At 41.9% G+C, this 115,343-nt stretch carries 114 protein-coding genes, 1 pseudogene and 1 other annotated feature (2 of these 116 only partly in view); of the genes and pseudogenes, 30 read left to right on the plus strand and 85 right to left on the minus strand.

Annotated features, from left to right (window positions below; genetic code table 11):
- Positions 1 to 261, minus strand: partial view of an ABC transporter ATP-binding protein/permease gene (locus ACTU7M_RS01360; protein WP_443472574.1) — the start only. It extends 2,346 nt beyond the left edge of the window; the window shows 261 of its 2,607 coding nt (coding positions 1-261); it begins with the start codon at positions 259 to 261; its stop codon lies beyond the left edge, outside the window.
- 224 nt (positions 262 to 485) lie between these two features.
- Between ACTU7M_RS01360 and ACTU7M_RS01365 the strand changes: the two genes are divergently transcribed.
- Both ACTU7M_RS01365 and ACTU7M_RS01370 read left to right on the plus strand, forming a co-directional pair.
- Complete coding sequence (locus tag ACTU7M_RS01365) at positions 486 to 1,535, plus strand: hypothetical protein (protein WP_443472575.1); 1,050 nt, start codon at positions 486 to 488, stop codon at positions 1,533 to 1,535.
- A 31-nt stretch (positions 1,536 to 1,566) separates the two neighbouring features.
- Positions 1,567 to 2,244 (plus strand): PspA/IM30 family protein, encoded by a 678-nt coding sequence (locus ACTU7M_RS01370; protein WP_443472576.1) that lies wholly within the window; start codon positions 1,567 to 1,569, stop codon positions 2,242 to 2,244.
- A 197-nt stretch (positions 2,245 to 2,441) separates the two neighbouring features.
- Here ACTU7M_RS01370 and ACTU7M_RS01375 read toward each other — a convergent pair whose 3' ends face one another.
- The 4 genes from ACTU7M_RS01375 to ACTU7M_RS01390 form a co-directional block, all read right to left on the minus strand.
- A complete protein-coding gene (locus ACTU7M_RS01375; protein ID WP_443472577.1) occupies positions 2,442 to 3,410 on the minus strand; it encodes a Gfo/Idh/MocA family protein in 969 nt (322 codons plus the stop codon).
- Between the two features lie 16 nt (positions 3,411 to 3,426).
- Positions 3,427 to 4,284, minus strand: a complete 858-nt coding sequence (locus tag ACTU7M_RS01380) for an ROK family protein (RefSeq protein ID WP_443472578.1) — start codon at positions 4,282 to 4,284, stop codon at positions 3,427 to 3,429.
- Between the two features lie 364 nt (positions 4,285 to 4,648).
- Positions 4,649 to 4,969 (minus strand): PTS lactose/cellobiose transporter subunit IIA, encoded by a 321-nt coding sequence (locus ACTU7M_RS01385; RefSeq protein ID WP_443472579.1) that lies wholly within the window; start codon positions 4,967 to 4,969, stop codon positions 4,649 to 4,651.
- A 143-nt stretch (positions 4,970 to 5,112) separates the two neighbouring features.
- Entirely contained in the window at positions 5,113 to 5,583 is a 471-nt protein-coding gene (locus tag ACTU7M_RS01390; protein WP_443472580.1) for a DUF1456 family protein, read from the minus strand.
- 75 nt (positions 5,584 to 5,658) lie between these two features.
- Here ACTU7M_RS01390 and ACTU7M_RS01395 point away from each other — a divergent pair, with 75 nt between their 5' ends.
- Together ACTU7M_RS01395 and ACTU7M_RS01400 are read left to right on the plus strand one after the other, a co-directional pair.
- Positions 5,659 to 6,552: an RluA family pseudouridine synthase gene (locus tag ACTU7M_RS01395; protein WP_443472581.1), complete on the plus strand. Its 894-nt coding sequence runs from the start codon at positions 5,659 to 5,661 to the stop codon at positions 6,550 to 6,552.
- Positions 6,553 to 6,957: 405 nt separating this feature from the next.
- On the plus strand, positions 6,958 to 8,070 hold the full coding sequence (locus ACTU7M_RS01400; protein WP_443472582.1) for a 5-methyltetrahydropteroyltriglutamate--homocysteine S-methyltransferase: 1,113 nt from the start codon (positions 6,958 to 6,960) through the stop codon (positions 8,068 to 8,070).
- 257 nt (positions 8,071 to 8,327) lie between these two features.
- On the opposite strand, the gene ACTU7M_RS01405 is transcribed toward ACTU7M_RS01400, so the two are convergent.
- Both ACTU7M_RS01405 and ACTU7M_RS01410 read right to left on the minus strand, forming a co-directional pair.
- Positions 8,328 to 9,035: a B3/B4 domain-containing protein gene (locus ACTU7M_RS01405; protein WP_443472583.1), complete on the minus strand. Its 708-nt coding sequence runs from the start codon at positions 9,033 to 9,035 to the stop codon at positions 8,328 to 8,330.
- Between the two features lie 58 nt (positions 9,036 to 9,093).
- Positions 9,094 to 9,456 (minus strand): winged helix-turn-helix transcriptional regulator, encoded by a 363-nt coding sequence (locus ACTU7M_RS01410; protein WP_443472584.1) that lies wholly within the window; start codon positions 9,454 to 9,456, stop codon positions 9,094 to 9,096.
- A gap of 122 nt (positions 9,457 to 9,578) precedes the next feature.
- Between ACTU7M_RS01410 and ACTU7M_RS01415 the strand changes: the two genes are divergently transcribed.
- Positions 9,579 to 10,694, plus strand: coding sequence for an S-(hydroxymethyl)glutathione dehydrogenase/class III alcohol dehydrogenase (locus tag ACTU7M_RS01415; protein ID WP_443472585.1), 1,116 nt, complete (start codon positions 9,579 to 9,581; stop codon positions 10,692 to 10,694).
- Positions 10,695 to 10,698: 4 nt separating this feature from the next.
- The gene (gene fghA, locus ACTU7M_RS01420; protein WP_443472586.1) at positions 10,699 to 11,532 is read left to right on the plus strand and encodes an S-formylglutathione hydrolase; all 834 of its coding nucleotides are present in this window, start codon (positions 10,699 to 10,701) and stop codon (positions 11,530 to 11,532) included.
- Positions 11,533 to 11,776: 244 nt separating this feature from the next.
- On the opposite strand, the gene ACTU7M_RS01425 is transcribed toward fghA, so the two are convergent.
- Entirely contained in the window at positions 11,777 to 12,679 is a 903-nt protein-coding gene (locus ACTU7M_RS01425) for a LysR family transcriptional regulator (RefSeq protein ID WP_443472587.1), read from the minus strand.
- Between the two features lie 116 nt (positions 12,680 to 12,795).
- Between ACTU7M_RS01425 and ACTU7M_RS01430 the strand changes: the two genes are divergently transcribed.
- The gene (locus ACTU7M_RS01430; RefSeq protein WP_443472588.1) at positions 12,796 to 13,968 is read left to right on the plus strand and encodes a 5-methyltetrahydropteroyltriglutamate--homocysteine methyltransferase; all 1,173 of its coding nucleotides are present in this window, start codon (positions 12,796 to 12,798) and stop codon (positions 13,966 to 13,968) included.
- 61 nt (positions 13,969 to 14,029) lie between these two features.
- On the opposite strand, the gene ACTU7M_RS01435 is transcribed toward ACTU7M_RS01430, so the two are convergent.
- From ACTU7M_RS01435 to ACTU7M_RS01455, 5 genes are all read right to left on the minus strand, one after another.
- Entirely contained in the window at positions 14,030 to 14,770 is a 741-nt protein-coding gene (locus tag ACTU7M_RS01435; RefSeq protein WP_443472589.1) for an SDR family NAD(P)-dependent oxidoreductase, read from the minus strand.
- Between the two features lie 248 nt (positions 14,771 to 15,018).
- Positions 15,019 to 16,287, minus strand: a complete 1,269-nt coding sequence (locus ACTU7M_RS01440) for a peptidase U32 family protein (RefSeq protein ID WP_443472590.1) — start codon at positions 16,285 to 16,287, stop codon at positions 15,019 to 15,021.
- Positions 16,288 to 16,303: 16 nt separating this feature from the next.
- Positions 16,304 to 17,224, minus strand: coding sequence for a peptidase U32 family protein (locus ACTU7M_RS01445; RefSeq protein ID WP_443472591.1), 921 nt, complete (start codon positions 17,222 to 17,224; stop codon positions 16,304 to 16,306).
- A gap of 127 nt (positions 17,225 to 17,351) precedes the next feature.
- Positions 17,352 to 18,158 (minus strand): hypothetical protein, encoded by an 807-nt coding sequence (locus ACTU7M_RS01450; protein WP_443472592.1) that lies wholly within the window; start codon positions 18,156 to 18,158, stop codon positions 17,352 to 17,354.
- Positions 18,159 to 18,242: 84 nt separating this feature from the next.
- Positions 18,243 to 19,181, minus strand: coding sequence for a 2-keto-3-deoxygluconate permease (locus ACTU7M_RS01455; RefSeq protein ID WP_443472593.1), 939 nt, complete (start codon positions 19,179 to 19,181; stop codon positions 18,243 to 18,245).
- Between the two features lie 166 nt (positions 19,182 to 19,347).
- On the opposite strand from ACTU7M_RS01455, the gene ACTU7M_RS01460 reads away from it, so the two are divergent.
- Positions 19,348 to 20,457, plus strand: a complete 1,110-nt coding sequence (locus tag ACTU7M_RS01460) for a PQQ-dependent sugar dehydrogenase (protein ID WP_443472594.1) — start codon at positions 19,348 to 19,350, stop codon at positions 20,455 to 20,457.
- A gap of 133 nt (positions 20,458 to 20,590) precedes the next feature.
- Positions 20,591 to 21,898 (plus strand): MATE family efflux transporter, encoded by a 1,308-nt coding sequence (locus tag ACTU7M_RS01465; protein WP_443472595.1) that lies wholly within the window; start codon positions 20,591 to 20,593, stop codon positions 21,896 to 21,898.
- A gap of 26 nt (positions 21,899 to 21,924) precedes the next feature.
- Here the strand turns inward: ACTU7M_RS01465 and gloB are convergent, their stop codons facing one another.
- Complete coding sequence (gloB, locus tag ACTU7M_RS01470) at positions 21,925 to 22,626, minus strand: hydroxyacylglutathione hydrolase (RefSeq protein WP_443472596.1); 702 nt, start codon at positions 22,624 to 22,626, stop codon at positions 21,925 to 21,927.
- A gap of 188 nt (positions 22,627 to 22,814) precedes the next feature.
- On the opposite strand from gloB, the gene ACTU7M_RS01475 reads away from it, so the two are divergent.
- Both ACTU7M_RS01475 and ACTU7M_RS01480 read left to right on the plus strand, forming a co-directional pair.
- Complete coding sequence (locus ACTU7M_RS01475) at positions 22,815 to 24,356, plus strand: FAD-dependent oxidoreductase (protein WP_443472597.1); 1,542 nt, start codon at positions 22,815 to 22,817, stop codon at positions 24,354 to 24,356.
- A gap of 30 nt (positions 24,357 to 24,386) precedes the next feature.
- A complete protein-coding gene (locus ACTU7M_RS01480) occupies positions 24,387 to 25,130 on the plus strand; it encodes an SDR family NAD(P)-dependent oxidoreductase (protein ID WP_443472598.1) in 744 nt (247 codons plus the stop codon).
- A 230-nt stretch (positions 25,131 to 25,360) separates the two neighbouring features.
- On the opposite strand, the gene ACTU7M_RS01485 is transcribed toward ACTU7M_RS01480, so the two are convergent.
- The 8 genes from ACTU7M_RS01485 to ACTU7M_RS01520 all read right to left on the minus strand — a co-directional run bounded on the left by ACTU7M_RS01485 (position 25,361) and on the right by ACTU7M_RS01520 (position 31,825).
- Positions 25,361 to 26,050, minus strand: coding sequence for an ABC transporter ATP-binding protein (locus tag ACTU7M_RS01485; RefSeq protein WP_443472599.1), 690 nt, complete (start codon positions 26,048 to 26,050; stop codon positions 25,361 to 25,363).
- A complete protein-coding gene (locus tag ACTU7M_RS01490) occupies positions 26,043 to 27,200 on the minus strand; it encodes an ABC transporter permease (RefSeq protein ID WP_443472600.1) in 1,158 nt (385 codons plus the stop codon). The genes ACTU7M_RS01485 and ACTU7M_RS01490 overlap by 8 nt, the downstream gene beginning before the upstream one ends.
- Positions 27,201 to 27,202: 2 nt before the next feature.
- Positions 27,203 to 27,850 (minus strand): cobalamin B12-binding domain-containing protein, encoded by a 648-nt coding sequence (locus tag ACTU7M_RS01495; RefSeq protein WP_443472601.1) that lies wholly within the window; start codon positions 27,848 to 27,850, stop codon positions 27,203 to 27,205.
- Between the two features lie 20 nt (positions 27,851 to 27,870).
- Positions 27,871 to 28,446, minus strand: a complete 576-nt coding sequence (locus ACTU7M_RS01500) for a TetR/AcrR family transcriptional regulator (RefSeq protein ID WP_443472602.1) — start codon at positions 28,444 to 28,446, stop codon at positions 27,871 to 27,873.
- Between the two features lie 167 nt (positions 28,447 to 28,613).
- Positions 28,614 to 29,366: a sugar phosphate isomerase/epimerase family protein gene (locus ACTU7M_RS01505; protein WP_443472603.1), complete on the minus strand. Its 753-nt coding sequence runs from the start codon at positions 29,364 to 29,366 to the stop codon at positions 28,614 to 28,616.
- 11 nt (positions 29,367 to 29,377) lie between these two features.
- The gene (locus ACTU7M_RS01510) at positions 29,378 to 30,373 is read right to left on the minus strand and encodes a hydroxyacid dehydrogenase (protein ID WP_443472604.1); all 996 of its coding nucleotides are present in this window, start codon (positions 30,371 to 30,373) and stop codon (positions 29,378 to 29,380) included.
- Positions 30,336 to 30,989, minus strand: coding sequence for a YczE/YyaS/YitT family protein (locus ACTU7M_RS01515; RefSeq protein WP_443472605.1), 654 nt, complete (start codon positions 30,987 to 30,989; stop codon positions 30,336 to 30,338). The genes ACTU7M_RS01510 and ACTU7M_RS01515 overlap by 38 nt, the downstream gene beginning before the upstream one ends.
- Before the next feature lie 71 nt (positions 30,990 to 31,060).
- Entirely contained in the window at positions 31,061 to 31,825 is a 765-nt protein-coding gene (locus tag ACTU7M_RS01520; RefSeq protein ID WP_443472606.1) for a helix-turn-helix domain-containing protein, read from the minus strand.
- A 78-nt stretch (positions 31,826 to 31,903) separates the two neighbouring features.
- Here ACTU7M_RS01520 and ACTU7M_RS01525 point away from each other — a divergent pair, with 78 nt between their 5' ends.
- The gene (locus tag ACTU7M_RS01525; RefSeq protein ID WP_443472607.1) at positions 31,904 to 32,530 is read left to right on the plus strand and encodes a phosphatase PAP2 family protein; all 627 of its coding nucleotides are present in this window, start codon (positions 31,904 to 31,906) and stop codon (positions 32,528 to 32,530) included.
- A gap of 21 nt (positions 32,531 to 32,551) precedes the next feature.
- Here ACTU7M_RS01525 and ACTU7M_RS01530 read toward each other — a convergent pair whose 3' ends face one another.
- Complete coding sequence (locus ACTU7M_RS01530; protein WP_443472608.1) at positions 32,552 to 32,683, minus strand: hypothetical protein; 132 nt, start codon at positions 32,681 to 32,683, stop codon at positions 32,552 to 32,554.
- A gap of 425 nt (positions 32,684 to 33,108) precedes the next feature.
- Between ACTU7M_RS01530 and truA the strand changes: the two genes are divergently transcribed.
- Complete coding sequence (truA, locus tag ACTU7M_RS01535; protein ID WP_443472609.1) at positions 33,109 to 33,849, plus strand: tRNA pseudouridine(38-40) synthase TruA; 741 nt, start codon at positions 33,109 to 33,111, stop codon at positions 33,847 to 33,849.
- Between the two features lie 71 nt (positions 33,850 to 33,920).
- Here the strand turns inward: truA and ACTU7M_RS01540 are convergent, their stop codons facing one another.
- From ACTU7M_RS01540 to ACTU7M_RS01550, 3 genes are all read right to left on the minus strand, one after another.
- On the minus strand, positions 33,921 to 34,412 hold the full coding sequence (locus ACTU7M_RS01540) for a hypothetical protein (protein WP_443472610.1): 492 nt from the start codon (positions 34,410 to 34,412) through the stop codon (positions 33,921 to 33,923).
- Between the two features lie 99 nt (positions 34,413 to 34,511).
- A complete protein-coding gene (locus ACTU7M_RS01545) occupies positions 34,512 to 35,384 on the minus strand; it encodes a DegV family protein (RefSeq protein WP_443472611.1) in 873 nt (290 codons plus the stop codon).
- A 106-nt stretch (positions 35,385 to 35,490) separates the two neighbouring features.
- The gene (locus ACTU7M_RS01550) at positions 35,491 to 36,105 is read right to left on the minus strand and encodes a hypothetical protein (protein WP_443472612.1); all 615 of its coding nucleotides are present in this window, start codon (positions 36,103 to 36,105) and stop codon (positions 35,491 to 35,493) included.
- An 86-nt stretch (positions 36,106 to 36,191) separates the two neighbouring features.
- Between ACTU7M_RS01550 and ACTU7M_RS01555 the strand changes: the two genes are divergently transcribed.
- From ACTU7M_RS01555 to ACTU7M_RS01565, 3 genes are all read left to right on the plus strand, one after another.
- On the plus strand, positions 36,192 to 36,833 hold the full coding sequence (locus ACTU7M_RS01555; protein WP_443472613.1) for a YaaA family protein: 642 nt from the start codon (positions 36,192 to 36,194) through the stop codon (positions 36,831 to 36,833).
- 72 nt (positions 36,834 to 36,905) lie between these two features.
- A complete protein-coding gene (locus ACTU7M_RS01560; RefSeq protein WP_443472614.1) occupies positions 36,906 to 37,883 on the plus strand; it encodes a D-alanine--D-alanine ligase family protein in 978 nt (325 codons plus the stop codon).
- Positions 37,884 to 38,174: 291 nt separating this feature from the next.
- The gene (locus ACTU7M_RS01565; protein ID WP_443472615.1) at positions 38,175 to 38,888 is read left to right on the plus strand and encodes a Fic family protein; all 714 of its coding nucleotides are present in this window, start codon (positions 38,175 to 38,177) and stop codon (positions 38,886 to 38,888) included.
- A gap of 178 nt (positions 38,889 to 39,066) precedes the next feature.
- On the opposite strand, the gene ACTU7M_RS01570 is transcribed toward ACTU7M_RS01565, so the two are convergent.
- From ACTU7M_RS01570 to ACTU7M_RS01610, 9 genes and pseudogenes are all read right to left on the minus strand, one after another.
- Positions 39,067 to 39,897, minus strand: a complete 831-nt coding sequence (locus tag ACTU7M_RS01570) for an energy-coupling factor transporter transmembrane component T family protein (RefSeq protein WP_443472616.1) — start codon at positions 39,895 to 39,897, stop codon at positions 39,067 to 39,069.
- Positions 39,888 to 41,603, minus strand: coding sequence for an ABC transporter ATP-binding protein (locus ACTU7M_RS01575; RefSeq protein ID WP_443472617.1), 1,716 nt, complete (start codon positions 41,601 to 41,603; stop codon positions 39,888 to 39,890). The genes ACTU7M_RS01570 and ACTU7M_RS01575 overlap by 10 nt, the downstream gene beginning before the upstream one ends.
- Positions 41,604 to 41,630: 27 nt before the next feature.
- Positions 41,631 to 42,185 carry an ECF-type riboflavin transporter substrate-binding protein gene (locus tag ACTU7M_RS01580; RefSeq protein ID WP_443472618.1) on the minus strand — a complete coding sequence of 185 codons (555 nt, stop codon included), beginning with the start codon at positions 42,183 to 42,185 and terminating at the stop codon, positions 41,631 to 41,633.
- A gap of 22 nt (positions 42,186 to 42,207) precedes the next feature.
- On the minus strand, positions 42,208 to 43,053 hold the full coding sequence (locus tag ACTU7M_RS01585; RefSeq protein WP_443472619.1) for an SAM hydrolase/SAM-dependent halogenase family protein: 846 nt from the start codon (positions 43,051 to 43,053) through the stop codon (positions 42,208 to 42,210).
- A 63-nt stretch (positions 43,054 to 43,116) separates the two neighbouring features.
- Positions 43,117 to 43,363, minus strand: a binding site (T-box leader).
- A gap of 106 nt (positions 43,364 to 43,469) precedes the next feature.
- A pseudogene (locus ACTU7M_RS01590) lies at positions 43,470 to 43,838 on the minus strand (transposase); the annotation flags it as partial.
- Between the two features lie 286 nt (positions 43,839 to 44,124).
- On the minus strand, positions 44,125 to 46,236 hold the full coding sequence (locus ACTU7M_RS01595) for a DNA topoisomerase 3 (RefSeq protein WP_443472620.1): 2,112 nt from the start codon (positions 46,234 to 46,236) through the stop codon (positions 44,125 to 44,127).
- Positions 46,237 to 46,475: 239 nt separating this feature from the next.
- The gene (locus ACTU7M_RS01600) at positions 46,476 to 46,676 is read right to left on the minus strand and encodes a cold-shock protein (RefSeq protein WP_443472621.1); all 201 of its coding nucleotides are present in this window, start codon (positions 46,674 to 46,676) and stop codon (positions 46,476 to 46,478) included.
- Between the two features lie 550 nt (positions 46,677 to 47,226).
- Complete coding sequence (locus ACTU7M_RS01605; RefSeq protein ID WP_443472622.1) at positions 47,227 to 47,745, minus strand: DNA-deoxyinosine glycosylase; 519 nt, start codon at positions 47,743 to 47,745, stop codon at positions 47,227 to 47,229.
- 15 nt (positions 47,746 to 47,760) lie between these two features.
- The gene (locus ACTU7M_RS01610; protein ID WP_443472623.1) at positions 47,761 to 49,032 is read right to left on the minus strand and encodes a CinA family nicotinamide mononucleotide deamidase-related protein; all 1,272 of its coding nucleotides are present in this window, start codon (positions 49,030 to 49,032) and stop codon (positions 47,761 to 47,763) included.
- Between the two features lie 171 nt (positions 49,033 to 49,203).
- On the opposite strand from ACTU7M_RS01610, the gene fabV reads away from it, so the two are divergent.
- Entirely contained in the window at positions 49,204 to 50,400 is a 1,197-nt protein-coding gene (gene fabV, locus ACTU7M_RS01615) for an enoyl-ACP reductase FabV (RefSeq protein ID WP_443472624.1), read from the plus strand.
- 162 nt (positions 50,401 to 50,562) lie between these two features.
- On the opposite strand, the gene ACTU7M_RS01620 is transcribed toward fabV, so the two are convergent.
- From ACTU7M_RS01620 to ACTU7M_RS01650, 7 genes are all read right to left on the minus strand, one after another.
- The gene (locus ACTU7M_RS01620; protein WP_443472625.1) at positions 50,563 to 51,417 is read right to left on the minus strand and encodes an ABC transporter permease; all 855 of its coding nucleotides are present in this window, start codon (positions 51,415 to 51,417) and stop codon (positions 50,563 to 50,565) included.
- Complete coding sequence (locus ACTU7M_RS01625) at positions 51,414 to 52,328, minus strand: ATP-binding cassette domain-containing protein (RefSeq protein WP_443472626.1); 915 nt, start codon at positions 52,326 to 52,328, stop codon at positions 51,414 to 51,416. The genes ACTU7M_RS01620 and ACTU7M_RS01625 overlap by 4 nt, the downstream gene beginning before the upstream one ends.
- Positions 52,329 to 52,373: 45 nt before the next feature.
- Positions 52,374 to 54,731: an ABC transporter ATP-binding protein/permease gene (locus ACTU7M_RS01630; RefSeq protein ID WP_443472627.1), complete on the minus strand. Its 2,358-nt coding sequence runs from the start codon at positions 54,729 to 54,731 to the stop codon at positions 52,374 to 52,376.
- A gap of 967 nt (positions 54,732 to 55,698) precedes the next feature.
- Entirely contained in the window at positions 55,699 to 56,376 is a 678-nt protein-coding gene (locus tag ACTU7M_RS01635) for an ABC transporter ATP-binding protein (RefSeq protein ID WP_443472628.1), read from the minus strand.
- Positions 56,376 to 57,503: an ABC transporter permease gene (locus ACTU7M_RS01640; RefSeq protein ID WP_443472629.1), complete on the minus strand. Its 1,128-nt coding sequence runs from the start codon at positions 57,501 to 57,503 to the stop codon at positions 56,376 to 56,378. Before ACTU7M_RS01640 ends, ACTU7M_RS01635 begins: the two co-directional genes overlap by 1 nt.
- A gap of 73 nt (positions 57,504 to 57,576) precedes the next feature.
- Positions 57,577 to 58,149 carry a TetR/AcrR family transcriptional regulator gene (locus tag ACTU7M_RS01645; protein WP_443472630.1) on the minus strand — a complete coding sequence of 191 codons (573 nt, stop codon included), beginning with the start codon at positions 58,147 to 58,149 and terminating at the stop codon, positions 57,577 to 57,579.
- 159 nt (positions 58,150 to 58,308) lie between these two features.
- A complete protein-coding gene (locus ACTU7M_RS01650) occupies positions 58,309 to 59,139 on the minus strand; it encodes a DUF2382 domain-containing protein (RefSeq protein WP_443472631.1) in 831 nt (276 codons plus the stop codon).
- 158 nt (positions 59,140 to 59,297) lie between these two features.
- On the opposite strand from ACTU7M_RS01650, the gene ACTU7M_RS01655 reads away from it, so the two are divergent.
- Both ACTU7M_RS01655 and ACTU7M_RS01660 read left to right on the plus strand, forming a co-directional pair.
- On the plus strand, positions 59,298 to 59,879 hold the full coding sequence (locus ACTU7M_RS01655) for a dihydrofolate reductase family protein (protein ID WP_443472632.1): 582 nt from the start codon (positions 59,298 to 59,300) through the stop codon (positions 59,877 to 59,879).
- A gap of 74 nt (positions 59,880 to 59,953) precedes the next feature.
- Entirely contained in the window at positions 59,954 to 60,499 is a 546-nt protein-coding gene (locus ACTU7M_RS01660; RefSeq protein WP_443472633.1) for a DUF6512 family protein, read from the plus strand.
- Between the two features lie 220 nt (positions 60,500 to 60,719).
- On the opposite strand, the gene ACTU7M_RS01665 is transcribed toward ACTU7M_RS01660, so the two are convergent.
- The 13 genes from ACTU7M_RS01665 to ACTU7M_RS01725 form a co-directional block, all read right to left on the minus strand.
- Positions 60,720 to 61,310 carry a DUF4230 domain-containing protein gene (locus ACTU7M_RS01665; protein ID WP_443472634.1) on the minus strand — a complete coding sequence of 197 codons (591 nt, stop codon included), beginning with the start codon at positions 61,308 to 61,310 and terminating at the stop codon, positions 60,720 to 60,722.
- 12 nt (positions 61,311 to 61,322) lie between these two features.
- Entirely contained in the window at positions 61,323 to 61,889 is a 567-nt protein-coding gene (locus ACTU7M_RS01670) for a DUF4230 domain-containing protein (RefSeq protein WP_443472635.1), read from the minus strand.
- A 321-nt stretch (positions 61,890 to 62,210) separates the two neighbouring features.
- Positions 62,211 to 63,647 (minus strand): 6-phospho-beta-glucosidase, encoded by a 1,437-nt coding sequence (locus ACTU7M_RS01675; protein ID WP_443472636.1) that lies wholly within the window; start codon positions 63,645 to 63,647, stop codon positions 62,211 to 62,213.
- A gap of 4 nt (positions 63,648 to 63,651) precedes the next feature.
- Positions 63,652 to 65,619, minus strand: coding sequence for a beta-glucoside-specific PTS transporter subunit IIABC (locus tag ACTU7M_RS01680; RefSeq protein WP_443472637.1), 1,968 nt, complete (start codon positions 65,617 to 65,619; stop codon positions 63,652 to 63,654).
- A 133-nt stretch (positions 65,620 to 65,752) separates the two neighbouring features.
- A complete protein-coding gene (licT, locus tag ACTU7M_RS01685; protein ID WP_443472638.1) occupies positions 65,753 to 66,577 on the minus strand; it encodes a BglG family transcription antiterminator LicT in 825 nt (274 codons plus the stop codon).
- A gap of 213 nt (positions 66,578 to 66,790) precedes the next feature.
- Complete coding sequence (locus ACTU7M_RS01690; RefSeq protein WP_443472639.1) at positions 66,791 to 67,774, minus strand: LacI family DNA-binding transcriptional regulator; 984 nt, start codon at positions 67,772 to 67,774, stop codon at positions 66,791 to 66,793.
- 110 nt (positions 67,775 to 67,884) lie between these two features.
- The gene (locus ACTU7M_RS01695; protein WP_443472640.1) at positions 67,885 to 68,751 is read right to left on the minus strand and encodes an ROK family protein; all 867 of its coding nucleotides are present in this window, start codon (positions 68,749 to 68,751) and stop codon (positions 67,885 to 67,887) included.
- Positions 68,748 to 70,235 carry a glycoside hydrolase family 32 protein gene (locus ACTU7M_RS01700; RefSeq protein ID WP_443472641.1) on the minus strand — a complete coding sequence of 496 codons (1,488 nt, stop codon included), beginning with the start codon at positions 70,233 to 70,235 and terminating at the stop codon, positions 68,748 to 68,750. Before ACTU7M_RS01700 ends, ACTU7M_RS01695 begins: the two co-directional genes overlap by 4 nt.
- Positions 70,236 to 70,268: 33 nt before the next feature.
- A complete protein-coding gene (locus tag ACTU7M_RS01705) occupies positions 70,269 to 71,885 on the minus strand; it encodes an ABC transporter substrate-binding protein (RefSeq protein WP_443472642.1) in 1,617 nt (538 codons plus the stop codon).
- A 23-nt stretch (positions 71,886 to 71,908) separates the two neighbouring features.
- Positions 71,909 to 72,790 (minus strand): carbohydrate ABC transporter permease, encoded by an 882-nt coding sequence (locus ACTU7M_RS01710; RefSeq protein ID WP_443472643.1) that lies wholly within the window; start codon positions 72,788 to 72,790, stop codon positions 71,909 to 71,911.
- 14 nt (positions 72,791 to 72,804) lie between these two features.
- The gene (locus ACTU7M_RS01715) at positions 72,805 to 73,758 is read right to left on the minus strand and encodes an ABC transporter permease (RefSeq protein WP_443472644.1); all 954 of its coding nucleotides are present in this window, start codon (positions 73,756 to 73,758) and stop codon (positions 72,805 to 72,807) included.
- A 362-nt stretch (positions 73,759 to 74,120) separates the two neighbouring features.
- Complete coding sequence (locus tag ACTU7M_RS01720; protein ID WP_443472645.1) at positions 74,121 to 75,158, minus strand: 5-methylcytosine restriction system specificity protein McrC; 1,038 nt, start codon at positions 75,156 to 75,158, stop codon at positions 74,121 to 74,123.
- The gene (locus ACTU7M_RS01725) at positions 75,151 to 77,559 is read right to left on the minus strand and encodes an AAA family ATPase (RefSeq protein WP_443472646.1); all 2,409 of its coding nucleotides are present in this window, start codon (positions 77,557 to 77,559) and stop codon (positions 75,151 to 75,153) included. The genes ACTU7M_RS01720 and ACTU7M_RS01725 overlap by 8 nt, the downstream gene beginning before the upstream one ends.
- Positions 77,560 to 77,755: 196 nt before the next feature.
- Here ACTU7M_RS01725 and ACTU7M_RS01730 point away from each other — a divergent pair, with 196 nt between their 5' ends.
- Positions 77,756 to 78,052: a hypothetical protein gene (locus ACTU7M_RS01730; protein ID WP_443472647.1), complete on the plus strand. Its 297-nt coding sequence runs from the start codon at positions 77,756 to 77,758 to the stop codon at positions 78,050 to 78,052.
- Positions 78,053 to 78,116: 64 nt separating this feature from the next.
- On the opposite strand, the gene ACTU7M_RS01735 is transcribed toward ACTU7M_RS01730, so the two are convergent.
- From ACTU7M_RS01735 to ACTU7M_RS01750, 4 genes are all read right to left on the minus strand, one after another.
- A complete protein-coding gene (locus tag ACTU7M_RS01735; protein WP_443472648.1) occupies positions 78,117 to 78,797 on the minus strand; it encodes a hypothetical protein in 681 nt (226 codons plus the stop codon).
- Positions 78,798 to 78,811: 14 nt separating this feature from the next.
- Positions 78,812 to 79,531, minus strand: coding sequence for a DUF5058 family protein (locus ACTU7M_RS01740; RefSeq protein ID WP_443472649.1), 720 nt, complete (start codon positions 79,529 to 79,531; stop codon positions 78,812 to 78,814).
- 15 nt (positions 79,532 to 79,546) lie between these two features.
- Entirely contained in the window at positions 79,547 to 80,689 is a 1,143-nt protein-coding gene (locus ACTU7M_RS01745) for an ArgE/DapE family deacylase (protein ID WP_443472650.1), read from the minus strand.
- A 371-nt stretch (positions 80,690 to 81,060) separates the two neighbouring features.
- On the minus strand, positions 81,061 to 82,212 hold the full coding sequence (locus ACTU7M_RS01750) for an MFS transporter (RefSeq protein ID WP_443472651.1): 1,152 nt from the start codon (positions 82,210 to 82,212) through the stop codon (positions 81,061 to 81,063).
- 184 nt (positions 82,213 to 82,396) lie between these two features.
- Here ACTU7M_RS01750 and ACTU7M_RS01755 point away from each other — a divergent pair, with 184 nt between their 5' ends.
- Positions 82,397 to 83,668, plus strand: coding sequence for an amidohydrolase family protein (locus ACTU7M_RS01755; protein ID WP_443472652.1), 1,272 nt, complete (start codon positions 82,397 to 82,399; stop codon positions 83,666 to 83,668).
- Between the two features lie 52 nt (positions 83,669 to 83,720).
- On the opposite strand, the gene ACTU7M_RS01760 is transcribed toward ACTU7M_RS01755, so the two are convergent.
- The 7 genes from ACTU7M_RS01760 to ACTU7M_RS01790 form a co-directional block, all read right to left on the minus strand.
- Positions 83,721 to 84,050 carry a four-helix bundle copper-binding protein gene (locus tag ACTU7M_RS01760; RefSeq protein ID WP_443472653.1) on the minus strand — a complete coding sequence of 110 codons (330 nt, stop codon included), beginning with the start codon at positions 84,048 to 84,050 and terminating at the stop codon, positions 83,721 to 83,723.
- A gap of 83 nt (positions 84,051 to 84,133) precedes the next feature.
- Positions 84,134 to 84,922: an ABC transporter permease subunit gene (locus tag ACTU7M_RS01765; protein ID WP_443472654.1), complete on the minus strand. Its 789-nt coding sequence runs from the start codon at positions 84,920 to 84,922 to the stop codon at positions 84,134 to 84,136.
- Complete coding sequence (locus ACTU7M_RS01770; protein WP_443472655.1) at positions 84,922 to 85,833, minus strand: ABC transporter ATP-binding protein; 912 nt, start codon at positions 85,831 to 85,833, stop codon at positions 84,922 to 84,924. Before ACTU7M_RS01770 ends, ACTU7M_RS01765 begins: the two co-directional genes overlap by 1 nt.
- A 126-nt stretch (positions 85,834 to 85,959) precedes the next feature.
- Positions 85,960 to 86,886, minus strand: a complete 927-nt coding sequence (locus tag ACTU7M_RS01775; protein WP_443472656.1) for a 2-keto-3-deoxygluconate permease — start codon at positions 86,884 to 86,886, stop codon at positions 85,960 to 85,962.
- Positions 86,887 to 87,016: 130 nt separating this feature from the next.
- Complete coding sequence (locus tag ACTU7M_RS01780; protein WP_443472657.1) at positions 87,017 to 87,556, minus strand: DUF3267 domain-containing protein; 540 nt, start codon at positions 87,554 to 87,556, stop codon at positions 87,017 to 87,019.
- Between the two features lie 113 nt (positions 87,557 to 87,669).
- Positions 87,670 to 88,458 carry a glutathione-dependent disulfide-bond oxidoreductase gene (yghU, locus tag ACTU7M_RS01785; RefSeq protein ID WP_443472658.1) on the minus strand — a complete coding sequence of 263 codons (789 nt, stop codon included), beginning with the start codon at positions 88,456 to 88,458 and terminating at the stop codon, positions 87,670 to 87,672.
- Positions 88,459 to 88,703: 245 nt separating this feature from the next.
- Complete coding sequence (locus tag ACTU7M_RS01790) at positions 88,704 to 89,600, minus strand: LysR family transcriptional regulator (RefSeq protein WP_443472659.1); 897 nt, start codon at positions 89,598 to 89,600, stop codon at positions 88,704 to 88,706.
- A 126-nt stretch (positions 89,601 to 89,726) separates the two neighbouring features.
- On the opposite strand from ACTU7M_RS01790, the gene ACTU7M_RS01795 reads away from it, so the two are divergent.
- Positions 89,727 to 90,734 carry a YeiH family protein gene (locus ACTU7M_RS01795; protein ID WP_443472660.1) on the plus strand — a complete coding sequence of 336 codons (1,008 nt, stop codon included), beginning with the start codon at positions 89,727 to 89,729 and terminating at the stop codon, positions 90,732 to 90,734.
- Between the two features lie 259 nt (positions 90,735 to 90,993).
- On the opposite strand, the gene ACTU7M_RS01800 is transcribed toward ACTU7M_RS01795, so the two are convergent.
- From ACTU7M_RS01800 to pnuC, 6 genes are all read right to left on the minus strand, one after another.
- Positions 90,994 to 91,707 carry an ABC transporter ATP-binding protein gene (locus tag ACTU7M_RS01800; RefSeq protein ID WP_443472661.1) on the minus strand — a complete coding sequence of 238 codons (714 nt, stop codon included), beginning with the start codon at positions 91,705 to 91,707 and terminating at the stop codon, positions 90,994 to 90,996.
- Entirely contained in the window at positions 91,707 to 92,471 is a 765-nt protein-coding gene (locus ACTU7M_RS01805) for an ABC transporter ATP-binding protein (protein WP_443472662.1), read from the minus strand. Before ACTU7M_RS01805 ends, ACTU7M_RS01800 begins: the two co-directional genes overlap by 1 nt.
- Positions 92,472 to 93,434, minus strand: a complete 963-nt coding sequence (locus ACTU7M_RS01810; RefSeq protein WP_443472663.1) for a branched-chain amino acid ABC transporter permease — start codon at positions 93,432 to 93,434, stop codon at positions 92,472 to 92,474.
- Positions 93,434 to 94,315, minus strand: a complete 882-nt coding sequence (locus ACTU7M_RS01815) for a branched-chain amino acid ABC transporter permease (protein ID WP_443472664.1) — start codon at positions 94,313 to 94,315, stop codon at positions 93,434 to 93,436. The genes ACTU7M_RS01810 and ACTU7M_RS01815 overlap by 1 nt, the downstream gene beginning before the upstream one ends.
- Positions 94,316 to 94,430: 115 nt before the next feature.
- Positions 94,431 to 95,588: an ABC transporter substrate-binding protein gene (locus ACTU7M_RS01820; protein WP_443472665.1), complete on the minus strand. Its 1,158-nt coding sequence runs from the start codon at positions 95,586 to 95,588 to the stop codon at positions 94,431 to 94,433.
- Positions 95,589 to 95,988: 400 nt separating this feature from the next.
- Positions 95,989 to 96,660 carry a nicotinamide riboside transporter PnuC gene (gene pnuC / locus ACTU7M_RS01825; RefSeq protein ID WP_443472666.1) on the minus strand — a complete coding sequence of 224 codons (672 nt, stop codon included), beginning with the start codon at positions 96,658 to 96,660 and terminating at the stop codon, positions 95,989 to 95,991.
- Between the two features lie 156 nt (positions 96,661 to 96,816).
- Between pnuC and ACTU7M_RS01830 the strand changes: the two genes are divergently transcribed.
- The 3 genes from ACTU7M_RS01830 (at position 96,817) to ndk (ending at position 99,432) form a co-directional block, all read left to right on the plus strand.
- A complete protein-coding gene (locus tag ACTU7M_RS01830; RefSeq protein WP_443472667.1) occupies positions 96,817 to 97,398 on the plus strand; it encodes a rhodanese-like domain-containing protein in 582 nt (193 codons plus the stop codon).
- Positions 97,399 to 97,615: 217 nt separating this feature from the next.
- Positions 97,616 to 98,818 (plus strand): saccharopine dehydrogenase family protein, encoded by a 1,203-nt coding sequence (locus ACTU7M_RS01835; protein ID WP_443472668.1) that lies wholly within the window; start codon positions 97,616 to 97,618, stop codon positions 98,816 to 98,818.
- A gap of 209 nt (positions 98,819 to 99,027) precedes the next feature.
- Positions 99,028 to 99,432 (plus strand): nucleoside-diphosphate kinase, encoded by a 405-nt coding sequence (gene ndk, locus ACTU7M_RS01840; protein WP_443472669.1) that lies wholly within the window; start codon positions 99,028 to 99,030, stop codon positions 99,430 to 99,432.
- A gap of 26 nt (positions 99,433 to 99,458) precedes the next feature.
- Here ndk and ACTU7M_RS01845 read toward each other — a convergent pair whose 3' ends face one another.
- Complete coding sequence (locus ACTU7M_RS01845) at positions 99,459 to 100,130, minus strand: YoaK family protein (protein WP_443472670.1); 672 nt, start codon at positions 100,128 to 100,130, stop codon at positions 99,459 to 99,461.
- 164 nt (positions 100,131 to 100,294) lie between these two features.
- Positions 100,295 to 101,317: an alpha/beta hydrolase gene (locus tag ACTU7M_RS01850; RefSeq protein ID WP_443472671.1), complete on the minus strand. Its 1,023-nt coding sequence runs from the start codon at positions 101,315 to 101,317 to the stop codon at positions 100,295 to 100,297.
- A 107-nt stretch (positions 101,318 to 101,424) separates the two neighbouring features.
- Between ACTU7M_RS01850 and ACTU7M_RS01855 the strand changes: the two genes are divergently transcribed.
- Positions 101,425 to 101,970, plus strand: coding sequence for a flavodoxin domain-containing protein (locus ACTU7M_RS01855; RefSeq protein WP_443472672.1), 546 nt, complete (start codon positions 101,425 to 101,427; stop codon positions 101,968 to 101,970).
- A 17-nt stretch (positions 101,971 to 101,987) separates the two neighbouring features.
- On the opposite strand, the gene ACTU7M_RS01860 is transcribed toward ACTU7M_RS01855, so the two are convergent.
- The 3 genes from ACTU7M_RS01860 to ACTU7M_RS01870 all read right to left on the minus strand — a co-directional run bounded on the left by ACTU7M_RS01860 (position 101,988) and on the right by ACTU7M_RS01870 (position 104,312).
- A complete protein-coding gene (locus ACTU7M_RS01860; protein WP_443472673.1) occupies positions 101,988 to 102,623 on the minus strand; it encodes a DUF998 domain-containing protein in 636 nt (211 codons plus the stop codon).
- A complete protein-coding gene (locus ACTU7M_RS01865; protein ID WP_443472674.1) occupies positions 102,620 to 103,612 on the minus strand; it encodes a DUF5050 domain-containing protein in 993 nt (330 codons plus the stop codon). Before ACTU7M_RS01865 ends, ACTU7M_RS01860 begins: the two co-directional genes overlap by 4 nt.
- Positions 103,613 to 103,745: 133 nt before the next feature.
- A complete protein-coding gene (locus ACTU7M_RS01870; RefSeq protein ID WP_443472675.1) occupies positions 103,746 to 104,312 on the minus strand; it encodes an NADPH-dependent FMN reductase in 567 nt (188 codons plus the stop codon).
- Between the two features lie 252 nt (positions 104,313 to 104,564).
- Between ACTU7M_RS01870 and ACTU7M_RS01875 the strand changes: the two genes are divergently transcribed.
- Positions 104,565 to 105,866, plus strand: a complete 1,302-nt coding sequence (locus tag ACTU7M_RS01875; RefSeq protein WP_443472676.1) for a ClC family H(+)/Cl(-) exchange transporter — start codon at positions 104,565 to 104,567, stop codon at positions 105,864 to 105,866.
- Between the two features lie 157 nt (positions 105,867 to 106,023).
- Here the strand turns inward: ACTU7M_RS01875 and arr are convergent, their stop codons facing one another.
- From arr to ACTU7M_RS01905, 6 genes are all read right to left on the minus strand, one after another.
- Positions 106,024 to 106,473: an NAD(+)--rifampin ADP-ribosyltransferase gene (arr, locus tag ACTU7M_RS01880; RefSeq protein ID WP_443472812.1), complete on the minus strand. Its 450-nt coding sequence runs from the start codon at positions 106,471 to 106,473 to the stop codon at positions 106,024 to 106,026.
- Between the two features lie 573 nt (positions 106,474 to 107,046).
- Positions 107,047 to 107,577, minus strand: a complete 531-nt coding sequence (locus tag ACTU7M_RS01885; RefSeq protein ID WP_443472677.1) for a hypothetical protein — start codon at positions 107,575 to 107,577, stop codon at positions 107,047 to 107,049.
- A complete protein-coding gene (locus tag ACTU7M_RS01890) occupies positions 107,561 to 108,559 on the minus strand; it encodes a hypothetical protein (RefSeq protein WP_443472678.1) in 999 nt (332 codons plus the stop codon). Before ACTU7M_RS01890 ends, ACTU7M_RS01885 begins: the two co-directional genes overlap by 17 nt.
- A 33-nt stretch (positions 108,560 to 108,592) precedes the next feature.
- Positions 108,593 to 109,003, minus strand: coding sequence for an IS200/IS605 family transposase (gene tnpA / locus ACTU7M_RS01895; protein ID WP_443472679.1), 411 nt, complete (start codon positions 109,001 to 109,003; stop codon positions 108,593 to 108,595).
- Between the two features lie 77 nt (positions 109,004 to 109,080).
- Positions 109,081 to 109,284 (minus strand): hypothetical protein, encoded by a 204-nt coding sequence (locus ACTU7M_RS01900; RefSeq protein WP_443472680.1) that lies wholly within the window; start codon positions 109,282 to 109,284, stop codon positions 109,081 to 109,083.
- Between the two features lie 352 nt (positions 109,285 to 109,636).
- Positions 109,637 to 109,846: a DUF1905 domain-containing protein gene (locus ACTU7M_RS01905; RefSeq protein ID WP_443472813.1), complete on the minus strand. Its 210-nt coding sequence runs from the start codon at positions 109,844 to 109,846 to the stop codon at positions 109,637 to 109,639.
- Positions 109,847 to 110,065: 219 nt separating this feature from the next.
- Between ACTU7M_RS01905 and ACTU7M_RS01910 the strand changes: the two genes are divergently transcribed.
- Positions 110,066 to 111,661 carry a potassium/proton antiporter gene (locus ACTU7M_RS01910; RefSeq protein WP_443472681.1) on the plus strand — a complete coding sequence of 532 codons (1,596 nt, stop codon included), beginning with the start codon at positions 110,066 to 110,068 and terminating at the stop codon, positions 111,659 to 111,661.
- 58 nt (positions 111,662 to 111,719) lie between these two features.
- On the opposite strand, the gene ACTU7M_RS01915 is transcribed toward ACTU7M_RS01910, so the two are convergent.
- Positions 111,720 to 112,307 (minus strand): hypothetical protein, encoded by a 588-nt coding sequence (locus ACTU7M_RS01915; RefSeq protein WP_443472682.1) that lies wholly within the window; start codon positions 112,305 to 112,307, stop codon positions 111,720 to 111,722.
- Positions 112,308 to 112,610: 303 nt separating this feature from the next.
- On the opposite strand from ACTU7M_RS01915, the gene ACTU7M_RS01920 reads away from it, so the two are divergent.
- A complete protein-coding gene (locus ACTU7M_RS01920; protein WP_443472683.1) occupies positions 112,611 to 113,597 on the plus strand; it encodes a polyprenyl synthetase family protein in 987 nt (328 codons plus the stop codon).
- A gap of 13 nt (positions 113,598 to 113,610) precedes the next feature.
- Entirely contained in the window at positions 113,611 to 114,519 is a 909-nt protein-coding gene (locus ACTU7M_RS01925) for a prenyltransferase (RefSeq protein ID WP_443472684.1), read from the plus strand.
- A gap of 259 nt (positions 114,520 to 114,778) precedes the next feature.
- Here the strand turns inward: ACTU7M_RS01925 and ACTU7M_RS01930 are convergent, their stop codons facing one another.
- Positions 114,779 to 115,343: the 3' portion of a hypothetical protein gene (locus ACTU7M_RS01930; protein ID WP_443472685.1), read on the minus strand. The gene runs 290 nt beyond the window's last position; the window shows 565 of its 855 coding nt (coding positions 291-855); the start codon falls outside the window, past its right edge — the gene reads right to left on this strand; it ends in the stop codon at positions 114,779 to 114,781.

The raw sequence follows: 115,343 nt of genomic DNA on the forward strand, positions 1-115,343 counted from the left end.
GAAGCCAACCGAATGATTTCGGTACGTATCCCAGTCACGGTCTTTATATTCTTTGGTCGAACGACCATTAATCAACAAGTCGCCATGTGTGTAGCGGTCCAATCCTCCGATAATATTCAACATCGTTGTTTTACCGGATCCACTTTGACCCAATATTGAAACGAATTCATTACTGCGGAATTTCAAATTGATGCCTTTAAGAGCTTGGACAACTTGGTCTCCCGTTCGGTACTCTTTGGTAATGTTTTTTAACTCTAACATATTTTCTCACCTTTCAGATTGGTCTCCGCCAAATCAAAAACAGCCTTACATCCGTCTTTTATTGTACACCAAATCTATTATCTAAATATAATTTTTTGTTTAATAATATTTTAGTAAACGTTTTATTTTCCATGGGTTCAAAATTGCACCCAGGTTTTGCTTATGCTATATTGAAGTTACGAAAGACATTTTGACCGGAAAAGAGAATGGAAAGAGGGATGTCTATGGGTAGAGGAGGCGGCGGTGGCGGTGGCGGCGGCTCATTTGGAGGCGGCGGTGGCGGCTTCCGTGGTGGCGGTGGTTCATTCGGTGGAAACCGTGGTGGCGGCGGACGCAGCAGTTGGGGCGGCCGTGGCGGCGGATCGTTTGGTGGCTCAGGTGGCAATCGAGGCGGTAGTTCCTGGGGTGGCGGTGGCTCTTGGGGCCGACCATTCGGGACAGGACCCATCTTCATAAACACGGGTGGCAGACGCTATTCCAATCGTGGTCCAAACCGTTCCCCTGGTGGTGGCGGTTGTGCGCCGGGATGTGGAACTCTGGCTATTGTTCTGAGCGTCTTGGCAGTAATCTTTTTCTTCTTGGCTAATGTAGGTGGTGGTGGTTCATCAGTTGCACCATCCACAGTTGAGAGAGAACCCTTACCTGCCGGGTCCGTCAACGAAACAGCCTATTTCACGGATGATGCTGGTTGGATCACTAATGACGCACAACTAGTAGATGGTTTAAGACATTTCTACGAGAAAACGGGCGTTCAACCTCATTTGTATATTACAGATGAAATAAATGGTTCCCAAACTGCCAGCATGGATCAAGTCGAGGCATTTGCCAATGAAAAATACGACGAGTTGTTTGCCGATGAAGCGCACTTACTGTTTGTATTTTATGAAGGAATACCAAACCAGTATATTACCTATTATGTAACAGGAACGCAGGCTAATCAGGTTATTGATTCTGAAGCCGGAACCATACTGCTCGATTATATCGATCGTAATTACTATGATGGTAACTTAACGGATGAACAGTTCTTCAGTAATTCCTTCAAGGACGCGGCAGATCGGATAATGGAAGTAACTACTTCACCTTGGATTCCGGTGCTGATTGTACTGGGGCTTGTGGGATTAGCCGGTATCTTGTTCCTATGGTGGCGGAAACGCAAGGAACAAGAAGCAATTGAAGCAAAACGAACAGAGGACCTTCTGAAGACGCCAATTGAAACATTTGGCAAAGATTCCGAAGCAGATGAGTTGGCCAAGAAATATGAAGATAAAGAATAATAAAAAGATAAATTTTAGGAGGAATAAAATTATGTCAATTTTAGGACGCTTTTCAGATATTATCAGTGCAAACGTGAATGCTGTTATCGATCGAATGGAAGACCCAGAGAAAATGATCGACCAATATCTCCGTGATATGATGGAAGATTTAGCGGAAGTTAAACACGATACTGCTGGTGTCATGGCGGAAGAAGCACGTGCGAAACGTGAAGTCGACCAAAATGAAGCAGAAGTTAGAAAATATGAAGAACTTGCCAAGAAAGCTTTGGAAGCTGGCAATGAAGACGACGCACGTATTTTCTTATCCAAAAAACAAGAAATCGAAAGCGTGGGTGCAGGTCTAGCATCAAGTTATGCTTCTGCTCATGAGAATGCCGTTAAGATGCGCCAAATGCATGACAAATTGGCAAAAGACATCAATACCCTTCGCCAACGTCGTGACATGATTAAAGGCAAGATGTCTGTTGCCAAAGCACAAGAGAAATTGAACGATGTTTCCGAAAATGTCACACGTTCCGAAAGCGCAATGGGATCATTCAAGCGAATGGAAGACAAAGCTACTCGTATGCTGGATGAAGCCAACGCCATGTCTGAACTCAATTCCGAGCCATTAGACGAAGCGAAAGCTTTGGAAGAGAAATATGCTTCCCAAACATCGGCAGCGGTTGAAGATGAATTGGAAAGAATGAAAAAAGATTTAGGTATGTAAAACTGATATTTAGATGAGGCTGTGGGATGATTCCCGCAGCCTCTTTTTTGGGTTCTTGGTTATTTGGTGTTGTTTACGCCCGGCAATGTCATTGGAATAAATCTAAAATTCAAAAAAGAGGGGTTGGAACTTCCATCTTCAAGTAATAGTAAAAAAAGTGATTACTCAGAGCAAAATATGCCCGTGAGTAATCACCCTTATTCAAATGGGTATTCCAAACCCCACTCTTTTCGTACGGTGTCCATAATTTCGACGACATCCATAGTCAATGGGAGGGTTTTGTTTTCTTTTTTCCCAAGAATCATGTCGGTAAAGTTGGCCACTTCGTAGTTAAGTGCCTGCACGGTATCTCCCGCCTCGATGGTTTGGTGTTTGCCATCATAACTCGTAAACGTTGCTTGAGTGGGACGGGGATAGTCCATGATCGTCAGGAAGCCTTTTTCAAATGCGACCACGCCTTGTTTGGGCATCTTTGCCCGGAATGTGAGCGAAACGGTCGCTAGTTCCTGTTCTTCGTTTCTTAAAATGATGGCGGATGATTCGTCCACGCCGGATTCGTGCAGATTTCCGAGGGTCAGGATTTCGGTTGGCTTGCTGGATAGGAAATGACGAACGAACGATAACGCATACGTACCGATATCGAAAAGGGCACCGCCAGCAAGGGCTTTGTTGAAATAGTAAACGGATGGATCAGTGTCCTTGAAACTGCCAAATGATGCTTGGATCATTTTCAGTGGACCAAGGTCGTTTTCCCGGATCCATTCTTTCAAGGTACGATACAGCGGCATATTGAAAATCGTCATGGCTTCTGCCAAGTATAAGTGATTTTCTTCGGCAAGTTGGGTTACTTCACGCAACTGCTCCCCATTAACGGTAATGACTTTCTCACAGAGTACGTGTTTGCCGGCTTTAAGGGCTGCTTTAATCAGCTGATAATGATGGCTATGTGGTACAGCAATGTAAACCACTTCAACGTTTTGATCAGCCAAGGCTTCCGCGTAAGAACTGTATGCGTGCGGGATATCGTATTTCTCCGCAAAGGCTTCTGATTTTTCCAGGCTACGTGATGCGACGCCATAAAGCATCGCTTTTTCTGCTTTGAAATGAGTCGCAAATTCATTTGCGATTGTTCCTGTTCCTAAAATGACCCAATTTAATTTTGTCACGGTTGTAATCCCCCTCTTAAAGCTGTTGATTGGCCAAGATGATGGCTCCGGTAATGCCTGCATCGTCTGCCAATTTTGGTAAAACAAGGTAATCATCCAAAGGCGGTACGGGGACGTAATCACCTAATAGTGTCTCGAATGAGGTTTTCACTTTATCCAAAAGGCCGGGCACTTTCATCACGCCGCCGCCCATGACGATGCGTTCGGGACGAAGCATGACCGTGTATGCCACAATCGCTTGACCCAGATAATAGGCAATAAAATCCCATACTTCGTCTTGCGGATCAACATCTTTCCCTGCTTTGTTTAAGCGACCATCGATTGATGGTCCCGCTGCCATTCCTTCCAGACAGTTACCGTGGTATGGACAAGAGCCGGCATAGTGATCATTTTCATGGGGTTTCACCAACAAGTGCCCCATTTCCGGGTGACCAATTCCTTCCAGAATCCGGCCGTTTAGTATTGCACCCCCACCAACACCGGTTCCGACGGTTAAATACATCATATTGTCCAACCCTTTGGCTGCACCTAAAGTCGATTCGCCCAAAGCTGCCGCATTTACATCGGTTGTCCAGCCCATAGGCACCTTGTAACGGTCTTTCATGGCACCAATAAAATCGAAATCTTTCCAAGCTAATTTTGGTGTGGACAGGATATACCCATATTTGTCAGAATCATGATTCACTTCAATCGGTCCGAATGAACCGATTCCGATAGCGTTGATTTCATATTTATCAAAAAAATTGAAGACGTGTGCCAATGTTTCTTCCGGGGTGGTTGTCGGAAAAGAAACACGCTCAATAACCTTATTGTCTTTATCCCCGATTGCACACACAAACTTTGTGCCACCTGCCTCGATTGCACCTACTATCATTTCTCCACTCCTCACATCTTTGTATTGGTTTTATTATACCGTTTTCAATAGAAAAAAACAGTTTGGACAATTTTACCGAAAAACGACGATTAAATTTTCGTTGCCGTGCTAATAGTCGCTATTTTACGATTTCGCGACTATTAGCGCGACAAAATTTCTTAATCGGCGTTATTTAGTGAAATGGCGACGGTTAGCCATTTCCAATGAGCCTAACAGACGTTTTTCGACCAAAAAATTAAGGGTTCGGGACAATTACCCCAAACCCTCTCTCATTTACTAATCAAGCATAGCCAAGGCTTCCGTTAGAACTTTTTCGCCTTTCATCATCCCGGATGCGTTACTAAAATAATTGCTTTAGCAGCCGCTATTTGCTCTCCATTCTCTCGTAAACTTCAATAATTTCTTTTGCTAGGTCCTTAAACGTAATGGCCGTCATCAAATGGTCTTGACCATGAATCAGTAATAATGAAACTTCCACTGGATCTCCGGATGCTTCTTGCGTCAGCAAGCCGGTTTGCGCGTGATGGGCCGCTACAAGCGCTGCTTCGGATTCTTTTATTTTGTTGGTAGCGGATTCAAAATCGCCCGCTTTAGCAGCTGCGATTGCTTCCATTGCTTTACCTTTTGCATCGCCGCCATGCATAATAAGTTGCATAATCACTTCAATTTTTTTTGGTTCTAACATCTTATTACTCCTTTTCTATTTGTATAGGCATATATGATGTCGTGATCACTTTTGTTTTGTTATAATCCTACACTTACATGCCATTTATTACGCTTTTATTTAAAAAATACTCCCCAGAGTTCGGGGAGTACATTTTCCAAGTTTTAACCGCGATAACGTAACGCCAAACCTTTTAAAAAGTTGCGCACATAGCGGTCGCCACAGGGTTTATAATTTCGATGCCCTTCTTTTCGTAAAACAGCGCCTAATTCACTTTTTGAAATACGCGCCTCAGCATCATCCATTATTTCCAACATGTCGTCACCCGTGAGTGACAACGCAATTTTTACTTTCTTCAACAGTAAATTATTAACATTTCCTGAATGAAGTTCCAACTCTGGTTCCGGGGCGCCTTCACGCACACCCCTTTGTGAGGTTATCATGCCATTCAAAAAACGTTCAAATCTTTCGTTATCCAATTCTTCTTCGTAATTACCATCTTTATCGCGTGTTGTCATCGCACGCACTTGCTCTTTTGTTCCCGTTGCGCCACCCAGGCGGAAAATTTCCACCACATCATTATCCTTGATATCCAGAGCATATCGCAAACGTGTCAAACGATCATTATTATCCATACTTAGCACCTTCCATTTCTCTCATATTATACCAAATTTTCTGCTATACTACAGTGACAACATAATTAGGAAAGAGTGATTTTTATCAAAACAGGCGTAACAGACTACACAATTACCGAATCAACCACCCTTTTGCCATTTTTAATCGCCATTCATCCCAATCTAGGTCGTAATGCGGTGAAATCTATTTTAACGCGTGGCCAAGTCGCAGTCGACGGAAAAAAAGTGACCCAACATAACCATCCTTTGGCGGTCGGACAAACCGTCAGCGTGATGAGCAATAAAACTGCCATGACTAAAACAGCATTGAAAGGCATCAACATTCTGCACGAGGACGACGCTATCATCGTGATTCACAAGGATGCCGGCATTCTTTCGATGGGCGACCGCAACCAAGCGGAGATGACTGCTTACCGGCAATTAACGCAATATGTAAAAGAAACAAATAAAAACAGCCGGATTTTTATCGTCCACCGTTTGGACCGCGACACTTCCGGGGTTATGGTTTATGCCAAAACCGAAGAAGTAAAGGAAGCTTTGCAGAAAGATTGGCATACGATTGTCAAGGAACGCATCTATACAGCACTCGTTGAAGGTGAAGTGACGGAATCTGAAGGGACAATCAAGTCCTGGTTAACTGAAAGTAAAGCCATGAAAGTTCATTCCTATAATTATGACAATGGTGGTAAATATGCCGTTACCCATTGGAAAAAAATCCGTGGCAATAAAGAGCATACTTTGTTGGAAGTCGAACTGGAAACGGGCCGTAAAAACCAGATTCGTGTGCACATGGAATCCATCGGGCATCCCGTTGCCGGTGACAAAAAATATGGGGCAAAACGTAATCCTTTGAAACGTTTGGGACTGCACGCTTCGACGCTTGCCTTTATTCATCCAAAGACTGGAAAACTGGAACGCTATACTTCAAAAGTACCGAAAGATTTCCTGTTTTATTCAAAAGAAAGTTAATTAGCTTTGAAACGACGATTGATTCGGGTAGATACCCAGTTAATCGTCGTTTTATGTTGTTGCGCTTTTTATGAGAATCTGTTAAGCTATTTTCATACGATTTTAATAATCAACGTTGAAGAGAAGTGTCATAGTCGATACGTCAAAGAGAGTCCCGGCTGGTGGGAAGGGATACCCATGAAACTATGAAAATGAACTCGGAGTTTTTAGTTTGTTCACGCAGACTGGACGGCAGTACCCGTTACCGTACAGGGTTTTATTTATAGAACTTGCAGAGATGTCATTTGTGAAAATGGCATGAATGAGGGTGGTAACACGACAAAATACGCGTCCCTTTGTACATTAATTTAATGTGCAAAGGGATGGGTATTTTTTTACTATCAAAAATTATTAGGGGGATTTCAAATGACTCAAACATCACCATTTCGCTATGATATCGTCGGATCTTTCTTACGTCCGGAAAAGTTGAAACAAGCACGGAAAGAGTTCGCTGAAGAAAAAATTTCTAAAGAAGCATTAACGGCTGTGGAAGATGCAGCAATCAAAGAATTAATCCAGCAACAAGTGGCTGCCGGTTTGAAGGCTGTAACTGACGGCGAGTATCGTCGCTCGTGGTGGCACTTCGATTTCATGTGGGGATTGAACGGTATCGCGAAGGAATACAACGAGAGCGGCAACAAGTTTGCGGCGATGAATACCCGTTCTGAAACAGCGCGCATCCACGGCAAGATTACTGGTGAAAACCATCCATTTGTGGAACACTATAAATTCTTGATCGCTAATACTCCCGAAGGAATCGAGGCGCGTCAAACAGTACCGGCTCCCGCTCAATTCGTACAGGAATCCTTGCGTAAATCCAACCTTGAATTTACAAATGCTGTCTACCCGGAAATCGATGATTTGGTAGAAGACTTGGCTGCTGCCTACCATACCGTTCTCAACGACTTATACGCTGCTGGTTGCCGCACGGTTCAATTTGACGACTGTACGTGGGGACGCTTAATCGGCGGTGAATTCTATGACGGCCATCAGTTGACCGAAGAAGAACTGGTTTATTTGAAAGATTTATATGTGCGCGCAAATAATGCGGCGATTGACGGAAAACCGGAAGGCATGAATATCGTTACCCACGTTTGCCGTGGAAATTACCGTTCAACTTGGTTTGCATCCGGTGCGTACACTTCTGTCGCAACACCGTTGTTTGATCAGGAAAATGTGCATGCTTACTACCTGGAATTCGATTCCGACCGTGCCGGTGGGTTTGAACCTTTGGCAAAAGTAACGCCTGGCAAAAAAGTCGTGCTTGGATTGATCACATCCAAATCACCGGAACTGGAAAACAAGGCAGATGTCATCGCCCGCATCAAGGAAGCAAGTCAATTCGTACCTTTGGAAAACCTATGTTTGTCAACGCAATGTGGTTTCTCTTCTACCGAAGAAGGAAACTCCCTGACAGAAGCAGAACAATGGGCGAAAATCAAACTGGTTAAAGAGATTGCCGAGGAAGTATGGGGATAGTATTCCTAGCGAGTGCGGCGTTCGGGTCGCTCAGCAATCCTTAACGCCGCATTTTTGAGAAAACTGCGGCATTAAGGAAAAATAAAATTTCTAAACGCCGCACTTTTTGAGAAAATGCGGCGTTTAGTGCCCCACTTAGTTGATGAACGCCGCACTTGGCACCTGAAGTGCGGCGTTCCTTACTGTTTATCCAACTTAACGCCGCACCTATCTCCAAAAAAAGCTGATGCCATTCGAGGCATCAGCTTTTTGTATGACTAAAATGTAATTTCCGGATTATCTTTCGTTACTCGGTACAAACGTCCTTCTACACCAAAATGAACATCGGAGCGGTCTTTTAATGCACGCATTGCTTTATTCGTCTGTTCAATCATTTCCGGTTCAACAGCTTCCATAAATAAAATCGCATTGCTTGTATTTTCCGTTAGCATCGTTCGTTGGGCATCACGCCAGTTCAGCGATCGGCAAATCGCACCTTCAGCGTCATAGTAAATAATTTCCTCAGGCAGTGCGGGCGCATCCGCATCGTCGCCCAACGCCCGGAAGCCCTCACCCCCCTGCGCTTTCCCGAGCACGATGTCCCCTGACATCGTATCCAGATCCTCGCCGCCACATGGGACACCAAACGAAAGGGAGATACTGTTGTAAATATCAACTAATGGGTTGATTGGGGTAAACTCGCGGTCCTGATCAACGCGTTTCAAAAGAGCTTCAATTGACGAGCGCGCACCCTTTTTCGTTTTAAATTTACGGTAGGCTTCGCGCCAAGCTTGAACTATTTCATTTTCCGAAAAGACTTCTTCACCTAGATATTGTTTGCTCTCTTCCTTTGCATCTTTCAAAAGGGAAGCAAAGACCACTTTCTCTTCCGGTTTAGGTCGATTATTAATGCCTTTCAATACCAAAACAGCGATTTCACCTTCCGGGAATACCTCCCAAAAGGTTGGCGAGACAGTAAATTTCATCGGTTAATCCTCCTTTTTAGTATCCTTCACTAAGATTATTATAGGCGATAAAAACAAATCAGCCCAAATTTTTTATGGCGCCGCTATCTTTTAAATAGTCATGATAATGGTCGCCCCATTCACAAATAGTATTTACGACCGGAGCCAGCTGTCGACCAATTTCCGTCAATTTATATTCCACTTTCGGTGGTACAACCGGATAAACATGGCGTGTCAAAATTTGATCTTGCTCTAATTCCTTCAATTGCCGAATCAACATCCGTTGGTTCACGTCAGGCAATCTCCGTTGGATTTCGCTCAAGCGCAAAGGGGATTCTTGCAGCAGGCACCAGATTATGGCGATTTTCCAGCGTCCTCCCACTACAGAAAGCGCCAGGTCTTTGCTTGTAAAAAAAGTTTTATCTTGGTAAGTTATGGTCATTACGTTCACTCTTCCTTATTTAAAATAACCCCACTGACAAATTTGTCAGTATTGCAACTCGAATTATAGTATGCGAATATGACAAAGTAAATAAGACATTTTCAAGAAAGAAGGAATTTAACATGAAAAGTAGAGCTGCAGTCGCATTTAAGCCTGGAGAACCACTTCAGATTGTCGAGATCGATGTTGAAGAGCCAAAAGCAAATGAAGTTTTAGTCAAAATATTATATACCTCGGTTTGTCATACCGATGCTTTTACCCTTTCAGGGGATGATCCAGAGGGTGTTTTCCCATCCGTTTTGGGCCACGAAGGTGCTGGCGTTGTTGTTTCCGTAGGTGAAGGTGTGACATCTGTTGTACCGGGGGATCACGTAATACCGCTATACACTCCTGAATGTGGTAAATGTAAATTCTGTCTGTCAGGTAAAACGAATCTTTGTGGCGCTGTCCGCGAAACACAAGGTAAAGGTTTGATGCCGGACGGTACGACGCGTTTTTCCTATAATGGCGAACCCGTTTACCACTATATGGGAACAAGTACATTCAGTGAATACACGGTCGTGAATGAAATCAACTTGGTAAAAGTTGAACCTGAAGCACCACTTGATAAAGTCTGCCTATTTGGTTGCGGTGTTACAACTGGTATCGGCGCTGTCCATAACACAGCAAAAGTTGAAGAAGGTGCTGTCGCAGCTGTCTTTGGGATGGGTGCAATCGGATTAGCCGTTATCCAAGGTTTGGTCCAAGCGAAAGCAAGCCGGATTATCGCCATTGATTTAAATGAAGACAAATTCGAACTTGCCAAAAAAATGGGTGCGACCGACTTCATCAACCCTGCTAAATTTGACAGACCGATTCAAGAGGTCATTGTTGAAATGACGGACGGCGGTGTCGATTACAGCTTTGAATGCATCGGTAATGTACACGTTATGCGTCAGGCTCTTGAATGTTGTCATAAAGGTTGGGGCGAAAGCACCATCATTGGGGTTGCCGGTGCTGGTCAAGAAATTTCCACCCGTCCTTTCCAACTTGTTACTGGTCGCGTTTGGCGCGGTTCAGCTTTCGGCGGAGTCAAAGGCAGATCAGAACTACCTGCCATGATTGGCGAATTTATGGATGGCAAGATTGATCTTGATTCATTCATTACACACCACTTGAACTTTACTGATATCAATGAAGCTTTCGATCTACTACATAAAGGTGAATCAATCCGTACCATTCTAACTTACGAGGAGTGAAACCATGCAATTGGAATTAATCCAGAATATTCGTGCATTTAACGGGGAACAACGGAAATATCAACACTATTCCGATTCCCTCCAATGTCAAATGACATTCAGTCTCTATCTACCGAGAAACGAAGAGCAAAAGTCCCTACCACTGATTTGGTGGTTGTCTGGTTTGACCTGTACCGATGATAACTTCAGCCAGAAGAGTGGCTTCCAACGGCTGGCAGATAAGCATCAGGTTGCCGTAGTCGTTCCGGATACATCCCCGCGTGGCGAAGACGTTCCCGATGATGAAGGCTATGATTTGGGACAAGGTGCCGGCTTTTATTTAAATGCCACCCAAGAACCTTGGGCAAAACATTACCAAATGTATACCTACCTCATCGAAGAATTGTCAGAAATAGTGAAATCCCTAATCCCGAACTTTTCTGGCAAGGAGAGCATTATGGGCCACTCGATGGGCGGGCACGGGGCCTTGGTTCTCGGCATGAAAAACAAAGAACGGTTTAATTCCATCTCAGCATTCTCACCAATCACGAATCCAATTCAAGTTCCTTGGGGGCAAAAAGCCTTCACTGCATACTTGGGTGATGATACTAACAAGTGGTTGGATTGGGATGCCACTGAATTAATCAAAACAGCCAGTGATATACCGATATTGATTACCCAAGGTAGTGCAGACGGATTCTATCCGGAACAACTTGACGAAACAGCATTTTTGGCTCAAGCTTCTGCGAACAATGCACAAGTCACCTACGATAAACAGGAAGGATATGACCATAGTTATTTCTTCATTGCAACATTTTTGGAAGAGCACTTTGCCTTCCATATGAAGCATTTGAAGTAATGACACCCTCCAATTTCTGTAGGAGTGCGGCGTTCCGATATTAATAAGCCGTTAAAAGCCGCACTTTTCCCCAAAGTGCGGTTTTTAGAATTATTCAGATTACTAAACGCCGCATTTATTGGAAAAAAGCGGCGTTCATAAACCAACTTCCTTCACCAACGCCGCACTTGAGACTCTAAGTGCGGCGTTCACTCGTTTTCCCTGTGCTAATCGCCACATTAAAAACCCGGTCAAGCCTTTTTGTTTAATCGTCCAAACTCATCCCCAATAACTCAATGTAGCGCAGGGCTGTCATACTCAAAGTATGGAAATCGTTGGTAATATAGCCTATTTCAATCTCTTCATCCGTTTCCAAGGGGACAGCGACGATGTCTTCGCCATTTAATTCTTTGTTCAAATTTCCGGAACTGATGGTGTAACCATTTAAACCAATCGCCAAATTAAATAAGGTAGCGCGGTCCGTCACGATAATCGATTTAGGTGAGGGGTGATCCGCCAATACCTCTTCCCAATAGTAGAAGGAATTGTGTTTACCTTGTTCGAAACTCAGCTTGGGATAGGGCTCCAAATCCGCCAAAGTAACAGATTTCCTCTTAGCGAGGGGGTGTTTTTTAAAAACAAAGAGATGCGGATGGGCTGTTTTTAATGGATGGAAGGTTAAGTGCTGCTCGTCGAGTTTTGTCGTGATGACACGGTGATTGTAGTGACTGCGGTACAGGACGCCGATTTCACTCTTAAGATTTGCGACTTCCTCGATGATTTCATGCGTGCGCCCTTCGTTCAGGTTCGCCTGGTAATGTTCCGCGTCGATTTCTTTCAGTAACTTAACGAAGGCTTCCACTACAAATGAATAATGATGCGCCGCGACACTGAAAATTCGCTTCGGCGATTCCTGGTCCTTGTAACGGCGGTTCATGAGTTCTACCTGTTCCAATACTTGATTGGCATATGCGAGAAATTCTTCCCCGTCCTTCGTCATAATAATCCCTTTGGCGCTACGGTTCAGGATTTGGATATTCATTTCTTTTTCTAAATTGGTGATGGCATTCGATAATGATGGCTGGGAAATGTAAAGTTCTTTGGCTGCCTGGGTAATGGAACCAGCTTCAACCACTTGAACGAGATATTGTAAATGGCGGATGTTCATATGTTTCTCCTTGTCATAGCTTTTTTCTATGGATAGTGACTATTTATAAGTATTATTAATGATAAGAATATTATAATACAATGAGAACACTAAAACAAAAGAAGGAGTTTTTAAATATGACATCTAAACGTTTCCTAACAGTGGGTTCATTTTTGCGCCCTGCTGACTTATTAGAATATAAAGAGAAAATCGAACATAGAGACGATATCACCTACCCTTTTTACGAGGATTTCCAAGGGTACCGTGAGGCAGAGGAGCAAGCGGTCAAACAAATCGTCCAGGAACAAATTGAGGCCGGTTTGCCGGAGATTACAGATGGCGAGTTCTCCCGTTCACTTTGGCACCTCGACTTTTTCTGGGGATTCGAAGGGGTGCGCCGCTTCATCGCCGACCACGGTTATTTCTTTGAGGACGAAGCACACTCCCATGCGACGGACTACAGTTTCGAAACGCGCAAGGATATCGGGATTGAAATCACTGCTCCTTTGGCTAGCAAGGATCACCCTTTCATCGCCCACTATCTGCGTACCCGTGAATTGGCACCCGCAGACGTTGAAGTCAAATTGACCATCCCTTCGCCAGGCCACCTTTACGGCGAGTTGACAGGACGTCCGGAATCTTTCAGTAACGTTTATGCGACTCCGGCTGAGTTAGCGGAAGGAATGAAGGTTGCCTATACCCAATTCTTCGAACAGTATGCGGCTGTCGGCGGTAAGACTATTCAATTAGACGACTGCGTCTGGTCTCTTTTCGCCAAAGATAACCCGACTGGTTTCCATAACAAAACAGATATGTCTGAAGAAGAAATCGAAAGTATCGCACTTGATTTCATCAACTTGAACAATGCGGCCATCGATGCTGCCCATGCTGTCGGTTTAACAGTCTACACTCATAACTGCCGTGGCAACTATGCTTCCCGTAATGCCATGGCCGGTTCCTACGGTGAAGTAGCGAAATTTTTCCTGGAACGCCAAAACTATGACCGCTTCTATCTCGAATGGGATGATTCCCGTGCGGGCGGACTGGAAGCCTTGAAAGCTTTTGAGAATAAACCGGAAACCGAAGTCGTTTTGGGCTTCCTATCGAGCAAAACGTCAACATTGGCGGATGAGCAAAATGTATTGGCACAGTTGGAAGAAGCAACTAAATATGTCGATAAAGACAAGTTATATCTTTCCCACCAATGCGGATTCGCTTCCTGTGACTGCGGAAATGAACTTTCCACTGAGCAACAATGGGCGAAAATCAGCCAAGGGCAAGAGCTTGCTTTGGCATTCTGGGGCGAATAACATAAAAGAGGCGTTCGTGACTTTTAAATGGTCAACGAACGTCTCTTTAATTTAATTTTATTTAGCGGCCAACTGTCCAACCGCCATCCATCAAGACAGTCGCGCCATTCATATAGTTGGAGTCATCCGAAGCCAAGAAAAGTGCGAGATTGGCAATTTCCTCCGCTTTTCCGGCACGTTGGTCGGGGATTTCCTTCAGGCGCGCTTCTTCAATGCCTTCAGTCATCGGTGTTTCGATGAAACCAGGCGCCAGCAAATTGGCCTTGATTCCTTTCGGTCCGAAGTCATAAGCTAGTTGCTTGGTGAAACCTTCAATGGCATGTTTTGTTGTCACATATGCCGTTCCCCCAACACCGGCAAACCGGGTCGCCTGTGAACCCAGATTGATGACAGTCCCGGATCCTTTTTCAACAAAAAGTGGCATGACTTCCTTGGTAGCGATGAATGGCGCCTTCACATTCAAGGCCATCAGGTTGTCAAAGGTATCCACGTCAGTATCGATAACATTTTCGTACTTGTCCAGAATCCCGGCGCCATTATAAAGAATATCAATCGTGCCATATTCATCGATTACCGTTTTAACACTTTCTTTTATCTGTGCCACATCCATTAAGTCTACCTTTACGAAAATGGCTTCACCACCTGCTGACTTAATCTCGTTCACAATTCTTTTTCCATCTTCTTCAGAACGGCCGGCCACCGCTACCTTGGCCCCTTCCGCTGCGAATTTTTTCGCACTCGCTTCGCCTAATCCGGACGTCCCTCCATAAACCAAAGCAACACGATTTTGTAATTTCCCCATTACATCCACCCTTTCCTTTGTCATTGCTTTTATTATAGATGTCCACTCCAGACAAGCCAACCAAATTGCCTCTGCACACCTCTCGGGTAAATTGTTAGAGCTGTGCAGACTTTGGTCTATAGTGTGCATACCTTTGAGGCAGCCGTTCGTTGCTATGCAGACTATTATTTAAAGCCTGCACAATCAACCGGTGAGTTAAATTATAGTCAAAAAAAGGAATCCCCAAACCTCAGGGATTCCTCTCAATGTTATTTTTGGACAGCTTTGCGGCGGGTACGTTCCAATGATTTTCTGATCATGTCTTGCGGCTTGACCGGCTGACTCACTTTCATCGTAATGACCTGCATTGCGTGCGGAGCGGCATCGATGTTCGCGCCCTCTTCGTCCCAAATTTCTTCGATTGTTTCCATATGGTGGCGCATGCCCGGTCCGTAAAATTCTACCGTATCGCCAATCTTGAATTTATTCCGTTGTTGGATTGTGGCAATTTGCGTTTCAGGATCATAAGCCAATACCTGGCCAACGAATTTATAACGCGGCATCCGGCGACGTTCGCCGAACAATTGCTCATTTTCAGTTGGTTCCCCGTAGAAGAAACCAGTCGCCAACTCCCGTTGCGCCACTTTCCACAGTTCATCCACCCAATCCTGTTGCAACGCATAATTCTCTGGGTCTTCCAGATAACTATCAATCGCTTTACGATAAACATTCACAACCGTTGAAACGTAGTGAATCGACTTCATCCGACCCTCTATTTTCAAAGAGTCGATACCATTTTCCACGATATCCGGAATGTGTTCAATCATCGAAAGATCAACGGCGCTCATGGAAAATGCTTCGTCAATTCCTTCTTCGCCTTTACCAACCATTTCGCGGTTACCTAACGTTGGTAGATCAAACAACCCGTATTTCCAACGACAGGATTGTGAACAACCACCACGGTTTGCGTCCCGATCAGCCATGTGGTTGGAAAGCACACAACGGCCGGAGTAAGCAATACACATGGCGCCGTGGATGAAAGCTTCAATTTCAACCGTTGTACGTTTACGAATTTCCGCCACTTCTGCCATGGAAACTTCCCGTCCCAACACGCAACGTGTCAAACCGGCTTCTTGCCAGAAGTTCAACGTTTCATAGTTTACTGCTGATTGCTGCGTTGATAAATGAATTTCCAAACCAGGCGCATCCATTGCCGCGATTTGCATCAAGGCTGGATCGGATACGATAATCGCATCAATCCCAATATCACGAATGGTCCGGAAAAATTCGCCCGCGCCAATTTCGTTGTTTTCATGGGTTACCATGTTTGCTGCTACATACACTTTTGCTCCGCGTTCATGGGCAAAAGCTACTCCTTCAGCCATTTCTTCAAAAGAGAAATTTCCTGCCCGGCTACGCAAGCCGTAAGCATCGCCACCGATATAAACAGCATCCGCACCGTAATGGATTGCTGTTTTTAATTTTTCAAGTGTCCCTGCTGGTGCCAGCAATTCAGGACGTTTTAATGTTTTAGTCATTTCGTCTGTCCCCTTCCTATTGAACCTTGTCCGCTGCATAGAGGAAGAAACCGGTATCCAGTTCACGGTTTGCTGGGTGGTGTTTTTTCACTCGTTCATCCAGTTGTGAAACCTGTGCTTCGTTCCATTCACCTGATTCCAGAAGTTGACGCGCTTGGTCATATGCTTTGACCACAGCAACAAAATCTTCACCCGGTGTGTAGAGGCCGTCCAAATACCATTGTTTCGCGTTGATTCCTTCCAGCATCGGTAGTTGTTCCAACAAATGAATATCGTTGGTCGCAAATACGTGCGTGCCGTGCGAATCCTGATAAACAGAGTAATGCGTATCATCTTTCCCAGGTTCAGAAAGGAAAAGGTGGCGGTCTTCAAAGTTAAGGGGTTCTTTTTCGATAAAATTAAAGTAGTTGTCGAGCAGATTACGTTTGCTTTGCTGGATGCATTGCGCGCCGTAAATTTGCGTCACAACGGGAATTTCAGCTTTTGGAAGCAAAAGTTCCAATTCCACATAAGGGACTTCCCGTGCCACCAAGGCTGCAACTGCGCCGTACTTTTTCCAAAAGTTCACTTGACCGCTGCTTGTGGTTAAAACGGAAGCATCGTAAATATACGGAATGTAGTATTCGGGATCTTTCATGATCTGGATAAGGCCTGTGTCGCCTACGAGCAGTTTGTCGACGTTCAATGCCTTCATGCGTTTCAAATAAGGGCGTGCAAGCTCAATTTTGTCATTGTGCAAAATCGCATTTGCGGCCACAATGACCTGTTTACCTTGTTCATGTGCAAAAGTTACTAATTCGCCAATTTCTTCATCTGTTAAATGTCCCGGTAGACGTAAACCAAAGACCTCTTCACCTGTAACGACATAATCGGCGCCGTTTAACAGCACCTGTTTACCTTGTTCAAGCGATTCAGTTGTTGCAATCAACTCAATCATCTTTCAACCTTCTTTCATTATTCAGTATATCCATTTTATATGTTTGTTTTAAAAATCACAATGGCAAAAAATGTGGATAACCCTTCCAATTTGGCTTTATCGATAAAAATTTCACATGAATACGTTTTTACGGGTGAGGAATCTGTTCTTCAATTTCCGAGTTGTTATAATCTGTGATGCTTGTACCCATTGAAGTAGTGGTTTCCATTTCATCCCCATTTGAATTTGTCAGCATATCCATCGTGGTTTGATGAGAAACAAGGACTCCTTCCTCGTCAATAATAAATGACAGGGTGATATTATCATAATTGATGGCTGCGACGCGGGCGATGTTTTCCTCCAATATCGTGATGCTATCGGCGGTATCTTTACTCTGTTTCGCCTCTTTCAGAGCTTTCTCAGCCTGGGTAACTCCTTCTTTTGTCAATACGTCTCCATAAGCATTGTTCATGATAAACGTATAAAGCATACCGTACTCATCTTCAGATACTTCCAATTTTTCGACGTACTTTTTCGAAGGGAGTGATTCTGCATGAAAGAAGAGATTAGGTGGGTCTTCCTTGCTTTCCTCAGAAGTGATGGCCCATCCTCCCAGTTCGTCTTCATCCACTAGGCTAAAACGACTTTTTTGGATGCTGTCAATCTGTACAACTTCACTCACGGTATGATTGGCAGTATCTCCATCTAAGCTCAAAATTAATTTCATATACCAATCATAATTTTTATTTTTCTTGATAAATATACCGTCGACGATATTTTCTACACTCATATCTTGCATCGTTTGTTTGACTGTATTCGTGTAGGCCCCATTTTCAAGTAAATGTGTTTTTTCTGAAGCTTTCTTAACAGCCTGAATTGACTCAGTCACACTATCCGTGGATGTACATGCAGAGAAAACAATTAATGATACTAGCAAAATTCCAATTTTTTTCAAACCAACACCTCCGTTTATAATTATATTATAATACAAAAAGACGCTGAAATTATCTAACAATAAGATAATTTCAGCGTTCTTCTTTCAGTGATGTCTTTTCCCATACAATTTTCTAATAATAATTGGTGCCAAGACGTTTGTAATGATTGTCGCCGTTAGTATTTGTGCCGTTGCAGAGACTGTATATTCCCTTACTTGTGGCAACGCAACTGCTACGATAGCGGGTACGGCAGTGGTAACACCCGCTACAGTACTCAATGCGATTCCGGAGTAACCTTCGTAGTGAAGTACTTTTGTTTCGAAAAAATCCATAATCGGCATCGTCAGGATCATGAAAATGATTGTCACAATCACACCAGAAACGCCTGATTCAATCGCTTCGAACATATTCATATTTTGTCCTAGCAACCATCCTAACAATATTAATGAAGCTGGCATCGCTGACCCGAAAATTTTACCCATTTCCTTATCGAGGTTACCGAAAACAATCCCAATAATTAATGGCAGGAATACGGAAATAACGGGTGTCCAATCGACATCCCCTAGCCCGCCAGAGATATAAACACTCATAATGATTAAAGGAATTGCCGGGAGCGATGGAATAACCGCAAACGGATAAATGGCCGCATCGTCTTTATCACCATATGTGTCTGTGATCGATAAATTGATTGCCGGGTTAATCGACATAATGACCGCCACAAACCCTAACCCAGATATACCCCAAATACCTTCCAAGCCGAAAAAGTATAAAAATGCAAATGAATAAATAACGGAAAGCCCTATTTTAAATACAACAAGAGCGCCTTGGTGTTTCAATAGTTTTCCAATTTTGTGTAAATCTACCGTTGTCCCGGAAGCAAAAACCAATAAACCAATAATGTAGTTCGTCCCTGAACTGGAGAAAAACGCCTCAGTCGGCCCCCCAATTTTAAACAAGTCCGGCCAAAAAGAATAAATCACCATTGAAACGATCATGGGAATCAAAAACGTTCCTGCCGGGACCCTTCTCATAAAGTTAATCATCTCATCACCCCTATATCACTCATTGAGAACATTTTCTACTTTATATAATCATAATCCTCTAAATGTTTTTGTTCAAGCAACTCTATTTGATAGCGTTAATCATTTCTGGTTTTACTTGGTTTCCTATAAACTGAAAGTAATAAGAATATCACGAGGAGGACTTTCCATGAAGCCAAGGTTAATTATTACGTGTCTCCTAGCCACAAGTTTAGTGGGGTGTACAACTGCTGAAGAACCGATGGAAGAATCCGTGATTGAGTCAAGCGAGAGTGTTGTTTCCGAAGAAAGCGTCATTGAAGAAGAGCTAGATACAGCATTAACCGTCATTGCGGAAGGGTTGATGATTCCTTGGTCGATCGAAAAGCATGGAGATATTTTTTACATCACCGAGCGTGAGGGGCATATTGTCGAAATTGAAAATGACATAGTCGTACGACAAGAAGTCCAACTGAATAAAACGCTCTCCATCGCGGCTGAGGCTGGTTTGATGGGATTTGTATTGGCTCCAGAATTTGAAGAAACAAAACAGGCCTTTGCCTACTACACATATGAAGGCGAAACTGGCCCAACCAATCGGATCGTTATTTTGAAATTAGATGATGGCGTTTGGGAGGAGGAACAAGTATTGCTGGATAACATTCCGAGCGGTTCTTTCCACCATGGCGGACGTTTGAAAATCGGTCCGGATGGGAAGTTATATGCGACAACGGGGGATGCCACCAGTCCTGATTTAGCTCAAAAGTTGGATTCGTTGGCCGGTAAGATTTTACGTATGAATCAAGATGGAACGATTCCAGATGATAACCCTTTTTCCAATTCCTACATTTATAGTTATGGTCATCGCAATCCGCAAGGGATGGTGTGGTTAGCGGATGGGACGATGTACGCGAGTGAACATGGTAATAGTGCGAATGACGAAATTAACCGCATCAACCCGGGTGAAAACTATGGTTGGCCCGTTATCGAAGGAAAAGAAGAACAAACGCAAATGGTTTCGCCCCTTTTTACATCAGGTTTTTCTGAAACATGGGCCCCGTCTGGAATGGCGACCGACGAAAAGCGGCTGTATGTTGCGGGATTGCGTGGAAATGCAGTGTTTGTTTTTGATCTAGAAAGAGAAGATGCCGCTGCCCATTTAACTGAATTCGGACGGATTCGTGATGTTTTCGTGGAAGATGGATTTTTGTATTTTATAACAAATAACCGCGACGGTCGTGGTATGCCAAGCACTGCGGATGATCAATTGTATCGTATTGGTTTGAACGAACTGGATTAATATGTTAGAGTATTTGAAAAAATAAGTTATATTTTCGCCGGAAAATATTAAGAGTACTGTTTTTGTTTGCGTAGGCCTTTGAAGCAAACAAGGATGGTACTCTTTTTTTATACTGGAATAAGGAGTTTTAAATATGCTGAGAATTCGTCGAGATTTTTTTCAATTTGTTTCATTTAGTGTTCTAAGTATGGTTGGTCAATCGTTGTTTATTTTGGCCGATACGTATTTCATCGCAAATGGGGTTGGAGCCCAAGGGTTAGCTGCTTTGAATATAGTCCTACCACTAGTCAATATTATCAATGGTTTGGGCTGGATGTTTGGCATCGGTGGTGCTACACAGTTTTCAATCACGAAAAGCCAGGGGCAACAAAAAGCGGCTAACGCTCACTTTACCCAAACGGTTATCACAGCTGGTGTACTTGCGGTTTTATTTACAATCATTTGCCAGTTATTTGCTCGTCAAATTCTGTCATTTTTAGGGGCTTCTGGGGGCCTATTTGAGATGGCTTATGACTATTATTTGGTATTAACGCTGTTCATACCCTTTTTCATTTTAAATAATGTCATTATTTCGTTTATCCGGAACGATTACAATCCACGATTAGCGATGATGGGAATGATTTGCGGTGGCATCATAAATATCATTTTTGATTATATTTTTATTTATCCATTTGGTTGGGGTTTAACCGGTGCCGCCATTGCCACTATATTTTCACCTGCTGTGAGTCTGTTGATTTGCAGTCTGCATTTTAAATATGGACGTCGAACATTGGCTTTTCAAGCAATTAAATTTGAAAGTACCCGTCTTATTTCTACTTTACGCATTGGTTTTTCGTCATTTTTGAATGAGTTTTCTTCTGCATTTGTCATGCTCATTTTCAATTTGATCTTATTGAAGATGGCTGGTGATATTGGTGTTTCTGCCTATAGCATTGTTGCCAATATGAATATCATAGCAGTATCCATTTTCACGGGCATCGGGCAAGGTTTCCAGCCACTCATCAGCATTTATCACGGAAAAGGAAATGATGTCGCTGTACAAAAAGTATTGAAGCTTGGTTTATTGACATCTTTCCTGATTGGATTATTTTTTGTGATTCTCGGCTTTTTAGTGCCGGATATTATTGTCCGCATTTTCAATGGCGAGAACAATTTGCAGTTAACCCAATTGGCAATACCGGCGGTGCGACTGTACTTTCTTTCATTCCTGTTTACCGGTATTAACTTTACAATCACTTTTTATTTGGCGGCCATGAATCAAGGTAAAAAATCAATGGTTGTTTCTGCTTTACGTGGTTTAGTACTTGTCTACCCCGTTGTCATGATAATGAGTAAGGCCATAGGGATAAATGGCATTTGGCTTGCGATGACGATTGTTGAATTGCTGACATGCATGGGTGTTTTGTTTATCGTTATAGCAAAAAAAGTCACCCCAAAGTGAATCTAGACTTTGAGGTGACTATATTTTTAAAAATTATCCCGGGCTTTACGTAATTCAATAAAATCTTCCAATGTGTCTGCATTCAAAAAGAGATTAATCAATTTTTCCTTGCCGATCGTGGATGGCAAGGTTGGCATTTCAATAGCCCGCTTATCATTGACCTCGTGGAGCGCCGTCAAAATATCAGGATTGGATGGCGTTTCGGACATGGCGAATCGCAGGTTCGTTTGGGTATATTCATGTCCCGCATAGACTTTCACGTTATCGTTCAAACCTTTGAATTTCTGTAAAGCCTCGTATTGTGCTTCGTAATCCCCTGTAAAGACGCGGCCGCAGCCTCCCGAAAACAGTGCATCTCCGCAAAATAATATGTCACCCATCAGAAAACTGATGTGTTCTTCTGTATGCCCCGCTGTCTTGAAAACTTCAACTGTTTCACCAAACAATTCAAATGTATCCCCTTCTTGGACAATTTGAGTAGCCAGTGAATCTGTTTCAGTTGGTCCGTAAACTGGAACATCCGGATATTTTTCAAGAATTTCACGAACACCGCCAATATGGTCATCGTGGTTATGAGTCAAGAGAATGGCCACTAAGTTGGATTTGTTCTCCTCAAGATATGACAATACGCCGTTCGCTTCGCCTGGATCCACTACAGCAATGTCCTCTCCCTCTTCAATCACCCAGATATAGTTGTCCGAAAAAGCTTTTATTAAACTTACTTCCATTTGCTTTTACCTCCTTATCAGTTCCATCACTCGAATTCTGCTACGTTTATAATATCAGATAATTATGGATATTAGAAATTCTAAGACTAAATGACACGGCTAAGTACACCCTACCACCTTAGCTTTCTTTTTGTTCCTTTAAGCGGTGGTGCTATAATTCAAGTAAATAAGGTAAGGAGGAGTATGTTATGACGTATAACGAAACTGAAACGCATCTCGCTCATTTCCCTGAATCCTATTGGCGCACGCATCCCGTTCCCCACTACCCACAAATGGTAGCCGATGGTACAACTGAAATCGCCGTTATCGGCGGTGGCATAGTCGGCATCATCACAGCCTACTTACTGGCAAAATCAGGAAAAAATGTTGCTCTGGTCGAAGCTCGCGAAATCCTCTCTGGCGTTACCGGCAATACCACCGCAAAAATAACTGCACAACACGCTTTAATCTACGCTGAACTCCTGCAAACTTTTGGAAAAGAAAAAGCAAAACAATACTACAATGCAAATATTGACGGTCTTCAGCTTATCGAAAAGATTGCCCATGAACTTGCTATCGACTGTAATTTCGAGAAGAAAAAAGCAGTCGTCTTTGCCACATCTGAAGATGGCGAGAAGCAAATCAGGAAAGAAGTGCGGGCGTACCAAGCTTTGGAAATCCCAGGGCGTTTTTCGATGGGGCAATTGCCGGAACTACCATTTGAAACAGTGGCTGCACTCACGATGCCGTACCAAGCCCAATTCCATCCCGTTAAATTTCTGGCCCCACTCCTTGACGAAATTATCAAATACGGTGGAACAATCCACGAGCAAACCCGTGCAGTAAATATAAAAGATAAAACACATATCGAAATGGAAAACGGTAAAACCCTTGTTTGCGAAAAAGTGGTCGTGGCTTCTCATTTTCCGTTTAACGACTTTGATGGTTTTTATTTTACTAAGCTCTCTATTTCTCGTTCTTATGGTATTGCGGCCAGAGTCAACGGTGCGATTCCGGATGGCATGTACATCAGTGTCGACTCCCCGACTCGTTCGTTGCGCTCAATCACTGACACGGATGGTTCTTCGTTCCTGTTGATTGGTGGGGACGGGCATCAAACAGGGAAAAGTAAAACCGATACGCAGGAGCACTATCGAAACTTAGAAAAATTTGGTCGCAATCATTTCGATTTACAAGAAGTTGCGTATCATTGGTCCGCACAAGATATGACAACAACGGATAAAATGCCTTATATCGGCCAGATGACAAATGATTCGTCTGACATTTTGGTTGCCACCGGATTTAACAAATGGGGAATGGCAGCCGGCGCACTTGCCGGGCAATTGTTGGCAGACCGCGTTATCGGGAAACAGAATGACTATGAGACACTCTTCGACCCAACAAGGTCAAAACACAAACCCAAAGACATTCAGCAATTTGCTAAAAAAAATATAGCCGTTGGTAAAGATTTCATCGTTTCTAAAGCAAAACGACCCGATTTGATGCCAGACGATTTAGGTCTTGATGAAGGTGGTCTCGTCACAGTTGATGGTAAAAAAGTCGGCGGTTATCGGGATAAACAAGGGGAGCTCCATTTGGTCAAAACGACATGTACCCATTTGGGTTGTGGACTCAGCTGGAACGATGCTGAACGTTCTTGGGACTGTCCCTGTCATGGTTCCCGTTTCAGTTATTCCGGGGAAGTGTTGAATGGCCCCGCCGTTAAACCTTTGCCAAAGATGGATGACTAGCTTCATTCTTGACAATAAGGAGGAACTGTCGTGGGAAAACTACAAGATAAGGTGATCATCATTACGGGAGGTGTTTCCGGCATCGGTGCCGCTACTGCCGAGTTGTTCGGGCAAGAAGGTGCCAAGCTCGTTTTAGTTGATCAGAATGATGAAAAAGGTAAAAAGTTTGAACAGAAATTGGCATCAAAAGGCTATCCCGTCATTTTTATTCAAGCGGACGTCACCAATGAGGAGCAGGCCCAAAATGTTTTCAAAGTAGCCAAAGAAAAATTTGGTCCCGTCAAAGTACTGTTTAACAATGCCGGCATCGGTTATGCCAAACCAACTGAAGAAACAACATATGCCGAATACCGCCGGACGGTTGAAGTTGATTTGGATGCCTATTTCCTCTATTCACAACTGGCCATCAAGGACATGTTAAAAAATAAGGGTGGCGTCATTGTTAACACCGCTGCCATTCGGGGAATAATTGGGGGCGTCAAACTGGCGGCCCTGAGTGCGGCAAAAGGCGGTGTTATCAATTTGACTCGTGCCCTCGCTCTTGAATTTGCGGATCGTCACATTCGTGTGAATGCCTTATGCCCTGGCTACACCAATACGCCCGGATTAGGTGTCCCCGAGGTAATGAAAGCTACTTTGGCCGCGACTATTCCGATGAAACGTTTGGGAACCGCCGAAGAAATGGCCAAGGCGGCTCTATTCCTGGCTTGCGATGACTCGTCGTTCATGACTGGCAACACATTGACAATCGATGGCGGTTATACTGCGCAGTAGCCATATGGAAGTAAAAACGACGATTAGTTGTATAGAATATGGTTAACCGTCGCAAATTAGCGATTTTACGCCTGTTATCTTATCGCTCATTTTCTAATCGTCGCTTTTTTGGAAAATCACGACGATTAACTCAAATGACAAAACTTAATCGTCGTCCCTAGCAAATAATAAAAATATAAAAGTCCCCGTTTTCTCTTTTCGAATAGAGAAAGCGGGGACTTTTTTACCAGTTAAACGTTTGAAATATCCATATTCACGCGACCGTCTTTGATTTCAATAATACGGTCCGCTTGTTGCGCAACTCTTTGGTCGTGCGTAATCAGGATGAATGTTGATTTGTATTCACGGTTGATTTCTTTCAAAAGTTTGAAGACTGTTTGTGTTGTTTCAGAATCCAAGTTACCGGTTGGTTCGTCGCCCAGAATGATTCTTGGATTGTTGATCAAACTGCGGGCAATGGCACCACGTTGTTGCTGACCACCTGAGATATCTGTTGATTTGTTATCGCGGACTTTAGTCAAGCCCACGATATCAAGCAATTCATTCGCCCGTTCCATGGCTTCTTTGGTTACTTTACCGTGCTTGATTTTATAAGGCATCAAGACATTTTCAAGTACCGTAAATTCCGGCAAAAGATAATGGAATTGGAAGATAAAACCGATTGTTTCATTACGCAAAGCAGCCAGTTGGTTTTTCTTCATACCGGAAATGTTTTTTCCATCTATAATGACTTCACCGCTCGTTGCTCTGTCCAACGTCCCGATGATATTCATCAGTGTGGACTTTCCACTACCGGATTCTCCGATGATGGCATTAAAGCTGGATTCGTCAAAGTCCAGGTTTACGTTATGCAAAACTTGGTTCTTAACTTTATCTCCATAAATTTTATTAATGTCTTTTAATTGTAAAATTTTACCCATTCTTGATTACCTCCATTGGATCCAGTCTTGAAGAACTCTTAGCTGGAATAAATGCCGCCAGAGTTGAAGCGAAGATAGCAATCACTACTGACATACCGATAAATTGCCAATCCAGGAAGAACGGTACCAATGACGTCCCATCTGGATTTTTGACAAACGTTGAAAATCCATACATCAAACCAACGCCTAGACCCGTTCCGGCTACACCACCGATCGTTCCCAATAAGAAACCTTGAATCAAGAAAATTTGACTGGCGGTCTTATCCTTAATTCCCATCGCTTTCAAAATACCCAGTTGTTTCGATTTTTGAACCACTGATACTGCCAATACGGAGGCAATTCCCAACAGAACGGCAACCAGTACAAAGACTTGAATCATGTAGCTGGAAATCGATTGTCCGGATAGCCCTGCCAATAGTTGCTCATTTTCATCTTTCCAGTTGGTAACTTCCAATTCGTAGCTTTCAGCATCTGACTGGATATCACCAGCGATAACGTCTGCTTCAAACACCTCTTCCACTTGCATTTCAATAGAAGAAATATTTCCTTCTTCATCAAACAAGGTTTGGGCTGTTTCAAGTTCTGTTACCATCCAGGATTCATTCAAACTTGCAACACCTAAATCAAAAATCCCGACAACTTCAACTTCTTCAACCCCACCAGCAGGAAGGCCAAATTCGATAACATCACCAACTTGGATAGCGACTTTTTCAGAAAGTTCTGTACCAATCAATACTTCGCCTTCTGATTTAGGCATGTCACCTTCAACTAATTTATCTGTAAATTTATAAATATCATTTGCAGCTTCAAATTCGAAACCTCTCATCAAAACAGGGAAGCTGTCTTCCTCATCAATAACAAATCCAGAAGCATCGAAAGCTTTAGAAACAGCTGTTAAACGCTCTTCTTTGTTAAGTTCATTCATTAAATCCTCGTTGTCACTAAAGTAATTTTCATTATTTTCGTTCGCTATTGTCACTTGAGAGGAACTACCAATCGTACGGTCCACCAAGGAAACTTGCAAACCATCAATAAGCGATCCGATGAAAATTTGTACCGCAACCCCAATCGTAATCCCAATTACAATCAAGATTGTTTGTCCCATGCTGGACTTCAGAAACCTTGTTGCTATATTAAATGCCAGCTTCATTATTAATCAACCGCCTTATCTAGATTTTTAATATCGTCATAACTATTTATTAACATATCTGCGCCCACCATTTTATACGCTTCAGGATTTGATTTAAAAGCATTGCCCCCAACGATAAATATAAAATCATTACCAAATTGGGCTTTAATATTTTCAATCATTTTTTTCACTGAAACCAAGTTATAGTAATTCGTTACACTGATCGTAATGTAATCAGGTTTTACGATTTCAATCGCTTTGAAAATTGTTTTTTCTGGGGTTCTGGCTCCAATAAAAGTTGGTTCATAGCCTTCGAGCTTGAAGAAATCGGCAACCATTTTTGCGCCTAATTCATGATCCTCGAATTCTGGACACATCACAACGACGTTTCCTTTTCTACGTCTCACTTTTTTTCTTTGGTCTAATATAAAGGGGTAAGCAGATTCGATAATGGTTCGAATAATCCCACTTCGCACGTGCTCTCGCCAAATTAGTTCCTCGTCTTTTGGATATTCATCAATGACGCTTACCAATGCTGGAGCCAAAATCACTTCATAAAGCTCCGGAATTGTTACTTCACCCGCTTGAAGCGCGTTAATAGAAATCATGACAGCTTGTTCTTTGTTTTCCGCTTGCAACGCAGTTAGTACTTCTTTATACAATTTTTCCACTTTAAGTTCCTCCTTAAATTTTAAGTTTCATCTCTATCTAAAATTCCATAGACGAATAGATGTACTAATTGCTCAGTTCTAAGCGATTCATGGAATCTTTTGTCTTTTTGAATATAAGGAGAAATTGTCCCGTAAAAATGTAACGCTAATTCAAACGAATTAAAGGGTGACTCGTCTCCTACATAATTACTGAATAATTCAATTAACGGTTGCAAGTATGACTGCCGCCACAATTGATATAAAAGTAAGTGATTCTCTTTTGACATTTCATTTTCAATATCATGCTGCATGATAAAAAGATTGACAGGATGTCTTTCCCTTAAAAAATTAACAATCTCAGTTAACTTATGTTCTAAGGATTGGTTGTGTTCACTTACAATTTCTTCCATCTTTTGCTTAACTTCGGCTGACAAATCTTCCAAAACGGCAATATAGATGGCTTCTTTGGTTTTAAAATGATAATACAAATTCGGTTGGGTAATACCGGCCAAATCGGCTATCATCCGTGTTGAAGTGGCTTGAAAACCTTTATCCATGAACAAATCCGAGGCGATATTTAAAATGAGTTGCCGAGTTGTAATTTTTTCCGAATCCACACCTTAAACCCCACTCTCCTTAAAATTTTATCAGTTGATAAGTTCAAACAAAGAATATCAAATTCGAAATAAATAAGCAACCATTTTAAACTAAATTAGTTAAATAAAGTAATACAAGTCAAATTAAATACAAAAAAAAAGAAGGGCTTTCGAAGCCCTTCTCCTTATTAAATATTTTTTATCAACTGATATAATGCATTTGTATCGTGCACGATGTTCTTTGGATCGTCATCTTTTACAAATTCCAAAAGGTAGTGCCTTGACTGAGAATGTTTTTTTTCAATCTTGTCGATATATTTTTGCCAGTCTGATTGTGCATCTGCCAAAGAATAACGCTCCATATAGTTTTTCCAGTTGAATACATGAACATTACTAATCCATGAAGCTAATATATCTAAACTCGCCAAACGCTCATCGACACTTAAGGTTTCACTTGGCTGCCAATACAAACTTACATTATCTTTTGCGATTGCTTCAATCAAAGCCAAAGCACTTTCCGGTGTATCAGTCAGCGTATTTTGATGATATTCAATTCCAATCTGCATCGCACTCTTTGAAGCAAAATCGGCAATTTCCTTAGCTTCCGCAACCATCCGTCTGCGCGTTTCCTCATCCACAGCCTCCGACCCGTCAGCCCCAGCCCATATTCGGATCATGTCGGTTCCAAGCGCTTTGGTTGTTTCCACTACTTCTTTGAATGCATCCAAGCCATCCAACAACCGGAAATAAGAGCCATACGAACTGACAACCAAACCTGCTTCACGTGTCAGATTTCCTACCCGCCGCGCGTTTTCCAGATCTCCCGGCGGTACATGGTCCTTGCCCCACCATTCGATGGATTGTATTTTTGTTGGCTTGATAATTTCAATGACTTCTTCTACCGAGTACTTCCCCAGAGTTACCGAGCAAAGTCCCAACATTTTATCACTCCCTAGGCCATTTTCTCATAAGATTCCTTGGTAATTTCATAACTCAACTTACCGTCTGCCAGATATTCTTTCAACTCTGCCAACATCCAGTCACCTAGACGCGCACGTTCGTTTCCAGCACTACCGGCCAAGTGCGGTGTTAAAATCACATTTTCCATTGTATAAAGGGGTGATTCCTTCACGGGTGGTTCGGGATGCGTCACATCCAAAATCGCGGTCAAATCAGGACGTACCTGGAGCTCTTCAATCATTTCATCTTCTTTCACAATCGCACCACGCGCTGTGTTGATAAACGTTGCGGCTTCTGGTAATGATTTAATATGCTCCCCCGTTATCATGCCGACTGTTGAATCAAGCAAGGGCGCGTGTAAAGAAGCCACATTCGCTCTTTCAAACAACGTATTCAATTCAACCTTTTCAACGTTGTATTTAGCCATTTCTTCCGCACTCACATAAGGATCATACGCAATTACATTTAAATGATAGGGTTTCAATAATTCAACAACCATCCGCCCCACTTGGCTGAATGAGATCAACCCCACAGTCGCTTGATAGTTCCCGGTCACCGGGTAAAACAAACCTGGTTTAAAAGTCTTTTCCGTTTTAACCTGGCGAATCAACTGCCACGTATTTTTTAATGATAATAAAATCATACCCAGCGTATATTCCGCAACCGGAATGGCATTGGCCGTATTCGCAGTCGTGACGCGAATGCCACGTTTCCAAACTTCATCTGTCAATAATTTCTTCATGGTACCTGCCGCATAATAAATAACTTTCAAGTTCGGCAATAAATCCAGGAATGCGGCATCCATTCTGGCAACGCCCCACCCACCAAACAAAAATTCAACGTTTGTTAATGCTTCCTTATCAGCCTCTAGTGCTTCAAGTGTTGGGTAATAATTTACAGGTCCCAATAACGCCTCAATTTTCGAACGTGTTTCTAGTGTATAAACTGCTTCAAACTGGCTTTCCATCATCATATAAACGGCTCTCATGCTTCTGATTCCTCCTGTTATTAATTGCTGTAATAAACTGTCCGATTAGAAGAACGCTGATAACCGTTCCTTCGCGCACCCCTATCAACTGTTGTAAAAATACCAATGATAGAATAACCGCAACTGCGACAAGCGTTCCGTCAAATAAAACCTTCACTTTACCAAACGTCTTCTTAGTCTTCGAGGCAAGGGCTTTTACGATTCCTTCTGCCGGATTATTCACGATGTCTGCCTCCAGCTGCCAAATTGTACTCAAGGCAATTACAAAACAGCCTACAACCAAGACCGTTATTTTTACTAAATAAGGCAACGATGAAATAAAGCTCAAGTTACTTGACCAACCATCAATCGCCATACCCAATAGAAGGCTTACTATAATTTGTAGGTACTGGTGCTTTGGAAAACGTCGACCCAACAGAACCAATTGTCCCATAATATAAGTAAAATTAAAGATAATCGTCCAGTTACCAAAAGTGAGACCAGTCAGAGAACTCATGACAAATGCCGGACTGGTGATGGCGGTCGTTCCCAGTTGGGTTAAACTTACCATGCTGATCCCAAGCCCCATCGTTAAAATACTCAATAAAAAGAGCGACCATCTTCGCCACATCTTCATTCAATCCCTCCTCACCAGTTAGTTTAAGCTTATTTTGATGGAATATCTTATTAAGAACGATGATTAAATTCTCAATTTCGGAACTTTTTCGGTGATTGACCGGTTTTCATTTTAAATTGACGGTAAAAAGTAGCCAGTGATTCATAGCCGACCTGGAAGCAAATCGAAATAATTTCCAAATCGGTCGTCGTCAATAGTTCAATGGCTTTCTCGATACGCTTGTCCTGGACAGCCTGCATGGGTGTCTGATGGAATGCCACTTTATAAATTTGAGTAAGGTACCGGCCGGTATAATTAAAGACGGAAATCAGGTCATCCAGGCGGTTAATGCTATAGTAGTTATGTTCGATGTACTGCTTGATTTGTTGACTCAGGTCCCCTCTCTTTTTTTCATCGGGTTCTCCCCACCTGACCAGACCCAACAACAACTCAGCCAAACCGATTTCAATAGCCACCTCACTCAGCCAATCAGTACTTGATGTCTCATTTAACAAACGCCGCCAGATGTTCTGAACGGTGCCTTTTTCCGGTTTTTGTAATGGCAGAATAAACGCCTTATCAAAGCGCTCATTTCCCAGTAATTTGGCGATTGTGTGGTTTAAATGGTGCGCTTCGAATTCTAACACGAGGATGGTCGTCATTTTTTTCGAATGGACTTCGTGAAAAGTTTGGGGTGGCAAAAAGACGATGCTGCCATCTTCAAAAGAATACTGCTCGTCATCAAACGCAATTTCCCCTGATTGGTCGAGTGTATAAAGTAATTGATAATAATCGTGAGCATGCTTTGCTTCGACATGCCCCGCTGGATGTTTGTTTTCGAAAAGACGGATACTCATGAAGGTTCCTCCGTTGCTTTACTGTGTTCAAATATTATATGATGATTATATCGAATTTTATTGGTTTAGGAGACTATTATGAAAAACATCCAAAAAGCCCTACTGACACTGGTCCCTTACTTGCTTATCCGGATTCTGCTCACTTTCTTTCCTGAAGCACTCAACCAAATGGATCAAAACGTAACAGAGACGGTTGTGCAATTGCGGAATGTCATAGCTGATACTTATTTCAGAACCATGACGCAGCTTGCCAATATAGACTTCATCAAGGGTTTGATCATAGTGACGATTTTAGTCCTTGTTCTCATTTTGAAGAAATGGAAGACCGCGCTTATCTATACCAGTGGGGTTATCGCGGGGAATGTCTGGCTTAACCCGATGCTCAAGAACTTCTTCCAACGGGAACGCCCGAATGAAGCATTTCGGATGGTATCCGAAAATTCCTACTCTTTTCCGAGTGGGCATTCCTTCGCATCAGCAATGATTTATCCGTTGACGGTTTATATCATGGTTCGTCATACGCGGCTTTCACAGCACAAAAAAGTTGCGTACTTCCTACTAGCTGTTGTAGTGTTATCAGTTGGTTTCAGTCGCATTTACTTGGGCGTTCATTATCTATCAGATGTGGTAGGTGGCTTCTCCCTTGGTTTTTCACTCAATTACTTAACACGTTATTTCATCAAAAAAATAGAGACACCTTCATGACGAAGATGTCTCTATTTTTTATTATTTAGTGACTTGTTGTATTTTTTGTTTCTTCAATCGTTCTTGCTGGCGCAATTCGATTTCCTTGAAATAATCTTTCCAAGATATTTCAATCGTCACATTTTCTGTGTTCGTATAGACGATATTTTTCAATTGTTACTCCTTTTTGAGCACACCATATGCGTGCGCTCTTCTCCTTTCAACCTCCTCATAATTCCTTTTTTCCGTAATAAAAAAGGTACTCCGATGAGCACCTTTCCGCTTCTTATTTTTAAAAGAAAGAAAAAGGTATTCCTATAGTAGGAAACACGACTTTTTCACTATCAAATCTAAATCTTGGAAATTCACATGGTGAAGCACACGCGTGCTTCAAAAATAAATTTAACTTCGCTTATTTTTGGTTCCGAATACCTGCAGTTCTAGCTGCAGAATAGAGAAAAGCCTTGGTTCCGTACATATCACTTGCATATGTAATGGGATGTCGAACCAATAGTATAACACGAATGGATGTTTGATGCAAATTGATAGATTTTCTGTATAATAAGAAAAGAATCAAACAGGAAATGGTGAATAATAAAATGAGAAATATAAAAATGACCATCGAGTACGATGGGACGCGTTACCTTGGTTGGCAAAGGCTCGGGGATTCGGATAAGACAATCCAGGGTAAAATCGAGAATATTCTTTCAAATATGACGAATAGCGAAATTGAAATTGTGGGATCGGGACGAACAGATGCCGGAACACATGCCAATGGCCAAGTTGCTAATTTCAAAACGGATTCCACTATGACATTACCGGCGATGCAGGAACACCTTAATCGTCACCTTCCGCGCGATATTGTGGTTAAGGAAATGCAAGAAGTGCCCGAACGCTTCCACGCTCGCTATCACGCAGTCAGCAAACAATACAGCTATCATGTGTGGAACAACGAAGTGCCATCAGCTTTCCAACGGCATTTTAGCTACCACGTGCCAGAAAAATTGGATTTGGACTTGATGAATCAGGCAGGTCAGAAATTCGTGGGACGTCATGATTTCCTTGGATTTTCTTCCTTGAAGAAATCTAAAAAATCAACGGTACGGACCATCGAATCTGTCACACTTCAAAAAGAAGGCAATATATTGCATTTTGCGTTTGTCGGCGAAGGTTTCCTCTATAACCAGGTGCGCATCATGATGGGTACGATACTGGAAATCGGTGCAGGCAGAATGACTTTGAATGATATCGATGCTGTTTTTACGAGTGGTATCCGTAGTGAAGCCGGCATGACCGTTCCCGCGCAAGGGCTGTTTTTGGATGAAGTTTACTACGACTAAAACTAAAAGTTCCAACTCAGGCATAAAAAACTGCTTGAGTTAGAACTTTTTTATTTATATACGCTTCATTCTCATTCTTTCGTCTGCTCATCGATCCCTATCCCGGCCAGAACAAGACCGAGCCCCAGAATCGGATTTAACGTTTCATCCGCTATAAAGAGCTCATAGCCAGAATGTGTCACCTGATAATCACGTCTTACGAGGATCAAATCTTCATCATTGCCATTTACAATATGATAACGGTAGCCATCATCACGATTGTCAAAACGCCAATCTTTCCCGATGATTGCCAGCGGAACCGTGACATGGTACCCTAAACGCGCTTGTTTCACACTCAGCACCCGCTCTTCTGCCACAAAAAGGCCCATCTCAATTTCATAAATGCCTGCTTCTATATCTTTTAAAACGGCCAGTTCCTGTCCTGACTCACTATCGTAGATGGTGAGATAACGTCCGTACCTCATCGGTTGCTCTTCAACACGGTAGATCATTCTCCCATCTTCATCAAACACATCATAATCCTGTTTATCGGACAAACGCTTCTGCTTCAATAATAAATACAAGGCGCTCACCTTCCTTTACTCAGTAACCTGACCATCGTATCTACCACTATTATACAAAAGGAGCAAACAGCAAGCATTTACCGTCTACTCCTCAATTTATTAATTCTGTTCTTTTTCCATAAAGAACAGCGAAACGCCACCTAAACCAACGTGCGTTCCAACCGCCACGCCCATTTGCATGATGTAGATGTCTCCTTTAAAATCTGTTTGGGTTTCAATACGTTCTTTCAACTTATTCGCAATCTCAATATCAGAAGAATAGCCGATAAGGATAAAGTTCGTTAATTCCGGATCATACCGTTTGATAAACTCATCAACATAATATTTTAAGGCCTTGTTCGTTCCTCTTACCTTCGCTACAATTGCGCCCTTGCTGCCTTTCATGGACATGATGGGTTTCACTTGGAGCAGACTTCCAATGAATGCTCCCGCATTTGAGATACGGCCGCTTTTAATGAGGTTGTGCAAATCTTCTACACATAAAAAATGTTTCACGCGCTTTTTATGCGTTTCAGCAAACTCTACCAATTCCTCGAATGTATAGCCTTCTTCCAGTAACTGGGCTGTTTTCAAAATCAACCAACCACTACCATGGCTCATTGACAAAGAATCCACCACATGAAATTTAATGGCTGAATCTGGATGTCGTTCATAAAATAAATCTTTAGCCAATACAGCGGATTGGTATGAACCACTTGTTCCACTTGACATGCAAATACACAAAAATTCTGTGTACCCTTCAAGCATGGCTTCATCGATAATGTTTAAGTAGGCTTCCGGACTAGGCATGGCAGTCGTAGGCAGTTCTTTCATTTTCGGCAATTTGGCAAAAAATTCATCTGCGGTAATATCGATTTTATCTAAGTACGTAACCCCTTCCATATTTATCTTCAAAGGGGCAACACCGATTTTATATTTCTCCAGGAATGTCGGTGACAAGTCGCAAGTTGAATCTGCCATAATCTTAATCATTTATAATCTCCTTGTTTTAAAAAAATTTACACAAACACTTTGTTCTTATATTGCATTAAAGCACATTCAGGGCTTAATGCCAAGCTTTAAAATAAAAGCAGTGTTCTCATCTCGCGCGATCCATATAACGGTTGTAGAGCCAATGCCCTCTTTCCATGCACGCCAAGTAAAGTTTTCTGACTTTTTCGTCAGGGCTAATCCGTAAATAAGCTTCTTCTTCCAGTAATGCTATTAACGGTTTTACGTCTTCATACGTTTCAGTTTCTGATAACAAGATGTGATAATGTTGCAAAATATCTATATATAAATCTCCGCTATTGCGAAAAGCACTTTTTTTCAGGAGTTCATTGTAAAAATTAATAAAATCACGACCAGAAAAAGCTACATGCTTTTCATGTTCTCCACTGCGATACCACGTACTTATTTGGGTACTCTCATCCACACCAAGTACCAAATATTCCTGGGAAACATATCGATAGTCATAATTTACAAGTTGGTTGAATATTTTTTCATTTGTTTCGCTATCTTCTAATTCGGTCAACGAACACCAGCATATATAATTGTTATCCAATCTTCCGATGATACACACTTCTTGTTGCGGGCTGAAATATAATTCTATGCTCAGCTCTCTTTGACTCAAATCATAGTTGGGTAATACCGCATTTTCTTCGTTTATCAGATTATATTTTTCTATGTTTGAACTTTTTCCAAAAGGCCACAAATTCGAAAACGCCCTTTCTAACTTTCATTCTTTTACTATATAATAACGTATTGATTCAAAACGCTCCAGAAGAAGGGATGTTTAACGTGCGTATTATTATTTCACCGTCAAAAGAAATGAGCAAAGAACCACCCATTTCAAATCGACTACCCGAATTTATTGATTTCGCTAAAGAATTTAGTACGGGTGAGGAATTAACGGAAGATCTGAATCGTTACCAAGCCATCCATTTATATAATGGACTGCAATTTCGTTATTTACGGGAGGGACTTTCAGAAGATGATTTTCTTTTCCTGGATGATTATCTCCGCGTTATTTCCGCGCAATATGGTGTTGTGAAACCAATGGATGGGATTCGCCACTATCGCCGTGATTTCACCTCAAAAGGCTTATATAAAGCTTGGGGAGACAAGATTTATCAGTCGTTGACCAAGGAAAGTTCGCTTGTTTTGAACTTGGCGAGTGAGGAGTTCGGAAAGACCATCACTCGCTATGCGACGCCCAAGGATCGTATCGTGACGGTTTCTTTTTTCGAAAAAGATGAAAACGGAAAGTTGAAAAAACACGCCAGTATTTCTAAAAAAGGACGTGGCCAGTTGGTGAACTTCATTGCGCGCCATCGCATCACTGATAGTGACTTCGTAAAGGGATTTGATGATATGGGCTATCAATACAACGAAACGAACTCTGATGCCTCAAAATGGGTATTTATCCGGCCCAAAGATTAAGGGATTATCTTTGGGTAGTTGGTTTCCCGGATGCTATACTGGACTTAACGAAAGTACACTGGAGGGATCGATATGCATGTCGTTTTAATTCATTCAAAGTTCGATGATTTGGATTTAGCTATTACAAATGTTAATCCCGATGGACCCAAACTAATGGGTGAGACTGTTGTCGATGTCCACGGCGCTTTGGAAAGCGGGGGACATACCGTCACAAAGATTGAAGCAGACCATCATTTACTCAGCAAACTTGAAAAAGTCGCTGCGCCCGATCTGCTTTTCAATCTCAGTTCAGGTGTCTCCGACAAGCGTACGCAAGCAAATATAGTGGGCATGCTGGAAATGACTGGCATCCCCATGCTGGGGTCGGGACTGGCTACCCACGTTATCGGCCTGCATAAAGAAATCACCAAATCAATTTTGGCAGCACACAATGTCCGTACCGCCCGCTTCCAACTCGTTGGTGACGAAAATGACAAGATTCGCGAGGATTTTGTTTATCCGCTGATTGTCAAACCGGAACATGAAGGTTCAGGGATTGGTGTGACTGCCTCTTCCAAGGTGGATACACCGGAACAATTACAAAAGATCATTAAGGAAAAGCTGGACTTGCATCAGCAAGTGCTTTTAGTTGAAGAGTTTTTACCCGGCCGGGAATTTACGGTTGGAGTAATGGGAAATCATACGCTTGAAATATTGCCGATAAAAGAAACGATTTTCCATAAAGATGGTCCGCAACTTCTGACAAATGATTTGAAGTTAAGTAATACCGCCACTTCGGCAATCCCCGCGGATATTTCTCCAGATTTAAAAGAAGAGATAGAAATAATGGTCGAAAAGACGTATCGCGTTCTTCGTTGCCAGGATTTTGCCCGCATTGATCTTCGCTTGGATGGCGAAGGACGGCCTCATGTCATCGAATTGAACACATTCCCAGGTTTGGGTAAAAGGATATCCTATTTTCCTCTTATCGCAAAGGCAGCTGGATATGATTATGAACAGCTGATCAATCGTTTGGTAGAGATTGCATTGGAGCCTAAAGGGTTTAGATAAAGATAAGGGGAAAAATCCTTATTCTAATTAAAGGAACAAATGATTTTGGTTGTATACCAACTCATTCGAAAGTAGAGGACACAAAAAAGTTGATTTTTCACCCCTCGTAAATACAAAGGAAAAAGCAACACCTAAAATAGAAAATAGGAAGGATACAATCAAATGTATCAGCATCTTTTTAATCATGCAAAAAAATGATTACATACTACACGATAGCATACCAGTATGCTATCGTGTAGATTCGTATTAGCATACTTATTTTTACATTTATGAAAGAAGGAAGGGAATACAATGAGCATCTTACATACATTTTCAAAAGACTATCTAGATGATATTCTCGTTCGGCTAGCCCATCATTCGGCAGGAATAGAAGGGAATACTATTTCCTTGCCTGCTACCGTTTCAATTATTGTGAATGGGACTCTACCTATGAGCGGGAAGGCTACCGTTCGTGAATTTTATGAGATTGAAAACCACAAACAAGCTTTTGAGAACATTCTGACCCACTTATTAAACGAAGAGCCCTTAACGACTGCTATCATTCAGGACATACATGCTGATTTAACGGATCGTTTACAATATGATCGCGGACAATTTAAAAAGAACGAGAATATGATTCCGGGGGCGGAATTTCAAACGGCATCACCTTCAGAAACACCGTTTCTTATGACCCAGCTCATTGATAATCTGGCATATCGCTTAGATGTTGCTGATTCGGATGACGCTAAACTTTTAGCAATCCTGGATACGCATATCCAATTCGAACGCATTCACCCATTCCCCGGTTGTAATGGGCGGACAGGGCGCATGATCTTGAACTACTCCTTATTACAGCAAGGATTTCCTCCTTTGATTATTGAAAAAGAAGCAAAAGCGGAATACATCGAATTTCTAGGTAACCGGGATTTAGATGGCTTTTTTCAATTTGCAAAAGAACTCATAGAAAAAGAACAGAAACGTATGCAGGGATTTCAGAATATGGACTCTGAACAAATAAAACTGTGATTATAAAAATGAATCCCTACCCGAAAACTAGACACTCAAAAAAGAGCGTTCTTTTTTCGGATAGGGATTTACCAATAGATAATCAATTTTCACTTTTAAACAAGAGGGTATTTTTTGGTATCAAGAACTGTTTCTTTAACAATTGGCCTATCTCGTTAGCTCAAGTTTATGTACGATTCTACTGAAATGGATTATAAAAGCGCCCGTCGTTTTGTAGGGTTAGCCATATACTGAACACAAAAATCAGTGCTGATAGGAGAAGGACAATGCTGTCCGATTGTGAGGGTTTCTTTGCACTGTACCAACTGCGTTTTTTATTTTTTCCAAACCCTCTTAGCTCCATTGCATGGCTAATCACTTCGATTCGGTCAAGGCTTGATAAAATCAAAGGGAAAATAATGGCCGAGATATTTTTAATCCGCTTGACCATTTTCTCATTTCGAGAAATATCGACTCCTCTTGCCTGCTGGGATTGAGAAATCGTACGAAAATCACGCTGAATATCCGGTATATAGCGCAGTGCCAGCGATACGGAATAGGCGATTTTATAATTGACACCAATTTTATTGAGTGAGGCGGCAAACTCACTCGGGTGAGTCGTCACGATAAAAAGCAAGGCAACAGGTATGACCACAAAATACTTAAGAGTCACATTGAACTGATAAAACAGTTGCTCTTGGGTGATGTTATATCTCCCCCAGATATGAAGCAACTCATGGCTACTTCCGTAAATCCGAACACCTTCTTGAGGTGAAAACAAATAGATGGCTACGTTATTTAATAGTAAAAAAGTCAGAATAAAGAGTAAAACAAAGCCGATTTCTTTTATTTTTATTTTGGATAATTTAAAAATAGCTAAACTAATAACGAACAATACCAGTAAAACCCGTGTATCGTAGGTCAACATAGCAGCGGTTGAAAACAAAAGAAAGAAAATAAGTTTGGTTGCTCCAGCCAAGCGGTGGACAGGCGACTGGCGTTCGATATATGAAAGCATTTCTACTGCCATTTTCGACGTACCTCCTTATCATAACGAATGAAGGTTGAAACAAAATCTTCGGCTTCCTCAATGCCAACCTTCTCAGCTAATTGATAAAGTGAGGTTATCGCCAAATTAGCTTTCTCAACGAGGGGTTCACTTGCCAAAACTGACACTGCTGATTGATCCGCCAACAATCCACCTTCCCCTATTACCAAGGTTCGTTGTGTATATTCCAACATCAAATGCATATCATGGGTAATCATTAAAATGGTGACCCCCCGCTTATTTAACTCTCTCAGGAAGGTCATGATTTCTGTATAGTGACGGTAATCTTGTCCCGCAGTTGGTTCATCAAGGATTAAAACATCTGGATTCAGCACCAACACGGCCGCAATTGTAACGCGTTTCTTCTGACCAAAGCTGAGAGCTGAAATCGGCCAATTACGGAATGGGTAGAGGCCGCAAATTTTTAGCGTCTTTTCTACACGCTCACGAATCTCTTCTTCAGAAACCCGCCTATGACGTAATCCAAATGCGACTTCATCAAAAATCATATGCTTAGAAATCATTTGATTAGGATTTTGCATAACTAATCCGATAGCTTCTGCCCGTTTCGTAATGGTGTCTTTACTGATGTCCCGACCGTGGTATAAGATTTCACCGCTTTGTTGGCGTTCAAAACCACAAATGAGTTTGGACAAGGTTGATTTTCCGGCGCCATTTTCACCTACGATGCTCACCATCTCCCCTTTTCTCAGTTTAAAAGAAACATCACTGAGGGTATTCGATTTGTTGGGGTAATGGAAGGATAAATGATTGAGTTCTAATACGATTTCCTGACTTTCAACCCTTTCGCTTTTTTTGACAGCGCGATACCACTGTTTTAAGTTTTCCTCTTGATTTTTAGAAAGCCTTAAGCGTTCAATATGTTCCGGATGCATAGCAGGGGTGATCGTTACGCCTGCATAATCCAAAGCCTTGAGATAGAGAGGTTCTCTCAGATAACTCTGTGATAAAACGGGCGTCGCTAAAAGATGAGCCGGTGTATCGTCCGCTACGATTCGACCGTTGTTCATCACAATAATCCGATCGACATCTCGGTACAGAACATCCTCTAGACGGTGCTCGATAATGACCGTTGTTTTATTCGTCTGCTTTTGTAGCTGGTCAATGAGAGCAATGGCATGCTTGCCAGTCGCAGGATCCAAGTTTGCCAATGGTTCATCAAATAAAAGAATATCCACATCATTCACTAAAACACCTGCAAGGGATACACGTTGTTTTTGCCCGCCTGACAGTTGATGGATAGAGGCATCCAAATAGTCTTCAATTTTAACGAGTTTGGCTACCTGACTAACTTGGTCATGCATCAGGGGCTGAGAAATACAGTCGTTTTCTAGGGCAAAAGCAATATCTTCCCCAACAGACAAACCAATAAACTGACCGTCTAAATCCTGTAGGACTGTTCCTACCATTTTGGATAGCTGGAAAATATCAAGTTCTTTCGTTTCTCTCCCCTTTATTTGGCACTGGCCCTGACTCTCACCCCGGTATGCAAAGGGAATTAGCCCATTGATACAATGGGCTAGTGTACTTTTGCCAGAGCCAGATGGACCGACGATAACCACTTTTTCACCTTCATGAATCGTAAGGTTGATATCTTGTAAGGTCGGTTCGGTCTGACTGCGGTACTTAAATGTAAAATCTTTGAACGCAATAACTGCTTGGTTCATTGTCTAACGACTCCTTACTTTTTCCCTTTATTCTTTCGAAAGACTGTCTCCTTTTAGACGTGTTTTAGCATAAGCGGATAACAGTAATGTCCCGATAATCGCTACCGTTACAATATTGGCCAGTCCTGCGACAATCCCTTGAGTGAAAACTTTATTGGCTGGCTCAGCATAAATCACAATGTCTAAAACGGGCGCTAAAATCCCCCAGCCAATGACTTGTGCAACTACTTGACTTACATTAAAACTAATAATGTCTTTTTTACCAAATTCGCCGTCTTCGACAGATATTTTTCTTGTCAGTAAACCGATTGTAAAACCAATGAATAATGACACCAATACCCAGCTCCACCAAACAGAGCCATATGAAATGGCATCGGTTAAGGCATGGCCAATTAACCCGATCAAGCCGCCTGCTAGTGGTCCGTATACAACCGCCATTAAGGCTAGAAAGGCATATGCCGTTTGAATGCTGGTATTTGGAATAGGAGTCGGAATCGAGGCAAAACGTGCTAATACGACATATACCGCTGCTCCAATACCGATTGCTACAATCGTTTTAATTGATAAATCTTCTTTTTTCATTCTCATCCCCACTTTTCTTTTATTATTTTATTACTTTTAGAATCTGAACTCGCCAATTATCACCACTTAAGATATGGTAAGCAGAGGCAAACGAGCCTTGATTAATTGCAACACCTAATTTGTCCAATGAATTGATAAATAAAATCGGATCGCCAACGCGACTCTTAGCGAAGGATTCACCTAAAGTAATGTCATTCTGATAAACAACGTTATGATTATTCGATATTGTCACTTCCAGCGTATCCCCATAGTTAATACCTTGTGATAGAATCATTTCCCGTGGAATGTTGGTCCATAAATTCCCGAAACGACTATCCAAAATATCAACATTTCCCGAAATAGAGGCGTTTAAAACTTCCGGTTGACTGTGTTCTAGTTTGACAATATCCGCTACATCTAACTCACGTCCTACTTCTTGAAATGAAATCACACCTGCTGCTAAACGCGCCGCCGTATAGACATAGACATCTCGCCCATGGAATGTATAAGAATCACCGGAATTTGGCAGACGGTTAACTGTCTCATCAATTTCTCGAATAGAAACAATACCAATACTTTCTTCCAGATGTGTTAAGGTTCCATTATCAGGTGTCACAACATATTGTCCAGCTGCTGTTTTGGCTACGACACTCAACCGATCAGTGCCGACTCCTGGATCAACAACCGAAACAAATACCGTTTCTTCCGGCCAGTATTGAACCGTTTGATATAACCGGTATGATGCTTCCCAAATATTATACTGCGGGATTTCATGCGTTAAATCATAAATTTGTAAACGCGGGTTAACACTTAATGCTACCCCATACATGGCACTCACTGCACCATCCGCTCTGCCAAAATCCGTTTGTAATACCAATTGTTTATTCATTATCTCTATTCCTCCTCTATATTAAAAGCACCATACAAAAAAACCACGTCGCACCGAATAAACGGCAAGGACGTGGTTTGAGACGTGGTACCACCTTACATTTACAAGTTGTTCACACAAGCTTGACTCAGTGAGTAAGGAAAGCAGCTTACTCCGGCCTTGTTAACGATTGCCACTCCGTTACTAGCTAGACTTCTCTCACTAGTAAAACTCCAAGACCATTTTTCAATACGTGGGTTACTTCTTTTCACCAATCGAAGCTCTCTAATGAACACCATGAGTATTTACTTATTCTCTTCAACGTTTTTCACATTTAATTCTAATCAATTATAGTTGATACTAAAATGGAAAGCAATATACTTTTATATGTAATTTGAAATATTTTTTTGACAGCGGCTTTGTACCACCCATTGGTTCATCGTGGATTCAACGTCGCCTACCTTGTCCTTGAAGCGACGATAAAGCGTTCGCATGGAACAATTAATCGGCATCTCCTTCCGACCAATGATGATATCCGGTGTCCATCCTTGTGCGACTTTTTCATTGATGTATTCCTGTTGTTTCGTTGGCAGATCAATCTTACGCCGTCCACAACGCTTCTTATTTTTCTTGTACTGTTGGTAATAATCCAAGGCCGTATGGCCTTCTTTCAAGAAATTGACGACGTTGTAAATCGGTGTTCTGGATTGTTTTAAATACGCAGCAATTTTGGTAACCTTGATGTTTTGGTGGTAATAAGATTCTATCATCACCAGTTCATCCGTGGTAAGATGGGTGTAGGTCATTCGTGATCACTCCTATGTATTCTTTGGTCGGAATTACAATTTGAGTGTACCACGAATGGCTTATTTATTTGTCTAGCTTAATTTTACAATCGACGCATTATGAAATGAATGCATATGAGTATCATATAACTCCTAGTTAACAAAATACATGAAATTGTATGAAACTATGTATCGGGAATCTATTCTCCATTACTAAAATACAGTACTGAAGAAATATTCAGCTTTACAAACAAAATCTGCTTCTATTCACTGAATAGCGCCCCATCGGAGTGAATGTCAGGCGGGTTTATTGCGAATCGGAAAAATCAAAGGCAAGTTTATTATTGGCCAACTTCAACTTTGCGTTGAAAGTAGCGCCTTTTTTACTTTTGAATCCTTTTATTAAACTGGTTTCTTGTTTAGATAAAAGATCCTTTACGTTTTTTTTCGTAAGTGTCTTCCCACTCCATTTTTTAGGCAAAGTAAATTTACAACCCTCACGATAACCCGCGCAACCAAAGAACTTCCCTTTATCTATGACGCTCTTATGGCACAGGGGACACTCGCCAATGGCAGTGTCTGCTTCGCCTTTTTCAGCATATTTTTTTATAGCACTGTTTTCAAATGTACCCGGTACTTTTTGAATTAAGTGGTTAATAAAGTTTGTAATGCTGCTCAAGAACGCTTCTTGTGTGCCTTCCTGATTGCGTATTTTTTTAAGGTACTTTTCCCATTTAGCGGTCATAGATGCATTGGCTATTTCATCATTTTGGATTACTTCACAAAGCGTCTCGCCTTTTGGTGTGACCAGGATATTATTTTTCTGAAGCGTGATATAGTCTTGCTTTTTCAAGGTTTCAATCACATTTGCGCGTGTCGCCTCTGTCCCAATGCCTTCGGTTTCTCTTAAGATAGCTTTATTCTCTTCATCTTCGGCGTCGCGACCAACGTTTTTCATGGCCGAAATCAGGGTTCCCTCTGTGTAATACTTGGCCGGCTGTGTCTTCCCTTCCTTGGCGTAAAAATGACTAACCACCGAGTCTCCTTCTCTTACAGAGGGAAGTGTTTGATTTTCTTCTTTCGTATTTTTTTCGTTTTTGTAAAACTTCCGCCAACCAATCTCTTTTTCTACTTTACCGGTCGTCTTAAACAAAACAGCATGGACGGTCGTTTCGATCGTTGTTTCATCATACACATAAGGTTTTTCAAATATACTCAACGTGCGATACAAGATCAATTCATAAATATTTCTTTCCTTTTGAGATAAAGTTGCTAAGTTTGGCAACGTTCGCGTCGGGATAATGGCATAATGTTCTTGGACGTTTGCGCCATTGACATAGCGCTTGTTCTCTTTTAACTGCGGTTCGGCAATCGTTTCATTCACTAAATTTAGATAGCTGGGAAGAGCGTTTTTTAAATAGTCAAACTCCGGACTACCAATATAGTTCGTATCGGTACGCGGGTAAGAAACCAGCTTTTTCTCGTACAGACCTTGCACGATTTTCAGAGTTTCTGAAGCACCGTAATTAAACCGTTTGTTCGCTGTCGCTTGTAAATCGGAAAGACTAAAGAGTTTGGGTGCAAACTGCTTCTTTTCTTCCGTCTTTACGGATTTGATTTTTCCGGGAGCATGATCGTTTAGTTCATGTCTCTCTTTAAAAGCCTCTAAATCGTGTTCACTATCAAAACGACCTGCATATTTCCCTTGGTAAATGCCTTTTTCATGACTAAATCTGCCATATAATTCGAAGAAGGGTTTACTAACGAATGCCGCAATCTCTTTATTCCGCTGGTAGATCAAATATAAGGTCGGTGTTTGGACGCGGCCAATACTAAAAACACCCTTCATGCCGCTTTTTTGCATATAGAGCGTGTAGAGACGCGAGAGATTCATGCCGACTAGCCAGTCAGCGATTTGTCTGGTTTCGGCCTCTTTATAACTGGAATAGAATTCTTCTCCGTTCCGTAAATGGCGGAACCCATTTTTTATTTCTTCCTTTTCCAATGAATTGATCCAAAGACGCTTGAGTTGTTTATGGTTATTTCCTGAAAGATTAATGATTAAGCGCGCAATCGCTTCTCCCTCTCGATCGCCATCAGTGGCGATAATAATCGTGTCTGCTTCATCTAAATGCTTTTTAACGATGGTGTATTGCTTTTGCTTTCCGTCACTGACTTTGAACCGATACTCGGTTGGCAACAGCGGCAATGTATTCAAATCCCATTTTTTCCATTTCTCATTGTAATCTTCAGGAGAAAAAAGGGAAACGAGGTGACCGAATCCATACGTAATGACGGCATCCGGAAATTCTTTGTCCGACACCACAAAGTAGCCATCTTTACGCTCTGAATGATCAAAAGCGTCTGCGTAAGTGGACGCTTGACTGGGTTTTTCGGCCAAAATAACGGTTTTACTCATTAACTCACTTCTTTCTAGGTATTATTAACTGATTTCAATAGATAACCATCATGCCGCCAAGCAGTACATATAATTCATGGATAGTGAAGGATTCTTTGGATTTCCTTTCATTCGGGCGGTATCATATCATAATTTTTTATTATAAATCAATCCTGTTTAAAATTTCACATTAATCGTTAGAGATAAAAGAAAAACACCTCAGCTAGTTCGCTGAGGTGTTTATTAAGTTAAAGTTTAAATTAAGCTTTGTTAACGTTAACTGCTTGCGGTCCACGGTTACCTTGTTCTACTTCAAAAGTAACTGCTTGTCCTTCGTCTAAAGATTTGAATCCATCAGTTTGGATTGCAGAGAAGTGTACGAACACGTCATCTGAACCTTCACATTCGATAAAACCAAAGCCTTTTTCTGCGTTAAACCATTTTACTGTACCGTTATTCATAATGAAATTCCTCCGTTGTGCTTTTGCACGTTATATTTATAATATTTCGTTCAAAAAAATTAAGAGAGAATTAATCATATACATGAATAACATACAATCTAATTTTGTTAAATAAATTACTACATTCATAACTATAATCCTTCTTGCGACAGAAGTAAAGCATTTTGATTTATACGCTCGAAAAAAACTGGTTAGTACCGTGGACGATGTGTCTGTAAAAGGAAACGAATAGCTAGGGGATATTAGTGTCATTTCCTAATAAGAGCCGCTCCTGTATTCCCCACAAAAATTTCTAGAAAATAAAGTGTCTATCGATCTAGGTAACCCACTACAAGTTCGGAATCAAGTAGTCACCTTCTTCATTGTACACTTGTCGCAAGTCATTAACTGCTAATCCTGCTTTTTGCTTTGGAGTCGCATAGGCGTGAGCTAAAGCTAAATTATTTCCGTTTAAAAAGCCAACTCATGTTGCACGAGTCGGCCTTATTACAATTAATAGCTCACTCAGCGAGGTTTTTCTCCGTGAGTGAGCTTTATTTTTGAAAAAGGCTCACTCGCAAAATTGAGTGCGCTTTTTACTAACTTTTTTCAAACCGTATTGAATGGCTTCGTGCCATTGTTTCATCCGTTCTTGTTCACGTCCGTTATTTAAGCCGCTCGTCGATAAGCCACAAATTACTTCATAATCCTGAAAAATAGCGTGCTTTTGTGTTTCCCGATAAGCCGTCTGGCCATTCGCGATAATCAGGTGAATAGCCGTTTGTCCCAGAACGTGCTCGAAATCATTCAAGGTTTCATTTTTGATGTTCACATCCTGGCTGCCCTCACGCTCAACGGTATCATAAACGTCCCACAAGCCAATGCCATGGGCCAACAATGCTTCCAGTCGTTCTGTATAATTAACAGGATCACTAATTCCCAACGCACTAAAGACGGTCCGCCAAAAGGCATTGCCCGGATTACCGTAATATTGTTGCTTCCTTAGCGAAACCACACCGGGATGACTTCCCAAAATCAACACCCGTGTTTGCGCGTTTATAACCGGTCCAAACCCTTTTGTTGCTTCCACGCTCATCCTCCTTTTCTATTTTGATGCATAAACCACATCTTCAATCTCTTCACCCAGCAATACTTGTCGCACCATATTAAAAGCGCTCCAGACTGAATACTCACGATTCATATTGCGTTTATAACCAAAATGGAATTTTTTGGCGAAGGTTTTTTTGTCCTTCCTGGCAATTCCAATCCAGACTGTTCCGGGAATTTCCCCTTCCAGGGAACTGGGACCAGCCGCTCCAGTTAGAGAAACCGCAATGTCGGCGTTGAACTTGGCCAACGTTTTATCGGCCATTTCAAAGGCACATTCCGCACTGACGACGCCATATTTTTTGATGGTTTCTTTGGTGACCTCCAACACTTCGTTTTTGATCGTTTCACTATAAGTCACGACCCCGCCTTCAAAGAAAGAGCCGGCTTCAAATAAACTCGAGACTGTACTTAAAAAAGCACCACCGGTTAAACTTTCTGCTCCAGTGATCATTAGTTCTTTTTCAATCAATAATTCCCGTACGATATTGGGTAAATCATTCTTACCCGTACCGATGATATACGTTCCCGCACACGCCTCGACTTCTTGCTCGGCCTTAGCGAGGAGCTGATTCGCCTTCGCTTCATCCTTTTCAATCGCAGTGATTTCAACTTCGATTTCTAATCCATCCGGATAGATTTGGATAAAGGGATTACCTTCGGATGTCAGTAAATCCGCCAAATCATGGTGCGCCTGCGCCATGGTCAAACCAAACAAACGAATTATTTTTTTGGAAACGACTTTGTTTTCCAAAAGATGTTCCAGAATCAAAGGCTTCGTCTTTTCGTTGAACATCGGTATTAATTCATCTGTAGGTCCTGGCAGTAAAATGAACGTATGTGAATCGGACTGATAGAACATTCCGAGAGCTAAACCGGTAATGTTCACTAATGGTATGGAATCAAGTAAGGTTAGGGCCTGTAACTGATTGTTTTCAGGCATGACTAAATCGGAATTTTTATGGTAGGTGATAATCCGGTTTTGGGTATCTTCATCCAACACAAGTGGTTTATTCAAATGCTCTGAAAGGGTCGTTTTGACGATATCATTTGCATTTGGACCCAACCCGCCCGTAATGACGATAATATCTGCCTGGTCTTCGGCACGGAGGATGGCATCCATTAATTTTTCACTTGAATCATGGATCATGACAGCTTGGGTCATTTCAATTCCAATAGATGACAATTCACGCGTCAGGAAAGAAGCATTATCGTTTACTGCGAGACCGGTTAATAAGCTTGAACTAACGGTAATAAGCTCGGCTTTCATAATCCCCACTCCTCTTCATCGTTTCGCTTTATGTTAAAATAATTTTAGCATAATCAAAAGTTCTCTCAAACTGTATGGTTTTTATTTAAGGTACAGTTATCTGAATTGTGTTCCATTTTATCTTTTTCTGATATGATACTCTCATATCAACCTACAGGGGGAAATTAAAACATGCTTACTTTCAAACAAAATATACGTGGAAATGTCGCCTTAGGTGTAAATCCACTTGGATGCAAACAAGAAGTATTGAATCAAATAGATTATGTAAAAAACAAAGGAACTTTTGAAGGACCGAAAAAGGTTTTAATTATTGGTGCCTCATCCAGTTACGGCTTAGCCACACGCATTAGCTTGGCTTTCGGTGCGGGTGCAGATACCATTGGTGTTTCTTTTGAAAAGGGACCTAAAAACGAGCGTAACTTGGGTACAGCTGGTTGGTACAATAATATTGCCTTTCGTGAAGCAGCTGAGAAAGAAGGACTGGTTGCCAAAAACTTTGTGCAAGATGCCTTCAGTCATGAAACCAAACAAGAGGTCATTGATTATATCAACAACGAGTTCGGTGGCAAAATAGATTTGGTTGTTTATAGTCTGGCGAGTGGTATAAGGAAAGATCCGACAACCGGCGAAACACATAAATCCGCTATTAAAGCAATCGGCGAACCCGTGATTGGCCCAAACATCAATATGCAGGAAGAAAGCTTCTACACCCAAACTTTAGAGCCCGCAACGGAACAAGAAATCGCTGATACCATCAAGGTCATGGGTGGCGAGGACTGGGTCCTTTGGATGGAAGCACTGAAAGAAGCCGGTGTTCTGGCTGAGGGTGTATTGACGACCAATTATTCCTATCTTGGAACTGAATTGAACCATTCCTACTACGGTGGTGGTACTCTGGGACGCGCTAAAGCTGATGTGGACGACAAAGCAACGCACATTAATCACCTGTTGGCAGATATCAATGGTAAAGCTCAAGTGGTGGTCGCAACTGCCGTGACAACCAAAGCAAGTTCAGTCATTCCTTTCTTCCCGGTCTATTGCATGGGGCTTTATAAAGTGATGTCCGAAAAAGGCACGCACGAAACACCAATTGAGCATATCGACCGCATTTACCGTGACATGGTATACGGCGACAAACCCGAGTATGATGAAGTTGGTCGCTTAAGACCGGATAATTGGGAAATCGACAGCGATACCCAAGCCAAAACCAAAGCATTGATTGAACAGATAAATGCAGAAAACTTTACTTCTGATATGACTGCTTATGGCTTGTTCTACAAAGAATTCTCAAACTTGAGTGGTTTCATGGTGGATGGTTATGAGGAACAAGAAGTTACTTTGGAAGATTTAAAAGCATTAACATTTTAAGTTGTAGCAAGTAGAAAGCCTGCATAACTATTTTAATTTTTCAGAGAGTTGTGAGCAGAGTAGAAAATGATAAAACTCCGGAAGAGAAAAATTCTCTTCTGGAGTTTTTTCTTTGGAATTACTTACCAACAATTTCCACCAGCAGATGTGGTATGGATAACCTCATTTTTTCCTCTTAAAACTCCAGATCGAAAGCAGATAAAAAACAATAGCCATAACAGACAAGTATAGAAAGCTCAGCCAAGGAGAGATTTCTGTTCCATTCCATTCAAACCTTATGCCCATGAATTGTTCAAACCCCTCCCTTGCCTCCATAGGGGCCTCTTGAAAAACTTTGTCAACTGCATCCCTTGTCATTGTTTGTCGCAATAAGGAGGCCGAGTGCGATACCGGGAACAATTTGACAACAGTTTGGATGACTGGCGGCAGGATACCAATCGGGAGATAAATCCCAGCCAAGAATCCGGTCAAGGTACCGATGACGGAACTCATGGTCCCAAAGGCATTCTCGCTTTGCATAAATGAAACCGGGAAGTAGACAAAAGCTGTATTGGTGATTACCGACAGGATAATCAATCCAATAACATTAACGGTATCCAACAGGCTCAGCCACTCTCCACCATTGAAAATAATGAAAAGTTCACCCACAAACAGAGCCAGTAGCGTCATGAAAAGCCCGACTATAAAAGCACCGAAGAGGTAACCAGCCGTTAATTTACTGGTCCGAATAGGCGAGGAGGAAAAATCCTTGAAAATCTGTTTTGATTTATCTTCCACCATGATACTGAAGGCCCCCATGGTTGTAGTGATGGATGCCGCTGCCAAAATCCCACCGACCAACCATGTATCCATCAGATACTGGGCACCATCCAGTCCATCCAATAACCCGCTCTGGTAATTTTCTCCCAGAAACAGAATGTAGAGGGCAAAAATAATGAGGATTGCCAATAAAGAAAAGAATACACTTGTCCGATCACGCAAAAACACTAGGACGTTGCGTCGAATGATGGGAATCATGTCCGTATCTCCTTTCCCGTAATACCAATAAAAGCGTCATCCATTGAACCCATCAATACTTCAAAATGTTCCAGATACGGAGCACACGCATTCAATAAGGGTATGGCCTCCAATGTCTTTTTCAAAGGAACCTGGAAAGTCGTGCCTTTTTGTTCAAATGGCATATTTTTTTGACGGAGATACCCTGCTATCGCAACTGAATCAAGGGCGTGAAGCACTAATTTATCGGTACTGTATTTTTCCTTGAGTTGTTCTGGCGTGCCTTCTGCCGCCACTTTTCCTTTATCAATCACCACCACATAATCCGCGGCCGCCGCTTCTTCCATGTAGTGAGTGGTCAGGAAAATGGTCATTCCTGTTTCCTTTTGCAATTTCCGGATCGTTTCCCAGACATTGCTACGCGTCTGCGGGTCCAATCCGGTCGTAGGCTCATCCAAAAAAAGGATTTTGGGGCGGTTCATGAGAGCACGGGCAATATCCGCGCGCCTTCTCTGGCCGCCAGATAGTTTCCCGTAAGGTCGGTTAAGAAATTCGATTACACCCGTTGCTTTGATCGCTTCCTCCATTGCCTGATCCCTTTCCAGACGTGTCAATCCGTAAAAGCTTCCCCGTACTTCAAGGTTTTCCTTTACCGTCAAAAGGTTGTCGAGGAGCCCTTTTTGAAAAACCACACCAATGCTTGCTTTGATTGCGTAGTCATCCTCCCCCAATTCTTGCCCATTTACGCGCACACGACCACTGTCAGGATTTAACAACGTGCAAATAATATCGATCGTGGTTGATTTTCCAGCCCCGTTCGGACCCAAAAAGGCGAAAAGTTGTCCTTCTTCCACATGAAAATCAATCCCGTCCACGGCCTTCACTTCACCATAATACTTTTTCAGGTTCTCAACTTGGATAATAGGTTCCATTAAATTATCCTCCTTCAGGTGTACAAATATAATCTATAACAGCATTCATTCGGTCCGAAGAGCGATAACAGGATCTTTCCCGGCCGCCATTCTGGAAGGAATGAAGCCAGCAATTAAAGTCAGAATCATACTTCCGACCACCAATGCTACGGCATGAAGCGGATTAAAGTCGGCGATACCGGCAATATCCGTCAGGTTTTCAATCAAGTCATTAATTGGGAAAGTAAGCAAATATGAGATACCAACCCCAAGCACACCTGATGTGAAGCCAATAATCAGGGTTTCGGCATTGAACACACGGGAAATATCTTTCTTGCGTGCCCCCACACTTCGAAGAATACCAATTTCTTTTGTACGCTCAATCACGGAAACATACGTGATGATACCGATCATGATTGTCGAAACTACCAAAGAAATAGCCGCAAAACCTGTTAACACGTAGGTTATCGTATTAATGAGCGTACTGGTCAGCGAAGCGATTGTTTCTGCCAAGTCCGTATAAATCAGTTGGTCCTCTTCAGCCTGGCCTGCATTGTAGGCATTCAGATATTCTTTTATAAGGTCTTTGCTCTCGTAATCTCTTGGATAAATACGGATGGCGGTAGGTGTCGTATCGGCCCCTAGCGTGAGTAGAACATTTTTCTTTGCCTCTTCGTCCAGAGGTGTCCCTAATAGTACATGCCGATCGGACTCTTCTTGGGCAAGTGCGATTTCGCTTCTTTCGGCATCCGCCATCACCAAAGAGGTCAAAGCAGGTGTGTAGGCCAGACCGGTAGACAAGTAGTTACTGGTGGCATCTTCCTGAGGGCGCAAAATGCCGGTGATAGTAAGTTTAGTTCCCTCAACACTATCAAACAACGTTTCATAATCGGCTGGGCTGGCCGGTGTGAAAATCTCCCCATTTTTTGTGTAGTAGTCATCGTTGGGAATAACGTTCAAAATGGTCTTGCCAATAAAATCGGTGAGCTGATAATTTTCGGCATCCTCCGTCATCCCTAATTTTTCAAAAAAGGCTTTGTCAATGCGGTTATAACTGTCCACAACCAAAACCGCTTCGTTTTCCCCGGAAGGGAGCCGGCTGCCTTCTCCAATCAAATCATAGAGCGTTAATATAAACGCATCATCCTCGGGTAGTTCCTGCCAATAGGTGCCGTTACCACCTATATCAAAGCCACCCGGTTCCGGTATGGTTTCGAATTTGACGACTGTCTCTTCCCCTTTCGCAAAGAGGTTCATAGTCACCCCTTGCGTATAGGCAATGTCATTGACTGCTTCGGGTAATTCATTTTCCAGTTCTTCAATATAATCCAGATAGTCCTGTGTGATGACATTTTTATGCTGGGTGCTGTCCTGGGAATCATAGGAATAGAGAATATTTTCATCGGGAAATTCCACATTGGTATCCCAAGGAGCTGTTGCTCCCGATGTGGGTCCTTCTCCCGTAAAATCGATCGTTTGTTCATTTGTGGTGATGGTGATGGGGTAATTACTCAAGGTATCCGACTGAGAACTGCTGATATAGGCTGACATTCCATTGGACAATGCCAACACCAAAGCGACTCCAATAATACCAATGCTGCCGGCAAAGGCGGTGATAATCGTTCGACCACGTTTAGTGAGTAAATTACGGAAGGAAAGTGAGGTTGCTGTCCAAAGAGACATTGCGGTTTTTTTGAATTTTGAGGGTGATTGCATCGGAAAATCTTCCTGCGTTTGCACTTCTTCCACAGGGTTACTATCGGACTGGATTTTACCATCCAACATACGGATCGTCCGATCGGAGTATTTTTTCGCAAGTTCCCCGTTGTGGGTGACCATAATGACGAGGCGCTCACGGGATATTCCCTTTAAAATATCAAGGACTTGTGTTGAAGTACGGCTGTCCAATGCCCCAGTCGGCTCATCCGCAAGAATGATGTCGGGATCATTGACCAATGCCCTGGCGATAGCGACACGCTGCATCTGACCGCCAGATAATTGGTTGGGTTTCTTATTGATTTGATCTGCCAAACCCACTTCCACCAACACTTTTCTCGCTCTGTTTTTCCGTTCAGAAGCAGAAACACCCGATAAAGTCAGGGCAATTTCCACATTTTGCAGGACAGTCTGGTGCCCGATTAAATTGTAAGTTTGAAAAACAAAACCAATGGAGTTGTTGCGGTAAGCATCCCAATCGTTGTTCTTGAATGCTTTGGTGGATAAACCATTGATTATCAAATCACCACTGTCATAGCGGTCCAAACCCCCGATAATATTCAAGAGTGTCGTCTTCCCGCAGCCTGAAGGTCCCAAGATGGCGACAAATTCATGTTCCCGGAACCCCAAGGAAACAGCATCTAAAGCGGTGACCAGTTCGCCGCCGGTATACGTTTTGGTAATATGATCCAATTTTAGCTTCAACATAATCATTCCTCCGTTTTACACCTGAGATGCACTAAAGTTTATTGACAGAAAATACCAAACCCCTATTTTGCTGTGTCTCGGTAGAAGACTACCGCCTCTAAGCGAAGCCCCAAAACAAACATTCTGCCTTTCGTAATAACGTGAGAACGCTTAGTGTAAATGGGGCGATTCCGTTATGTTCTTGATACTTTTCGATTGCTTCCACCAAATTTCTTGTGAATCGATCAAATCCTTCCCCAATCTTGCGTTAATTAAACCATTTCACTCGTGATTTTTGCTTGAAATGGTTTAATTATGGTTTATTAAACCATTTGTACCTAAAAAATTAATAGAAATGGTTTAATAACGGTTAATTAAACCATTTTAATGGATTTTCTATTATAAAATGGTTTAATTCCGGTTGAAAGACTTCGCTGTCCGTGATAGATACATGAATGCAAGAGGCGCTGCGAATGAGAAGCCATCAACTGTCAGGAGAACGGATAGGTTCAGCTATTTAGCAATCTCCACCTTCAAGAATCGTCGGATTTTAAGATGGATTAGTTCAAATACTATTATACAACAACCGCTTTCATTACCAGGTCTATTTATCCTCGTAGAAGAGCTATTTTGAACATTTCATAAAATCATTTAAATGAAAGTCCCGGTTGTTAATCTGTAAAATTGCCAGCTTACCAAACAAGCTATCCCAATAAGAAATCAGGTTTGGAATTGTTACATAGTCTTCTAATTCTTTTCTTTGTTCCGGTTAGGACGTGTATTGCCTGTAATAACACCAATTTTTACAATGAATTTCCTTTTGTATCATCCATATTTTAAGTTTAGTCATTTTGAGAACGCTTCACAAGCAGTCGCTACTAGAGCATTTGTATGGACATAACGTATTCACCCTTTCATGCAAAAAGATAGCGGGCGATTTATCTTCTTAGCCGCCCGCTATCTTTTACAAATTTAATTCCTGTTATTCTTAAGCCTCTTCGGTTAAGATGCCGTCTTCAATACGGTAAACGCGGTCACAGTAAGCTAACATACGTTCATCATGTGTCACCATCACGGCAGCCTTGTTACGCGCTTTTACTTCTTTGGCAATCAGCGATACGACTTCATGTCCCCGTTTCGTATCCAGGCTTGCGGTTGGTTCATCCGCCAAAATAATTTTTGGATCGTTCATGAAGGAACGTGCAATTGCCGTCCGTTGACGCTCGCCACCGGATAATTGGTGAGGGTATTTGTGCAACTTGTCCCCCAAGCCAATTTCGGTTAACAATTCTTTCGCATATTCACGGTCTTCCGGTGTAATCTTGCCGCCCATTTTTTTGACAACCAACAACTGATCCAGCACGGTTAAGTAAGGAAGTAGGTTCGATGTCTGTAGGATAAAACCGATTTTGGATAAACGCACCTTAGAGAGTTTTTTCTCAGATAGAGAAGCAATATCCTCGCCATCGATGAGCACTTTACCTTCAGTCGGTTGCAGTAAGGCACCCGCGATTGAAAGGAAGGTACTTTTCCCTGATCCCGATGGTCCAATAATGGCAATGAATTCACCCGGTTCAACGCTTAGCGATAGATTTTCTAACGCTGTGTTTGAAAATTCTCCCTCTTTATAAACCTTTGTAACATTGGATAGTGTAATGCCGCTCATTATTCAACCCTCCCTAACGCTGTAATTGGATCAATCTTGATAATACTTCTGATAGAGAACAGTGATCCAATCAAGCTCGTCGCCAATAATACCAAACTGTAAATAATAACCATTTCGGGAAGTAAATTAAACGGCATACCTTCCGGCAATATTAATGTCATTAAATACGTTAACCCGATCCCAATCAAAATACTGATGGTTGATAAAAGGAATACCTGCGATACAACGCTTCTGATCACAAAAGCATTGCTTGCGCCAATTGCCTTCATCACACCAAACTGATGAACTTTTTGCGTTGTCAGCACGTAGAAGAAAACCGCAATCACAAAAGCTGAGATAAAGATTAACAGCCAAAGCATCAAGTTAATCGTCCCGCTCTCGGCAGAATAACCAGGCACGCCGTTCAGCGTTTCTTTTTTATTGGCAACTTCAATACCACCAATAGCAGATGTCATTTGCTCTGCATCCAAATTTTTTCCTTTTAGGAAGATGGCACTGATAGGTTTTTCAATCCCCATATCGGAACCAGGCACGAGATATTTAAATTCGCGCAATGTGTCGAGGGTCACGAATATGGCAGGCATATGGTTAAGTGTTTTATTTTCCACAAAGCCACCAATCTCATATTCTGTACCAACACCACTCAATGTGATGGTGTCCCCTAATTCAAAACCTTCATTTATTAAACTGGAATCCACCAAGACCCGGTTTGGGCTCTTAGTATCCAGAACTTCCCCAGAAGTAACGGTTGGTTCCAAGAAACTACCTGGTTCCACCCCAACGAATAAAACGGATGTTTTTTTACCAGTTTCTTCGTCTACGCTAGCACCATGTAAAATCGCTCCCGCAGCTGTAGCAATTCCGGCAGCTTCATCTACGCCATCTAGTTGTGCAACCTCCTCTACCACGCTTTCTGGCAAAGTAGATTTTCCTAAAGTAAATTCCGCTTCTTCTTCAAAAACCGCTAAGTCCATATCTGAATAACGGATAACTGCTGTACCGAGATCAGACAAACCATTCCCTAATCCGGATAACATAAAAACAAGCCAAGTAATCAAAACGATAATAAAACCAATTAGAAAAAATCGTTTTTTAGAGAACCATAGCTCTTTACGCGCTAAAAACATACTATTCCTTCTTTCTTCACTTATTAATGAAAGCAGGATTAAGTATAGCCTAAAGTGACATGAGTGTCACTAATTATGTTTTTAAAATTCCTTCAAAAAGCATCTTTTTAACAAAATAAGCCCGTTCTTCAAATGACAACCCTGCCTGATTTGGTAGATTTATGCTGTGAAAGACCGTCTCGATAATAACCATTGATGGGATTTCAGGATTCAGGTACTCCTTTTCCTTTCCCTCTTCAATTATTTGTTGGATAAATCCAAAAAAGCGTGTGTGGAGTTCTTTGGATTTAATAATATCAGGATCACCGGCGTTTTCTTTCGTCCACTTACGTGTTGGAACCATCGCGGAAATTGCATGCGTATCTGCATAAGTAAATACCAAATCGATTAAAGCAGAGAGTTTTTCAGGATATGCCACTGGCCACTCCGTCGCATCCATTTGTGCGACCACTTTTTCTAATTGGTGATTCAGGTATGCCTGAAGAAGTTCATCCTTATTGGTATAATGTTTATACAGTGCCGTTCGGGTTATATCGAGTTTTTTGGATACCATTTGGAAAGAAAAGTTATCATAGCCCACTTCCAGCATCAAGTCATGCGTTGCCTGATAGAGCTCTTGTTGGGTAAAAGTTTTTTTACGTGCCATACTCATCACTCCATTTCAGGTTTATTTTAGCATATTCGTTTGACTGGGGTGCTATAGTTAAGGAAATTAGTCTTTACTGGTTTTGGTCATTTATTTAATCATTACAAATAAATAAGTAGGCAGAACCCTTTGGGGCCCTGCCTACTTCTCTTAATCTGTTTAAATTAAATCATCATTTTCATCTTTAACGTGAAGGTGTTCATCGCCCTCGACTTCCAACTCTTCTTTACGAACAGTATCCGTAACTTTTTTATTTTCCGTTACTTTGTCTTTACGGATAACCACTTCTTCCACAACATTCGTATGTTTGGACACATCCACTTGTTCTTCAGTAATTGGAATAACAATCTCTTCCGAATCATCAAACTCATGGATTGATTCATTAGTTGAATCTGGATTCGTTACACGACGGCGTTCAATTGTCACTTCGTCATGGGAGACCGGAACATCCACTGTTTCTGTTTCCTCAGTCACATGTTTTTGTAGCCTTACGTCACCTGTTTGTACTTCTTCAGTATGTACATCCAAACGTTCTTCTTTAAGCTTAAGCGTCTCTTCATCATGAAGGCGGTCCGTCTCAGTATCATCCCTAAAGGTTGTATCGGTTTGATCGCTTAAAACGCCGGTATGAGTTGTTGCTGCATCCTTGTCGACAAGGACTAAGATGTTTCCTCTATCTAAATCATCACGATAGGATGATAATGGGTCATTGTCTACATTGTAGTCTGGCGTATTATAATTGTGTTCGTAAGCATCATCAAAGGTAAACGCATCTTTGATTTTTTCCCACAATGAACGCTCTTCATCAGTCCCACCAAGATCATTATCTGTAGAAACTTCCGCATTCAATGTATAGGGAATCTGATCCCGAACTGTGTCATTAGCAACAATATAAATGTCGTTGCGGCCATAACCTTGTTCTTTTAAACGTTCCACAGCATCGAATGCTTGAGTGACAGTTTCATAACTTCCTTCTACATGTCTATTCATAATACATTTCCTCCCTGTGTTGTAAATCTATAGTTTATTGAACATTTTTATTGTAGCCTTTAAAGTAAGGGAATTCAAATAATACCCATTGTGCGATTTAAACGTTTACTTTTGCTACAATTATCATGACAGATCAAGGGACTGGAGGCCTTATGGAAATGGCTAAATTAATCTATCCTATTAATGTGTCGTTGGACGGCTATATGGAAGATGATGACGGCAATCTCGCGTGGTCTATTTCGGATGAGGAGATTTTTACATTTTGGGCTGATTTTCTATGCTCTATTGGCACCTACCTGTATGGACGCCGCATGTATGAAGCAATGGTGTATTGGGAGAAAGAAAAACTTCAAATACCAAGTAACTTTACTAGTGGTGATCAGCCAGATACCCTATCAGAGTTTGCACGGATTTGGCAAAAGGCTGAAAAAATTGTTTATTCCCGGACGCTTCAAGACGTTTCAAGTGCCAGGACTAGGATTGATGACGAATTCAATCCTGATGCAATCCGGAAGTTGAAAGAGTCTTCGAGTTCCGATATTACGATTGGCGGGCCCCACCTTGCCAAACAGGCTATAAGCATGGGACTCGTTGACGAACTTCATATTCTTATTCATCCCATCATCTTAGGTGGTGGCAAGCGAGCTTTGCCGGATAACCTGAATATGCCGCTCGAACTGCTTAGTGAGCGCCGTTTTGCAAGCGGGGTTGTCCACCTCCACTACCGCCTGATGCTTTAAGTTCCGGAAAGTTGAATCCCTTGATGACGTCATTTTTTCCTTCGATAAAATCGGCTTGGATAGGAGGTGAAATCATGATTCCAAATCGTTCAACCGTAGACAACCATTTCAATAAAAAATACAGTTGGATCGGTACCATTGTTGTCTATCTTTTTTCCACGCCCTTACACTTTTTGTATAAATGGACTGGAGAAATAACCTTGGTCGGCATCTTTACCCCAATCAACGAAAGTGTCTGGGAACACTTGAAGCTGGTGTTCTGGCCGCTACTGATTTGGTGGGGAATGGGCTATCTCCTTTTCCGTGATAAAAAACAATTATCACCAAGCAAATGGTTCACGGCAGGCACCGTTTCTATTTTCATCAGTATGCTCTTCATCGTGGGTTGGTACTATATTTGGAAAGGTGGCTTCGCCAAAGAATCCCTCGTCATAGACTTCAGTTCTCTCATAATCGGGGTTCCGATTGGCCAAGCCATTGCCATCCATATTTACCGCGTCATCCAGCCACGTAAGCTCTACCTGTTGCTATCGTTCGTATTTCTTTTCGTGATGGGAGTTTTATTTGTTTACACTACCTTATCCCCACCGGCTTTTCCGATTTTCACTCCAAATAATTAAAGAGATGAAAAAACGACGATTGGTGATTCAGAAAATTGCTAATCGTCGTTAAATGGCAATTTCGCGCCTGTCAGCTGCTTACTTTTTTTCTGACCGTCGCTTTTTTGGGAAATCACGACGATTAGCTCAAAAAGCAAAACTTAATCGTCGCTAACGTCAAAAAAAGAATCTTACAAACGAAAAAGAGTGAGGCTGAATGTTTCAGCTCCACTCCTTTTTTCTATTCAGATGCCTTTGCTTCTTGCCACTTAATTGTATATTCAGTGTCCGCAGCTTTTGCTATGTTCTCAATATAATTCTCCAGTAAACTTTTTACCCGGTCCTTAGCTTCAACGAGCAAAGCTGTATCATTGGAGGCGTTAGCTTCCAGTTGTTTTTGAGCTTCTTCAAAAGCAATGCGTTCGTCTTCTGCATTTATTTTAGCAGAGTCCTTATCCACTATGAAAGAATCCTCAGATAAACTAGAAGAATCCACAGAGACTGATTGGACCTCGGCTTCCGGCAGGGTAATAATTACTTCATTACCATTAAGCGTCATTGATACTCTAGAAAAATCAATCCCAACCGTTACTATGCCACTATACTCGATCCAGAATTCTTTATCTTTAGACCATAACCAGAATCCTTCTACATCCTTTTGCGAAAACTTCGCTACATTATGATAATAACTATCCAAAACTGCCAACTCGGCGATCGCTTGCATTTGATTCAGTTGTGGCGTTGGTAAATCCATTGCAACACCTGTTCCCACACAAGAAAATAGGAAAATCGTACTTATCATTGAAATAATGATTTTTATTAGTTTAGTCATTTCTATTAACTCCTATTCTATTTCAAGTGTATAAGTGGGCAGGCTGTTCTCAATAAGCGGTAGAATGATTGCTTTTACTGTTTTTTGGGCGTTTTTCTCCGCCAGTTCATAAATAGTGTCTTGTGTAGTTGCTTCGGTCTTTACATCTTCTTCTGCTGCTTTGTAGGCTTGTTCGATAACTGTTGAGCGATTTGCTTTCTCATTAAAAAAAATAAAGTCTAGGGTTGCAATGTCTACAGTGGTTTCAGTGATATATACGTTCGGAAGTGTAATCTTTATTTTTTCAGTTTCCTCATCAATTTTTACTTGGATATCTTCAAAATTTATTCCAGCTTTAATACGCGATTCATAGGAAACAAAATAGTCCGTCTTGTCACTTTTTGTATTTACCACTTCTGCGATACCATTATATACCGCTGTATACGTTGATAATTCACTCGTTTCGATTATCTTTTCGATACTTGATACTGTTATTACTGAAGGTGAATCTTTACTGAATACTTCATCCTTTAAGAAAACACTTAAAAAAATAAGACCAATGCCTATTATTATGATGTACAAAGAATGTTTCTTTTTCATCGCTACGCCACCTGTAAGTGATATTTTTTTACGCAATATATTTCATTTTATTATCACAAACTTTTTATTAAACTACAATATCAATTCCCTGAAATTATCATTTCCACATAGACTATTAATAAATAATGGTTCTATTATTTATGGTGTTGGTAGATATTCTTCTCGGTAAGCCCGGAGACTACAGGCTCCAGGCGGTCCCACGGCAGTACACAAGTAAACACGCAGGCCGAAGGGCATTGCCTTCACCAACACCAGATAACCAAGAACCTAAATAATAAAGCACCCAGGAAGTTTATCTCTTCCCGGGTGCCACTTTAAAACTTATTTGTAGTTATCAACGCTTAAATCTTCACCGTTTGTCTCGATAACTTTTTTATACCAGTAGAACGAATCTTTGCGGCTGCGTTTCATTGTGCCATTTCCTGCGTCATCGCGGTCGACATAGATGAAACCATAGCGTTTAGACATTTCACCCGTTGATGCGGAAACAAGGTCGATACAACCCCAGGTAGTGTAGCCCAGTAGCGGAATTCCGTCTTCTTCGACAGCTGCCTTGAAAGTTTCGACGTGTTGTTTCAAGTAGGCAATGCGGTAATCATCATGGATGCTGCCGTCCGCTTCTGGTGTGTCATTGGCACCCAATCCGTTTTCCACGATGAAGAGTGGTTTTTGATACCGATCCCAGATGGTGTTCAAGGTTGTGCGCATACCCAACGGATCAATTGCCCAGCCCCACTCCGATTTTTCCAAGTAAGGGTTCACGGCCCCTTTGAAGGCATTACCAGTGATTGCTTCACCCGGTGCAAGTTCGGCTTTGGAAGTCCGGGTCGAGTAATAGCTCAGGGAAATGTAGTCCACTGTATTTTCTGCCAAGACTTTTCGGTCTTCTTCAGTCATGCCAATGTCGATACCTTCTTTTTCAAATTTGCTCTTCGTCCAACGTGGGTATTCGCCGCGGGATTGCACATCGATGAAGAAGAAGTTTTCTTGGTTAGCCACTTGTGCCTCGCGGACGTCTTTCGGGTTACAGCTAAACGGGTAGTAATCCCCGGCCGCAATCATGCAGCCCATCTGCGCGTCTGGATCTATTTCCTTCAATACTTTGGTTGCGCGCGCACTCGCCACGAGTTCGTGGTGGGCCGCTTTGTAAAGCACCTGTTCGCGGTTCTCGCCTTCTTCGAAATAGATTCCGGCACCCATGAACGGTAAATGGAACAACATGTTGATTTCATTTACGGAAATCCAGTATTTCACTTTGCCTTTGAAACGGTTGAATAAAGCCGTCGCATATTTCTCGAAAAGTGCAATCATTTCGCGGCTTTTCCATGAACCATAGTCATCAATCAAGGTTTTTGGTACATCAAAGTGGTTGATGGTAACAACCGGTTCAATGTTATATTTCAGCAACTCATCGATCACATTCTCATAGAATGCCAAACCTTCTTCATTAGGCTCTTCTTCCAACCCAGTCGGGAAAACGCGGGACCAAGCCATTGAGAAACGATACGCTTTGAAGCCCATTTCTGCGAACAGAGCAATATCCTCTTTATAGTGACTGTAGAAATCGATTGCTTCTTGGGAAGGATAGAATTGTCCTTCTGGAACGTCTGCGTAGTGACGTTCCCCCGCCAAGATAGCGCGGCGATATTCGCCATGGGGAATCAAATCCACACTCGTCAATCCTTTACCACCGGCCAGATAGCCGCCTTCTACTTGATTCGCAGCTGTTGCGCCGCCCCAAAGAAAATCTTTTTGCATGTTTTTATATACCCCTTTCTTGTAACTTCAATGTAGTGAGTAGATAGTCACCTTTTTCAATACGTGCTTCTTGTGCCATAAGCACATCCATGAAAGTATTGGTGTTGGTTACGACAATTGGAATGATTGGGGAGTAACCTGCTGCCTTGATGGCTTCAATGTCAAAACGAATCAATGTCTGACCCGCTGAAACAGTTTGGCCTTTTGTAACCAATGCCTCAAAACCTTTGCCGTTCATTTCAACTGTGTCCAGACCGATGTGAATCAACAGTTCCGTCCCTGAATCAGTCGTGATGCCAATTGCATGACCGGTTTCAAATAATGCTGTTACGGTCCCGTTAGCCGGTGCCACAACTTCCCCAACCGTTGGATTGATTGCAATCCCTTTACCCAACGCTTCACTGGAGAAAACTTCATCCGGTACTTCATTCAAAGGCATAGTGTCGCCGGTTACAGGGCTGCCGATAATTTCTTCATTTGCACTGGCCAGCATTTCTTGTTCGGTTACTGCTTGTGTGTCATCTTTGACTGGTTCAGCGGCTACCGCTTCGTCCAAAACCGGAACCGGCATCACCATTTGCAACACAAAACCGATTATGATGGCGATGGCAAAACCGATAACAGTATTCCATACGTTCATTGAGATGGAGCCATCCGGTTCAATCATGTTCAGGACGGAGAAAACACCCAAGCCTCCTGTCCGGTAAGCAGCAGCGTTCGTTGCCCCGATATACGCGCCACCAACCAAGTTTCCGATCAAAGCATACATGAATGAACGTCTCAATGGTAACATTAAACCGTAGATAGTTGGTTCGGAAATACCGAATAACAGTGAAATAGAACCTGGAATAGCAATATCACGGACACGTTTTTCTTTAGATTTAAATGCTAGAGCCAAGACTACACCCAGAACACCAAAGGTCGAAACCATTGCGACTGGACTAATTGGGTTGGAACCTTGTTCCGCCAACAAAACATACATAATTGGAATAATTCCCCAGTGCAATCCGAAGATAACCAAAATTTGCCATGCTACACCAAGGATTGCTCCAAACAATAACGGACTGAACGCTTGCAAAGCAGTAAAGACTACGCCGATCAAGTCAGATGCCCATGATGCGACTGGACCGATAACCAAATACGCAAGTGGAACAGCAATAATAACGGTAAAGAATGGTGTTAAGAATGATCGTACCAAAGATGGGATAAGCACCCGCATCCGTTTTTCAATTTCCGCACCCGCCCAAACGGCTAAAATCGTCGGAATAATGGCAGAAAAATAATTTCCACTTGGTGGCAAAATGACTGGTAGGCCCAAGAATGTTGAAAAGACTGGTGATTCGAATGGCGTACCTGCAAATAGCGTATAAAGTGGTGTGTCACCCAACAAATTACCGATACCAGGGTGTAACAAAGCAACCGTAATTGCCAAGGCAGTAAACTCACTCATCTTGAATTTGCGTGCTGCCGTCAAGGCTACCATAATTGGCAAGAATTGGAAGAACGCATCACCGGCGAAATTGACAATCAAGTATAGACCAGATGTCGGATCAACACCAAACGTTGTCATTAAGGCTGCAACACCTTTAATCATCCCCGTAGCCGCCAATGGCATCAAGAACGGTTGGAAGATTCCGGAAATAAAATCAATGAATTTAGTCACGAAGCTACGATCATCTTGCACATCAACTTCTTCCGTTTGGCCTCCGCCATTTCCCAGTTTACTTATTTGCATCAAGCTTCCGTAAACTTCCGCAACTTGTTCACCAATTACGACTTGGTATTGACCCCCGCTTTGAACAACTGTTACGACGCCATCCAGACGTTTGATATAATTCGTATCCGCCTTTTTATCGTCCTTCAAATTAAAGCGCAGACGCGTGATACAATGACGTACGTCTTTGACGTTGTCCTCCCCGCCTACATGATCCAATATATCCTTAGCTAACTTATTGTAATTTTGATTAGCCATCCTTTTCCACTCCCTTAATTTTTATTTTTTCCAAAAAGAAAAACCTAAAAAGACGACAAAGCGGCCCGCAAAGCGAGTGTCTGTCATCTTCTTAGGTTTTGCCTGGAAACCAGTAACAATCCTTAAAAGATTATTATTTAATTTTATTGATGTGAATCGTCAGGTAAACTTGTTCTTCCATTTCAATGTGATAACCGTAGCGTTTTGAAACGAAGTGTTTTATTTTTTCCGAACATGCAAATGCTTCAGGGTAGTTAGTGATGATTTGTTCATACAGGAAACTGTCATTCTTCCCTTGATAGGTATGATTTGTTAAAATCCGTTCTGCAAAAAATTGTAGATGCACGACGAAACGACTGAATGCAAAACTATTGGAATCGAATTGTTCGTTGAAGTGTAATTCCACAATCTTGATGATATCCTCAACCAATTCAACGGAATGCATGGTATCACTGATGGTGACATTATCTTTTTGGGCATTAATCAGATGCAAGGCAATGGATGTTGCTTCATAGTCATTTAATCTTACACCCACGTGCCTTTCGATAATCTCCAATCCCTTCAGACCAACTTTCAGTTCATCGGGGTATAAACGTCTAACTGACCATTCCAATGGATTCTTCAAGGGCATTTTTTGATGATGCCGTTCAATAGCGAAATGAATATGATCACTCAATGGAATCAATAAATTCGCTCCAAAGGTCGTCTTTAGTTCTTTTTCCGCTTCATCAATAATTTCTGAGACGGCTGTCATTTCTTCGGCCGATATTTCTTGGTACATTGAAATAATTTCATCATTAAAAGGTTGCAAGATGTATCGCTTCTCAATCCGCGTTTCATCAATGGTATCACCTTTTTTCTTTTGAAAGGCGACGCCGCTCCCGGTAATCACGTAACTATGTCCGTCATCATCCATCACTTGTGCAGCATTATTATTCAATACTTTTTCAATATTCAACGGCGTCTCTCCTTCCAAATGCTTCATGATAAAAAATAAATACCTAAAAAGGATACACCAACCCCATCCTAAAAACGGAGTACCGGTAACCTTCTTAGGTATTGCCTGCTAGTCAGTAACAATCCTATGACATTACTTTTTATCAACTGAATTTTTTCTCTAACAGGAGTATAACAAGTTCTGGAAATTAATGCAATCGCTTTAATAGTTTTTTTATGGGGATTGTACTTTCTTCGTCGTACTTCCTTCTGCAAAAAACACCGGCAAAACGGTTCGAGAAGGTGTGCCTTTTCCTTGAATGACGTCCAGTAACAAAGATACTGCCGTTTTTGCCATTTCTTCAACTGGTTGAACGATTGTGGAGACAAGGTAATCTGTTGCTACCGTCATTTTTAATCCATCAAACCCGATTACTTGGATATCTTCGGGTACCCTTTTACCAAGTTTTTCGATAGCTTTAATGACATCAACCGCGGCTAAATCGGTAATGGTAAATATGCCATCGATTTCAGGATTATCAGTCAAGAATTTTTCCACTTCAAAGGTTAAATCGGTAATCGGTTCATGTAAATCCAGTACTGCGCAATTTAATCCAATTTTTTCAGCTTCAAGTTGAAAATGCTTGCGCCTATTTTTGGTTTCATTAGGTATTTCTTGATGTCCCCCTATAAAGGCAACATTTTTGGCGCCCCGTTTTTTTAATTCATTGGCCGCGATTTTACCGCCTTCAATATTATCAGCTGTAACATAAATCACGTCCTCTGTAAAATAACGGTCAATACTTACGAAAGGAAGCGTGCTCGAAATATACTGATCAATATCCGAGTATGTAATACCAATAATACCATCAACTTTATTCTGCTTTACCATTTGAATATACTCATATTCTTTGGCCGAATTACCATCAGAATTACAAAGGTACATTTTATAATTATTTGCCTCCAATGCTTCTTCAACGTAGTAAGCAAATTTACTGAAAAAAGGATGCCAAACAGTAGGAAGTATAAGTGCAACGGTATGGGTCTTATTTGTTTTCAATCCTCTGGCATAAATATCGGGTTCATAATTTAATTCTTTGATAGCAGCTTTTACTTTAGAGGCTGTACTTTCTTTAACAGGCACATTATTTATAACGCGCGAGACACTTCCCACTCCCACTCCTGCTAATTTTGCAACATCTTTCATCGTTGCTTTCAATAGTTCCACCTCCATTACAATTGTTCTCATCAGCTAATTATAAATGACTCATAACCAAAAAACCATTACCCCTCCAAGAAGTTGATTTATCTTGGAGAGATAATGCGATACTACTCAAAATGTTTCTTTGCAAGTGCCAAACAACCGATCGTTCCAGCGTTGTCTTTTAGTTCTGGTTGTAAAATGTAAGCATTTAAGTCGGGCGTTGCAACGTAATCATTCATAAGCTCTTTAAAGTTAGCTTTAATCTTGTCCAGTAAATAAGGTTGATTCATTACCCCACCACCAAATATGATGACTTGAGGGGATAGGAATAGTGTTGTGTTATAGGCAGCTTGAGCAAGATAATCTGCTATATAGTCCCATACCGGATTATTTTCTTCAATTTGCTCTCCTTTGATTCCTAGTCTGTCCTCGATGGTTGGGCCCGCTGCAAGTCCCTCAAGACAATTTTTGTGGAAAGGACAGTTTCCTTCATATGTATCAGAATGATGTTGCTTAACGATCATGTGTCCCATTTCAGGATGGCCAAATCCTTGGATGAATTCTCCAGCATTGATCGCACCTGCCCCAACACCTGTACCGACAGTGAAGTAAACACAACTTTTGGTTCCTTGGGCATTCCCTTTAACATACTCACCATAGCAAGCTGCATTCACATCCGTGGTGAAATATATTGGAACATTTAATGCTCTTTCCAAATTCCCGACGATATCGTACATGTTCCAACTTAGTTTGGGTGTGTTGGTGATATAACCATAAGTCGATGACCCTTTATTGATATCCGCTGGACCGAAAGAGCCTAAACCGATTCCTTTCAAAGAATAGTCCTTGAAGAAATCAATCACTCCTTTAATTGTTTCCCCCGGGGATCTTGTTGGGATCGTTATCCTTTTGATTATATTTAACTCTCCATCGCCCACTGCAAGAACAAATTTTGTTCCACCCGCTTCGATACTTCCGTAAAGGTTACTCATACTTCTACACTTCCGATATCCAATGACAATACTTTTAATACGCCATCTGAATAAATCTTTAAGTTTGAGTCTTCAACCTCTTTGTAGAATGTAAATGTCATCGTCTTTTCGTTGTTAACAAATACTTCAATAGAAGTGGTATCCATGAAAATCTCTAGTTCAATAAGTTGTTCCTCTACGAATACTTGCCTTTGTGTTAAGTGGCTTTCTTCGTCACCTGTTATCTTATGACCATAATTATTTCGACTGAGTGTAAGTAGTTGAGCGTCTTTGTCATAATCCAGAATTAACCCACCATTATCAGTGCCTAATAATGTAAGTGAGAAGCTTTTGTTTTTAACAGTATCTACTTTTAATTTATAATACTGATTTTTCGCTACACCGGATTCAATCTCTAAAACTTCATTATCAACGATAAAATCTTTTTTAGAGTCTTCTATCGCAATACTCTTGTATATTTCAGAAACAGGTTTTTGATAAAGTTTATTCTCTTTAATACCCAACTCACGCGGAAGTGTCATTGAACCAGCCCAACCATGTCCGAGTTCATCAGTGGGGAACGTTCTTCCCCACATTTGCATCCAGGCAACCATAATTCTTCTGCCTTGATCATCCTTTAGCGTTTGAGGGGCATAAAAGTCTAGTCCGTGATCAATTTCGTGAATATTATCGACTTGTAAGGTTCCTTTTTCCCAATCCATCTCACCTACAAAGACTGCTGTTGAACTCGTATTATGATATTCAATCCCTTGAGGCTTCATTTGAATAGGCGACATGATCAAAACGTCTTTACCATCAAGGTGGAATAAATCAGGACATTCCCACATAACCCCTTGTTCCGGATTTCCTTCTAAAAGGACCGAATAAAAAGTCCATTCATACATATCAGAAGATTGATAGAGGAGGATTAATCCTCTATCATCAGCTGTTTTTGAGGCAACAACAGAATAGTAAATACCATCTTTCTCAATAACTTTAGGGTCACGGAAATCTTGAATCATTCCGTATTCGCCTATTTCATTTTCACCAATAACGGGATTCGATTTATATTTGGTAAAATGAACGCCATCTTCCGAAACTGCCACGCATTGGGTCTGAATAACTTTCCCATTCTCGTTCAGATGCCCCGTATACATCAAATACAATTTCCCATCTTTCTCGATGGCACTCCCAGAGAAGCATCCATCCTTGTCGTAGGCCTCATCCGGCGCTAACGCCGTAGGAAGCTCTTCCCAATGAATGAAATCTTTTGTTTTTGAATGTCCCCAATGCATCGGACCCCATTTAGAATCATACGGATAAAACTGATAGAAAAGGTGGTATTCTCCTTTATAATATACAAATCCGTTGGGATCATTCATCCAGCCTACCGGTGGCATCAAGTGATAATTATTTCTAAATGTCTCATTTACTGATTTTCTATTTTTGTCAATATACTCTCGCGCTCGGTCAAGAGAATAAGCTTGTTCAACTAATTTTTCCACTAAGGCACCCCTCTTACATCACATAAATTGTCATTATTGGTTTGATTGGAACTGGTCATAGGCATTTTGTTTAATCGTTAACCATTCACTCAATCCTAAACGTTCCAGTTCTTCAAGGTAGCTATCCCATTCTTCATCAATCATGCCATTTGTAATCCATTCGGCACGTTTTCTGTTCACAAATGGGAACAAGTCTGCATCGATTTGTGCAATACGGTCAGCATCATCCAAACTTAAAAATACACGTGGGTAATTATTTTCATTATTAGCGTATTCGACGTAGTTCTCATGTAAAATATCCAAACGCCATTGTGCATCATCCGGCATTGTCGTTACCGTTCCAAAATATTCATCCAAAATCGCTAACGGACCGCCCGCTTCTGTTTTTTGACGCAGTTCGCCAGGAGCTGTTCCATCTAGAGGCAAATGTTTCAACATATTATTAGCTTCATCCAGCTCAAAAATATTTTGTAGCTCTTCATCGCCGTAAGTTCCCCAGTTATTTTGAACCGATTGGATGGGTTCGTACATTTGATCCGCCCATTTCGCCGTTAATTCCAAGTTTTTGTTCGCACTTGTAATGACAAAACGATCACGGCTAAATCCGAAACCATTTGTTCGTGTTACGTGTTTGATGCCTGTTGGACCTTCCAAAACTGGCAATGGTTGGTAAGATTCATTAGCTCCAGATGCATTGGTTTTGTCCCAAGTGAAATATAAGCCATAGCGTTGTTCTTTTCCTTTCGCTATATAAGCATTCCAATCGTGTTCAAAAGCTTCTGGATCAATCAGTCCTTTTGCGTATAACTCACTAAAGTACTTAGTCGCTTCTTTGTACTCTTCGTTATCTGCCGTAAAATCGACCGTGCCATCATCATTCACTACCAAGTGATCATCATTATCACCAATTCCGAAAGCGCCATACAAGAATTTCATATCTTCATTGCCACCATCAAAAATAAATGAAATTGGAATTTCATCCGCTTCACCATTGCCATTCGGGTCTTGCGTTTTAAATGCTTCCAGCACTGCCATTAACTCATCAGTCGTTTCCGGCATTTCTAAATCCAATGCTTCTAACCAATCCACGTTAATCCACGGCATATCATTTACGGTATGAATGGATTCTTTGCCTTGTCCCAGTTCCTCAATCCATGGCAATGAATAAATGTGGCCATCAGGTGCTGTAATCATTGCTAAATATTCCGGGTTTTCGTCCAACACTTTCTTGAAATTAGGCATATGGTCATTGATTAAATCCTCTAATGGGATAATGACGCCATCATCTGCCCAGGAAAGGAGATCATAGTCACTTGCACCGGCATTCCACATCGCATCTGGCAAGTCGCCTGAAGAAATATCCAAATTGCGTTTTTCAACATAATCAGAAGAATAGTTTTTCCAATCAATCTGAACGCCAGTCTTTTCCTGAAGACGTTCAAAAATCAATTTTTCATTCGGATCTGCTGGAGCGAGCGGAGAACTCGATGTCGTCATTTTTAAAGTGACCGTTTCTTCTAATGGAAATGAAACATCTGTCAGTTCATAATCCTCTGAAGAAGCACTCCCAGTACTACCTCCACACGCCGCCAATAACAAGCTTGCAGAAGCCCCTAAAACTAATGGAAAAACTTTTTTTCTTTTATTCATTATATTTATCTCCTTTTTATTTATTATCCTTTTAATGAACCAGCCATCATGCCTTTATCAAAATACTTCTGGAAGAATGGGTACATAATCAACAATGGCAAACTTGAAACGACGATTGTAGAATATTTAATCAGTTCGGCTAATTGCGCCATCTCTGCCATCTCTGTTGCAGCACCAACCATGTTTTGTTGCGGTTGATTCTGAACAAGTATTTTACGAAGGACGAGTTGCAAAGGTTGTAAATCCGCATCATTCAAATAAATCATTGCATCAAAGTAAGCATTCCATTGCCCTACAAATGCATATAGAAACAGTACGAAAATAATCGGTTTTGCTAGCGGTAACATGATTTTGAAGAACACTTGCATTTCGTTGGCACCATCAATTATTGCCGCTTCTTCGAGCTCGTTTGGCAGTTGACTGAAGTAGGTTCGCGCTAAAATAATATTCCATACATTCACTGATCCCGGAAGAATAATCGCCCAAATCGTGTTCAGCATACCCAAGTTTTTAATCAATAAATAAGTGGGAACCAGTCCACCCCCAATAAACATGGTCAAGATTAGAAAAATCGTTATCGGTCTCTTACCAACCAGATTTTTTTTGGCCAGTGGATAGGCCGTCAAGATCGAAACGGCTACGGTTAAAGTACTAAAGGTGACTGAATAGACGATGGAATTTATAAAACCCCTTACAATTGCAGGGTCTTGTAAAACGCGCTTATAGCCTTCCAAAGTCCAGTTACCCGGATTAAGACTCAAACCTTGCGTTCTTAAAGTAAACGGATCCATAAAAGAAGCAATCAAAACATATATTAAAGGTCCCAGCGTAATTAAAATCAACAAGCCAATCACTAATCTGTTTAACCAAAGAATTCGTCTATCAAATTTTGTTAATGAAATCATCTTTTATCCCTCCTCTATAGAGCACTTCCGTCATCACTTATTTTATTTGCAATGGTATTTACCAATAAAAGTAAGATGACATTAATAACTGTGTTGAAAAGTCCTACAGCAGTTGAGTAACCATAGTCCCCCATTTGTAAACCAACCTTGTAGACATAAGTAGAAATAATCTCGGAGGTAGGTAAATTCATTGGTGTTTGCATCAAGAATGCTTTTTCATAACCCACGTTCATGATTCCTCCAACTGATAAAATAAATTGAATGACCATGATTGGACGTAAGGTTGGTAAATCAATGTACCAAATACGTTGGAAAATATTTGCCCCATCTATAAATGAAGCATCTATCAAATCTTGACTAACATTTGCTAGTGTGGCGGTATAAAGAACGGATGCCCAGCCCATTCCTTGCCAAATACCAGAAGCAATATAGATTGAACGGAAAAAGGATGTCTCACTCATGAATCGAATACTTTGTCCTGTTAAGCCTTCAATAAAGCTATTAATTGGTCCATTTGCAGAAAGGAAAATAAACAACATCCCCACTACAATTACTAGTGAAATAAAATTCGGTGCATAAAGGATCAATTGAAATCTTTTCTTCCACTTCGTACTCATTATCTGATTTAACGAAATGGCAAGTATAACAGGAGGAAAGAAGCCCAGTAAAAGTCCGTAGATACTAATTTTCAAAGTGTTTTCCAATAACATGCCAAAATTTGGTGAAATTATAAATTGCCTAAAGTTATCTAACCCTACCCAATCACTTCCCCATATTCCACGCAGTGGATTATAGTCCTTAAAAGCAAGTAATATTCCGTACATCGGAATATACTTAAAAACAAGCGTCAACAAGAGTCCAGGAACTAGCATAAGATATAGCAAACGGTGTTTCTTAAAGTACTCCCAATTCGAGGATTTTTCTTTTACTTTTACTTTTTCTTTAACTACCGTTGGAGAAGACTCCACTTAAATTCCTCCTTTTTGAAACGTTTCCAATATGTGAGAAAAAATAAAGTTTCCCGTTTTTGGAAACGTTTCATATTTGTTAAACACATAATAACTTGAATTGAAAGGGGTGTCAATTGTTTTTTTTCCAAATAATAAAAAGTATAGGGACGGATAAATCTTATTTGGATAATTAAACCTTTTTGGCTTCTAAACGAACTACAAATGGTTCAAAAAGCAATAATAAAACCATTTCGATTGTTTAAAAAATCTGAAATGGTTTTATTATTTTATAAGGTAGGACGATGAAATAGAAAACGTATTTCGTTAGCTACGGAAGAGAGCCTTCAGACGGAATACTTTTAATGTATGTAATAGATTTTTTATTTTATTCCAACAGCTATCGCTTCCAAATCACTTTGAATTTCTTTGAATTCTTTATTCAAATCAAGCGATTGGATAGTGATGCTATTTCCTGCCAAACTATAAGTTGCCTGTATTCGGTCTTCGTTGTAGGTCTGGGCATATAAAAGCATTCCCGAAACCTCTTTTTCTTGAGAAAACTGTTTGTTCTGCACATATGTAAAAATTTGGTACAAATTGTTCGAGTGATGTTTTCGGGTCTCAAAATTATGCTGATACATGCGCTTATAAAACTTGGTATCAATTATCAAGTCTTTTTCTTTCCCCGACAAAGTAATATCCGACTGCATCCTAGGTAAATGCGTCTTTTTCTGTGAAAAATCATCAAGAGCCCAACTAATTTGGCTCGCCCTGGGCTTTAATTCAGGATGATGTTTTTGAAAATAACACAAAACAAATTTTTCAAACAATCGGGATAAATTTTCTTCATTATAATCCGGTAATTGATTTTCTCCATTCTCTGAAGTTAGCAGGAGACTATTATATATGAAATAACAAATATTATGTAGCAATTCATATTCCTTGTTATGCCGATGGTATATAAGTTCCGACCACGAAACGTGTTGCAAACCTATTGTAGACACTTCGTTAAAATACGGCAAGAGACATTTTAAGCTATTCTTAGTCGTTTTTTTGACATAAGGATTCCTGATTATAAGTAAGGCTACTGTCTTTGGAATTTGATTATAAAGATTATTTTCCGTCATCTCATCGAATTCAACATGCAAGAGTTGCTTGCGTTGCATTCGATTAGCAATGGTCTTGCGTGGATTAATTTTCCCTCGTAAAACTGCTAAGTCTTCTGAGTAACGAACGTAGTCTTTAAAAAGTCCTTGTTTCACTTGTTTCCTAAGTCCATTTACCAGAATAGCCGCAAACAAATCGTGACTGTTCTGAAACATTTCACCAGCCATACGTTTATAAATAGGATGATTTAAATCCGTGAAAGCATATGACAGCATGTAATAAATATTCTTAATAAGAATTGTACTAGTCATTTCGGATAGCTCCTAACAGCTTTTCATGCCATATGCCTACTTGATCCGCATCATCAAACCAGTATTCTTGCAACATAGGAACGATTTCGTAATTAATGATTTCCATGAGCAACGCATCTTCATATGTATCCGTAATCAAGTAGCTGTGTCCTAACTGAAATCCCGAACCCAGAGATGGTTCCAAACTTATTGTTTCATTCAAATTTTTCAGAACCTCAACAACCCGATTGAAGTTATCTGAATCAAGGCCAGCTTGATATTCTTTAAAACCGAAAGAATCAAAACCAGGCTGCATCTCAAAGAAACTAAACCGTCGCCTCAACGCATAGTCAATCATGGCCAGACTGCGATCCGCTGTGTTCATCATTCCAATAATGTAGACATTGCTCGGAACCGAAAACTTTTTAGTTTTATACGCTAGTTCGATTGGAACGTCACGGTAGTCCGATTCAATTGCCACCAAGAGTTCACCAAAAATTTTACTGATGTTTCCGCGATTTATTTCATCGATAATAAAAAAGTAGGGTTGAGTAGGGTTATTATTTGCATGAATGCAAAATTCCACAAATTTACCATTTTTTAGGACAAAGGCATCTTCTTCCGGTTTATAGCCTATCACAAAATCCTCGTAGGTATAATTCTGATGGAATTGTACAAAGCCTATACGATTATCATCTTTCATTCCCATGTATGCATGCGCTAAGCGTCTGGCCAAAAATGTTTTCCCCACCCCTGGTGATCCCTGAAGAATAATGTTTTTCTTCCGTTTAAGTAGATTCACTAAAGTGTCGTAATCGCCTTCATTAATGAATACCTCGCTTAACAATTCTTCTTTCCCATAAGAAGGTATTTCATCCACTTCAGGGATAGGGTTATCTTCTCGAATGAGGTCCATCAAATGATAGAATTCTTCTCTAGTAAGTTTGAATAAGCTACCTTGTGTTCCGCTAAAAAACTCCATATCCTGTATTTCGTTTATCTCTTTCAGGTCATTGTAGGAAATTGGATGAATAAGTTCTTCTTGCTTTGTAATGCGCACAATCTCATCATCAGTATAAGCTATGGTTCCCAAAGCAACGATTTGCAATTCCGGCGAACTCTCATATCCTACAATAAGATCCCCCTCCTTGATTGCATTATAGTTTTTAATGATTTTTCGTCGGTTCCCATTTTCGTTATACTTCGTGTAATTGATACTTTCCCCAACTTTTATTTCCGAAAAATTCCATATTTTCGGGCTTGCAGTAACCCACCAATAATTAGCTTGGTCATGATCATAATCCATAAAATTTTCAAAAAGTAATTCTTTGGTATTCGTTTTGTCCTTTTTAATTGCTGGATTCGCAAAAAGTTGAATATCTGATAGATCAACTTGATCCAGAGCCGCACTCAGTTCGTCTCTTAATTGCCAAATGGTAGATCCTTCGACAGACGAATCTTTAACTGGTTCACCGGTATATAGAATCCGCCACCATTGTGGCTTTCCATTCACTTTGAACAAGTCACAATTTGTCTCTCTATGGATTCTCTCCGCCAAAGCAGAGGAACCCCGACTATAAAAATTCTTCAATTCCCCATACTTAGTTGCTAACTGTGTGCATGTAGCTGCTCCACTTGAATCTTTGAACCGTTTCATTATTTCTAAACTTCTACTATCAAAGACAGACGGATTATCCAAAAGTTCCTGCCATTGTCCCACTGAAATACCAGACGTATAATTACTTCCTTCGATATTTCCCCTTTCAGTCCAAGCCAAATTAGAGATCTCTGGAAAAGTAAGTTGTGTTTCCAATTCAATTTTCATTAATATGTTCAGATAGTCATGACCTGAGAGTGTGCTAGGTATTATATCAATATCGAAAGCATCGGAAATATATTTCCGGGAATTCGCATCTAATGGCATAAACTTTTTGGGTCGTATCCAATACAAACCGCACGTTAGCATCGCTATGCCATTAATTGATTTATCAAAAAACTCCGTGAATTTTTCTACTGAGGTATTCTCCTTGGATATTTTTAACGCCTCTGCAAACAACTCCCATAAAACACCCTCTTCTGTGTCTCCGAAAAATGAGTTTCTATTATCAACTACAGGAATTCCATCAAATTCTTCTGGAATGGGAGACAGAATACCCAAGACCTCTGCAAATGCTTTAGCTAAAGCCGTACGGTTACTATTCTTAGTTCCCCGATTGAATGTTGCCAAGACAGAAAAAGGATCAATATGGTAATTACGCGGTTCCCACCAATCATCTCTTTCAAAATGGAGGTAAGTCATAAACGGTTGCGTTTCTGATAGTTCACGCACAATTTCAAATAACGCATCCCGTTTATCATAAAAACCCAGTAACTTGTCAGCAAACTCTTCGTAAAAAGGTATCCATTGATACTCATTATCCATATACTAATCACCTCGTAATAATAATTGTCATATTAATTGTACCATTAATGTATTAAGTGTTTAATTGACATAACAGAGTCAATTGTTAGTGGTTGTTTTGCAACTTATAAATAAAAACCCACTCCTCAAAGAAGCGGGTTTCTTCTGAGTATCAAACCCGTTTCAATGGTATACTAAAAAGAAAGGGGTTTCACAAATGAGCGCACGTACGGCAAGAATTTTATTATTCATTTATGCTCTTCTTTATTTCGTAGTCTTCACCTTATATTTCCGGGTTGAATCAACTTTAAGTATGGCCTATTACCCTTTTGGACTCATTCATCTCGGCATCATCATCGCAATGGCATTGACACTGCTTGTTTTTGCTAGAAAAAATATCTTTGTGCACTACAAAAAGCTCACTTACAATAATATTTTTCTGTTTTTGAGTTATACATTGTTGATTGTCATTTGTTCATGGAAACTAAGTGAATGGTTTGCCGTTTTATTATAAAAAATAGCTGTCCATCTTTGTACACTTTGGTTGATGTACAAGGATAAACAGCTCTATTTCTATATTACGAATCCAACAACCCACGCTTATGCAGCAAGTAGGCGACCCCAACAGACAAGGCCATAACCGAAATCAATACATAACTTTGAACGGCACCGAAATTTTCTGGGCCGATGAATAAGTAGGCTCCTAATGCGATGATGATTGGCGTAATTGTGAGCTTTTTCGCTTTAAACAGCTGTGGAAGTGTAATCGCGCCCAGTAAAGCAGGTGTAATATTATCAAATCCCGGCTTTAACACGGGATTACTTAACAGTGGTGCCAGGATTTCTCCGACCACGAAATTACCCAAAATCAAGATTGCAATTGTTACCAAAGAGGATATACCAACACTAATGATGGCAATGACATCCCCTTTATCCGAACCTGGCTCCACGTTTGCAATTTTGTGGCCTGAAACAACGGCAGGCAATTTCATATTCAAAATGTTACCCGTAATGGAACTCAAGTACATGGCCCCAGCGCCAAATACAGGATAGTAGGAAATATTCTCTACCACTGCTGTCGGCAGGAATGTCGCAATCAAGCCGATGGACGCCGCAAACACTTCACTGAATTTGAAATCCGTTCCATAATAATAAGCCGTTCCAAAAGGGACAAGCAACATAAAGAACAAGGCAATCATACTCGTCAATCGTCCCAGACGGTTTATACGTCTGCTAAATAATTCATTTTTTTCGTTCATTTCCCTTCACCCCCTCAGACCAATTGAACATAGAGAATGACTGTCGCCATTCCCACGATTAAAGCAATCGGCAAGGAAAAATCACTTAACCCTCGCAGATTTGTCACTTCGGCCACTCTGTTCAACATCATGACCACAATTCCTGAACTAACAAAAGCGATGATTGCTTCGATATTCTGGACGTTTGCGACATAAGGGACTGATAAAGTAACAAGCAGCGCAACAAACAATGCACTGGAGAAGACGGTGATAAATCCACCGGCAACTTTTTCTTTTCGACTCTTTGAAAATTTATCCAAACGGCTCATGAAGAGAATGTTGAAGACAATTCCCCAAATAATCCCTATCGTCATTACAAACATGATGATCACAAAGTTTCTTGGAGTCATGTTCGGATCTGTGAAGCCTTTCAACCCCATGCTTTGGGCTGCCAAATCAGCTGCCATCCCTTCATAAGCGGCCGAACCAACAACCGACAAACGCAGCCAAGGAAAATATCTTCCTAGCGCTTGCGAGAGAGCCAACATCATCACAATAATCGGCAAGGAAGGGACAATTGAAAAGATGGCACTATTGGTCATCGTACGGCGCATGACCTGCTTGGACAAGCCAATTTCCTGACCCCTGCGCCAAGCAACCATAACAAAAATAAACGCTTGGATAGCAACTACACCAATTATTAAAGCACAAAGCAGAAAGACAATTGGCCCATTGGCTATTTCTAGATAATTCACATTACTCACTCCTCATTACATTAAATAATCTTTTGCCACGTCAACAAACAAATCACAGAAATAGAGATAGTCGTCAACTTCCACGTATTCATCAACGGTATGGGCTAGTGCCGTTTCACCAGGTCCAAAAATAGCCAAATCAAATTTTTTCTCGACGCGGCAGAAGTTGGATGCATCCGTTGCCCCGCCTAAGCCAACTGCGGGTAGATCCCGACCCGTTACTTTACGGATGGATTGGACCAACGCTGATTCATCCGAACGTTCAACGGCCATATTATTTTGTAACACATTTAATTCCAAGCGTCCATTAATCGTTGCATTTATTTCTTCAATCGTGGAATTTAAAATATCCAGTACCACTTGGTTGTCACATTCCGGAATAGTACGGGCATTGGCTTTCAGGATTGTTTGTTCCGGCACACTGTTGATCTGAGTCCCACCTTCGATGACGGTAAAGACATTCAACATCCGGCCCAACTTTTCATTGTTGGCTGTTTTTCCTGCCGCTTCGAACTTCGCATCCGCTTTGGTAATGAACGCATTCATCTGCATCAATGCGTTGATACCTTTTTCTGGTATGGAACTATGGGCTGCACGGCCGTGAGAAATAACTTCATATTGAACAGACCCTTTGTGGGCAGTGATGATGCCATCTTTACCAGACGGTTCACCAATAATCATCGCATCGATATCATCCAAATAGCCTTCATCTGTTAATTGTTTAGAACCATACATCCCGATTTCCTCACCAACAGAAGCAACCAGACGTAACGTGCCACTGAAATCTTTTCCCGATTCTTTTAACTCAATCAATGCAAGCACCATAGCGGTAAGTCCGGCCTTCATATCCGTCGTGCCGCGACCATACATTTTGCCATCCACAATTTCTGCACCATAAGGATCGTAAGTCCACTCTTTCAAATCACCAGCCGCTACTACATCCATGTGACCACTGTAGGCAAGGACTTTCCCAGATTGGGTACCTTTGATTTCAGCGACTAAATTACTTCTTCCGGGAACATATTCAATTAGCTTAGATTCAATGCCATACTCAGCCAATAAACGTTGGAAATATTCTGCAACTGCCGTTTCATTGTTGTTCTCTGATTTTATTTTGATAACATCTTGCAACACCGAAATTTTCTCTTCTCTATTCACTCCGCTACACCCCTAATTGTATTTTAATTTATAACGCATCAACCCTATACCAAAATAGGAGTTAGTAAAGTATATTTGTCACACACCTCATTATAAACTGTATTATACCAACAATTTGCACGACAAAAAAGACCACCTAAGAAGATGGTCTTAACGCATGGGATGTGTCTGATTCAGACTTTGAAGATGATTAAACCATTTCGCTCTCTAAATGGACTGAAAATGGTTCAAAAAACAATAATTAAACCATTTCGACTGCTGAAATTTTGCAAAATGGTTTAATAACACATAATAAAACCATTTCAGTGTTTCTAGGCAGCTCAAATGGTTTTATTATTCTACTATATTAGTTCTTAATCAAGTTGATAAGTCTAAGCCAGCGCCCGCTTCGCAAAAACTGATACCACAATCCCAACCACCAACAAAACCATCGCCATCATTACAATCGGTGCAGATGACCCGTTTGCCAACAACCACCCACCTACCGTGCTACCGATCATGATGGAAAAGTTAAAAGCAGCTGATTGTAAGGAGGTCGCAATAGCAGTCCCGCTAGTTACTTGACGGGTGACGGCTGTTTGGAAAAGTGTCACCAAGGCACCAAACCCAATGCCCCAGAGGATAAAGGAAAAATGATGCAGAACGGTCAAGTCTGTCCAATAGAACAATGCCATTGCAACGCCTGCCGACGCCAACATGCCAATACAAACCGCTTGTAAGTGGCGGTCGATGAAGCGGCCGGCAATCAAGACCGATAGGATTGAGCCAATACCAAACAAGATTTGTGCCAAGCCGATGCCCGGATAATTCATGTCACTTACCAGGTTTGTGATATAGGTGTAAACCCCGTAGTTCGCCACCACTGCCAGAATGGTCAGCAAAATCACCAGTAACACCCCTTTGTTTTTCAACATAGTAAAGGGGGAATTGGATTTGGAACGTTTCTCGCCCACAACATGAGGCAAATAAATCTGACACAATATGCCGATGATCAAAACGAAAATTCCCATGACAACAAATTCAGTATGAAAACCAAAAGCGGTCCCAATCATCGTCATGATGGGCAAACCGAGACTCATTCCGAGCGTAGTCCCTGCCATGATTACCGCCACTGCCTTGCCATATTCGTGTGGGGCAACCAAACTCATCCCGTAAGCGGAAATCATCGGCCATAACGCCCCCGCACAAATACCACCGACAACCCGCGCCCCCACCGCCAGCCAGTAATTGGAAGTGAAACCTACGACCAGGTTCGCAGCGGCAAACCCCGCCAACAGAATCATCAATAGTCGTTTCCGGTCCCATTCAACTGTTGCCGAAACAATTGGAATCCCAAAGATGGCACTGGCGATGGCATATTGCCCGACAAAGCCACCCGCTTGTGCTTCGGTGATGCCGAAACCAGCAGCCATTTCAGGCAATACACCTGAAGGCATTAACTCAGATAAAATAGCCATAAATGTGATACTACCCATTAAAATAAATACCGGCCAAGAAAAGCCATGTTTGTGTGTTTGTTGCATGAAAATAATTCCTCCTACAGATTTGTGATTAGATACTGCATTCCATCATATCAACATTTTGAAACAAAATCAAAACAATAAATATAACGGGTTATTTCAACATATATATTATTTTTCATCGGGTTTGCAATATTCCCTTAAAGGTAGTAGAGTGGATATAGATTAATTTAGGAGGTTATATGGATTGAATAAAAAATTCATCAATGCCACCATCTACAAACATGATGGCGCATCAGAAATTTTAGTGAAAGATGGAAAGTTTGCAGCCATCGGCAAAGACTTAGGTGAGGCAGACGAAATCATCGACTTGCAAGGGCGCTTTGTTCTACCGCCTTACGTGGATTCCCACTTGCATCTCGACTACTACTTCACAGGTCAAGATGACGAAATCAAAAATGAATCAGGGACTTTATTTGAAGCCATTGATTTGTGGAATGACTACAAAAAAGGCACCACTAAAGAAGAAATGAAAGAGCGTATCCGTCAAGCTGTTAAAGACGTGGCTTCATACGGGACACAATACATCCGTGCGCAAACTGACTGTACGGATCCAAACCTAACTGGTATTAAAGCAGCGATTGAAGTGCGTGACGAATTAAAAGATAACATTACGATCCAAGTAGTGGCATTCCCACAAAACGGTATGTTCTCTTATAACGAAGAAGGTAAAACAGGCCGTGATTTGGTAGAAGAAGCATTGCAATTGGGTGCTGACTGTGTGGGTGGTATTCCGCATAACGAATGGAGCCAAGAAGACGGAAATGCATCCGTCAAGGAAATCGTTCGCCTAGCTATCAAGTACAACAAATTGATTGATGTACACTGTGACGAAACCGATGATGACCAAGCACGTTTCCTGGAAATGCTGAATGCTGAAGCGATGAAACAAGGTTACGGCAAGTCAACCACTGCTTCGCATACGACTTCATTTGGCTCAGACAATGACTCCTACGCTTTCCGAATGATGGGCTTGTTCCGTCAATCCGGCCTTAACTTCGTGGCTTGTCCAACTGAAAACTTGTTCTTACAAGGTCGTCAAGACACGTATCCAAAACGTCGTGGTCTGACACGCGTAAAAGAATTCGTTGATAATGATATCAACGTGGCATTCGGTCAAGACTCCATCGTTGACTTATGGTACCCTGCTGGTTCAGGAAACATGATGAATATTTTGGACAACGGTATTCATGCCACACAATTGATGCGTGAAGAAGACTTCCCACGTAACTTCGATTTGGTAACTTATAATGGCGCAAAATTGATGCAACTAGAAGACGTATACGGTTTGGATGAAGGCAAACCAGCAAACTTTATCGTCCTGGATGCACCAAATGCCTTTGAGGCACAACGTCGCCGCGTTGAATGTTTAGCTTCTGTCCGTAATGGTGAGTACTTGTTCAGTAAACCAGTACGCGTTTATGAAACAGAACTGGATATTGACCGTAAGACAAAATAAAAAAACGACCCGCTCTCAGGAATGAGAGCGGGTTTATTTGATTTATTCACTTCTAAGCATTTACATACGCTTTACATGCCGCTTCACATTCCCGACAAGCTTTAGCACATTCTTGGCAATGATCATGGTCGTGTTTCTCACATTCAGTTGCACATTCATCGCACGCTTTGGCGCATAGAGCTACGAGTTCTGGGAATAATTTACTTTCACGGCTGGCAAAAGCTACGACCATCCCACACATATCCGCGCATTCACGGTCGGTTCGGATGCAGTCCGCCATCATCGCAACATGTTCTTCTCTCAAACAGGCATCGAAACAATTATTACAAGCTTTTTGACATGCGACAACTTTGTCCACTAACGTATCCAATGTTTCATTCATTATCATTCGCTCCTTTATCGTTTGTCTCTCCTTTTATCTTACTCTTCAACAAAATGGATGGCAAATGATATCCTAAATCATTTTTAATAATTTATATCCCGCTTTGTATATCTGAATAGCCCCAAAAATAGAATAACAATTGTATAGCCATAGTTAACGGTGATATACTTCCACGATAGAGCATCATTCTCGATAAGTAATGCCGTGCTACTATAATGGAAAGGTGTAAACCACCTTAATATTTCCCAATTTTCAGATAGATTTGAAACAACAAGCAATGCATAGAGAATCACCACGACGAAAGTACCGATAAATGAAGATTTAAAAGGCAGAAGCTCGATAATCCCAAGTGCTAACAAGCCAATATTCAAATACAGAAAAAAGCTGACTAGATGAATATTAAAAAATAAAGCATGGTTCACTTCCTGCCCCGTAATATAAATCCCGATATATCCGATGATATAAATACTGGCAACAGCGGTAAATATTATCACGGCAGTCGCCAAAACTTTCTCGATAATCACGCGCGTCCGGCTGATAGGATGCGTCAACAAGAATTCACTTGTATGCTCTTTTTCTTCTTTAGAGAGCATATTACCCCCTATCATGGCCGCGAAAACACTCAAACTTAAATTGACCAAGACATCATGTTCCATGCCATAAAAGCCCTCCAAGGTGGACATGTTTGCTAAATCAATATTCACGATATCCGTAAATGCGCTTAAGTCACCAAACATCGTAGCCATATTTTGAGCATCTTCCGAAAACACAGGATACAAGGAAATGACCATTAGCATAAACAAGCCCAGAATCGTGCCGGTAATGAATGCGGTCGGGAGATTGCGTTTGAGTTCATTCTTAAAAATATACATTATTCATCCCTCCCACTCATAGTAGTGCCAAGATAAAAATGGCGGAAAACTTCGTCTAAATCCGGCTCAATAATGGAAAGGTCGGTCATAGTGTCTTTGTATTGATGAAGAGCAGTTAATAAATTTCCCAAGGTATCTTGATATAAGAAACTAATGCTATCTTTCGTTCGAATGACATCTTTCATATAATTTTCCAGTTCAGGAATAGCGGTCAAGCCTTGCACCACCACACGTTTCACCGCTGTTTTCCGCAGTTCATCCATGGGCCCTGAGGTAATAATATGCCCATCTTTGATGATAGCTGCTTTCGTACAGTATCTTTGTACTTCAGTCAGGTTATGGGATGATACGAAAATCGTTGCTCCGTTATTGTGGCGTTCCTGCATTTCTTCCCAGAAAAGGGATTGCATCAGAGGGTCCAGGCCACTTGTCGGTTCATCAAACATGTATAGCTCAGGTCTGTGGTGCAAGGCACAAATAATACTTACCTTTCTACGGTTTCCGAAAGAAAGCTCTTTGATTTTTTTATGGGGATCCACATTGAATTTTTGCATGAGGCGTTGACTTTCAGCCTTAATGTCAGATCCGTTTCCACGTAATCGGGCTGAAAAATCGATCATTTTTTGTACTGTTAAATATTCATAAAAGAATACCTCAGATGGGATATAGCCTATACGCGATAGTATCGCTTGGTTCTGGGTCGAGACTGTCTCGTTGAAAATTTCCGCCTCACCAGCAGTAGCCTGTATCAATCCCAACAGGATGCGCATGGTTGTGCTTTTACCTGCCCCGTTCGGACCCACAAAACCATAAAAATCGCCTTTTTGAATAGCAAGGTTAATGTCTTCTATTGCAAATGATTTTTTATACTTTTTAGATAGATTTCGTATAGCAATAATCGGTTGCTCCATCATAAAAACCTCCTTTTCACGCTCTTGAGTATATATTCATTATACCATCACATGCAACGTGACTTAAAATGCCCATAAAAAAGAGCCATGATTTTTCCTGTTTAGGTTAAATCATGGCTCTTTTATTTAGTTCTTTTGATTTGCCAGTTTGGCAACAATGAATGGCGTAATGACACTAGTCACTACCACGACTAATAATACTTGTGATGCGGCTGCACCAACATAGTCTCCTAACAATTCCGGATAGATGGCACCAACCAATCCAGCAGTGGAAACGGAAAGACCCGCTACTGTCATAAAGGTTGCCCCAACTGTTCCATCATTTTTCAATACAAAGCGGTCGATAAGAAGCATGGAGAAATTGATGATATAGAATAATACCGCCAAGATAAGGCCGCCACCACCGGCTTGTAGTGCATCAATCAAGTTCAATCCGTAACCCAAGTTCCAGCCCATCAGGAACGTCAGTCCTGGTAGAGCCGGCATAAAGAACGCTCTAAAGTTAGGATCAAGATTTCCAAAAACAACCCCGGCAGCCATTGGAATCAACGTACTGATAACCGGTGTCCAGTCCATCCCACCACCGCTGGCAATGCCATAAATAATCATCGGAACAGCTGCAATACTGAATAAACCGGTAATACCATAAACTGCCGTATCCTGTTCATTGCCATATTGTTGCATCAAAGATAAGTAAACGGCTGGGTTAATCGAACAAATGGTAATGGTAAAGGCCAAGGCACTAATTCCCATCACGCCACTTTGGCCAAATAAGGAAATGTATAATAGGCTAATTCCGCCAGCGATAACGAATTTTGCCAAAAGCAAAACCCCTTGGCGTTTTAGCGCGTAACCGATTTTCTTGAGATCAATACCCGTTCCGGAAGCAAAACAGATGGCACCAATGATGCCGTTCGTCCCTGCCCCACCGAATATATGCTCCGTTAAGCCACCCACTTGAAACAGATTTGGCCAGAACGTGTAAATGAAGGCACTGGTCAGCATCGGAACCAAGAATGTCCCTGCTGGAACTTTTTTTATTGCATTTAACATTTATTATCTCCTTTTGATTAATATATTTTGACCGTATTCCCTAAAAAACTTCTTTCCTATCATGGCATATTGAAAACGCTTGTGTCAAATTGATTTTTATATTCTTATGAGAACAGGAATTTTTTACAGCTTATTGATAGACATTAAATCCCGTTGCAGTATCTTCGAATTTTGCTCCTTTTGGTGATTGGAGTATGAGTTTGAAAAAATAGAAATCCCCGATACAAGAGCCTGCATGCAACGAAACTAAAAGGACATAATCGAAATTCGCCATACTCGAAAGAGCATAGAATAACGTTAAACCAATCGTAATCAATATAAAGGGAGCCAAGCAGATAATGCTGTATTCCCGGGCAGAGTATTTCGACCCAGGGCTAGAGGCATAAGCCATAAAATTTTTAAATCCGAATAGCACCTTTTGTTTAGGCTGGAATAATTTGAAAAAGATGCCATGAATCAATTCATGGATAACGATGAGAGCAAAGTAAATCGCTAAATTTGTGAATAAATGCATCAGTCCCGATGAGTTTGAATCAAGTGGTGGACGAATAGTAGAAGCAATAACAAAAAAAACAACATAAAAGAAAAACATTAAAATGATTGCCCAAATATTGAGTTTCAACGCAAGTTTCTTGTTATCCAGTAAATTTAATTCTTTAATTTTCTTCATTGATAACCAATCCCTTCTCCGCTTTTGTATAGTTATTATACCAGTACAAACCCAACAAAAAGCACCCAATACTCGAACACTGTCTGTCCAAGTATTGGGCACTTTTTTAGCTGTTATTGCTCGTTAATTGGTTGATAAGTTACATCCAGACCTTTTTGTACACCCGGTCTTTCGGCAATGCGGTTTGCCCATTCAACAAGGTGGGTATATTCCAGGACATTCAAGAATTCGTCAGATCCTTCATAGAGGTTTCCTAGTACTAATTGTCCGTACCAGGACCAAATGGCGATATCCGCAATCGTATAACTATCGCCGGCCACATACGGGCGCTGTGCCAACGTTTTATCCAATAAATCCAATTGGCGTTTGGTTTCCATGGTAAAGCGATCGATTGGGTATTTCATTTTTTCTGGCGCATAAGCAAAGAAATGCCCAAATCCGCCACCCACATAGGGGCCGGACCCAATTTGCCAGAATAGCCAATTCAGTGTTTCGGTACGACCGTGAATATCGGTTGGAATCAGTTGCTGGAATTTCTCCGCTAAATAGAGAAGAATAGAACCCGATTCAAAAACTTCCACCCGCGGATTTTGACTTCGGTCAACGAGCGCTGGAATCTTGGAGTTGGGATTAATGCCCACAAAGTCCGAACCGAACTGATCGCCTTCTCCGATATTAATTTTATAGAGATCGTATTCTGCTCCAGTAACACCGAGCTCTTTTAGTTCTTCCAACATAATCGTAACCTTTACGCCGTTCGGAGTCCCTAATGAATAAAGTTGAAACGGAGCTTCTCCTACTGGTAATGTTTGTTCGAAACGACTGCCCGCTGTGGGATTATTCCCCGTTCTGTTGGTATTTTCATCTTCCCATTGCCATACTTTCGGTAATTCGTAAGTCATCTCATACCACTCCTCATTAAAATTATTACGTATCTTCATCATACTATTCTTACGACAGAGAGGCTACGTTTTAGCTTTGATAAATCAAAAATCGGAAGCTGTTCTTTAGATAATTCCGACTTTTGGGTTTTCTCGGAAGAATAACAACGATTTGAAAATTCTCCTTCCGAGTTTTAAAAAAAGTCGGAAGGAGAATTGTTTTGCCGATGATATACTGCCGAGTATTGTATTTCAGGGCTTTTAGATTAACACTCTAATCTGAAAGCCTGCCGCAACAGGTGGTAAATTTGCTGGTATTGTTCGCGGAAAAAACTGTTTTTCAACGTCACAAAGTTGAATTCGCGTTGTTCGGCATAATCGACAATGTTGATCAGCGAAAGCTCCCCGGATTCTATTTCCTGCTTGGCGGCAACCTCAAACAAGAACGTAATTCCCAATCCCTTGGTAACCATATGCTTGATGGCTGCCATGTTACCGATTTCGATGATTTTATCGAACGTATCCAGTGAATAATTGCGGTCCTCCAGGATATGCTCGAATATTTCCCGCGTTCCTGAACCATGTTCCCGCAAAATCAAGCGGCTATTCTTCAATCCTTCAAACGGGATTTCTTGCTTAGCAAATGTCGCTTGCGGGGAACAAACGGGCACGAAGTTTTCGCGGCTGAAAAGCGTTGTGTCATAGTGAGATTTATCAAACAAGCCTTCTACGAGGATGAAATCCAGTTCTCCCTTATTCAATTGTTCCAGCAGGGATTTAGTGTTGGCAACCGTCATGTGGAAGGTCATTTCGGGATGCCGTGTCAGCAAATCGGAAAGAATAGGTGGCATCACATATTCCCCAATCGACAATGTCGCCCCGAAAGAAAAATGGAGCGACTCCGCCTTAATGGTCTGGATATTTTCCTTGAGGTGCTGAGAGTCGGAAAAAACAGTAATCGCAAATTCTTTTAAAAGCTTTCCTTGTTGGGTCAATTGTATCTTTCTGTTAGAGGTATCAAACAATTTACAGTCATAATATTCCTCCAGAAATTTGATGTGTTGGGATACTGCCGGTTGGGTAATATGCAAGTGCTCGGCGGCTTTGGTGAAGCTTCCATGTGAATAAAGTGCAAGAAAGGTTTCATGTCTAAAGTCTAGCAAGAGAACAACTCCTATCCATAAGATGAACTAATGATATCATTATAAAACATAATTATTTTTTATCCACCTGCCATGATAGACTCATTTCATATTATCTTTTGTCCAAAGAAAGGAATGAGTTATTAAATGAGTCAAAAACTATCTTATTCATCCGGAATTATCTTATCCGCCCTTATCGCAGCTATCGCTTATATCATTAATGGCCTGCTACCGATTGATTTACTAGGAGCGACCCTCATTGCGTTGCTGTTGGGAATGGCGCTGAATCCACTGGTTGCGAACTATGAAGTCCTTGATCCTGGGATGAACTGGACTTCCAAGAAAATCTTGCGCGTGGGGATTATCCTTGCCGGAATCACGCTAAGTTTCTCGCAAGTTCTCCAGGCAGGTAAATATGCTCTCGTCCTGCTCGCCTTCACACTTGTGACCGCATTTGGTGTCGGCTATTTATGTCATAAAGTATTCAAGATCAATTGGAAGCTCGCGGGCCTCCTTTCGGTTAGTACGGCCATCTGCGGTGGAACGGCCGTTGCGACAGTTGGACCCACCATTAACGCAAAAAATCGGGATATCGCCTACGCCATTTCCGCTACATTTATATTTGATATTATCACTGTCATTGCGTTCCCCTGGATTGGCCAGATGTTAGGGCTCAGTGACACGGGCTATGGCCTATGGGTTGGGACGGCCGTGAATGACACCTCTTCGGTCGTGGCGGCAGGGTACGCATTTTCTGATGCAGCCGGCGTCTTGGCAACTATCGTGAAACTCACCCGTACCTTGTTTATTGTGCCGATTGTCCTCATTTTTTCGTGGATTCATGCAAAAAAAGAAACGCAGGCCACAGGTACCGTCAAGGTTGATATTGTAAAAATATTCCCATGGTTCATCCTGGGTTTTCTGGCTGTCGTCGCAGTAAGAAGTACGGGTCTTGTTCCGGACGTGATGGTTGGACAGATTTCGGCGCTTTCGAAATTTTGTTTAGCTATGTCATTAGCCGCAATCGGCTTAAAAACAAGTTTCAAAGAAGTCACGGAAGTCGGTATCAAGCCAATGATTGCCGGTGTCGTTATTGATGTATCTGTAGTCATCGTTGCGTTGATTGTGCAAGGACTGATTATGAAATATATTTAGACAATAAAAACTGATTGCGTCCAAAGGATACAATCAGTTTTTTTGTACACTGCCTTGAGTGATTATTCAAAAGGAAAAATGCTTACGAGTAATCACTTTGGGCCAAAAAACGATTACTCACAGCTTTATTTGTCCCTGAGTAATCACTTTCCGAAAAAAACGATTACTCAACCAAAAATTACGGTTTGAGTAATCACCCTCACACAAAAACCCAGAACAGCCCCCTCGCTCAGGAGCTTGTTCTGGGTTTAACTCATTATTATTTTTTCTTTGAACCGCCCAGATAAGCGTCCAAGACACGCGGGTCGTTTGCCACTTCATTGGCGGGACCTTCCAGCACAATTTGTCCGGTTTCCATCACGTAGGCGTAGTCGGCGATGCTGAGAGCCTTTTTGGCATTTTGTTCCACCAACATGATGGTCGTACCGGTCTTGGCAACTTTCTGGATAACTTCGAAAATTTCTTGCACAACAAGCGGTGCCAATCCCATGGATGGTTCATCCAGCAGCAAGAGTTTCGGGCGTGCCATGATGGCGCGTCCGATGGCCAGCATCTGCTGTTGACCGCCTGATAGCGTTCCTCCCAATTGCCCGCTCCGCTCTTTCAGGATCGGAAATTGTTGGAATATTTTCTCCAGGTCTTCTTGCACTTCGCCGTCTCTTCTTTGATAGGCACCCATTTCAAGATTTTCCAGAACCGTCATCCCCTGCAAGATTTGCCGGCCTTCCGGTACCAAGGAAATGCCGCGCTTAACTATTTGGTGAGGCGCCAATCCTTTAATTGACTGCCCCGCGAAAAGGATATCACCAGATGTCGCCTTTAAAGTACCTGTGATAGAGCGCATCGTCGTGGTCTTGCCGGCACCATTCGCGCCGATCAAGGACACAATCTTGCCTTCCGGTACATTCAAGGAGATATCTTTCAAGGCCTGGATATTTCCATATCCGGCTTTAATATTTGTCAATTGCAACATTACATGTCATCCTCCTTGCCTAAATATGCTTCGATGACTTGCGGGCTTTTTTGAATATCGCCAGGTAGACCTTCCGCGATTTTCGAGCCAAAATTGATTGCGACCATGCGATCGCAAATATTCATCATCAAGTTCATGTCATGTTCGATCACGATGATGGTAATACCCAGTGCACTGATTTTACGCATCAAATCCATCAGGCGTTCCGTCTCACTGTCATTCATCCCCGCGGCCGGCTCATCCAGCAGCAACAATTTCGGTTGCGAGGCCAAGGCACGCGCAATTTCCAAGCGGCGTTGTTTCCCATATGGCAATGAGTCGGCCGGCTTATCGGCATCATTCAGTAAGTTAACCATCGCCAACAATTCGCGCCCTTTCACGAAGGCCGCTTCCTCTTCTTCTTTTTGAGTCTTCGAATGAAAAACGCTTGAGAAGAAGCCCGATTCTAGTTTGCTGTGCATGCCAATCACAATGTTTTCCAGAACCGTCATATGGCCAAACAGGCGGATGTTTTGGAAAGTCCGGGATATACCGAGCTTTGCAATTTGATGGGGTTTCAGCAGTGCCAATTCTTGCCCGTCCAGGGTGATTTTTCCTTCGCTGACAGAAAAGACTCCCGTGATCAGGTTGAACAAGGTCGTTTTCCCGGCTCCGTTTGGTCCGATAATACCCAAAATCTCGCCTTCATTGACCGCAAAAGAAATGTCCTGCGAAGCCGCAACCCCGCCAAAATTTTTGCTGACATTTTCCAACTGTAACAACATCTACTCCACCTCCGCCACTTTTACTAATTTTTCAGGTTTTTTATTAAAAATTGTTTTGATTTTACGGAGGAGTTCCGTGGTCAAGATTCCGTCAGGCCTGAATGCCATCAAGACAACCAGCATGATACCATAAACCGTATCGCGGTAATCCGCCATAAAACGCAGGATTTCCGGCAACAATGTTAATACCGTTGCGCCTAAAATCGGTCCCCAAATGACATTGCTCCCGCCAAAGACCGTGAACAAGAGGATGTCGATGACGCGCGAGTAGGCAAAATCACCCGGATTTATGAAGAAGGTCGCATGGGCATAAAGGGCCCCGCCGATACCGGCTAAAAAGGAACTGAAGACAAAGGCTACCATTTTATATTTGACCACATCGATACCGGTCAATTCCGCCGCATGTTCATCCCCTTTGATTGCCGCAAAAGCGCGGCCGACCCGGGAGTTGTCCAGCTTCAACCAAAAATGAGTAATCAAAACCACCAATAAAAAGAGCACCAATACGGATGCCACTTGGCCTGCCACCTGGAAATCAAGGCCCAACGCGTCAATGATCCCCAACTTATTCAATACACTTGCCAGGCTGATGCTGAGTGACGGGATCCCGTTCAAGCCCAGGGCGCCATTGGTGATTTCCATATTCAAGAAAACCACCCGCACCACTTCACCAAATCCAAGTGTCGCAATCGCCAGATACAATCCTTTCAGACGGGTCGTCGGCAATCCGATTACAGCGCCAACCAAGGTCGCCGCCACGCCACCAGCAAAAATAGCGATTGGCATTGGAACACCTAGACGCATGGTCAACAGTGCTGAAGTATAGGCGCCAACACTCATGAAGCCGGCTGCCCCAAGTGAAAACTGGCCACTTGCCAAAGTGATGAAGACGCTGATTCCCAAAATTGCATTGATTAAAATAAAAGTCCCGATTTGTAAATAATATGGGTTAAATAGCTCCATTATGGACGTCCTCCTTGCTTGATGCTACCGAACAATCCCTGCGGTCGCCAGAATAAAATAATGATAATCATTCCAAAAGCCACTGCATCGCGGTAGGCGGATGCACCGTAAGCCACGGTCAAAATTTCAGCAACCCCCAATAAAAAGCCACCGACCATTGCACCTTTGATGTTGCCAAGACCACCCAAGACCAGCACTGCCAATCCTTTGAAGCCCATCGAAACGCCCATCATTGGTTCAATCGCATCGTATGTCAGACCGATCAAAACCCCTGCAGCCGCACCCATGCTTGTCGCCAACATGAAGGTGTAAACAATCACGCGGTTGGTGTCGATACCAAGAATACTCGCCGCTTCCGGGTTTTCTGAAGTGGCCCGAATCGCCTTGCCGACTTTCGTCTTGTTAATCAACAGGTTCAATGCCACCATCAAAAAGACCGCCGTCCCTAAACTAATAATTTGAATCAAGGAAATTTCGAAAAATGGAAAACGAATAATTTTTCCGGAAAAGTTATTCGGGAATGACCGTGTCTGCGGTCCGAAAATCAACAGAATGATACTTTGCATGAAAATTGATACACCAATGGTACTGATCAGTGGCGCCAATTCATTTTTAGTGTTTCGACGCAACGGACGCAACGCCAGTATTTCCATCAAAAAGCCCAAGATGGCACCACCCACCATCGCGCCAATCATTGCCACAAAAATATTGGCATTAAACTGCGTTACCAATACCAAACCAATATAAGCGCCGGCCATAAACATGGACCCATGTGCCATATTGACGATTCCGAGTACCCCTTGAATCAAGGTGTAACCAATAGCTATAACGGCATAGGCGCTACCAAGCGTCAAACCGTTGATCAATTGCTGAATAAACACAAGCTTTCCTCCTTCTTACTTTCAAATATCATATCTTTTGAAAATCACTCGTTAATAGCCTGCTAAAGCAAGAAACGCCGGGACAGTTTTCTCGCCCCAGCGATTTCCAGAAAAATTATTTAGTCAATTCGACAAATTCGCCATCTTTAACTTGTAAAACCTGAATATCCATTTTTGGATCCCGATTTTCGTCAAATTCAAACTTGCCGGTGACGCCCTCGAAGTCCTCGATAGCCGCCAAAGCATCACGGAATGCCGCACGGTCTGTTGCGCTGCCTGAATTTTCAAAGGCCGTATACAGCAAGTTGATGCCATCATATGCTTGCGCTGCAAATTGATCGGGTTCACGCTCATATTTTGCTACATATGCTTCACGGAAGTCTTTAACGATTTCAGCATCTTTACCTGGGAACCAAGGTGTTCCGACAATCGCTCCATCGGCCGCTTCGCCTGCTTGTTTCAACAATTCAGGTGAGTTGAAACCGTTCGAACCGATAACCGGTTGTTCAATTCCCATGCTACGTGCTTTTTTCATAATCAAGGCACCTTCTTGATAAAGCGACGCTACTGCCAACATATCTGGATTGATTTCTTTAATTTTCGTCAATTGCGCTGAGAAATCAGTGTCCCCATCAGCGAATGTCTCAACGGCAACTACTTCAACACCTACTTCTTTGAAGGCTGCCTCCAATGTATTGTAAACCGAAACCATTTGGTCATTGTTTTGTGAATACATGATTCCTACCGTTTTATACCCAAGTGCTTCATGCGATTTTTCTACCGCTGCGGTAACGGCCAAAGCTTCAGGTACGGCATTACGGAAAATATAGTCCCCGATGTCCGTGATTCCATCAGCAGTCGTTGATGTTCCCAGCGCCACGATACCCGCTTGTTGCGCGATTGGACCGGCTGCAAACATCGTTCCGGAAAGCATCGGACCTTGAACAGCCAGAACATTGTCTTTGTGAACCAATTTGTTCATAGCGTTGATTGCTTCGTTTTTATCGCCCTTTTCATCTTCGATCAACAAATCAATCTGTGCGCCACCCTTGGCATTGATTTCTTCAACAGCCAGTTCGGCACCCTCTTTAATAGAGATACCATACGCTGCTGCGCCCCCTGTTGTTGCGGTGATTAAACCAAACTTCACGTCCTCACTATCTTTTGCGGCCGTGCTGCCCGCTTCTGCATTCGTTGCGCAACCTGCTAATGCCAGCATTGAAAAAGTTGCAGCTGAGAACTTAACCAAACGATTGATGAATTTTCTCTTCATGTTGATATCCCCCTTTTTTTCTTTATTCGAAAAAAATACACCCTCGCATAGCAACCTATGCTAAAGTGTCGTCTTTGAACTAATCATTCGCTTGAGGTTATACGCCATTATAAAAAACAAAAAATTGCGATAAAATTATGTAAATACCCAACAGGCATACACTTTTCAGGCTCATCAATCAATATAAGACTATTTTTTCAAAAATGTTATTCCTTATTCTTACAAATAATGAGAGAATTGTCAAACAATTCTAACAATTATTTAATTTTAAATACTAAACTCTCATTTAACGGTTTTAAACGACTGTATGCGGTAGTTTTTAATAGAACGAAACAGGGCCGACAGCACATAAAAATGCTGTCGGCCCTGTTGCCCTGTAACTATTTATGATACGTATAAATTAAGCAGCGTCTGATTGACCCAGTCCCCAGTTGACCCAGCCGCGCACACTGTTTAAAGCAAAACACAAATACATAATCGCCATCTGCGGTTGACCAACGCCTAGCCAAATCACGATTCCGATGACATTTGTGACACCCCAGAGCCACCATGAATGACGATTACGACGCATCTGCATCACTTGCGCCACGATTGCGGTCGAATTATTTAAAGCATCCAAAATAACATACTGACCACCCATCAGATAGGAAATAACACCTAGGATAACACCACCACCCACCACAGCCAACGTAATAGTTTTCCAGTCAGTGGTTTTAACAACCTTGATGTCACCTTCACTGGCATCATCGCTTTTATTTTTAATCCAGCTCGGCAAACCGATGAACAGATTACTCAAAAAGTAAAAAGCTGACATAAACATGTCGCCATACAAAGCCGATTTAAAAGCTTGCCCTGTCGCAAACAAGTTCTGGGTCATGTTGAACGGGAAGTTCCATGTCTTGGCATGTGCCAACCCGATCGTTCCCACTAAGCCCAACCAAGAAACAATGTTGGCCAAGGTGAACCAGCCATTTTTCATACTGCCATTAAAAGTCAGTAAAACCATCGCTGCTGTGACCGCAATGTTAAACCATTTGATCTGTTCTTTTTTCTTTTCTAAAATGTGTTCCAAGATACTTTGCTCCTAATCGTTTGATTGTGGGTAAATTTTCCGCTTCTTAATATATCACTATCCCCAAGCCATCGTCCAGTTACTTTTAAAGAACCCGTTAAACGTTATATAATCAACTTATACAGAATAACTGCTTAATATAAGGAGGAAAAACACATGAAGAAATTAAATTATCCTGAAATTGCGGACGCGCAAATCATCGACATCCGTTCCCAACTGGCCTTCCAAAATGGCCATGCGAAAGGCTCACTTAACCTTACCGCCAAAAATTTCAAAAAATATGCGGGAGACTTTTTGTCCCAAGACCAACCCCTTGCCTTTGTGGTTGGCGAAGAAACACCAGACGAAATTGCGGAATTGGAAATCATCGCCCGGGAAATGGGATATGCCCATCTCGCTGGCTATCTCGTGATTGATGAGATTCCAAAAGAGACTATCCAACATTCCGACACCATCACCGCCGCAGATTTCCTGAAAAAAGAGAGTGATTTTATTTTGCTGGATGTGCGCCACCCGGACGAAATTACGCGCCCAGCTCCGGAAAAAAACCTGATCAACATCGCACTTGAAGATTTAGCAGCGAACTACCAGGACCTCGCCAAGAATAAAGATGTCTATACCCTCTGTGGTTCAGGTAACCGTGGCACCACCGCCGCTTCCTATCTTGAAACAAAAGGCTTCCAGCCCATCATCATAGAAGGTGGCATGAAAGCCATCCAAGAAACGATGAATCCTTAAGAAGTAACACACTCCCCGCTCTTATAGCGGGTTTTTTTATCGTGGAAAATATTAACATGACTAGTATCTTCGCGTTTTTAATCAGCTTTCTATAAAATTGTTTATAAAATCACAAAATATTTTTTCGAAAAAAGCTACTTTGAAAGCGTTTGATTTAATTATCGTTAAATGATACGATGATATTGTGAATAAAATAACAAGAAGAGGGTGTTTATTAATGAAAGTATTGGTTTTAGGTGGCGCTGGTGCCCAAGGTTATTATGCGATTGAAAAAATGGCAGCGGATGATATTTATGATGAAATTATTATATCGGATTACGATGGTGAAAAAGCGAAACAAACGGTCACAGGTTTTAATAATCCCAAAATGACTGCCATGCAGTTGGATGTTTACGATACCGATAAATTAATGGAGGCAATGAATGGAGTTGATATCGTAGCGAACTGTACCGGTCCGTTCTACCTTCTTTTGCCGCCAATAATGAAAGCGTTCATGGCATCAGACTGTAAAAAATACGTTGATTTCTGTGATGATATTCAAGCATTTGAGGAAGTCATGACGAAAGAAGCCAAACAAGAAGCAATAGATAAAGAGAAACAGATTATTATTGGACTTGGAGGAAGCCCTGGTGTTATTCCAGTCGAGATAATGCATGCCGTTTCAATGATGGATGATGCACATTCTGTACAATTACATATGATCATGGATGAACTGGGTGAAAGTGGACCGGCCGTGTGGGATCATATGATTGAGAACTTTAACGGCAAAGTAGGCGTTTGGAAAGATGGCAAATACCAAGAAGAAAATGGGCTTGCAGTTGTCGAACAATATGATTATGACCCACGCGTGTTTGGTGATGTCGGTAAAATAGATGTTTTCTCACTTGGACACCCGGAGGTCTACACTCTTCCGCAAGTTTTGCCAAATTTAGATGAAATAAAAATCAAAGTTTCGATGTATCCTGTAAATACGATGGACATGGTCAAAGATTTTAATCGTATCGGTTTATTAGAAACAGAAAAAATTGAAGTAGACGGTGTTGAAGTTGCTCCACGTTCTGTCTTACTCAAGCTGATGGAAAAATTATACAATAATCCAAAAGTGAAGGGTTTCTTAACCGATGAGCATCGTGATGTAGAGGATAGACCAAGCGGATCAGCCATTACAGTTCTTGGTAAAAAAGATAATAAAGGCGTTAAATATGTGAGTTCATTCAATACCCTGATGGGACCAATTACCGGATATCCAGTAGCTGTCGGTGTGCGTTTGCTGGCCGAAGGTAAAGTAGCAAATGGAATGATGATTCCGGAAGAAGCCATTACGAATCCTGGTGAGTTTGTAGAGGAAGTATATGCTTCAATCCCTGAATTAGGCTACTTCTTAGAGCGTGAAACAGCGATTGAATATAATTTGGCATAATTGCGTCTTTACAAACATTTTTTACTTCTACAATTTTGGGGACTGGAAAAACGCCAGTCTCTTTTTTAGTTGTGATCATTACTTCTCATGCGCTCGGACAGGGTAGCCTTGACGCTATCGTTCGCAATCGGTCCCTAGCGTGGGCAAAGCGTGTTCCTCATCTCAAGACGGTTTGCTATACTAATAGAAAATTACAAAGGAGTTGCACTATGCCACACGAAAAAACGTATATCATGTTAAAACCCGATGCCGTAAAACGTCGCCTCATCGGTGAAATTGTCTCACGCATCGAGAAAAAAGGCTATCACATCACGCAAGCAAAATTAATGACGTTAGATAAAACGGTCATCGCTGAACATTATGCGCACCTAGTGGACAAACCATTTTACCCTAAACTCGAAGCCTTCATGACTTCCGGTCCGGTATTTGGCATGGTCGTCGAAGGTGAAAATGCCATTGCCGGCATGCGGCAAATGATGGGTCCGACAAACGTTTTTGAAGCAAGCCCGGGCACAATTCGTGGCGATTATGCCACCAACGTGACTGAAAATGTCATTCATGGATCTGATAGTGCAGAGAATGCAACGATTGAAATCAAACGCTTCTTCGGGTGAAGCAAGCAATAAGAAGAGGGATTCCTTCACAGGAGTCCCTCTTCTGTTTCCATTATTTCTTTTTGTGTGTATGTGAAATATGAACCGATACAAACTGCCAGTAGTCCCGCCACCAACATCAAATTAAAATTTGTGTATCGAGCGAGGAAAGCAGCAATTATCGCCCCGATAACGAAAAATAAAAAATTGCAGGTAAAAAACTTTAATTTCCACTCTTCGACCGGCAGTCCTCTCAACTGTTTTCCCATTTCAACTCCGATATCCGTTATGGTTCCAGATAAAATCGTCGTTCTGACAATCAAGCCTTTGTAATACACATGCATCCCATTCTGGAGCCCCAAGGCAAAGGAAAGATACATAAGGAAGTAAAGCGTATCCGAGCCCAACCAGCCGAACAAAAGATATCCAAGACCAATTAACATAATGACATTGCCATAGTTTCGATGAGATTTCAATTCATTGGAGGGGTAGAAAAAACCACTCACAATCGTACCCACCAGAAAACAAGCTGTTGCCATTATAATAGAAAGAAGGTTTTGCATATCACCTTCAACCAACGCAAGCGCAAACTTGGTGGAATTCCCAGTATGCGCTGATACAACCCGTCCCAACTCAAGAATGGCAGTAGCATTCACATATCCGGCCAAAGCTCTCAAGCAGAAAATCGAAATCGATAGTTTTTCTTCATTCTGTTCCACTTTACTTTCTCCTTACGCCCTTCGCTTAAAATGAAGATAACGGTTTTTATAGAACATTGTAACACCCTCATCCGCAATTCGACAATAAGAATTAGTCTCGGCGCTATTATTTAAATAATACAAACTCTGTCCATACAAAGTGATGCCGCTTTTTGATTCAACTATTATTTTTGCTCTACAAAATAATGATCCACCGCATGTTCAAAAGAGCGAATGAAAAAAGGTATAGCCTTTTTGCTCACATCGGCAGTGGGATTAGCAATATCAAACCCGTGGTAACAACCTTTATACATTTCGAAATCGACCGGCACTCCTGCTTCTTTCAAATTCTGGATGTACTGAACGGTCTCGTCTCGGAATGGTTCCAGATCACCCACAAACGTGACGGTAGGAGGCAAGTTACTATAATCCGTCGCTCGCGCAGCCGCTGCATAGGCTGGCACATTCCCCCCATACAAATCCCCAAGATATAATTTCCAACCCCAACGATTCGTTCGTGCGTTCCAAATAGGGGCATTGTTTTCTTTTGCCGATTCCGTTTCCGACCGATCGTCCATCATGGGATACAGCGGCATCTGAAAGGCAATGTTAACCTCGTTTTTGTCCCGCGCATAAAGAGTCAGTGCTGCCGTCAGCCCTCCTCCGGCACTTTCTCCGCCAACCATCAATTGATCGCTCCTGATACCGATTTTTTCTGCGTTTTTTTTCATCCACAAAAGGGCCGCATATGAATCGTCCAACGCGGCGGGATAAGGCGCATCAATGGATAAACGATAGTCCGGTGCCACAATCACGCAATTCCTGGCTTCGATTAAACTTCTGTAACGAGCGGTATATAATTCCGGTACGCCCAGTGCATATCCGCCACCGTGCAACCACAGTACTCCCGGTACAGCCTTTTTCAAATGGAGCGGTTTATAAATACAGATACGCAACTTCGTCCCATCTTCCCGCGTCAGCCATTCTTCGGAAGTTTGCATCCCATCAGCTTTTTTTCCCTTCAATCCCTTGGTGAGTTTTTTTACGGTGTGCATAAACTTGATGAACTTTTCTTCGCTTGATTTACTCATAACGGCATCAATCATGTATCCCCTTAACCTGAGTTGCTTATCGATCATTCTGTATGTCACTTTCATCATCATTACCCCCGATACAGTCATTTTAATGGACTTAAATTTTCTTATCAATTTCCAGCCCTCTTTATTGCTATATCCCCCTATAAACTACATGATAGTAAAGTGGTATAATATGAGAAACAAGGACCATATTTTATTCATCAAAAGGGGCTGTAAACATGACAATGATTGCGGTTTATGGAAGTCGGTATGGCACAACGAAAAGCTATGCGGAAGAATACGCTCGCCAAAAAGGTATCAAAGCCATTCCATTTCGCCTGCTCGAAGACCTCACTTGTTATGATACTGTCATTCACTTTGGTGCATTACTCGCTGGCGGCGTATATGGGTTAAAAAAGACCTTAAAAGTACTGGATGCAACTGGCTCCCAGCATCTCGTTATTGTCACTGTCGGCTTAGCCGATCCCAAAAACTCCCAAAACACAGACTATTTAAAGCAAGCCATCAAAGAACAAGTCCCCACAAACATTCTCAATAACACGGAAATATACCATCTCAGAGGTGGTATCGATTATAAAAAATTGAGTTTGGTGCACCGATTCATGATGTACCTGACCTACAAAAAAGCTAAAAAACATGCCTCTGAATCAAATAATGAAGAAACAAATGAAATGATAGCAACCTATAACAAAAAAGTTAATTTTGTTGATTTTAATACGCTCGATCAAATTGATATAAAAGACAAGACTCCTGAGGACGAATGATTTCTCAGGAGTCTTTTTCAATTATTCAATCCACCAAATCCGTTAAATAAGTAGATGCCAAGGACTGCGTTAAAGGCAGTTGCCGCAAACACACTAAAGCGTTCAGGTATGCCAGAGTATGCTTCTGGGACGACGCCAGTACCGATCGCCCCCAGGAACATGAATACCAAAGCAGCGAATGCCCAAATGGCTAGCTTTTGGTACGCCCTATCTTGGAAACCGCCAATGATAATTGTAACCAATGATAGGATCGAAAAGAGAACAATCAAGGCGGTTACCACATAAATGTGAATGGCATCCTGCAGTGTTTCTGCGTGCCCGCTAGTGGATAATGGAAACATCGCATAGCCAACAGCTGAAATCCAATTCATGATTCCAAATAAATAGATACCTATCCTTAAAGTTTTGGTCAGACGATTTTCAACATAGACACAAACCAGAGTGATGGCAACAACCCCGGCGGTATTGTAGACACTCGCTAGTTGTTGCCATAACATGCGCGAAGGAGCATCTTGGGCGCTCAGATCACTGACTGCCTGCGACATCCCATCATACCCCGGATAAGCATTGGGCGAAAAAAGAACAGCTACTATATAAGAAATCAAACTAATGGGACCCAGAAGCCCGAGCCGATGAATCAATTTCCTCTTCACTTAACTTCCGTCCTTTCAGTACCATCCGTTTTTATTTTATACATGATCGCCTCACCATCGCTCTTGTAAGTAAGGTAGTAAATCCATCCATCCGCTATACCTGACGCGAATATTGCATCCTCATTCAGCTTGGTTTTCCCTGTTCCATCTGTCTTTATTTTAAATATTCCAGGCTCCGTTTTCCGCGTAAAGTAAATCCAACTACCTACTACATTCAACCCACCAATATCGTTATCGTCCACAATCTGAGTTTGTTCGGTGCCGTCCGTTTTTATTTTGTACATCACGGTCTCATCAACACTGTAAGCAACATAATAAATCCAATCATCTACAACAACGATGGAAATGTGGTTCCCCTCACTTACCTTCGTTCTTTCTGTCCCATCCGTTTTTATCTTATAGATATCGCCGGGATTTGCCATTTCGCCTTCTTCAATTTGTGTACTGCCGTAATAAATCCAATCTCCCACCACATAGATGGAGTAGACTGAACCCTCACCGTCCAGTTTGATTTTTTCGGTACCATCCGTTTTTATTTTATATAATTTGAAACCATCCTCTTCTTCAATAGCACTATAAATCCAGTCACCGACGACAACCGAACCAAAAAACACGCCATACTCCATCCTGGTTCTCTCTGTCCCATCCGTCTTGATTTTATAGGAGCTTGGCGGCTCTGACTCTGCGACTTCCGGGAAATTAAAATAGTAAATCCAGTCACCCACAACATTCATGTTATAGGGAGAATCATCATTCAGCTTCATTTTTTCACTGCCATCGGTTTTCATTTTGTACAAACCATAGTTTGCCAAATGCGTATAATAAATCCAGTCACCTTGTTGCGCGACAACGCCGCCATTATTCAAATTACCTGATGTGTTTCCATAAGTATTCAAGGGTGGCGGGTTTTTTGGGTTATCAGCAGTGCATCCAATAGTAAAGGTCAAAGAAAAGAAGCATATAAATATTACGCTCATAATCTTTTTCACTTTTTCCCCTCCTCTTTCCCTAGAAAATTTAAAGCGTACTTCTCGCTTGCAAGCACAACGACCAAAAAGAAATCTCGGTGGCAAGAATCCTATCGAATAAGGTTCTTGCCCACCGAGAGGACAGTCTAATATTTTATTTGTTTTCACGGAGTGGTTTCAAGGCTGTGGACCAGGCAACCACTTGGTCAAGCATCGCGTGGGCAGTATCCGCGTGGATATCAGCCGGTGCGAAGACACTCATATTTTCGAAGTCGGTAAATAGGGACATAGCCGGGTGCGTGCGCACATCTGCGACTTGCAATTCCGCCAAAATAACGCGTAAAGCTTCCGCAGCACGGACTCCACCGGTCGAACCGTAGCTGACGATGCCGGCAGCCTTGTTGTTCCATTCCGGGTAGAGATAATCGATGGCGTTTTTCAAAGCTGACGTTACGCCGTGGTTGTATTCAGGAGTAATAAAGACGTAGCCATCCATCTCCGCAATCTTTTCGGACCAAGGAATGGCTTCGGGTGTCACATAATCTTGACTGTAGGCTGCGGAAATAGGTTCTGCATACATTGGTAAATTAAATGTCTTGATGTCAATCACCTCATACTCGGCGTCCCCTCTGGGATCAGCTAATCTTTTCAAAGCTTCAGCCACTTGCAGACTGTTCCGGTTGGGACGTGTGCTACCTGTAATAATACCAATTTTTAACATGAATTTTCCTCCTATACCCTCTTTTTTTTATGGCGTCATTATGATCAGTCCATATTATTAGTTTACATCATTTGGTAGCGCTTTACAAAAAGCGGCTCCTGAAGTGCTTATAGCCTACGTAAAATTAAATAGAACATAAACGCTGCACAACTTCGAGGTACATTGCTATAGTTGTGCACTAAGGGAATAGCAACCCACCCTTTTAATCCTTTTGAATCAGGCGTACAATGGTTAATTGGAGGTTGGTTGTATATGAAAGAAAAAAGACTGGATTTTAAAGTAGGTTTACTAAGTATTTTGTCGGGTTTACTGGTTGGCGTGGTCGTGAGCGCCTTCCGTTTGATGATTCCGATATTGACGGGACTCGTTAATGAGCTCATTTTGTTCGGCCAAGAAAGTTGGCTTCATACGCTATTATTTATTTTAATCTTCTCGATGATCGGCCTTGTTGTATCATGGAACGTTAAAAAAGAGCCGATGATAGGTGGATCAGGTATCCCCCAAGTAGCGGGGAAATTGAGTGGCAAGCTGGATTTTGCTTGGAATTCCATTTTGGTTCATAAATTAATGGGTGGGATTTTGACCATCGGATCTGGACTAACGGTCGGCCGGGAAGGCCCCTCTGTCCAGATTGGTGCCGCCATCGGGCAAGGTGTTGCTGAAAAGAATAACTTGAGTGTGCCCAATCAAAAATACCTGATTGTAGGTGCAGCCGGAGCGGGGATGGCCGCAGCTTTTAATTCACCTGTTTCCGGGATTATATTCGCATTGGAGGAACTGTTGAAAAAGACTTCCCGCAGAGGGTTTTTGTCCAGTTCCTTGACCATCATTACCGCAACGCTCGTTTCTGTGGCATTATTGGGCAGCAAGTTTACCCTGTCCATCCCTATTTCCCTTGAGCTACCGGGAAAAGATTATCCTTACTTGGTTCTCTTGGGCGTCATCATAGGTTTATCCGGAGTTTTCTTCAACAAAGTGATTCTCACCGGTAAGCACCTTTATGCCAAATGGTCTGTTTCGACCACCATTAAATGTATCTTTCCCTTTTTCGTGACGGCGCTCTTTTTATTGTGGGATCCCCGTCTGCTGGGTTCTGGGGAACATTTCATTTTGATGCCTTTCGAGGGAAATGCGACTTTCGCAACCTTGGTAATCTTTTATTTCGTAAAATTATTCTTGTTGGTTGTGGCCTTTGCATCGGGATTACCAGGCGGTATTTTCTTCCCCTTGCTTGCACTTGGTTCCCTTGCCGGAAACATTGTCGGTACAGGGTTATTGATGGGTGGGATGATTGATCAAAACACCCTCCTCGTCTTTACCGTCGTCGCCATGGCCGCCCATTTCGCTGCCATTGTGCGCGCTCCCCTCACCGGGATTTTTTTGATATTGGAGATGACAGGCGGTTCGATCAATTACCTTCTACCTGTTGCATTGGTCACCTTCATCGCCTACTTCATAGCCGAGCTTTGCCAATCCGATCCGATTTATGAATCGCTGTTGGAATTGATGTTAGCGGGTAAGACAAACGAAAGAGAGTGGGAAAAAGGCGTTTAGCCCCGGATCACTGGAGCGAATAATGCTCAGATGGTCTGCGACCATCTGAGCATTATTCGTGAAGTGACGCCGGGGCTGCCTTTTGAGCACGTTTACGAAGCAAATATTCGGTTAAATAGAGGGGGCTGGGAGTTATTTCTCAGCCCCTTTCCTACGTTTAATTGATAATCTCACCTTTGTTTTGGGCCAGTTTTTCTTCCCATTCCTGCCGCTCTGCTGGGGTCAGTTTGGCCCAGTTGGTTACTTCTCCCAAAACCCGCAGTGGTTCCACCGAACGATACGAGCGCGTTAAGTTACCCGGGAATTTCTTGTCCGTTACATTTGGATCATTTTCGAATTCACCGGTCGGTTCTACCAGATAAACACGGTCTTCCCCTTCACCCTTGGCCAACGCTGCCGCAAGGCCCGCACCATTGATGTTGGCAGTGAAATAAATATGGTTCATTTTAAAATCCGACGCGTAATTGGAATTTTTACCCGCTATCAGCAAATCACCCCGCTGTAAATTAGCCTTGGTTCCATGGTAAAAAGGCCCCACATCAGTGGGCTTACCTTGAAAGGTATGCGCCAATTCAGTATTTTTCCGCGCATTTTCAGGGTCATTCATCGCTCTATAACAGTCGGCAATCGCAAAATATAATGTCGGATATGCACTCTTGACGTTATCGTCATTTATTTTTCGCGCAAAGGCCAGGGACTTTTCTAGCCATTCTAGCTTATCAGCGGTATTTTTCTGCCTTATCCCGAAATGATAGGCAGTAATAAACTTTTCAAAGTCATTCGTTGCTTGGTCCCAGGCTCCGTATAAAGTCGCCATTGCAGCAGCGCGGTTGCCATCTTCTTCCAGGGCCATCCCTCGCATGCAGAGCTGGATAATCGGGTTACTCGGATTAAATTTCATAGTCATGTTGCCTCCCCCTATATGATGGGTATGTGAGCGTTACTCGATTGATAATCTTATCGCTGACTGCTCCCCATGGATAAATCCAGGGGGTTCCCAGGGCGGTTGGGACGTCACGGACCGTACTGGCGGCGTTCCCATGAATCACTTCGTGGAGGTAACGCCGTTTTTCTAACTCCGTTCTATTCCCAAAAGCCCGGTGACTTTCTCAACAAGGTATCCGTTGACACCATTGGCGTTGAAGGCTCGCAGCTGAACCATTTGTGGTTGGTTTATTGTTTATGCAAATTGAAAGTCCCGCAGCCCGAAGTTGCTGGACTGGGGTTGTGTCGCTCGGCAGAGTGTCTGGATACAGGTATCATGGTGCGTCAGGAAGGCCGCGAAGGTAGCGGTGCAGCTGGTTCGGTCGGTTTCTTTCAGGGATGGTTGGCTGTTCTGCAGCAGAAACGCACTGTACAGGTCGCGCTGGACCCGTTGGTCGCCCACGAGGGTGGTGCGTTCATCGCGTGTCTTCTTGATATACGTATCGTCCACATGGTTGTACTGGCTGGCACGGAATTGGAATGTGTCCACCTTGTGCAGGGCGCCCCCCTCCTGGGGAGCCTTCTGCTTGAGGATGGCGACCAGCATGCCGGGGGCATGGTAGCCAATGGACTTGCCGTAGCGGCCCTTGCGGTTGAAACGCCCGTCCTTGTTGAGGGTGGTTTCCTGGGCCCGCTTCATCAGCGCCCTGAAGTCCATGTCCTCCACGTAGAGCTGGTTGCCCATCTGGAGGATGGTGTTGGCGGTCTTGTTATGGGCTGTTTTCAATGCCACCGCCCGACGGCGGTAGCGGTCCTTCAAGCGGAACAGCGTTCAGGTAATGGTTGCTCCGCACCCAGGTCAATGTGCCGCCCCGCTTGACGGTGCCGTCCGGGTTGAAGTTGGCGGGGTTTGTTGCCCGCCGGCTCCGGTCGAGTTGGCGCTTCAACCGGCGAATCGCACGATCATAGGTTTTCCCTTCCGGGAACAGCTCTTTCAGGAGGACGCCGTCCGCGCCTGCCACCGCGACGGTGGAGGTGCCGATGTCCATGCCCACTGCTTGTGGCGGGCTCGGATTCCGACGGGGATGGCCCGTATTGTTGACGCGTTTCACGGGCGGGATGCCTTCCAGCACCAGTTGCAGGAAGTAGCGGTTACCGCCCGTGAATGCCTTGCGCACGATGCGGCAATACTTCACCCGATGCTGGGCCAGTGATTCCTGGACGAACAGGTCGTTGACGCGGATTTTGACGGGCAGGACCAGCCCGTTCCACTCGACACGGTCACCCTTGAAGCGGATGCCTGAGCCGTTGCTTTTGCCTTCCATGGACTCTAATTGACCGAACTTCTTGAAGCGAACCTGCTTGCCTTTTCCGTACAGGAGGGCGGACACGCTCTGCCAGACTGTAGTGGCGATTTTCTGGGCGGTGAAGCTATCGATGTGCTTGCCGTACGCAAGGCGCATCCGCCCAATATAGGCGTGCAGGGCGTACTCCGTCAGGCCGAAGGTCTTCTGGATGGCGTGCAGCTCCTTGTTGCACGCCGTCTCGCGCATTTTGTCCTTCGCTTGAATGGCCATACGGCGTTCGACCAGTGTTTTCCGGTAGCGGCGGTTCTTGTACAGCTCGTCCAGCTGCGTCCGCGCATGGAACAAGGTCTTGTTGTACAGACGTTCTGCGATGCCAAAGCGCTTATCCAGGACTGCCGATTCGTTTTGGTGCGTGACAAGCCGTAGCTCTACCACGAACGAAGGTGTTTTGCTTTTGGCCATGCGTGCCCCTCCTTCCTTGATGACGAAACATCTTTACTGGCGTTGTGAGGTCTTTTGGCTTTGGATGTACTGCTTAATCCTTTCAAGCGGTGCGCCACCCACGGTGGAAACGAAGTAGCTGTTCGTCCAAAGTGTGGGGAGCTTCGTTGTCAGTTCCTTGAATTCCTGCCTCAGCACACGGGAAGAAACTCCCTTGATGCGTTTCACTGCTTTGTGGACCCCGAATTGTGGGTCCACATCCAAAAGAAGATGAACGTGGTCCGGCATGATTTCCATTTCCTGGATTTCGACGGATAGGGCGGCACACGTTTCCACAATGAGCTCCTTTAAGCGTGCCGCTATTGGTCCAACCAGGACCTTTCGCCGATATTTGGGACACCAGACGATATGGTAGGTACAGGAATAAGTGATGTTATTGTTTGATTTGTATTTTCTATTCTCCATACACAAATTATACTATACACCTCTACTTAATACGAATAAGTGCACGTCTTATATCCCCATAGCTGAAGCAAGGGGCTTTACGACGCTATTTTGGTAATCGTCAGAAGTTCATGTTGTAACTCCGCCACTTTCCCATCTTCCAGCGTGACCGCAATCTGCCCAATAAAAGAGCCTTGCGAACCCGATTGAATAATCGTCGTATCCCCAACCCTAACAGGTTCTTTGAGGCGATTGTGGGTGTGCCCACTCAAACAAATATCTATCCCCTTCACTTGCTGCATCATTTTGACATCTTGGGGAAAGCCGGAGATGGGAGAGGACAATTATTAAATCTACGCCTTTTTCCTGGAGCTCTTTAACATAATGCGGAAGTTCTTCGTTTCCCAAAGTGAAATACAAACCTTCACTAAAATGGGCGGGCATGGTTTTGTCAATGATGGTAGCCGCAATTCCGATGACGCCAAGCCTTATACCGTGCTTTTCAACAATGGTATAGGGTTCAAAATAAACAAGACCCTACAAAAGGTCTCTTTAAGCGATTCCTTTTGTAGGGTCTTGTATATGAACCACCCAAGTAGGTGTTCGATGGGACCAATTACCGGATATCCCGTCGCAAATAAAAACAAACCTTATTTAATATATTTCAAGCCAGAGGTTGACCAAAATCCTGTCCCCTGGTTTTTTGTTCAGACTTTTCCTAATTTCTTTATTGATTGAAATCAAATAATCTTCATCTGTTCTTGGAGCCAAATTGTGTTTGTCTAATTTATAATCATCCAACGTACCGCTCACTTTCATACTTCCCCATTGCCCTTTTAAATCTTTCGTACCAGGAATTTGAATATGGTAAGTCTACGCCCCAAAATTTTCTCTATATTTTAGTTCAAGTTCTTCATTGGCAACTAAATGAATCATTTTCCCACTCCTCTAAACACCAAAAATGTCATCATACCTGTTAATCCTACTATATCTTTTCAAAAAATGCTTCATATGATTCCTTAATAATCCAACATCTTTTCGTATGATATAATATAAGATACAAATAATCTGATTGAAAGAGGGATGACAATTTATATACTCATAATTTCACTTGTACTTATTTTAGCCTTGGTAGCTATGCGGCTTGCTAATGATTTAAAGATACCGCAATTACTACTTTTCATGCTTTTAGGCGTTTCCTTTAATTTCTTTGGTGCAGACTTTACAAATTATGCCTTTTCCAATCAAGTCGCTTCCTTAGCCTTGATGTTCATTATTTTTTATGGTGGTTTTGGTACGAAATGGAAAATGTCTAAGCCTGTCGCTAAGGAAGCCATCATTTTAAGTTTCCTTGGGACCATCTCCACCGCCTTGATCACTGGTTTCTTTGTATACTTTGTATTTGATTTTTCGCTGTTAGAAGCGTTGTTACTTGGTTCCATTGTTGGTTCTACTGATTATGCGAGCGTCTCGGATGTTTTAGTATCCCGCCATTTGAAATTAAAGTACAACACGGACTCCTTGTTGGAGCTCGAGTCTGGCTCTAACGACCCCACTGCCTACACCATGGTTGTTCTTTTTGTAACGTTGTTACAAGGCCAACGTGTAAATGTTTCAATCCTCATCCTTTTACAAGTTGGGTTGGGACTGGCCCTTGGTTTCGTGTTGGGTTGGCTATTTATCCGTTTGTTAGATTATCTGAAATCAAATGAAGGAATGGAGGTTATTCTTTTAGCCGCCGCAGCTTTATTCACTTATGAATTCACTAACCAGATGGGCGGTAATGGCTATCTAGCTGTTTATATTTTTGGGATTTATATCGGAAACAAGGAGTTTATAGGGAAACGTGAGGTCGTTTTCTTCTTTGATAGTTTTACAAATTTGGCACAAATCGGCCTGTTTTTCTTGCTTGGTTTGTTATCAGATCCTGGTTCAATCTTTGCGATGATGCCCACCGCGTTTGTCATTATGTTATTCATGACCATTATCGCGCGCCCCGCTTCTGTTTATGGTCTCATGCTCCCGTTCAAAATGAAAAAAAATCAGCTGGCCGTGATAGCTTTTGCCGGTTTAAGGGGTGCTGCTGCCATCGCCTTTGCCATTAGTGTGGTGAATTCCGATACTCCAAATATGAACGATCTCTATCATATTGTTTTTGACATTTGCTTATTGTCATCACTCATTCAAGGGGGGTTACTGCCGGTTCTTTCCAAGAAAAGTGATATGGTTGACCCGGAAGATGCTTCCTTACGTAATTTCAACTCTTTACAGGATAAGAGTGATATGGGCTTCTTAGCAACTAAAATAAAGGCTGACAGCGATTTAGCGGACGCTTATATACGGGATATTAACCTGGCTTTTGATTTTATTATCGCAAAAATTCTTCGTCAAGGTGAGACCATCGTTCCAAAGGGTAATGTCCAACTCAAAGTAGGCGATATTGTCGTAATGGCCGGACGCTCGTATTTTGACGTAGTCGGAACGGATCTTTTAGAATTCCGCATCAATGACTACAATAGTTGGGTAAACAAAGAAATTAAAAATATCCATTTAGATCATGAATTCCTCATTGTTCTGGTTTTAAGAGATGATAACGACTTAATTGTCCCTAATGGCGATACCAAAATCCGCGAAGGGGATACGGTTCTCGTGCTGGATGCAAAAGGTATTGAAGGATAAAAAAAACACGTTAAGCAATTTGCTTAGCGTGTTTTTTTGCGGATTTCAAGCGGAAAAATTAATCCTCATCCAGATTGCCCACCACATGCAGACGTCCTTGTTCCTCCTTCGTAAATCTTTGAATGGTTGAACTATCCTTATCTCCTGTATTCAAGTTAATCAGAAATTGATTCTCCTTGGTCTTCACAATATCAATACCTGCCACTATAAAAAATATATTGGGATGGATATTGAAAGTATTCATCATCATCATGAAAATAATCAGATTAATCGCTATGTAAGCAAGGATGGAGGGGATTATTTCCCCTTGAATTAAAAATACCGACGTTATATTCGAAATCAAAAACGAAACGGGGTCCCCATTGACAGCCGCAATATTCTCATTTGAAAAAGTTCGCGTGTCGTAAAGATTTTGAGAGTAGTAATGTCCTGCTCTATAGTCCTTCTTAATACTAGACAAGAGCCCTATTGCCATCAAGCTAACAATAGCCAGCATCGCAAAGACGGTGACGACAACCAAATCATGCCCATAATCTTTGTTCGAAAAATCCTGATACAAGACTTTCAGCGTAAACAACATAATGGCTGGTGTCATGGAGGTAATGTAATAAGTGATTTTGAAAATGAAAGGAGTATACCTGAACATGGAAACACCTTCTTTCAACGTTTTGTTATCTTTACTACCAGTATAACAAACACAAAAAAAGAACTTCAAGTAACGGCCTTTATAATAAATTCTGTTATTTCAATATCAATTATGACATAGTAGTCTGGAAATAATCCTAGCTCATTTGCACGCTCTTCTCATACTAACTTCAAAAAGTTTGCGGAATGTTTTTATTCACGACTTTAAGATTTCTCAAGTATACTGATTACACAGAGATAGCAATTATACGTAAAGAATAAAATAGCAGAACCAGCGTGTCAACGGTTCATAAAGGAGAACGGTATGGTTAAAACTCACCCCATGTGGAATAACTTCCCTAATATCCAAGCCCTTTTACTGGAATGTCTTGACCTTATTATCGAAAAAACAGCCATTGAAAATAAGGAAATTGAAAAAACTGTCACTGATCTGGTAAAGAACAAAGGAAAACTGCTTCGACCTGCCTATTTTTTCCTTTTCTCACGATTAGGCAACGCCACTCAGGATGCACATAAAAATATCATCGCCGCCGCTGCGTCTACTGAGGTGCTTCATCTCGCTACTCTTATCCATGATGACATCATAGATGAGTCAAAAATGCGCCGCGGGATTGAAACGGTCCAGTCCAAATACGGTAAAGATGTTGCTGTTTATACAGGCGATTTATTGCTCTCGGTGTATTTTGATTTATTGGCGGACGCGACGGATTCCGTCGAAATCATCAAGTTGAATACGCTATCGATGAAGCGTGTATTGTTGGGCGAACTGAATCAGATGACAAATGCCTATAATACCGATATCACCTATGAAGACTATTTGAAAAGCATTAAAGGGAAAACAGCCCAACTGTTCGAATTAAGTTGTTACCAGGGTGCATACTTTGGACAATGTGACTCCGAAATTATTGAGAAAAGTCGGTCGATCGGCCAAAACATCGGTATCGCTTTCCAGATGTTGGATGATATCATGGATTACACCCATACACCTGAAAGCCTGGCCAAGCCCATTTTAAACGATGTCAAACAAGGGGTTTATACTCTTCCGCTCATTTTAGGCATGGAGACAAGCGATGCCTTTCTTCCTCTTTTAAAAAAAGGGGAACACTTATCCGACAGTGACTTGGCTACTTTAGTCTCTTTACTGCACGAACATGACTGCATCGCACGCGCACACGAGATTGCAAAGACATATAGTGATAAAGCTTTAGCATCTATTGAGATGCTTCCAAGTCATCCTGAAAAAGACGTATTGTATTCATTAACTAAAACACTTCTCACAAGTAATTTTTAAAAAGGAGATCATTATGACACTCAAACAATATATCTTGCTTGCTCAAATGGAATCCACCACTACCAGTTTTTTTCCTGCCTTTATTGGTGTCTTGTACGCTTGGTACAATTATGACTCTTTTCGTTTGGGCTTTTCACTCTTAGGCTTACTTACGGCCGTTCTCTTTCACATTGCTGTTAATATCCGCGATAATTACTTGGATTATTACATCGCAGATAATAAAAATGCAGACCATGCCCAAAAAATGGTGGTGGGCAAGGAAAATATCCCGCTTAAAAATGTCCGTTCAGCCTATTGGATTTCTGGTATTGTCGCTTTGATCATTGGTTTATTTTTAGTTCTTCAAACATCCCTCATCTTGTTCTATATCGGCTTTGGAGGTATGTTGATCGGAGTACTTTATACCATGGGCCCTCTTCCCATCAATAGTACGCCATTCGGTGAATTCTTCGTTGGGTTGTCAATGGGTGTTGGTATCTTTACATCCATGGTTTATATCAACGCGTTTGACGTCATTCAATTTGATTGGATAACCGTCGGTCAGATCATCGTAGCGTCCATCCCAACTTCGATTACGGTCATGTCCATCTCATTAGCTAATAACATTTGTGATCTGGAAGAAGATATTGAAGATGGTCGGTTTACGCTTCCTTATCATATCGGCATAGATAAAGCACTCGTTGTCTTCAAATATTTTTATTACGCCGCTTACATCGCGATTATCCTGTCGATCGTATTTGGGACCTTCCCAAGGTTTGTGGCATTGTCCCTGTTAACTTTCCCTTATGTCTTAAAAAATATTGGTATCTTCATGAACAAGCAAGACAAAAAGACAACCTTTATGACGACGAGCATCAACTCAGCTGTCATTCCGGTGCCGATCATCATTACCTTTTTCATAGGCGCTTGGTTGGACATATGATTATCTCTTTGACAACGTTTTTGAATAATTAAGTGAGGAATGAAAAAATCAGTGATGTTCTGAAAGATGCTCTCCTTCAGTCCTCATCACTGATTATTTTTTTGTTTAAAAAGCCTAGTTAACAGATTTAGTCAGTCTTATCATTATTTATGATACACATGTGCGTATCATAAATAATGATATTTTTTTAATTACATTCTGCGTTCCTTCTGATTCAGGAGTGTATATACAATTTTAGAATGTCATTATTTTAAGACAATTATTTTGGTGTGATTTCAATGTCGGATGTCTCCAATGTTCGCTCATTTGCCCTATACTCTATTAGACGGTCAAGCTCTGATATGTTACCACTTACAGTTATTAACGGATCCCCCTCCTTAACAGGGAAAAATTCCATTTTAATTTTTTGGCGATATCTAAAATTCATAACGTCAAAATACTGTATTGTAAATGTTAATGTAAATTCATTTAACATATTACGCATAATAAATAAAGCACTTGATAATCGAATAGCTATAACTAACGAGTTATTTGTTAAAACTGATCTTGTTATTGGAACAGCATTAAATTCAACAAAAGTACCTTCTAAACTATGATTGTTATTAGATTTAATTTCTGCAGTAATAATTATGGGGTTCAATACAGCTCCGTTACCTATATTAGTTAAAATAATATAGCCAATATCCTCTACATAGGTGCCTCCTTCCTCTGGTAAGGACCATTTTATTAAAATTTCACCTCTGCTTGTCAAACTAGAATCATAATCTTTCTTGAAACTTTCAATAATGAATGGCGCTTTGGATAGTCTTCTATCTTCTCTCAGT

It is taken from the genome of Jeotgalibaca sp. A122 (assembly GCF_052266715.1).
Lineage (GTDB): Bacteria > Bacillota > Bacilli > Lactobacillales > Aerococcaceae > Jeotgalibaca.

What these genes read in the sequence shown, in the direction of transcription:
- ACTU7M_RS01445 (WP_443472591.1), bottom strand. Translation starts at nt 17,224, where the DNA reads ATGATTGAGTTGATTGCAACAACTGAATCGCTTGAACAAGGTAAACAG.
- ACTU7M_RS01725 (WP_443472646.1), bottom strand. Translation starts at nt 77,559, where the DNA reads ATGGATAATGAGTATCAATGGATACCTTTTTACGAAGAGTTTGCTGAC.
- ACTU7M_RS01920 (WP_443472683.1), top strand. Translation starts at nt 112,611, where the DNA reads ATGGTTAAAACTCACCCCATGTGGAATAACTTCCCTAATATCCAAGCC.
- ACTU7M_RS01425 (WP_443472587.1), bottom strand. Translation starts at nt 12,679, where the DNA reads ATGAACATCCGCCATTTACAATATCTCGTTCAAGTGGTTGAAGCTGGT.
- ACTU7M_RS01835 (WP_443472668.1), top strand. Translation starts at nt 97,616, where the DNA reads ATGAAAGTATTGGTTTTAGGTGGCGCTGGTGCCCAAGGTTATTATGCG.
- ACTU7M_RS01525 (WP_443472607.1), top strand. Translation starts at nt 31,904, where the DNA reads ATGAAAAACATCCAAAAAGCCCTACTGACACTGGTCCCTTACTTGCTT.
- ACTU7M_RS01910 (WP_443472681.1), top strand. Translation starts at nt 110,066, where the DNA reads ATGACAATTTATATACTCATAATTTCACTTGTACTTATTTTAGCCTTG.
- ACTU7M_RS01460 (WP_443472594.1), top strand. Translation starts at nt 19,348, where the DNA reads ATGAAGCCAAGGTTAATTATTACGTGTCTCCTAGCCACAAGTTTAGTG.
- ACTU7M_RS01575 (WP_443472617.1), bottom strand. Translation starts at nt 41,603, where the DNA reads ATGAACCAAGCAGTTATTGCGTTCAAAGATTTTACATTTAAGTACCGC.
- ACTU7M_RS01440 (WP_443472590.1), bottom strand. Translation starts at nt 16,287, where the DNA reads ATGACTAAAACATTAAAACGTCCTGAATTGCTGGCACCAGCAGGGACA.
- ACTU7M_RS01505 (WP_443472603.1), bottom strand. Translation starts at nt 29,366, where the DNA reads ATGTTGGGACTTTGCTCGGTAACTCTGGGGAAGTACTCGGTAGAAGAA.
- truA (WP_443472609.1), top strand. Translation starts at nt 33,109, where the DNA reads ATGAGAAATATAAAAATGACCATCGAGTACGATGGGACGCGTTACCTT.
- ACTU7M_RS01510 (WP_443472604.1), bottom strand. Translation starts at nt 30,373, where the DNA reads ATGAGAGCCGTTTATATGATGATGGAAAGCCAGTTTGAAGCAGTTTAT.
- ACTU7M_RS01810 (WP_443472663.1), bottom strand. Translation starts at nt 93,434, where the DNA reads ATGGAGCTATTTAACCCATATTATTTACAAATCGGGACTTTTATTTTA.
- ACTU7M_RS01750 (WP_443472651.1), bottom strand. Translation starts at nt 82,212, where the DNA reads ATGCAACAAACACACAAACATGGCTTTTCTTGGCCGGTATTTATTTTA.
- ACTU7M_RS01670 (WP_443472635.1), bottom strand. Translation starts at nt 61,889, where the DNA reads ATGAAAAAGAAACATTCTTTGTACATCATAATAATAGGCATTGGTCTT.
- fabV (WP_443472624.1), top strand. Translation starts at nt 49,204, where the DNA reads ATGCTTACTTTCAAACAAAATATACGTGGAAATGTCGCCTTAGGTGTA.
- ACTU7M_RS01720 (WP_443472645.1), bottom strand. Translation starts at nt 75,158, where the DNA reads ATGACTAGTACAATTCTTATTAAGAATATTTATTACATGCTGTCATAT.
- ACTU7M_RS01520 (WP_443472606.1), bottom strand. Translation starts at nt 31,825, where the DNA reads ATGAGTATCCGTCTTTTCGAAAACAAACATCCAGCGGGGCATGTCGAA.
- ACTU7M_RS01650 (WP_443472631.1), bottom strand. Translation starts at nt 59,139, where the DNA reads ATGAATAGACATGTAGAAGGAAGTTATGAAACTGTCACTCAAGCATTC.
- ACTU7M_RS01475 (WP_443472597.1), top strand. Translation starts at nt 22,815, where the DNA reads ATGACGTATAACGAAACTGAAACGCATCTCGCTCATTTCCCTGAATCC.
- ACTU7M_RS01760 (WP_443472653.1), bottom strand. Translation starts at nt 84,050, where the DNA reads ATGAATGAAACATTGGATACGTTAGTGGACAAAGTTGTCGCATGTCAA.
- ACTU7M_RS01710 (WP_443472643.1), bottom strand. Translation starts at nt 72,790, where the DNA reads ATGATTTCATTAACAAAATTTGATAGACGAATTCTTTGGTTAAACAGA.
- ACTU7M_RS01560 (WP_443472614.1), top strand. Translation starts at nt 36,906, where the DNA reads ATGCATGTCGTTTTAATTCATTCAAAGTTCGATGATTTGGATTTAGCT.
- fghA (WP_443472586.1), top strand. Translation starts at nt 10,699, where the DNA reads ATGCAATTGGAATTAATCCAGAATATTCGTGCATTTAACGGGGAACAA.
- ACTU7M_RS01890 (WP_443472678.1), bottom strand. Translation starts at nt 108,559, where the DNA reads ATGGCCAAAAGCAAAACACCTTCGTTCGTGGTAGAGCTACGGCTTGTC.
- ACTU7M_RS01830 (WP_443472667.1), top strand. Translation starts at nt 96,817, where the DNA reads ATGAAGAAATTAAATTATCCTGAAATTGCGGACGCGCAAATCATCGAC.
- ACTU7M_RS01390 (WP_443472580.1), bottom strand. Translation starts at nt 5,583, where the DNA reads ATGGATAATAATGATCGTTTGACACGTTTGCGATATGCTCTGGATATC.
- ACTU7M_RS01465 (WP_443472595.1), top strand. Translation starts at nt 20,591, where the DNA reads ATGCTGAGAATTCGTCGAGATTTTTTTCAATTTGTTTCATTTAGTGTT.
- ACTU7M_RS01645 (WP_443472630.1), bottom strand. Translation starts at nt 58,149, where the DNA reads ATGGCACGTAAAAAAACTTTTACCCAACAAGAGCTCTATCAGGCAACG.
- ACTU7M_RS01630 (WP_443472627.1), bottom strand. Translation starts at nt 54,731, where the DNA reads ATGTTGAAGCTAAAATTGGATCATATTACCAAAACGTATACCGGCGGC.
- ACTU7M_RS01805 (WP_443472662.1), bottom strand. Translation starts at nt 92,471, where the DNA reads ATGTTGTTACAGTTGGAAAATGTCAGCAAAAATTTTGGCGGGGTTGCG.
- ACTU7M_RS01870 (WP_443472675.1), bottom strand. Translation starts at nt 104,312, where the DNA reads ATGTTAAAAATTGGTATTATTACAGGTAGCACACGTCCCAACCGGAAC.
- ACTU7M_RS01565 (WP_443472615.1), top strand. Translation starts at nt 38,175, where the DNA reads ATGAGCATCTTACATACATTTTCAAAAGACTATCTAGATGATATTCTC.
- ACTU7M_RS01730 (WP_443472647.1), top strand. Translation starts at nt 77,756, where the DNA reads ATGAGCGCACGTACGGCAAGAATTTTATTATTCATTTATGCTCTTCTT.
- ACTU7M_RS01665 (WP_443472634.1), bottom strand. Translation starts at nt 61,310, where the DNA reads ATGACTAAACTAATAAAAATCATTATTTCAATGATAAGTACGATTTTC.
- ACTU7M_RS01410 (WP_443472584.1), bottom strand. Translation starts at nt 9,456, where the DNA reads ATGACCATAACTTACCAAGATAAAACTTTTTTTACAAGCAAAGACCTG.
- ACTU7M_RS01820 (WP_443472665.1), bottom strand. Translation starts at nt 95,588, where the DNA reads ATGAAGAGAAAATTCATCAATCGTTTGGTTAAGTTCTCAGCTGCAACT.
- ACTU7M_RS01490 (WP_443472600.1), bottom strand. Translation starts at nt 27,200, where the DNA reads ATGAAGCTGGCATTTAATATAGCAACAAGGTTTCTGAAGTCCAGCATG.
- ACTU7M_RS01780 (WP_443472657.1), bottom strand. Translation starts at nt 87,556, where the DNA reads ATGAAGAAAATTAAAGAATTAAATTTACTGGATAACAAGAAACTTGCG.
- ACTU7M_RS01655 (WP_443472632.1), top strand. Translation starts at nt 59,298, where the DNA reads ATGGCTAAATTAATCTATCCTATTAATGTGTCGTTGGACGGCTATATG.
- ACTU7M_RS01625 (WP_443472626.1), bottom strand. Translation starts at nt 52,328, where the DNA reads ATGGAACCTATTATCCAAGTTGAGAACCTGAAAAAGTATTATGGTGAA.
- ACTU7M_RS01875 (WP_443472676.1), top strand. Translation starts at nt 104,565, where the DNA reads ATGAAAGAAAAAAGACTGGATTTTAAAGTAGGTTTACTAAGTATTTTG.
- ACTU7M_RS01675 (WP_443472636.1), bottom strand. Translation starts at nt 63,647, where the DNA reads ATGCAAAAAGATTTTCTTTGGGGCGGCGCAACAGCTGCGAATCAAGTA.
- ACTU7M_RS01600 (WP_443472621.1), bottom strand. Translation starts at nt 46,676, where the DNA reads ATGAATAACGGTACAGTAAAATGGTTTAACGCAGAAAAAGGCTTTGGT.
- ACTU7M_RS01545 (WP_443472611.1), bottom strand. Translation starts at nt 35,384, where the DNA reads ATGATTAAGATTATGGCAGATTCAACTTGCGACTTGTCACCGACATTC.
- ACTU7M_RS01455 (WP_443472593.1), bottom strand. Translation starts at nt 19,181, where the DNA reads ATGATTAACTTTATGAGAAGGGTCCCGGCAGGAACGTTTTTGATTCCC.
- ACTU7M_RS01370 (WP_443472576.1), top strand. Translation starts at nt 1,567, where the DNA reads ATGTCAATTTTAGGACGCTTTTCAGATATTATCAGTGCAAACGTGAAT.
- ACTU7M_RS01660 (WP_443472633.1), top strand. Translation starts at nt 59,954, where the DNA reads ATGATTCCAAATCGTTCAACCGTAGACAACCATTTCAATAAAAAATAC.
- ACTU7M_RS01430 (WP_443472588.1), top strand. Translation starts at nt 12,796, where the DNA reads ATGACATCTAAACGTTTCCTAACAGTGGGTTCATTTTTGCGCCCTGCT.
- yghU (WP_443472658.1), bottom strand. Translation starts at nt 88,458, where the DNA reads ATGACTTACGAATTACCGAAAGTATGGCAATGGGAAGATGAAAATACC.
- ACTU7M_RS01580 (WP_443472618.1), bottom strand. Translation starts at nt 42,185, where the DNA reads ATGAAAAAAGAAGATTTATCAATTAAAACGATTGTAGCAATCGGTATT.
- ACTU7M_RS01915 (WP_443472682.1), bottom strand. Translation starts at nt 112,307, where the DNA reads ATGTTCAGGTATACTCCTTTCATTTTCAAAATCACTTATTACATTACC.
- ACTU7M_RS01405 (WP_443472583.1), bottom strand. Translation starts at nt 9,035, where the DNA reads ATGAAATTTACTGTCTCGCCAACCTTTTGGGAGGTATTCCCGGAAGGT.
- gloB (WP_443472596.1), bottom strand. Translation starts at nt 22,626, where the DNA reads ATGGAAGTAAGTTTAATAAAAGCTTTTTCGGACAACTATATCTGGGTG.
- ACTU7M_RS01515 (WP_443472605.1), bottom strand. Translation starts at nt 30,989, where the DNA reads ATGAAGATGTGGCGAAGATGGTCGCTCTTTTTATTGAGTATTTTAACG.
- ACTU7M_RS01900 (WP_443472680.1), bottom strand. Translation starts at nt 109,284, where the DNA reads ATGCAGCAAGTGAAGGGGATAGATATTTGTTTGAGTGGGCACACCCAC.
- ACTU7M_RS01415 (WP_443472585.1), top strand. Translation starts at nt 9,579, where the DNA reads ATGAAAAGTAGAGCTGCAGTCGCATTTAAGCCTGGAGAACCACTTCAG.
- ACTU7M_RS01855 (WP_443472672.1), top strand. Translation starts at nt 101,425, where the DNA reads ATGACAATGATTGCGGTTTATGGAAGTCGGTATGGCACAACGAAAAGC.
- ACTU7M_RS01770 (WP_443472655.1), bottom strand. Translation starts at nt 85,833, where the DNA reads ATGGAGCAACCGATTATTGCTATACGAAATCTATCTAAAAAGTATAAA.
- ACTU7M_RS01800 (WP_443472661.1), bottom strand. Translation starts at nt 91,707, where the DNA reads ATGTTGCAATTGACAAATATTAAAGCCGGATATGGAAATATCCAGGCC.
- ACTU7M_RS01775 (WP_443472656.1), bottom strand. Translation starts at nt 86,886, where the DNA reads ATGTTAAATGCAATAAAAAAAGTTCCAGCAGGGACATTCTTGGTTCCG.
- ACTU7M_RS01485 (WP_443472599.1), bottom strand. Translation starts at nt 26,050, where the DNA reads ATGGGTAAAATTTTACAATTAAAAGACATTAATAAAATTTATGGAGAT.
- arr (WP_443472812.1), bottom strand. Translation starts at nt 106,473, where the DNA reads ATGAATGACCCTGAAAATGCGCGGAAAAATACTGAATTGGCGCATACC.
- ACTU7M_RS01610 (WP_443472623.1), bottom strand. Translation starts at nt 49,032, where the DNA reads ATGAAAGCCGAGCTTATTACCGTTAGTTCAAGCTTATTAACCGGTCTC.
- ACTU7M_RS01570 (WP_443472616.1), bottom strand. Translation starts at nt 39,897, where the DNA reads ATGGCAGTAGAAATGCTTTCATATATCGAACGCCAGTCGCCTGTCCAC.
- ACTU7M_RS01680 (WP_443472637.1), bottom strand. Translation starts at nt 65,619, where the DNA reads ATGGCTAATCAAAATTACAATAAGTTAGCTAAGGATATATTGGATCAT.
- tnpA (WP_443472679.1), bottom strand. Translation starts at nt 109,003, where the DNA reads ATGGAGAATAGAAAATACAAATCAAACAATAACATCACTTATTCCTGT.
- ACTU7M_RS01640 (WP_443472629.1), bottom strand. Translation starts at nt 57,503, where the DNA reads ATGTTTTTAGCGCGTAAAGAGCTATGGTTCTCTAAAAAACGATTTTTT.
- ACTU7M_RS01380 (WP_443472578.1), bottom strand. Translation starts at nt 4,284, where the DNA reads ATGATAGTAGGTGCAATCGAGGCAGGTGGCACAAAGTTTGTGTGTGCA.
- ACTU7M_RS01735 (WP_443472648.1), bottom strand. Translation starts at nt 78,797, where the DNA reads ATGAACGAAAAAAATGAATTATTTAGCAGACGTATAAACCGTCTGGGA.
- ACTU7M_RS01795 (WP_443472660.1), top strand. Translation starts at nt 89,727, where the DNA reads ATGAGTCAAAAACTATCTTATTCATCCGGAATTATCTTATCCGCCCTT.
- ACTU7M_RS01585 (WP_443472619.1), bottom strand. Translation starts at nt 43,053, where the DNA reads ATGAATAAACAATTGGTATTACAAACGGATTTTGGCAGAGCGGATGGT.
- ACTU7M_RS01765 (WP_443472654.1), bottom strand. Translation starts at nt 84,922, where the DNA reads ATGTATATTTTTAAGAATGAACTCAAACGCAATCTCCCGACCGCATTC.
- ACTU7M_RS01925 (WP_443472684.1), top strand. Translation starts at nt 113,611, where the DNA reads ATGACACTCAAACAATATATCTTGCTTGCTCAAATGGAATCCACCACT.
- ACTU7M_RS01595 (WP_443472620.1), bottom strand. Translation starts at nt 46,236, where the DNA reads ATGAGTAAAACCGTTATTTTGGCCGAAAAACCCAGTCAAGCGTCCACT.
- ACTU7M_RS01385 (WP_443472579.1), bottom strand. Translation starts at nt 4,969, where the DNA reads ATGTTAGAACCAAAAAAAATTGAAGTGATTATGCAACTTATTATGCAT.
- ndk (WP_443472669.1), top strand. Translation starts at nt 99,028, where the DNA reads ATGCCACACGAAAAAACGTATATCATGTTAAAACCCGATGCCGTAAAA.
- ACTU7M_RS01435 (WP_443472589.1), bottom strand. Translation starts at nt 14,770, where the DNA reads ATGGGGAAATTACAAAATCGTGTTGCTTTGGTTTATGGAGGGACGTCC.
- ACTU7M_RS01695 (WP_443472640.1), bottom strand. Translation starts at nt 68,751, where the DNA reads ATGAGTAACCTTTACGGAAGTATCGAAGCGGGTGGAACAAAATTTGTT.
- ACTU7M_RS01620 (WP_443472625.1), bottom strand. Translation starts at nt 51,417, where the DNA reads ATGATTCCCATCATTCGACGCAACGTCCTAGTGTTTTTGCGTGATCGG.
- ACTU7M_RS01365 (WP_443472575.1), top strand. Translation starts at nt 486, where the DNA reads ATGGGTAGAGGAGGCGGCGGTGGCGGTGGCGGCGGCTCATTTGGAGGC.
- ACTU7M_RS01705 (WP_443472642.1), bottom strand. Translation starts at nt 71,885, where the DNA reads ATGAATAAAAGAAAAAAAGTTTTTCCATTAGTTTTAGGGGCTTCTGCA.
- ACTU7M_RS01400 (WP_443472582.1), top strand. Translation starts at nt 6,958, where the DNA reads ATGACTCAAACATCACCATTTCGCTATGATATCGTCGGATCTTTCTTA.
- ACTU7M_RS01635 (WP_443472628.1), bottom strand. Translation starts at nt 56,376, where the DNA reads ATGAGCGGCATTACACTATCCAATGTTACAAAGGTTTATAAAGAGGGA.